We start from the raw sequence: 111,694 nt of genomic DNA, 5'->3' as shown, positions 1-111,694 counted from the left end.
CATGGCTGAACTGCAAGCGCTGCGCGACGCGCCCCGGCGTCACCGCTTCGCCGCCGCCGATTTCGTTGAGCACGAGCAGCTGCGACGGGGTCAACCCCGTCATCGCCGCGAGCTTGCGGCTGCCCGACTCGGTCGCGCGCAGGATGCGGCGCAGCGCGCGCAGGGTGGCATTGGGGATATCGCTCTCCATCGCGCCTGCTTACCCGCGCCGCGCAGCGCCGCCAACGGCAATATCGCGTCGCTCCCGGGCAATTTTTATTTCATGTAGTGAAACAGTTTGTCCCGCCGGGGTTGATCTTGAGGGAAGAATCGCTATGTATCGCGCGCTTTCAAAGGGCCCGGTGAACGGGTATAGCGAAACAGATATTTCAGGAGATGAATAATCTTTGACCGGCAAAAAGACGATGCGTCCTTGCCCGACACGAATGATTCCGATGCCACCGACGGCGCGCTGACGCTGCGCAAGCCGCGGGTGACCGACGGTCCCGCGGTGACCGCCTTGATCGCGGCCTGTCCGCCGCTCGATCGCAACTCGGCCTATTGCAACCTCGTCCAATGCACGCATTTCGCCGACCATTGCGTCGTCGCCGAACGGGACGGGCAGGTGGTCGGCTGGGTCTCGGGCCACCGCCCCCCGTCGAACCCCGACGATTTCTTCGTCTGGCAGGTCGCGGTGTCGTCGGCTGCGCGCGGGCAAAGGCTCGCGAGCCGGATGATCGACCATCTTCTGGGTCGCCCCGAACAGGCCGGCGTCACCCATTTGATCACCACGGTGACCGACGACAATGCCGCATCCTGGGCGCTCTTCAACGGCCTCGCGCGCGATTGGAACGCGCCGCTCGAACGCAGCACCCTGTTCGAACGCGACGCGCATTTCGCGGGCGCGCACGACACCGAATATCAGGCCCGCATCGGGCCGCTCACCCATAACCAGAACAAAAGCCAACCGCAGGAAAAACAGGGACAATAATCATGACCATTACGACCCCCAAACCGTCGGGCCGGATTCCCGACCGCAGCATCTATGAGCGCCGCGAATCGGAAGTGCGCAGCTATGCGCGCGCCATGCCGCGCCAGTTCGACAAGGCGGAAGGCGTGTGGATGCACGACAATCAGGGCGGCCGCTATCTCGACTTCCTGTCGGGCTGCTCGACGCTCAACTATGGACATAATCATCCGATCCTGAAGCAGGCGCTGATCGACTATATCTCGGCCGACGGCATCGCGCACGGGCTCGACCTGCATACCGACGCCAAGGAAAAATTCCTCAACACCTATGAAGAGCTGATCCTGAAGCCGCGCGGGCTCGACTATCGCGCGATGTTCACCGGCCCGACGGGAACCAACGCGGTCGAGGCGGCGATCAAGCTCGCGCGCAAGGTCACCGGGCGCGAAAATGTCATCGCCTTTACCAACGGCTTTCACGGCATGACGCTCGGCGCGCTCGCCTGCACCGGCAATGCCGCGAAGCGCGGCGGCGCGGGCGTTCCTTTGAGCCACGTCAGCCACGAACCCTATGACGGCTATTACGGCCCCGACGTCGACACCGCCGAGCTGCTCGAACAGCGGCTCGCCGACCCGTCGAGCGGCCTCGACGCGCCCGCGGCGATCCTCGTCGAAACCGTTCAGGGCGAAGGCGGGCTCAACGCCGCGTCGCCCGAATGGCTGCGCAAGATCGCCGCGCTCGCCAAGGAACATGGCGCGCTGTTCATCGTCGACGATATTCAGGCGGGCTGCGGCCGCACCGGCAACTTCTTCAGCTTTGAAGACATGGGCTTCACCCCCGACATCGTCACCCAGGCGAAATCGCTCTCGGGCATGGGCCTGCCCTTCGCGCTGACTTTGTTCCGCCCCGAACTCGACCAATGGTCGCCGGGCGAACATAACGGCACCTTCCGCGGCAACAACCATGCGTTCGTCACCGCGACCGCCGCACTCCGCCACTTCTGGAGCGATACGGCGTTCGAGGACGACATCGCGCGCCGCGGCACGCTGCTCGAGCAGCGGCTCGAGACGATGGCCAGGGAACATGGCTTCGAAACCCGCGGCCGCGGCATGATGCGCGGCATCAACGTCGGCTCGGGCGAGCTTGCCGACGCGGTGACCGCGGCGTGCTTCGACGACGGGCTGATTATCGAAACCAGCGGCGCGCACGGCGAGGTCATCAAGGTGCTCGCTCCGCTCGTCATCGACGACGCGCTGCTCGCGCAGGGCCTCGACATCCTCGAGGCGCGGCTGCGCGAGGCCATGGCCGACGACCTCGCCGTCGCCGCCGAATAACCAATTAGAAAATCAGGAGATTATTTCATGTTCATCCGCAATCTCGGCGAGATCCGCAAGAGCGACCGCAACGTCCGTTCGGACGGCTGGGCCAGCGCCCGCCTGCTCCTCAAGGACGATAATATGGGCTTTTCGTTCCACGTCACGACGATGTTCGCGGGCCAGGAACTGAAGATGCACTATCAGAACCATCTCGAGGCGGTTCTCATACTCAAGGGCACCGGCACGATCGAGGATCTCGCCACGGGCGAAATCCACAAGCTTCAGCCCGGCGTGATGTATGCGCTCAACGACCATGACCGCCACATCGTGCGCCCCGAAACCGACATATTGACCGCCTGCGTGTTCAATCCGCCAGTCACGGGCAAGGAAGTGCACGACGAAAACGGCGCCTATCCGGCCGAGGCCGACATGGTCGCCGCCGACTGACCCACAAACACAAGAGCAGGGGGACGTCCCATGACAGACATCTACCCATCCAGGCAGGCGGCAACGCCCCAGTTGCTGCCGCGCCTCGACCCCGTGGTCCATAGCGAATGGACCGCCGACGCGCCGATCACCCGCGAACAGGCGGCCGGCTTCGACCGCGACGGCTATCTCGTCCTCGATGACATCTTCTCGGACGCCGAAGTCGCGCACCTCCAGGCGGCGGCGGGCAAGCTGCTCGCCGATCCGGCGGCGCTTGCGCCCGAAACGATCATCGCCGAACCGCAGAGCAAGGAAGTCCGCTCGATCTTCGAGCTGCATCGCCAGAGCGACGTGATGGCGCGGCTCGCAGCCGACGCGCGGCTGGCCGAGGTCGCGCGCTTCCTGCTCGGCGACGAGGTGTATCTCCACCAGTCGCGCCTGAACTACAAACCCGGCTTCAAGGGCAAGGAATTTTACTGGCACAGCGATTTCGAGACGTGGCACGTCGAGGACGGGATGCCGCGGATGCGCGCGCTGTCGATGTCGATCCTGCTCGCCGAAAATAATGCGAACAACGGGCCGCTGATGGTGATTCCGGGTTCGCACCGCAGCTTCCTCGCCTGCGTCGGCGAAACGCCCGAGAATCATTATCTCAGCTCGCTCAAGAAGCAGGAATATGGCGTCCCCGACGAAGACAGCCTCGCCGAAATGGCGTTCGAAAAGGGCATCGTCGCACCGACCGGCAAGCCCGGCACGGTCATCATCTTCGACTGCAATCTGATGCACGGCTCGAACGGCAATATCACGCCCTTCCCGCGCTCGAACGCCTTCTTCGTCTATAATGCGGTGAGCAACCGGCTTCAGGCGCCCTTCGGCGCCCGCAAGCCGCGTCCCTATTTCCTCGCCTATCGCGGCGAGCCGGAGGCGCTGACCGCCCGGCACGGGCCGCTCACCCAGCAGGAGCTGGCGGCATGACCGGAACGCACAGCGTCGAAAAGATCGGCGGCACCTCGATGGCCGCCACCGCCACCCTGTTCGACAATGTCCTGATCGCGGGACGGTCGGGCAAGCAGCTCTACAACCGCATCTTCGTCGTGTCGGCCTACGCCGGGATGACGAACCTGCTGCTCGAGAACAAGAAGACCGGCGAGCCCGGCGTCTATGGCCATTTCGTCGACCATGACGATGCCGACGCGTGGCGCGACGCGATGGGCACGGTGCGCGACGCGATGCGGTCGCGCAACGCCGAAATGTTCGCGCGCCCCGAAAGCCGTGAAGAGGCCGACCGTTTCGTCGATGCCCGCATCGACGCGGTCGCCGCCTGCCTCGGCGATCTCGCGCGGCTGCGCAGCCACGGCCGCTTCAGCCTGAAGGAACAGCTGGTGACGGTGCGCGAGTTGCTCGCCGGGATCGGCGAGGCGCACAGCGCGCACAGCACCGCGCTGCTGCTCCGCGACCGCGACGTCAACGCACAGTTCGTCGACCTGACTCTCTGGGACGAGGACGATCTCAGGAGCCTCGACGAGCGGATCAGGGAGGCATTCGCGTCGATCGACCTCAAGACGACGCTTCCGATCGTCACCGGCTACGCCGGCTGCGAGGGCGGCATGGTGCGCCGCTATGCGCGCGGCTATACCGAGATGACCTTTTCGCGGCTCGCGGTGCTCACCGGCGCGCGCGAGGCGATCATCCACAAGGAGTTTCACCTGTCGAGCGCCGATCCGAAGCTGGTCGGCGAAGACAAGGCGCGCAAGATCGGCCGCACCAACTACGACGTCGCCGACCAGCTCGCCAATCTCGGCATGGAGGCGATCCATCCCGGCGCCGGGCGCGGGCTGCGCCAGTCGGGCATCCCGCTGCGCGTGCGCAACACCTTCGACCGCGAGGACGAAGGCACGCTCGTCACCGGCGACTATGTCTCCGACGTTCCGAAGGTCGAGATCGTCACCGGCATCCGACAGATGCAGGCGCTGCAATTCTTCGAACAGGATATGGTCGGGGTGAAGGGCTATGACGCCGCGATCCTCGACGCGCTGACGCGCCACAAGCTATGGATCGTCAGTAAATCGTCGAACGCCAACACCATCACCCACTATCTGTCGGCCAGCGCCGCGGCGGTGAACAAGGCGCTCGTCGATCTGCAGGAAAAATATCCCGAGGCCGAGATCACCAAGCGCCCGATCGCGATGGTTTCGGTGATCGGCAGCGACATCTCGCGGTCCGGGCTCGTGCCCGACGCGATGCGCGCGCTCGACGATGCAGGCGTTTCGGTGATCGCGATGCAGCACCAGATCCGCAACGTCGACGTCCAGTTCCTCGTGGAGCCGCGCGATTTCGATCGGGCGGTGCGCGTGCTGCATCAGGTGCTGGTCGAAAAGGACGAAGCCGCGGTGGAGGACCGGCGCGCCGCCTGACGCGGCCGCCGGCGCGACGCCCATGTTCGCTTCGATCCATCCGGTCCGAAGCCTGCTGATCGCGATCTTCGTGATGATGGCGGGCAGCGGCTTCCTGTCGACGCTGATCGGGCTCCGGCTCGAGCGCGCGGGCAGCGGGACGATGGTGATCGGACTCGTCGCCACCGCCTATTTCGGCGGGCTGGTTCTCGGCGCGCTGCGTGCTGGCGGCATCGTGCGCCGCGTCGGACATATCCGCGCCTATGCCGCGTTCGTCGCGCTGCTCTCGGCGAGCACCCTCACCTATGCGCTGTTCCAGCAGCCGCTGCTGTGGGGCGCACTGCGCTTCATCGACGGGCTGTGCGTCGCCGGCGTCTTCATCTGCGTCGAAAGCTGGCTCAATGACCGCGCCGAACCCGAAACGCGCGGGACGATCCTCGCCTTCTACATGGTGGCGCTCTATTCGGGGCAGGCGCTCGGCCAGCTCCTCCTCCGTTCGGGCAACACCGCGCCGCAAATCCCCTTCGAGCTTGCCTCGATCCTGATTTCGCTCGCGATCATCCCTGTCTGCCTGACGCGCAGCCACGCCCCCGCGCTCGAGGAAGCCGCCTCGCTGCCGCTCCGCCGCCTCTTCGAAGCCTCGCCGCTCGGCGTCGTCGGCGCGGGCATCACCGGCCTCTTGCTCGGCGCCTTCTATGGCCTCGCCGCCATCTACGCGCGCCGCCTCGGGCTCAGCCTCGCCGATACAGCGACCTTCATGATGGTCGTCATCCTCGGCGGCGTCGCGCTGCAATGGCCGCTCGGGCGCCTCTCCGACCGCTACGACCGCCGCCGCGTGATCGTCGGCGGCTTCGCGATGACGCTCGCGGTCAGCGCCGGCCTCGCGCTCCAGCCGCTCGGCATTGTCCTGCTCGCGCTCGGTTTCCTCTTCGGCGGCCTCAGCTTCGCCCTCTATCCTTTGAGCGTCGCGCACGCGAACGACCGCCTCCTCCCCTCCGAGCGCGTCACCGCGAGCGGCCAGCTCGTGCTGCTCTATTCGGCGGGCGCCGCGGCCGGCCCCATCGCCGGCGCGGCCGCGATGACGATCGCCGGCGCGGGCGGCCTCTTCCTCTTCATCGCGCTCGCAGCCGCGGCGATGCTCGCGTTCGGCCTCTGGCGCCTCGCCGCGACCGATGCGGTGCCGACCGAAGCGCAGCAGGACTTCCAGATCCTGCCGCGCACGACGCCCACCGCGGCGCTGCTCGATCCCGCTTTTCCCGACGATGACGACGCGGCCGCGGGGGCCGCGCCCCAGCAACAGGTGACGCCATGACCACGCAGACGATGACCCCGGACCTATGCGCTCCGGCGGGTGCCAAGACCGATCCCGCGACGCTGCGCCGCGCGATCACCGCCTCGGCACTGGGCAATGCGACCGAATGGTTCGACTATGGCATCTATGCCTATGGCGTCACCTATATTTCGGCGGCGCTTTTTCCGGGGGATACCGACGAGGCGGTGCTGTTCGCGCTCGCGACCTTCGCCATCTCCTTCCTCGTCCGGCCCCTGGGCGGCCTCTTCTGGGGACCGCTCGGCGACCGCATCGGGCGCAAGTCGGTGCTCGCGCTCACCATCCTGATGATGGCGGGGGCGACCTTCGGCGTCGGGCTGATCCCCGATTATGCGCATATCGGCGTCTGGGCGCCGACCCTGCTCATCGTCCTGCGCATGGTGCAGGGCTTCTCGACCGGCGGCGAATATGGCGGCGCGGCGACCTTCATGGCCGAATATGCCCCCGACGACCGGCGCGGCTTCTTCGGCAGTTTCCTCGAATTCGGCACCCTCGCCGGCTTCTCGCTCGGCGCCTCGCTGATGCTGCTCTTCTCGCTGACGCTCGGTGACGCGGCGATGCACGACTGGGGCTGGCGCATCCCTTTCCTGATCGCGGCGCCGATGGGCCTCATCGGCACCTATCTGCGCTCGAAGATGGAGGATACCCCGATCTTCCTCGAAGAATGTGTGGTCGAGGAAGCCCGCCAGGCCCCCGGCCTCGCCACGCTCGCGCGCGACCATTGGCGCCCGCTGCTCGTCGTCGGCGGTCTGGTCGTCGCGCTCAACGTCGTCAACTACACGCTGCTCAGCTACATGCCGACCTATCTCCAGCGCCGCATCGGCCTCACCACCGACGAGGCGCTGATCGTGCCGATCATCGGCATGTTGTTCATGATGCTCTTCCTGCCCTTCGCCGGCGCGCTTTCGGACCGTATCGGCCGCCGTGCGATGTGGCGCTTCTCGCTGCTCGGGCTGCTCGTCGGCGTCGTGCCGCTCTACCTGTTGATGGGCACCGGCCTCGCCGGCGCGATCGCCGGTTTCATCCTTTTGGGCCTGCTCTATGTGCCGCAGCTTGCGACGATTTCGGCAACATTTCCTGCGCTTTTCCCGACCTCGGTGCGCTTCGCGGGCTTTGCAATCGCCTATAATGTCTCGACCTCGATCTTCGGCGGCACCGCGCCCGCGATCGGCAGCGGCCTCATCAGCTGGACCGGCGACCAGCTGATGCCCGCCTATTACATGATCTTCTCCTGTCTCGTCGGACTCGTCGCGCTGCGCTTCATGCCTGAAACCGCGGGCCAATCGCTGCGTGGCAATCCCTTTGCATCGGCGGGTGACGCAACCGGCTGAGGCGGACCGCCATCCCCCCTACGGCCGCAGCACCACCTTCCCTACCGCCTCGCGCCGTTCGAGCATCGCGAATCCCGCGCGCCAGTCGGCAAGGTCGAGCACGGCGTGGACGTGCGGGCGGATGCGTCCTTCCGCTGCGAGGGCGTCGATCGCCGCCAGATTCTCCGCCCCGCGTTGGGGAAAACGCCGGCCATATTCGCCCGCGCGTACCCCGACGACCGAAAAGCCCTTGATAAGCGGGATGTTCGCCGGCACCTCCGGGATACGGCCCGATGCGAAGCCGACGACGAGCAGCCGCCCGTCGAACGCGATGCAGCGCGTCGATTCGTCGAAGACGTCGCCGCCGACGGGATCGAAAATCACGTCGGCACCCCCGCCGCCCGTCAGCGCCTTCACCGTGTCGCGAAAGCCGGGCTCGGCCGCGATCACCGCGTCGGGCGCATAAAGCTCGGCGATCGCCTCGCGCTTCGCCGCGCTGCTCGCCGCCGCGATCACCCGCGCGCCGAGCGCCTTCGCCAAATCAACGGTCGCGAGCCCCACGCCCCCCGCCGCGCCGTGGACGAGCACCCACTCGCCCGCCGCGACGCGGCCGCATCGCACCAGCGACACATAGGCGGTCAGATAGGCGACGCCATAGGCCGCGGCCTCCTCCCAGCTCAGCCGCTCGGGCTTGCGGCGCAGTGCCCGCGCGGGGACGGTGATCGCCTCGGCCATCGCGCCGAAGCGATTGCCGCCGACCACCGCGTCGCCGACCGCCCAGTCTGCGACGCCCTCGCCTAACGCCTCGACCTCGCCCGCGAATTCGAGCCCGGGCGTGAAGGGCAGTTCGGGTTTCAGCTGATAGCCACCGTTCGTCATCAACAGGTCAGGAAAATTCACCGCGGCGGCGCGCACCCGCACGCGCACCTCGCCCGGCCCCGGTACCGGAACGGGTCGATCGACAAGCGCGCAGCCGCCATGGTGGGGTGCCAATTCGGCCACCTCTAAAGCCCGCATCGAAAAATCCTTTCCTACATTGTTCCTATATGGTTCTTTCAATTGCCTCATATGCACCAAAGGAGCGAATCATGCCGAAACCCGATCCCCTCACCTGCTTCGCCGACGCGCTGATCGAAGCCGTCATCGACCGCGAAGGCCGATATGTAAACCACGGTGCCGACCGTGGCGGCGCGACCTGCTGGGGCATCACCGAAGCCGTGGCGCGCGCCGAGGGCTATGCCGGCGCGATGTCCGCTCTCCCCCGCGAGACCGCGGCGTCGATCTATCGCCGCCTCTATTGGCACCACCCGCTTTTCGACCAGGTCGCCCTGCGCGCGCCGCAGATCGCCGCCGAATTGTTCGACACCGGCGTCAACATGGGCACCGCCGTCGCGACCGGCTTTCTCCAGCGCGCGCTCAACGCGCTCAACCGCGCCGCGCGCGATTATCCCGACATCGCGGTCGATCGCGCCATCGGCCCGCGCACCCTGTCGGCGCTCGACGGCTTCCTCCGCACGCGCGGCGCAGCGGGCGAGACGGTGCTGCTGCGCGCGATGGAAGCGCTGCAGGGCGAACGCTACATCGCGCTCGCCGAACGCCGTCCGAGCCAGGAGGCTTTTCTCTACGGCTGGCTCGCGAACCGCATCGGCGACGGCTGATGCATCCCGCCATTGGGCTGAACTTCTCTGAACTTTGAACATGCAGGAGCACCGGAATGAGCATCATCGAAGGCCTGATCGGCCCCATTGCCAGGCTGATCGACAAGATCATCCCCGACCCCGAAGCGCGCGACCGCGCCAAGCTTGAGCTACTCAAGCTCGAGGGCAGTCAGGAAATGGAGGCGATCCGCACGCGGATGACCGCGATCGTCGCCGAAGCGAACAGCGCCGACCCGTGGACGAGCCGCGCGCGGCCGAGCTTCCTTTATGTCATGTATGTGCTGCTGCTCTGGGCGATCCCGATGGGTCTGATCGCCGCCGCGCGGCCGGAGATGGCCAGGGGCATCGCCGAGGGAATGAACGCCTATCTGTCGGGCATCCCCGAGCCGCTCTACGCACTCTTCGGCACCGGCTATCTCGGCTACACCGCCGCGCGGGCGTGGGGGAAGGCGAAGGGTGTCGAGGGGTGAGTCGCTACCCCAAAATGATGTGTGCTCCCGCGAAGGCGGGAGCCCATCTCCGGTTGTCGCGAGATTGAACCGGCCGGAGATGGGTCCCCGCCTGCGCGGGGACACACCACTCGCTCATAGGGCGCGAGTAAACTCGTTCGCCCGCCCCACCAGCCACCCGGCAAACGCCCGCTCCGCCTCACGCTCGGCCCGCGCCAAGGGCCGCGTCAGCCAATAGGCGCCGACATCGACCTCGGCGCCGAACGGCTGGACCAGCCGCCCGTCGGCAAGCTCCGCTTCGAACATCGCCGGCGGCGCGAGCGCGACCCCCTCGCCGAGCAGCGCCGCCTGCACCATGATGATCGAAGTGTCGAACTGCGCCCCGCGCGCGACGATCGGGGCCGTGCCGGCCGCCGCGAACCACGCCGGCCAGTCCTGCGCGCGATACGACCGCAGCAGCGGCCAGCGCGCCAGGTCGGCGGGGTGGTGCAGCGTGTCGGCGATCGCGGGCGCGCAGAGCGGCGTCATCGGCGCCTCCATCACGCGCACCGCCTCGACGCTGCGCCACGCGCCGTCGCCGAAGCGGATCGACAGGTCCAGGCTGTCGGTCGAGGCGTCGGGTTTGTTGTTGTTGGTGAGCAGGCGCAGCTCGATATGCGGATATCGCCGCCGGAAATCGGGCAGGTGGCGCATCAGGAAGCCGACCGCGAAAGTGCCGACCACGCCGACGGTCAGCACGTCGCGCGCGACGCCGAGCCGCACCCGGTCGATCCCCTCCTCGATCCGCGACAGCGCATCGGCGACGGTCGGCGCGAGCAGCAAGCCCTCGTCGGTGAGCACCAGCCCGCGCGACGTGCGATGGAACAGGCTCTTGCCGAGCCAGGTCTCGAGCGCCTTGATCTGGTGGCTCACCGCGGCTTGCGTCACGAACAACTCCTTCGCCGCCTCGGTAAAGCTCGCCTGCCGCGCCGCCGCGTCGAACGCGCGCAGCAGGTTCAGGGAGATTTCGGTGACCGCCATGCAGACCCCTTAGAAAATCTAATGATAAAGCTGACCTATCATCGCTTGGCCGCGGCGCCAAATGCGGAAACTATTGCGGCCTCTTTCCGGCTATATGAGGATTGTCACCATGCCCCTTCCCGCCCTTTCGCGTCGCCGCATCCTCTCCCTCACCCCGGCTGCCGCCTTCGCGGGCTGGACGCTGCTGGCGGGCTGCACGCGCGAAGCCGACGGCGCACCGGCTCAAAAGCCGGAGGAAAAAGCGGACCCGATCGCCCGGAAACTTGCGGCACTCGAGCGGCAGGCGGGCGGCCGCCTGGGCGTCTGTTTCCGCGACGCGGCCAGCGGGCGTTCCGCCGGCCACCGCGTCGACGAACGCTTTGCGATGTGCTCGACCTTCAAATGGCCGCTGTCGGCGGTGGTGCTGAAAGCGGTGGACGACGGCAAGCTGGCGCTCGACCGCCGCGTGCCTTACGGAAAGGCCGATCTGATCCCCAATTCGCCCGTCACCAGCAAGCGGGTCGGCGAAGGCGCGCTGACCGTCGCCGAACTCATGGAGGCGACGATCACCACCAGCGACAATGCCGCCGCCAACCTGCTGCTTCCCCTCGTCGGCGGCCCCGAAGCCGTGACGCGCCAGTTTCGCGCATGGGGCGATCCGGTGACGCGCCTCGACCGGACCGAGCCGGCGCTGAACAGCGTCGCCCCTGGCGATGTGCGCGACACGACGACCCCCGGCGCCATGGCCGCGCTGCTCGACACCATCCTGCTCGGCGATGTGCTATCGCCCGCATCGCGAACCCGCCTCGTCGACTGGGGCGTCGCGACGACCACCGGCACCCGCCGCCTGCGCGCCGGCATCCCGGCGGACTGGCGTTTCGGTCACAAGACCGGCACTGCGACGCCGACCGGCATGATGAACAAATATAATGACATCGCGATCGCCTTCCCGCCCCAAGGCGCGCCGCTGCTGATCACCGCCTATTATGAAGGCCCCGTCGCGAGCAAGGATATGCGCGCCGAGGACGAAGCCGTCCTCGCGTCGGTCGCGCGCCTCGCCGTCGAATGGGCAGCGATGCGGTGAAAATCGTTCCCATCTTGAACTGGAGCAAATTGCGCGAAATCTGAATCATCCGCATCCCCGAGCGAAGACGAGGGGCTCGTTCGAGCGGAGCGAGAACCGCAGCGTCGCCGCCTCGACTTCGCTCGGCAATGCCCCTCGTCTTCGCTCGGGGAAACGGTGCAGATTTCCGGCACGATGCTCCAGGGAAAAGACATGTGCTCCCGCGAAGGCGGGAGCCCATCTCCGGTCGGTTCCATCTTGAACCGGCGCGAGATCGGTCCCCGCCTACGCGGGGACACACGCTCTTTCAACTATCGGGTCAGGCGGCCAGCGCCGCCTTGACCGCCGCCACCGCCGCGTCGGCGGCCGCACCGTCGGGACCGCCGCCCTGCGCCATGTCGGGACGGCCGCCGCCGCCCTGTCCGCCGAGCGCCGCGACCGCGACCTTGACCAGCTCGACGGCGTTGCGCGAGGCGGTCGCATCGTCGGTCACCCCGACCGCGACCGACGCGCGGCCATCGTTGACCGCGACGAGCATCGCGACGCCGCTGCCGACCTGCTTCTTCATATCGTCGACCGCGCCGCGCAGCCCCTTGGGGTCGAGCCCCTCGACGATTTGCGCGAGCAGCTTCGTGCCGCCGATCTCCTCGACCGCCGGGCCGCCACTCGCCGCGCCGCCGCCCATCGCGAGCGCCTTCTTCGCGTCGGCGAGTTCGCGCTCGGCCTTCCTGAGTGCCTCGGCCATCGCCGCGACGCGCGCCGGAACCTCGTCGGGCGTGGTCTTGAGCGCCGCCGCCGCCGCCTTCAGCGCCTCGTCGCGGCCGAGCAGCCACTGGCGCGCGGCTTCGCCGGTCAACGCCTCGATCCGCCGCACGCCCGACGACACCGCGCTTTCGCCGACGATCTTGAACAGGGCGATGTCGCCGAGCGCGCGGACGTGGGTGCCGCCGCACAGCTCGACCGAATAGCTCGCCTCGTCGGCCTTGCCCATGCTGAGCACGCGCACCTCGTCGCCATATTTCTCGCCGAACAGCGCCATCGCGCCCGCGGCGATCGCGTCGTCGGGGGTCATCAGCCGCGTCGTCACCGGCTCGTTGGCACGGATCTGCGCGTTCACTTGAGATTCGATATCGGCGATCTCTTCGGCAGTGAGCGCCTTCGGGTGCGAAAAGTCGAAACGGAAGCGATCCTCGGCGACAAGGCTGCCCTTCTGCGTCACATGATCGCCGAGCCGGTTGCGCAGCGCCGCGTGCAGCAGGTGCGTCGCGCTGTGGTTCGCCCGAATGCGGTCGCGGCGCGCGGCATCGACGCTCAGATGCACCGTGTCGCCGACCTTCAGGCTGCCGCTCTCGATCACCGCCTGATGCGTGTGCAGCCGCCCGAGCGGCTTGCCGGTGTCGCGCACCGACGCCTTGAACCCGCCCGGCGCGCTGATCGTGCCGCTGTCGCCCATCTGGCCGCCGCTCTCGCCGTAAAAGGGCGTCTGGTTGGTCAGCACGACGACCGCGTCGCCCGCCTGCACGGTGTCGACCGGCACGCCGTCCTTGACGAGCGCGATCACCTCGCCCTCGCCCTCGGTCGCGGTGTAGCCCGTGAATTCGGTGCTGCCATTGGCTTCGGCGAGGTCGAACCAGATTTCGTCCGACGCCTTTTCGCCGCTGCCCTTCCACGCCGCGCGCGCCGCCGCCTTCTGCTGCGCCATCGCCGCGTCGAAGCCTGCGCGATCGACGGCGATGCCCTGCGTGCGCAGCGCATCCTCGGTCAGATCATAGGGGAAGCCATAGGTGTCGTAGAGCTTGAATGCGACGTCGCCGGGCAGCGTCGCGCCCTTGTCCATACCGGTGGTTGCCTCGTCGAGCAGCCGCAGCCCCTTGTCGAGCGTCTGGCGGAACTTCGTCTCCTCGCGTTCGAGCGTCTCGGCGATCAGCGGCTGGGCGCGGATCAGCTCGGGATAGGCGGCGCCCATCTCGGCGGTCAGCGACGGGAGCAGCCGGTACATCAGCGGATCCTTGGCGCCGAGCAGGTGCGCGTGGCGCATCGCACGCCGCATGATCCGCCGCAGCACATAGCCGCGCCCCTCGTTCGACGGCAGCACGCCGTCGGCGATCAGGAAGCTCGACGCGCGCAGATGGTCGGCGATCACGCGGTGGCTCGCCTTGCGCGCCTCGTCGGCGGGAACGCCGGTCAGTTCGACCGAGGCGGCGATCAGCGCCTTGAAGGTGTCGGTGTCGTAATTGTCATGGACGCCCTGCAGCACCGCCGCGACGCGCTCCAGCCCCATGCCGGTGTCGATGCTCGGCCGCGGCAGGTCGACGCGCGCGCCGCCGGGCTGCTGGTCGTACTGCATGAAGACGAGGTTCCAGATTTCGACGAAGCGGTCGCCGTCCTCTTCCGCCGATCCCGGCGGGCCGCCCCAGATATGATCGCCATGATCGTAGAAAATCTCGCTGCACGGTCCGCACGGCCCGGTGTCGCCCATCGACCAGAAATTGTCGCTCGTCGCGATGCGGATGATCCGTTCTTCGGGCAGTCCCGAAATCTTGCGCCACAGGTCATACGCCTCGTCGTCGGTATGATAGACGGTCGCGGTCAGTTTGTCGGCGGGAAGGCCCCACGTCTTGTGGACGAGCGTCCACGCATGATGGATCGCCTGTTCCTTGAAATAGTCGCCGAAGGAGAAATTCCCCAGCATTTCGAAGAAGGTATGATGCCGCGCGGTGAAGCCGACATTGTCGAGATCATTGTGCTTCCCGCCGGCGCGCACGCATTTCTGCGACGAGGCCGCGGTGCTGTAAGGGCGCTTCTCGAGGCCGGTGAAGACATTCTTGAACGGCACCATCCCGGCGTTGACGAACATCAGCGTCGGGTCGTTGTGCGGCACCAGCGGCGCCGACGGCTCGATATGGTGCCCCTCCTTCGCAAAATAATCGAGAAAGGAGCGGCGAATGTCGTTGGTCGATGTCATGCGCGCGAATTAAGGGCTTTGCCCCCTCCCGACAAGCCGGGAAACGCCCCTCAAGCCGATCGGCGCATGCGATCAGAAGGCGGTGGCGATCCCCTTCCCCAGATAGCAGGGCAATTGGCGCAGCACCTCGACCTTTGGCACGCCGTCCTCCATCATGTCGGACGGCACTTCGGACGTGTCGGTGCGCACGACGGTGAAGGGTGCGGCCGGCGCGGCGCGGTGGACGACGACATAGCCGCAATCCATCGTTCCGTCCCTGCGATCACCGCGGAAGTCGAAGGCGGCGTAGAGGCCGGACGGCTGGCCCGCGGGATCGAGATACCAGGTCAGGCGCAGGATACGGATCGTCCCGTCGGCCCACAGGCCGCCGCGCTTGCGCAGATCGGCCTCCCAGTCGAGCCGCGGGCTCGATGCCTGGAGCGACGGGCGCAGCATAGCATAGGCCGCGGCATAATCGCGCCGTGCCAGCGCGAGCGTATAGTCGGCAAAGCGGTCGATCGCCCCTTCCTCGTCGGTCGCGGCCGGTTTGAAATCGACGCCCTCGGGCGCAACCACCTCGCGTTCGACTTCGGGCCCGGCCACCGGCGGCGCGGCAGTGGCCGGCGCGCAGGTCGCCAGCAGGGCGGCGAGCAGCAATATCCGGCCGCGGCCATCAATAGCCATAATAGGCCCCGCCCTTCGCGCGGGCGCGCTGCCACGCGGGGCGCGCGTGGCACATGTTCACGAACTCGGCGAGCTTCGGATAGCGCGGCGCCATGCCCTGCATCACCGCGATTTCGGCAGGGAAGCTCAACATGATGTCGGCGGCGGACAGATCATCGCCGATAAAATGGCCGCTCGGGCCGAGCTTGCTCTCCATGTAGGAGAAATGCGAATCGAGCTGCTGCGCGATGCGCGCTTCGAGCGGCTCCGCCGCGGCGCCGAGACGCGCGGTGTAGAGGCGCAGCAGGATCGGCGTCATCGCCGAACCTTCGGCGAAATGCAGCCATTCGAGATGGCTGACATGATCGTCGGTGCCGCGCGCGGGCACGAGATGACCGCCGCCGTGGCGCTCGCACAGATATTCGACGATCGCGCCCGATTCGATGATCGCGCGGCCATCGTCCTCGAGCACCGGCGACTTGCCGAGCGGATGCACCGCGAGCAGCTCGGGCGGCGCGAGATTGGTTGTCGCGTCGCGCTCGTAATATTTGATCTCGTAGGGCGCGCCGATCTCCTCGAGCAGCCAGAGGATGCGCTGCGAGCGGCTGTTGTTGAGATGGTGGACGATCAGGGTCATGGCGCACTCCTCGATGACGACGACCCCGCGCGGGCCGGCAATCGGCGTATCCGACCCGGCGCCCGCTTGCCAATGAAGTTTGCCGATGAAGTTCGAGCGCCGCTTCAGGACGGAAGGACGTCCGGGAGGGGCAAGCGATCAACGGCGGGCGGGCCGGTCTGCGAGAGGGGTGCAGACCCAAGGAGCGGAACCGGTCCGGCCAAAGCCGGGGCGATTCCATGGCCCGCCGCCGTCGGCCGGCCGGTCGGGAGGGGCATGACCGGCCGGAAGGCGTTCAGTCGCGATCAAAGATCGCCATCGTCGTCCGCATCGGGGCCGGTCATCATCTCTTCGGCCACCGCCTCGGTACGGCCGCGGATCGCCGTCTCGAGTCGCTGCATAAGTTCAGGATTTTCCAACAGGAAATTCTTCGCATTCTCGCGGCCCTGGCCGATGCGCACCGAATCATAGCTGAACCAGGCGCCCGATTTCTCGACGAGCCCGGCCTTGACGCCGAGGTCGAGGATTTCGCCGATCTTCGAAATGCCCTGGCCGTACATGATGTCGAACTCGACCTGCTTGAACGGCGGCGCGACCTTGTTCTTGACGACCTTGACGCGCGTCGTGTTGCCGACGATCTCGTCGCGGTCCTTGATCTGGCCGGTACGGCGGATGTCGAGGCGGACCGAGGCGTAGAATTTGAGCGCGTTGCCGCCGGTCGTCGTCTCGGGATTGCCGTACATCACGCCGATCTTCATGCGCAGCTGGTTGATGAAGATCACCATGCAGCGCGAACGGCTGATCGAGCCGGTGAGCTTGCGCAGCGACTGCGACATCAGCCGCGCCTGCAGGCCGACGTGGCTGTCGCCCATCTCGCCCTCGATTTCGGCGCGCGGGACGAGCGCAGCGACCGAGTCGACGACGAGCACGTCGATCGCGTTCGAACGCACGAGCGTATCGACGATTTCGAGCGCCTGTTCACCCGTGTCGGGCTGCGACACGATCAACTCGTCGATATCGACCCCCAGCTTCTTCGCATAGACGGGATCGAGCGCATGTTCGGCATCGACGAAGGCGGCGGTGCCGCCGGTCTTTTGCGCCTCGGCGATGCAGTGCAGCGCGAGGGTGGTCTTGCCCGAGCTTTCGGGGCCATAGATTTCGATGACGCGGCCGCGCGGCAGTCCGCCGACCCCCAGCGCGATGTCGAGCCCGAGCGAGCCGGTCGAAACCGCCTCGACCTGCATTGCCTCCTTCGAGCCCAATTTCATCACCGAGCCCTTGCCGAAAGCGCGGTCGATCTGCGCCAAGGCGGCGTCGAGCGCCTTCTGCCTGTCCGTTCCGTTCACTGATTTCCCCGATTCGACGAGTGACAATTGTCCGGCCATGACCGTCCCTTTCCTGCTTAGAGCGACAGCAGACGCATCGCAACGCCCGGACCATCGTGTACGGCATTTGTTCTCGTGGAACAAGAGGGGAACGGAATTAATGTTCGGCGGTCATCTCTATCGGGATCGACAAAAGCATCGGAGGGTTTGCGCGGCAGCGAAGATCGTGACCAACGGCGGTCCCGGCGTTCGTCGGGGCTATGAGCAAGATCATCTTTGACTGAATAAGCCGTGCGCTCCCGCGAAGGCGGGAGCCCATCTCCCGACGGCCTAGAGCATCGTGCCGGAAATCTGCACCGTCTCCCCGAGCGAAGTCGAGGCGGCGACGCTGCGGTTCTCGCTCCGCTCGAACGAGCCCCTCGTCTTCGCTCGGGGATGCGGATGATTCAGATTTCGCGCAATTTGCTCTAATCTCGCACCGGTCGGAGATGGGTCCCCGCCTTCGCGGGGACACACGCACTTTCCCATGCGCCTCATTCAAGAGCAACCACGCCCTAGGAGAGAAGGTCCGCGAGCGTCGCTTCGATGTCGCTGATCCGGAAGGGCTTGGTCACCAGCCGGCGATCGGCGTGCGCGGGCGGGATCACGTCGCCGCCGCCCGATGTGAAGGCGAAGGGGATGCCGCGCGCGGCGAGCGCATCGGCGATCGGCCAGCCCTTTTCTTCGCCCAGATTGATGTCGACGAGCGCACCCGCAATCGGTTCGCGGTCGAGGATCGCGAGCGCCTCTTCGTTGGTCGTCGCCTGCGCGGGCTCGGGAAAATCGAGCGCGTCGAGCATGTCGACGAGCATCATGCCGATCAGCACATCGTCCTCGACGAGCAGGAGGCGGCGATCATCCGCCATCGGAGTTCCGATGCGCGGCGTCATCGAGCGCCGCCGACACCGCCTCGGCGAGCTGCGCGACCGAAAAGGGCTTGGGCAGGAAGGCGACATGGTCGATGTCGATCGACTGGCGCAACTGTTCCTCGGCATAGCCCGACATGAACAATATGGGCAGATCGGGCTTTTTTGCACGCATCGCGCGCACCATCGCCGGGCCGTCCATCACCGGCATCACCACGTCGCTGACCACCAGATCAATCTTGTCCATCGCGTCGAACCGTTCGAGTCCTTCTTCGCCCTGCTGCGCCGCCACGACATTATAACCCGCACGGACCAGCGCGCGTTCCGCGACCGCGCGCACCATATCCTCATCTTCGACGAGCAGGATGGTGCCGGTGCCCCACTGGCTCTTCTTCGGCCGCGCCGCGGGCACCGGAAGCGCGGGCGCGTCGCCGGTGGCGCGGTGGACGGGCAGATAGACGGTGAAGCTCGCGCCCTCGCCCGGCTTGCTGTCGGCGAAGATGAATCCCGCCGATTGCTTGACGATGCCGTAAACCGTCGAAAGCCCCAGCCCCGTCCCCTTGCCGACGTCCTTGGTGGTGAAGAAGGGCTCGAAAATCTTGGGCAGCACATCGGCGGGAATGCCGCTGCCGGTGTCGGAGATGCGCAGCGCGCTGTAGTCGGCGGGCGGCATGATCTCGCTGCCCATCACGCGCACCTCGGCGGTCGAGACGGGAAAGGTCTCGATCGTCATCGTGCCGCCGCCGGGCATCGCGTCGCGCGCATTGACGGCAAGGTTGATGATCACCTGTTCGAGCTGCACCGGGTCGGCGCGCACCGCGCCGAGCCCGCGGCCGTGATGCACAACAAGTTCGACCGTGTCGCCCATCAGCCGCTTCAACAGGTGCGAAACCTCTGAAATCACGTCGGGAAGCTGCAAAATCTGCGGCCGCAGCGTCTGCTGGCGCGAAAAGGCGAGCAATTGCCGCGTCAGGCTGGCGGCGCGATTCGCGTTGCTGCGGATCTGCTGGATGTCGTCATAGTCGCTGTCGCCGGGCGTGTGGCGCATCAGCATCAGGTCGCAGCTGCCGAGCACCGCGGTCAGGATGTTGTTGAAGTCGTGCGCGACACCGCCCGCGAGCTGGCCGACCGCCTGCATCTTCGATTGCTGCGCGACCTGCCGCTTGAGCCGCGATTCCTCGCTCGAATCCTTGAGGCTGAGCAGAACCGCGGCTTCGCCAAGCCCGCGCACCCCGACGACGCGCATCGACACCGGATCGTCGCTTTGCCCGGCCAGACGGATCGACAGGTCGCCGCCGACCTGTTGCCCGCTGCTGTGGCGGCGGATCATGTCGGCGAGCGGCCCCTTGTCCTCGCCGACGACAAGATCGCCCGGATAGCGCGGCAGCCGCCCTTCGGCGACCCCGGCGGCGCGCTTGAAGGCGCGGTTCATATAGAGAAAGCGGCCATCGCGATCGACCATCGCGAGGCCGAAGGGCAGCAGCGACAGCAAGGTTTCGACATAGCTTTGCGCGGTGCCGCGGTCGGCGGGGCCGATATCCTCGTCGATCAGCGCGAGCAGCATCGGCCCGACGCTGTCCGCGGGCGCGAGCGGCACCTGGATCAGGCGCACCGGCGTCGCACGGTCGCCCTCGTTGGTGAAATAAAGCGCGCCGGCGTCGTCGAGGCGCAACATCTGCGCGGCGTCGCGCCCGGCATAATGCGCCTGGTCGGCCTCCCCCAGCGCGCGCAGCAAAAAAGCCTGATTGGCGACGCGCAACCGACCCTCGGCGCTGACCAGTGCCGCCATGACCCCCGCCTCGCCGAGCGTGCGGCCCGCCGGCCCTTCGAGGTGGCGGACGATTTCGCCGGCAAGGTCGAGCCGTTCCTGCGCCGCGAAGCGCCAGACGAGATAATCCTCGGCCTGCCCGGTGCGCGTCACCTGCGCGCGCAGCCGCAGCGCGCCGATCGCCAGATCCTCGACGACGCCTTCGCCGTCGCGCCACGCGCCGCGCCCCGCATCCTTGAGCCGCTCCGCGCCCGCGCCGTCGAGCGGCAGCCCCGGCGGGGTGACGAAGCCGCCCATCCACGTCGCGAAAAGATCGTTCGCGCAGACGAGCCGCCCGCCGCGGTCGGTCACCGCGATCGCGACATCGTCGTGCGCGACCGCCTGACGCAGCATCGTCCAGTCGGTCGCCGCCGCCTCGGCCGCCGCGGCGGCAGGAAACAGGCGCCGCACGAAGAGAAGACCGCCGGCCGCGACCGCCAGCCCCGCCAGAAAGCCCCCGGCAAGGACGGCGTCGCGCGTCGCCCAGAAGAGGAGCGCCACCGAGACGAGCGCGAGCCCCGCGACCAGCGCGAGGTCGACTCGCGACAGGCCGCCGGGCATCGCCGGGCGCGCGGGCCCCGCCCCCCTGCTGAAATCGCCGTCAGCGGAAGGCAGGCTTGTCGCGGTCAATGACGCTTTTCCCCTTGTTGGCGCATCACCAGATGCGGACACGATCCTTTGGCGCCAGATAGAGCTTCTGGCCGTCCTTTACCGCGAAGGCCTTATACCAGGGATCGAGGTTGCGCGAGACCCAAGTCCGCTGAATCGAGGGCGAATGCGGGTCGGTCGTGATCCGCTGCGACAAATTCTGCTCGCGGTAGTTGCGCCGCCACACCTGCGCCCAGCCGAGGAAGAAGCGCTGGTCGCCGGTCGTGCCGTCGATGACCGGCGCCTCCTGGCCGTTCAGCGACGCCTTATAGGCGTCATAGGCGATGTTGAGCCCGGCGAGATCGCCGATATTCTCGCCCAGCGTGAAAGTGCCGTCGAGATGTTCGCCGGGGAGCACTTCATAGGCGTCATATTGCGCGGCGAGCGCCTTGCCCGCGGCTTCGAACGCCTTGACGTCGGCGGGGGTCCACCAGTCGGCGAGCTTGCCGGTCTCGTCATATTTCGAGCCCTGGTCGTCGAAATGGTGGCTGATCTCGTGGCCGATCACCGCACCGATGCCGCCATAGTTGATCGCCGGGTCGGCATTGGGGTCGAAAAAGGGCGGCTGAAGGATCGCGGCCGGGAAGACGATCTCGTTCATGCCGAAATTGGCATAGGCGTTGACCGTCATCGGGGTCATCCCCCACTCCCAGCGGCGGATCGGCCCGCCGAGGCGGCTGATATTGTCGTCGTGCGCGAACTGGTTCGAACGCAGCGCATTGCCGAACAGGTCGTCGGCCTTGATGACCAGCGCGCTATAATCCTTCCAGCGGTCGGGATAGCCGATCTTGACGGTGAAATTGGCGAGCTTCTTCTTCGCCTTCACCTTGGTTTCGGGCTGCATCCACGCCAGATTGTCGATACGGTGGCCGAGCGCGACGAGGACATTCTGCACCAGCTTTTCCATCGCCGCCTTGGTTTCGGGCGGGAAATATTTCGCGACATAATCCTTGCCGACCGCTTCGCCCATATTGTTCGTGGTGAAATCGACCGCGCGCTTCCAGCGTTCCTGCATCTCGGGCGTGCCCGACAGCGCGGTGCCATAGAAAGCGAAACTTTCCTTCGCCACCGCATCGGGGAGCACGTCGGAGAAGCCGTCGAGGCTGCGCACGATCAGCGCGTCGCGGATCACCTCGATCGGCGCATCGGCGATGATCTTTGCCTCACCGGTAAAGGCGCTCGGCTGGGCGACGAGCAGCTGATCCTCATGAACCCCGACGCCGTGGATGAAGCCGGCCCAGTCAAAGCCCGGCGCCGTCTTTTGCAGCTCGGCGATGGTCATCTTGTTGTAGACCTTGGTCGCGTCGCTGCTGTCGTTCTTGTCCCAGTGGACGGTCGCGATCGACTTTTCGAGGTCGTAGATCGCCTGCGCGCGCGCTGCTGCGTTGGTTTCGCCCGCGAGGGTGAGCATGTTTTCAAGATGCTGGAGATAGGCCGCCTGCAGCTTTTCGTTGCGCTCGCCGGGCTTCAGATAGAAATCGCGGTCGGGCATGCCGATGCCGCCCTGATAGAGCGAATAGATGTAAACGTCGGGATTCTTGTCGTCCTGCCCGACATAGCCGCCGAAGAAATGCGAGACGCCGCTGCGGTCCGCCTCGGCGAGCAGCTTCGCGAGCCCCGCCTTGTCGACGGCGCGGATCTTGTTCAGCCACGGCTCGATCGGCGCGAGGCCCTTTGCCTCGACCGCCTGCGCGTCGAGGAAGGAGGCGTAGGCGCGGCCGATCATGCTGGCCGGGTCGCCCTTCGCCGCTTCCAATATCTCCTGCGTGCGCTTCTGCGACAGGTCGGCGAGCGCGGTGAACATACCGTAATTCGACTTGTCGGCAGGGATCGCGGTGTCCTTCGCCCAGGTGCCGTTGGCATAGGCATAGAAGTCGTTACCCGGCAGGACCGTCGTGTCCATGCCCTTGGCGTCGAAGCCATAGCTGCCGATCTCGGGCGTATGCGCGGCGGTGGCGGCGGTCGTCGCGGCGTCTTCCTTCGCCGCGAGCGGGCTGGCAGCGCTGCCGAAAAGGATGGCGCCCAGCGCCGCCGTCGCCATCAGGCGCGGAAATCGGATCGAACGAGTCATGAAAAGTCCCCAGTATCAACAGATGGCATCGCCCCGGACGGAGCGATCGCGATGATCCAGCTATAATCGGGCCGCGCGCGGGTTCAACCGGCGCCGTTGTCGCTCGTCGATGGCTCAAGTCGTTGGTCGGCGCGCCCGCGCCGCCGGCGGCGCCACTTGTCGCCGATGAACCAGCGCCAGCCAAAGGCGGTCACGACATAGAGCACCGCCGCCGTCACCACGCCGAGCACGATCAGCCCGAAGGCGGTGATCGTCGCGGCGCCGGTCAGCCACTGCATCATGTCGCCAACATCGGTGGTGCGCACCGCGGTGCCGATCGGGCGGCCATAGGTCATCGCATCGACGCGCAGGATGAAGCTGCCGGTTTCATAGGCCGCGACCCAGACGAGCGGCGTCGTCAGCGGATTGGTGATGAAGGTGGTCAGCGCCGCGACGGGCACATTGGCGCGCACCGGCAGCGCGAGGATCGCGGCGAAGAGAATTTGCGCGAAAGGCACGATGATCCCGACGAGCGCGCCGAGCGCGACCCCGCGCGGCACCGAACGGCGGGTGAAGCGCCACAGTTCGGGGCGCAGGACGCGGTGGGCAAAGGGCCGGATCCAGCGGCTCTTCGCCATATCCTCGCGGCGCGGCAGGTTGCGCGCGACCCATTGCCGGATGCGGCTCATCCGCGTTCTTTCATCAGCCGCTGCTTGTCGCGCTTCCAGTCGCGTTCCTTGATCGTCTCGCGCTTGTCGTGCGCCTTCTTGCCCTTGGCGAGCGCGAGCTCGACCTTGGCGCGGCCGCGGCTGTTGAAATAGACCGACAGCGGCACGAGCGTCATCCCCTGCCGCGCGACGCCGGCATGCAGCTTGTTGATCTCGCGCCCGTTGAGCAGCAGTTTCCGCGGCCGGCGCGGCTCGTGGTTGAAGCGGTTGCCGTGGCTGAATTCGGGGATATTGGCGTTGATCAGCCACACCTCGCCGCCCGCGACCTCGGCATAGCTTTCGGCGATCGTCCCTTCGCCGAAGCGCAGCGACTTCACCTCGGTCCCCTGCAAGGCGATCCCCGCCTCGAACACCTGTTCGATGCTATAGTCGAAGCGCGCGCGCCGGTTTTCGGCGACGACCTTCTTCTTGTCGAATTCGGCGGCGGACTGCGGACGGGCCATTGGAAGAAACCTAGAGAACTCCAGCCGCGGCGAGCGCGGCATCGACGGCGGCGCGCGAAGCGGCGGACGCCGGAATGATAGGTAGGCGCACTTCGGGCGAAAACCAGTCGTGGACGCGCGACAGCGCATATTTTGCGGGGCCGGGCGACGCGTCGGAGAACATCGCCTTGTGCAAGCCGAACAGGCGGTCGTGCAAGCCGAGCGCGCGGCTCCACTCGCCCGCGGCGCAGGCGGCGGCGAAATCGGCGCAGAGGCGCGGCGCGACGTTCGCGGTGACCGAGATGCAGCCGACGCCGCCCATCGCGGCGTGCGGCAGCCACAGATCGTCGTTGCCCGACAGCTGGCAGAAACCCGCCCCCGCGCCGGCGCGATGGATCGTCACGCGGGCGAGGTCGCCGCTCGCGTCCTTGACCGCGACGACGCTGGGGATTTCGGCGAGCTTGCACATCGTCTCGGCACTGATGTCGGTGACGGTACGGCCGGGAACATTATAGACGACGATCGGCAGGTCGCTCGCGTCGGCGAGCGCCTTGAAATGCGCGAGCAGGCCGTCCTGCGTCGGCCGGTTGTAATAGGGCGCGACGATCAGCGCCGCGTCGGCCCCCGCCGCCTGCGCGTGGCGCATATGGCGGATCGCGGTCGCGGTGTCGTTCGACCCGCAGCCGGCGATCACCGGCACCCGCCCCGCCGCCGCCTCGATGCAGCAGTCGATGACCCGATAATGTTCGTCGAAGCCGAGGGTCGGGCTCTCGCCTGTCGTCCCGCACGGCACGAGCGCTTTCGATCCCTCGCCGACCTGCCAGTCGACCAGACGCGCGAAGGCGGGGGCGTCGAACGCCCCGTCGCGAAACGGCGTCACCAAGGCGGGAATCGAACCCGAAAACATGCGAGGCTCCTTTACAAAATTTCGGCGGTAACCGATAGAATTGGCCGGCGCGCCGCCTAATGGACGCCTATTCAGCGCGCTGCAAGGAGTTTGCCGCTATCATGCCGCGCATGATCCGACTGTCCCCCATTTCCCGCCTCGCCCTCGCGGCCGCCCTGTTGATCCCCGGCATGGCCTCGGCCAGCGAGCTTACTCCCGAACAAATGGCCTGGTATCGCGCCCAGATGGGGCTCGCGTCGGTCTCGACCGCCCCGCCGAGCGCGACCAATTCGGTCGGCGACGCGCTGATCGAATGGCGCCGGCTGACGCAGGACCAGAATGCGTCCTTCGACCGGCTGTCACGCTTCCTGATGGCGAACAAGGGCTGGCCCGATGCCGAGAAGATGCGCATTCGCGCCGAAAAGGCGATCGCGGTCGACAGCTATGATCCGGCGCGCACCCTCGCCTATTTCACCGCCTATCCGCCGAAGACGCCGAGCGGACAGCTGCGCCTGGCGCTCGCGCTCAACGCCTCGGGCCGCCGCGACGAGGCGAATGCCGCGGTGCGCCGCGCGTGGGTCGGCGGTTCGCTCAGCGACGACGAGATCAGCCGGGTGCTGTCTTTCTTCCCCGGCGCGCTGACGGCGGCCGACCATGATGCACGCATGGACCGCCTGCTGTGGTCAAACGACACCGCGGCCGCCGCACGTCAGCTCGGCTTCACCTCGCCGCAGAAACGCGCGGTGTTCGCGGCAAGGCTCGCGATGCGCAGCGGCGCGGTCGATGCCGCGATGCAGGCGGCGGCGGTCGAGGCGGCCAATCCGTCGATCCTGCGCACCGATGCGGGCTATATCACCGCCAAGGCGACGTGGCTGCGCCGCTCGGGCCGCGTCGGCGAAGCGCGCGCGCTGCTCGCCGGTCCGCGCCAATTGTCGGCGCCGCCGCTCGACGCCGAGGAATGGCTCGAAACCTTGCTCACCAACGCGCGCCTCGCCGACGCGGGGGGCGACAAGCTGACCGCCTTTAATATCGCGAGCCGGCTCGACGACGCGCTGCCGCCGGGCACGGTGGTGCGCGAAACCCCGCTGGGGGTGCGCGACGATTATACGTCGCTCGCGTGGCTCGCCGGTCAGATCGCGCTCAAGGACATCGGCCGTCCCGCCGATGCCGCGCGGATGTTCAGGGCCTATGGCGACGCCGCGCGCTCGGCGCAGACGCGGACCAAGGGCTATTATTGGGCGGGCCGCGCCGAACTCGCGGCGGGCAAGCGCGACGCCGCCAACGCCGAATTCGCCGACGCCGCGCAGCATTATGACCAATTCTATGGCCAATTGTCGCTCGAGCGGCTGCACCGGCCGCAGCCGAAGCCGCTGCCCGAGCCGAAAGTGCAGGTCTCGCAAGCCGAACGGGCCGCGTTCGAGGACGATCGCCTCGTCCGCGCCGCGCGTGCGCTCGGCGAGATCGGCGCGTGGCGCGAGCAGTCGTTGTTCCTGCGCGCGCTCGCACAGGAGGCGACGACCCCCGCCGACCATGTGCTCGCGGGCCAGCTCGCGAAACAGATCGGCCGCCCCGACCTGGGTGTGATGATCGGGCGCAGCGCGCAGGCGAACAGCCTCGACGCGGTCGAGGTATCGGGCTTTCCGACGGTGCGCGTGCCAGCGGGGCACGAGGGCAACTGGACCTTCATCCACGCGATCAGCCGGCAGGAGAGCCAGTTCGACCGTCAGGCGATCAGCCACGCCGGCGCGCGCGGGATGATGCAGCTGATGCCCGGCACCGCACGCGAAGTCGCGGGCAAGCTGGGGCTCAGCTACGATGCTTCGGCGCTGACCACCGACAGCAGTTATAATATGACGCTTGGGTCCACCTATTTTCAGCAGATGCTGCGTTATTTCGGCGGCAGCTATCCGCTCGCGGTCGCCGCCTATAACGCCGGGCCCGGCAATGTGAACAAATGGCTGCGCGCCAACGGCGATCCGCGCACCGGCGCGATCAGCATGGTCGACTGGATCGAGGCGATTCCGATCTTTGAAACGAAGAATTACGTCCAGCGCGTGCTCGAAAATGCCGTGGTTTACGACACGCTGCGCGACGACGGGCGCAAGCTGCCCGACGCGCCGCTCAGCTTCTATCTCGGCAAACCGACGCCGGGGTGACGATCCGCGTCGGCATCGCTTTCGCCCAAACGAGCCGTGTGCTCCCGCGAAGGCGGGAGCCCATCGTCCGACGGCTCCATCTTGCGCCTGCCGGAGATGGGTCCCCGCCTTCGCGGGGACACACGCCTTTCCCGAGGGATTTATTCACAGGGGGCACGCGCCAGGAGATGAGCGGATGACAGGGGAGCGCAGCAACATCATCAGCCCCGCGGGCTTTGCCGCGCTGCGCGCCGAATATGACGCGCTGCTCGGCGACGAACGGCCGAAGCTCGTCGAGACGATCAGCTGGGCGGCGGGCAATGGCGACCGCAGCGAAAATGGCGATTATATCTATGGCCGCAAGCGGCTGCGCGAGATCGACCGGCGGCTCGCTTTTCTCGCGCGGCGGATGAAGGCCGCGCGCGTCGTCGATCCCGCGCAGCAGCCCGACAGGAGCCGCATCTGGTTCGGCGCGACGGTCGAGCTCGCCGACGAAGAGGATATGCGGCGCACCGTCACCCTGGTCGGCGACGACGAAGCCGATGCCGGCGCGGGACGCATCGGCTGGAACAGCCCGCTCGCGCGCGCCTTGCGCGGCGCAGCGATCGGCGACCTCAGGACGGTCGTGCTGCCCGCCGGTCCCAAGGAATGGGAAGTCGTTGCGGTCGACTATCCCTGACGCAGCAACGCCGGGATGATCCACACCGCCGAGAGGACGATCACCGCGAGAAAAATCGAAATGCCGAGGACATAGCGGACGCCCTGCCCCTTGATCCCGCTCGAGGCTTCTTCGTCGGTGACTTCGATATGGTCTTCGACGACTTTCATGCTCGGTCTCCCGTTCTCTTGCGTCAAAAGCAACGCGCCGCCTGCGCGGCCAGTTCCGCGCCTGCAGGGGAGAGAATGGCCAGAGGGTCTGTAAGCCGGGTTCTGTCCACCCCGTTTCCGGGGATGGGCGATCATTCCTCTAGGCGGCCGGTTGCCCGGACGCTCAAGCAGTCAACCCGGACGGCGGGGCCGGAACCAGCCCTGGGTCACCCCATGCCATCCCTATTCGACCTTGCTCCCGGTGGGGTTTGCCGTGCCGCGTCCGTTACCGTCCGCGCGGTGCGCTCTTACCGCACCCTTTCACCTTTCGCCGGGCCGAAGCCTTTGGCGGTCTTCTCTCTGTGGCACTTTCCCTGACTCCGGTTGCCCGAAGCCGCCGGACGTTATCCGGCACCGTGGTTTCCGTGGAGCCCGGACTTTCCTCCCCCGCGCTGACGCGCGGCGGCGATCGCCCGACCCTCTGGCACGATCCCTTATAGCGCGAAGTGCGCGACATGGCGATAGGGCGGTTGGCGACGGCCGTTGCCGCTTGCATTTCCGTCGCTTCCCCGCTATGCGCCCGCGCTTCCGTCATGGTCATCCCTGGAGGCGTGGCGGGCTTGTTGAACTGTTTCTCGGAGAAATATTATGAGCGATCAGCTGACGCTGACGGCCGAGACGCGCGAACGCGGAGGCAAGGGAGCCTCGCGTGACCTGCGTCGCAACGGCCGCGTCCCCGCCGTCGTCTATGGCGGCAAGGAAGAACCCCTGATGATCCACGTCGAGGAAAAGCTGCTGGTCAAGCAGCTGATGACGGGTCATTTCATGAACTCGGTCGTGATGATCGAAGTCGGCGGCAAGACCATCCGCACGCTGCCCAAGGACGTCGCTTTCCACCCGGTCAAGGATCGCCCGATCCACGCCGACTTCCTGCGCATCGCCAAGGACGCCAAGGTCCATGTGTCGGTGCCGGTCGTGTTCCAGAACGAAGAGCTGGCGCCGGGCCTGAAGCGCGGCGGCGTGCTGAACATCGTTCGCCACGAGCTCGAGCTCGTCTGCGACGCCGCGCACATCCCCGACGAGATCGCGATCGACGTCACCGGCTATGACGTCGGCGATTCGATCCATATCAGCAATGTGACGCTGCCCGCCGGCAGCGAGAGCGCGATCACCGATCGCGACTTCACCATCGCGACGATCGTTGCCCCCTCGGCGATGAAGTCGAGCGAAGGCGATACGACCAAGGACGAGGGCGAAGGCGAAGCCGCTGCCGAAGGCGGCGAAGAAGCCTGATCACCAAGCTCTGGCCCCTCCCCTTCGGGGGAGGGGTTGGGGTGGGGTTTTGGGGGTCGCGCGGAGCCCAGTGCCCACCCCGCTGCGCCCCGGACTGGATCCGGGGCTCGCTGCCCCTCCCCGAACGTGGAGGGGTTTTTGATATGCAGCTATGGGTCGGCCTCGGCAATCCCGGGCCCCAATATGCGATGCACCGCCACAATGTCGGCTTCATGGCGCTCGACGTCATCGCCGACATGCACGGCTTTTCGGCGCCCGCGAAGAAATTCCAGGGCTGGCTGCAGGACGGCCGCATCGGCCGCGAGCGCGTGCTGCTGCTCAAACCCGCGACCTTCATGAACGAAAGCGGCCGCAGCGTGCGCGCCGCGATGGATTTCTACAAGCTGGCGCCGCAGGACGTCACCGCCTTTTACGACGAACTCGACCTCGCGCCGATGAAGGTAAAGGTCAAGCAGGGCGGCGGCGCGGCGGGGCATAATGGCATCCGCAGCATGATCGCGCATATCGGCGACGATTTCCGGCGCGTGCGCATCGGGATCGGCCATCCGGGGCACAAGGACCGGGTGACCGGCCATGTCCTCGGCAATTATGCAAAGAGCGAGATCGAGCCGCTGACCGACCTGCTCGGCGCGATCGCGGCGGAGGCGCCGTGGCTCGCCGACGGCGACGAGGCGCGCTTCCAGAGCGACCTCGCGCTGCGGTTGCAGCCGTGACCGCGATCCGGGCGGCGCGAACGAGCGACGCCGCGGCGGTGATCGCGCTGTGGCGCGCGTGCGACCTCACGCGGCCATGGAACGACCCGCAAGCCGATTTCGACCGCGCGCTCGGCCATGCCGCCGCGACGGTGCTCGTCGCCGAGAAAGGGAGCGCAATCGCCGGGACGGTGATGGCGGGCTTCGACGGGCATCGCGGCTGGATCTATTATCTGGGCGTCGCCCCCGCGAGGCGCGGCGAAGGCCTTGCGCGCCGGCTGCTCGACGCGGCGTGCGACTGGCTGCGCGGGCAAGGCTGCCCGAAGGTCGAGTTGATGGTCCGCGACGGCAACGATGCGGCGACGCTCTATCGCCATCTGGGCTGGGAACCGCAGGGCGTCCAGGTCTTTGGGCGCTGGCTCGCCAGGTGACTCGCAAGCTCTTGTAACAAGAGCGTAACCTGCAAACTTTGTTTTGACGCAATATTGCAACGACGGCGCAACGCCGCTCTGCGACCACCGCCCCGCCAATGCGAGGGCATGCCGCCTTTCGCATCCACAGCCACAGCGAAAAGGGGCACTGCATGTCATATCTGACCGACGAGGCGCGCGCGCCGTACCGCCGCGATACCGACGATTTGAACGGACCCGACAGCCTGGAAGCGATCGTCGCCGGCAACCCGTCGCGCCGCTCGATCCTGCGCAAGGGCCTGCTCGGCCTATCGGTGATCCCCGCCGTGGCGCTCGCCGGCTGCGATGACGACGATTCGAGCCCGACGCCGACCCCCACCCCGACCCCGACGCCAACCCCCACGCCGACGCCGACGCCGGTCAGCTATGAGGTGACGTTCGAGCCGGTCGAGGCGAACGAGGACGATACGGTTACCGTGCCCGCGGGCTATTCGGTCGCGGTGCTGCTGAAAGCCGGCGATTCGATCGAATCGGGCGCACCCTATTCGGGCAGCTACCCCACCCCCGCCGACGCCGAGAAATGGGCCGGCGGCAACCATGACGGCATGGAATATTTCGAGCTGCCCGACGTTGATCCGAACACAGGCGGGCTGCTGGCGATCAACTTCGAATATCCCGATTTCAACATATTGATGGCGGGCGACTATGACCCCGCCACCGCCTCGGCCGACCAAAAGGCGCTCGCGCTGTCGGCGGTCGGGATCGGCGTGGTCGAGGTCGCGAAGGGCAGCGACGGCAGCTGGGCGGTCAAGGACGGATCGACCTATAACAAGCGCTATACCGGCAACGGCAGCTATCGCGCCGGCGGCCCTGCCGCGGGCGTGCTGTCGGGCACGATCAAGGGGATGCTCAACAATTGCTCGAGCGGCCGGACGCCGTGGAACACCTACCTCACCTGCGAAGAGACGACCGACAATTATCTCGACCCGACGCAGCCCGAGCATAATTACGGCTGGGTGGTCGAGATCGACCCGCTGCGCGAACTCGCGACCCCGACGAAGCGCACCGCGATGGGCCGCTTCAGCCACGAGAATGTCGCCTTCATGGCGAACGGCGACAATCGCGTCGCTTTCTATATGGGCGACGATTCGACGCCGGGCTGCATCTATAAATTCGTCCCCGACCGGGCGTTCAATCCCGACAACCGCGCCGCGAACACCGACCTGCTCGATTATGGCACCCTCTATGTCGCACGCTTCAACGCCGACGGTTCGGGCGAGTGGCGCGAGCTGAGCGTGGGCGTCAACGGCCTGACCGCGGGCGCGCAGGACCCCGGCAATGTCAGCCAGAGCACGACGCCGCCGGCGCCCACGACGGTCGATTTCAACAATCAGGCCGACGTGCTGATCAACTGCCCGTCCGCGGCGCGCGTCGCGGGCGGCACGGTGATGGATCGCCCCGAATGGATCACGGTCGCGCCCGACAACAGCGCGGTCTTCGTCACCCTGACCAACAACAGCCGCCGCGCGGTCACCGACGCCGCCAACCCGCGCGTCACCAACCTGCACGGCCATATCATCAGGTTCAGCGAGACGGGCAACGATCCGCTGGCGACGGGCTTCAGCTGGGAAATCTTCCTGCTCGCCGGCGATCCGTCGCTCGCGGCGGGTGGCAGCAACCTCATCGGCGACATCGACGGCGACACTTTTTCGAGCCCCGACGGCATCCGCATCGACCCGCAGGGCCGCCTGTGGGTGCAGACCGACCACAGCGTCCCCGGCAATTCGGGCGTTCCGGGCACGACCATCGACGGCACCTTCGGCCACAATGCGATGTTCTACATCGACCAGACGACGAAGGAATCGAAGCGCTTCCTCGTCGGTCCCAACGGCTGCGAGATCACCGGCCTTGCCTATACGCCCGATCTCAAGACCTTCTTCGTGAACATCCAGCATCCGAACGGCAACTGGCCGGTCGACGGCGAGGAACCGCGCTCGTCGACGGTAGTGATTCAGCGCGAAGACAGCGCGCCGATCGGCAACTGACGCGACCGACGCCCGCCGCGCATCCCGGCGCGGCGGGCGGCTTCGTCTGGAGCCTGATCACTTTTGACTGAACAAGCCCGTGCGCTCCCGCGAAGGCGGGAGCCCATCTCCTGATGGCGCGATACGGAACCGGCCGGAGATGGGTCCCCGCCTTCGCGGGGACACACGAACTTTCCCAAGCCCTTCCTTCAACGATGATCCAGGCCTCTAAGGCGACCGCTTCGGCGGCGGCGGAGGCGATCCGTCGGGGGTTTCGGAAAGGTCGATCACGCACATCGTCCGCCACAGGCGATGCGGACCGCACGCCACGCCCGCATAACGATAGCGCGCTGACAGCAGCTGCCAGCGATGGCCCCGCCCCGGCACGCCGTCGTCGACGATCAGCTGTCGGACGACCGAGGCGGGGTCGCTGTGGCCATAGGTGATCACTTCACCGACATAACGGCCGCCGCCGCGCGCCACGACGCGCGCGCCGGGGTTGCGACCGTTCGAGATATGCCCGACGCCGCCGCTGCGCGATTGCGCCGCGACATGATCGGCGGCGGCGCCCGCCAGCACGGCGCTGAACCGCAGCTCGCCCAGCGGCGCAGTGCGGCCGAGCTGCGCGATCGCTTCGTCCACCGGCCGCACCCCCTCGCGCGTCTGGAAATCCCCCTCGCCGTCCGTGCCATAAGCGATCAGCCCGTCGATGCGGTCGCGGTAATCGTGCAGTTCGCCGGTATAGCCCTCGGGATCGGCGCGCATCGCGTTGAGTTCGTCGAGCACATCGGCTTCGAACCCGCGCGGCGATGCCGCCACGGCGATGGGCAGGAACAGCAGGACGGCCGCAAAGGGCGCGGCGGAGCGGACTATCGGAAAATATCGTGCGACCATATGGCCGGCCCTAATCGGGTCATGCTGAACGCCCGACAACCGGCTGCGTCGCCAGGGCTGGCAAAATCGGCCGGGACCGGCTAGCGCGCGCAGCCAAAGGGGCGCACCACGCCGCGCCTCCCCCAAATTGACGAAAGATACCGGACTCATGGGTTTCAAATGCGGCATCGTCGGGCTGCCCAATGTCGGCAAGTCCACCCTGTTCAACGCGCTGACCGAGACGCAGGCCGCGCAGGCGGCGAATTATCCCTTTTGCACGATCGAGCCGAACATCGGCAATGTCGCGGTGCCCGACGCGCGACTCGACAAGCTGGCCGCGGTCGCCGGCAGCGCGAAGATCATCCCGACCCAGCTCGCCTTCGTCGACATCGCGGGGCTCGTGCGCGGGGCGTCGAAGGGCGAAGGGCTGGGCAACCAGTTCCTCGGCAATATCCGCGAGGTCGATGCGATCGTTCATGTGCTGCGCTGTTTCGAGGACGACGACATCCAGCATGTCGAGAATAAGGTCGACCCCGTCGCCGATGCCGAGACGGTCGAGACCGAATTGCTCTTGGCCGACCTCGAAAGCCTCGAAAAGCGCGTCCCTGCCTTTCAGAAGAAGGCGACGAGCGGCGACAAGGAGGCCAAGGCCGCGGCCTCGGTGCTCGGGCAGGCGCTCGAGCTCTTGCGCGCCGGCAAGCCCGCGCGGCTGACCGAGCCCAAGGACGTCGAGGAAGAACGCATCCTGAAACAGGCGCAGCTGCTGACGCTGAAGCCCGTCCTCTATGTCTGCAATGTCGAGGAAGCCAATGCCGCGAACGGCAACGCCCACAGCGAAGCCGTCTTTGCACGCGCCAAGGCCGAGGGCGCACAGGCGGTGATCGTCTCCGCGGCGATCGAAAGCGAACTCGTCGGGATGGAAGCGGGCGAACGGATGCTGTTCCTCGAGGAAATGGGTCTGCACGAAACCGGGCTCGCGCGCGTCATCCGCGCCGGATACGAACTGCTGCACCTTTTGACCTTCTTCACCGTCGGGCCGAAGGAAGCGCGGGCCTGGACCGTCCACAAGGGCGCGACCGCCCCCGAGGCGGCGGGCGAAATCCACAGCGACTTCCAGAAGGGCTTCATCCGCGCCGAAACGATCGCCTATGACGATTATGTCGCACTCGGCGGCGAGGCCAAGGCGCGCGAGGCGGGCAAGCTGCGCGCCGAAGGCAAGGCCTATGTCGTCAACGACGGCGACGTGATGCATTTTCTGCATAGTTAAGGGGCGTCGCCGGCGCGAGATCGGGTTGGGGGTGAGTGCAGACCCAACCGACATTCGTCATTCCCGCGAAAGCGGGAACCCAGGGGCGAAGTAAGCGCATGCACGCTCTGGATCCCCGCTTTCGCGGGGATGACGAAGTAAGATATGCGACCCTATCTCTCCGGATCACTATCCCTCGAACGACGCCAATATCGGGCACGGCCCCGCCTTGTTCACCGCGCATTCGTCGGCGAGGCGCGCCAGCGCGGCGCGGGTTTGGGTCATTTGCGCGATTTTTTCGTCGAGCACTGCAATCCGCTGGTGCGCGAGCGCGCGGACGCGAGGGCGGTCGTCGCTTGCTTCGAGGTCGAGCAATTCGCCGATCTCGTCCAGCGTGAAGCCCGCTGCCTGCGCCGAGCGGATGAATCTGAGGCGGCGCAGGTCGTTTGCGTCATAGCGCCGCACCCCGCCGCGCCAGCCGTCGCCGCCGCTCCGCGCCGGCGTCGCAATCAGGCCGCGTCGCTGATAATAGCGGATCGTTTCGACCCCGACACCGCCCGCCGCGGCCAATTTTCCGATCGTGAACCGCATCGCTTGACTCCGTACTATGGTACGGACGCTATAGGACGCGAATGACGAAACAGACAAGCACCGCCACCCTCTATCGCATGGTCATGCCGGGCCACATCTGCCCCTATGGGCTGAAGGCCCGGCATCTGCTCGAAAGCCACGGCTTCGACGTCGACGACCATTGGCTCGAAACGCGCGAGGAAACCGACGCATTCAAGGCCGAACATGGCGTCGCGACCACGCCGCAGACCTTCATCGACGGCAGGCGGATCGGCGGATACGACGATCTGCGGCGCCATTTCGGGCTGTCGGTGCGCGATCCCGATGCGACCAGCTACCGCCCGGTGGTCGCGCTCTTCGCGATGACCGCGCTGATGGCGCTCGCCGCCTCCTTCGCCGCTTTCGGATCGCCTTTCACGGTGCGCGCGGCCGAATGGTTCATCTCGTTCAGCATGTGCGCGCTCGCGCTGCTCAAGCTCCAGGACGTCGAGAGTTTCTCGACCATGTTCCTGAACTACGACCTGCTGGCGCGACGCTGGGTGCCCTACAGCTATGTCTATCCCTTCGCCGAGGGGCTCGCGGGCGTGCTGATGACGGCGCAGGCGCTCGACTGGCTGTCGATCCCCGTCGCGCTGTTCATCGGCACGATCGGCGCCGTGTCGGTGTTCAAGGCGGTCTATATCGACAAGCGCGCGATCAAATGCGCCTGCGTCGGCGGCAGCAGCAAGGTGCCGCTCGGCTTCGTTTCGCTCACCGAAAATCTGGCGATGGTCGGCATGGCGATCTGGATGCTCGCGAGGCCGATGTGAGCGCCCGTCTCGACCGCCGTTCGCTGCTCTTTGCCGGCGGCGCCGCCGCGCTCTTCCCCTGGCTTCCGGCATGGGCGCAGCCGGTGTCGGCGGGCCTGCCTGCCGTCGGCGGCGACGACATCCGCCTGACGATCGCGCGCCAGATGCTGCACGTCGATGGCAAGATGCGCCACGCGATCGGGATCAACGGCACCGTGCCGGGCCCGCTCGTCCGGCTGAAGGAAGGCCAGACCGCGCGCATCCACGTCACCAATGAACTCGACGAAGACAGCTCGATCCACTGGCACGGCCTGATCCTGCCCTTTCAGATGGACGGGGTGCCGGGGCTGAGCTTTCCCGGCATAGCGCCCGGCAAGACCTTCACCTATGAATTTCCGGTGCGGCAGGCGGGCACCTATTGGTATCACAGCCATTCGGGCTTGCAGGAGCAGCTTGGCCATTACGGCCCGCTGGTGATCGACCCCGCGGGCGACGATCCGGCGCCCCATGATCGCGAGCATGTGGTCGTGCTGTCCGATTTCAGCGCGCTTCATCCGCATGTGATCTTCAAAAAGCTCAAACAGATGGGCGGCTATTTCAACCGGCAGAAGCAGACGCTGGCGGACCTGCTTTCGGGCGAAGGCCAGCCGCTCGGCGAACGCGCCGCATGGGGGGCGATGCGGATGGACCCGACCGACATCAGCGACGTCACCGGATCGACCTATAGCTATCTCGTCAACGGCCATGGCCCCGCGGACAATTGGACCGCGCTCTTCGCCCCCGGCGAGCGGGTGCGGCTGCGCTTCGTCAACGCCTCGGCCATGACGACCTTCAACGTGCGGATTCCGGGGCTGAAGATGACGGTGGTGCAGGCCGATGGACAGGATGTGCGCCCGGTCCCGGTCGACGAGTTGCAGATCGCGGTCGCGGAAACCTATGACGTGATCGTCTCGCCCGAGGACCGCGCCTATACGCTCGTCGGCGAGAGCGTCGACCGGTCGGGCATGGCGCGCGCGACGCTGGCGCCGCGCGCCGGCATGGCCGCGCCTGTTCCGCCGCTGCGCCCGCGGCCGCTCGCGACGATGAAGGACATGGGCATGGGCGGCATGGACCATGGCGCGATGGGACACGCTCCGTCCGAGGGCGGCGCGAAGATGGACCACAGGATGCGCGACCTGAGCCTGGCGCCCACCGTCGCCGACACGCCGACGGTGCAGAGCATTTCGCCGATGCCGATGGACCGCACCGGCGAGCCCGGCCAGGGGCTGGAGGATGTGCCCGGCGCGCTGACCTATCGCGATCTCGCCGCGCTGCACCGCAACCCCGACACGCGCGCGCCGACGCGGCGGATGCATATCCACCTGACCGGCAATATGGAGCGCTATATGTGGGCGTTCGACGGGGTGAAGCTCAACGAAGTCAAGGAGCCGATTCCCTTCACCCAGGGCGAGCGCGTGCGCGTCACTTTGGTCAACGACACGATGATGGCGCATCCCATCCACCTCCACGGCCATTTCTTTGAACTGGTCACCGGCAAGGGCGATCATGCGCCGCGCAAGCATACGGTGAACGTCCAGCCGGGCGGCACAGTGACCTTTGACCTGACCGCCGACGCCTATGGCGACTGGGCCTTCCATTGCCACCTGCTCTATCACATGCACGCGGGGATGATGCAGGTCGTGACCGTGCGGCCGGAGGAAGCGGCATGAGCCTGCTCGCGATCGCGCTGCTCGCCGCGCAGCCGCAGGAACCAGCCATGCCGGCGCAAAGCTGCTCTCCCGAACATGCCGCCATGGGGCATTGCTCGATGCCCGCCCCGGCCGAACCGGCCCCGCCGCCCTGCCCGCCCGAACATGCGGCGATGGGGCATTGCACCGCAGCGCCGATGCCGCCCGATCCGCCGCCTTCATCCCCCTGCCCGCCGGAACATGCGGCGATGGGACATTGCAAGCCCGCCAGCGAACCGCCTGCACCCGAGACACCCGCCCCGCCCGCGCCGCGCGTCGATGCCGCCGACGCGGTCTTCGGCGCGGAGGCGATGGCGGCATCGCGCAGGCGCCTCTATGCCGAGCATGGCGGCGGCACCTTTTCGCAGATCATGGTCGACCGCGCCGAGTGGCGTGTGCGCGACGGAAGGGACGGCTATGCGTGGGACGCCGAGGGCTGGTTCGGCGGCGACATCGACCGGCTGACGATCAAGAGCGAGGGTGAAGGCGACCGTGACGGGCCGTTCGAAGGCGGCGAGGTGCAGGCGCTGTGGAGCCACGCCATCGGCCCCTATTTCAACGCCCAGACGGGTGTCCGGCAGGATTTCGGCCCCGGCCCGTCACCGACCTATGCGGTGCTCGGTGTCGAGGGCCTCGCGCCCTATTGGTTCGAGGTCGAAGGCGCGCTGTTCCTGTCCGACAAGGGCGACGTCTCGGGCCGCGCCGAGGCGAGCTATGACCAGCGGATCACCCAGCGGCTGATCCTGCAACCGCGTGTCGAGGCGAATTTCGCCTTTCAGGCGGTGCCCGAGCTTGCCACGGGCAGCGGCTTCACCGCGATCGAGGCGGGCCTGCGCCTGCGCTACGAGATTGCGCGCGAGTTCGCGCCCTATGTCGGCGTCGCATGGGAACGAAAGCTCGGCGACACCGCGCGCATCGCCCGTGCTGGCGGCGACGATCCGTCGCGGCCCGCCTTCGTCGCCGGATTGCGCGTCTGGTTCTAGGCCCGCGGAAGCGCCGTCATTGATATGGGCGGCAACTCGGCTATCGCAGGGCCACCGATTCGCCCTGCAGGAGCCCCGCCATGTTCGACCGCCGCCGCTTTATCGCTGGCGCCGCCCTCGCCGGACTCGCGGCGCCGGCGGTGCTGCGCGCCGAGGGCGGGCTGTTCCGCGATTTTCCGTTCAGCCTCGGCGTCGCATCGGGCGATCCGACGAGCGACGGTTTCGTCATCTGGACGCGACTCGCGCCCGAGCCGATGGCACCGCACGGCGGGATGCCGCCCGCCTCGCTGCCGGTCGAGTGGGAGGTGGCGAGCGACGGCGGCTTTCGCGATGTGGTCGCCAGGGGAACGGCGCTCGCGCGGCCCGAACTTGCGCACAGCGTCCATGTCGAGGTCGCAGGATTGCAGCCCGACCGCCCCTATTATTATCGCTTCACCGCCGCCGGCGAGCGCAGTCTGCGCGGCCGCGCGCGCACCTTGCCGCGCGTCGGCGCGCGCGTCGATGCGCTGAAATTCGGGGTCTGCGGCTGCCAGCATTTCGAATCGGGCTTTTTCGGCGCCTATCGCCACCTCGCGCGCGAGGAACTCGCCTTCGTCTATCATTATGGCGACTTCATCTATGAATATAGCCAGGATTATCTATTCGACACCGGCCTGCCGACGCGGCCGGTGCGCACCAACGCGCGGCGGGGTCTGATCGACCTTTCCGATTTCCGCGCCGCCTATGCGCAGCAGCTCGGCGACATCGACCTGCAGGCGGCGCGGTCGGTGCATCTCTTCCTGTCGAGCTTCGACGATCATGAAATCCGCAACGACTGGGTGTCGGACATCGACAATTGGAAGATGGGGCTCGACGGCAACGACCCCGCCGCCCCGCCGCCCGAGGTGTTCATGCTCAGGAAGCAGGCTGCCATGCAGGCGTGGTACGAGCATATGCCGGTACGCCGCTCGATGCTGCCGCTGGGCGGCATGGTCGCGCTCAACCGCGAGCTGCGCTACGGCGATCTCATGTCGATGCAATTGCTCGACACGCGGCAGTATCGCAGCGACCAGCCGTGCGGCGACGGCTTCAAGCCCGCCTGCGCGGGGGTATTCGACAAGCAGGCGCAGGTGCTCGGCAAGGCGCAGGAAGAATGGCTCGCGGAAAATCTGGATGAAGGCGGCGCGACGTGGAACGCGATCGCGCAGCAGGTGACGATGATGTCGCTCGACCGGCGCCGCTACGACGACGAGAAGGAGAAGATCGTCAATCTCGACAGCTGGGCGGGCTATGAAGCGCCGCGCGAGCGGATGCTGGCGCGCCTTGGCGGGGTGAAGAATGCCGTCGTGCTGACCGGCGACGAGCATCAGAATTTCTGCGGCGATTTGGTCCGGCAAGACAAGGTCGTCGGCGCCGAATTCGTCGGCACCTCGATCTCGAGCGGCGGCGACGGCAGCGACCGGCGGCCGGGCACCGACCGCTTCCTGGCCAATAATCCCGAGCTCAAATTCGCGAACGACCAGCGCGGCTATCTGGTGTGTGACGTGACCCGCGACGCGTGGCAGACGCATTTCATGGTCGTCGACAAGGTGACGACGCCCGTGAACACGCTGTCGAAGCGCGCCACGGGCGTGGTCGAGAATGGCACCCCCGGCATCCGGATGGCCTGAGCCATTGTCTTCCGACCGTCACGAAAGCCCCTTAGCGGAAGCGCCCATGACCCGCATCGCCTCATTGCTCCTTGCCTTTTTTCTGCTCGTCACGGCGCCCGCGCTTGCCGAGGAGGCAGGCGACCGCGCGCCGGTCACGATCCTGATCTCGATCGACGGCTTTCGCGCCGACTATCTGGACCGCGGCATCACGCCGACGCTGTCGCGGCTCGCGGCCGAGGGCGCGCATGGGGCGCTGCGCCCGTCCTTTCCGACCAAGACCTTTCCCAATCACTATGCGATCGTCACCGGAAAGCGTCCCGACACCAACGGCATCGTCGGCAACCGGATGATCGACCCGCGCCGCCCCGACCAGATCTTCAGCCTGGGCGACGCCAGGCAATCGCTCGATCCCTTCTGGTGGGACGAAGCCGAGCCCGCATGGGTGACCGCCGACAAGGCGGGGGTGCGCAGCGCGACGATGTTCTGGCCGGGCAGCGAAGTCGCGATCCACGACGCGCGGCCCGACGACTGGCAGCGTTTCGACCAGCATGTTTCGGGCGCGCAGCGCGTCAATGCGGTGCTCGACTGGATGCGCCGGCCCGCGAGCATCCGCCCGGCCTTCGTCACCCTCTATTTCGACATCGTCGACACCGCCGGGCACCGATTCGGCCCCGACAGCGCCGAGGTCAACGAGGCGATCCGCAGCGTCGATGCGCGGATCGGCGATCTCGTCGCCGGGCTTGCCGCGATCGACCAGCCCGCACGCCTGCTGATCGTCGCCGACCACGGGATGCGCGCGGTCGATGCGTCGCGCGTCATCCAGCTTTCCGACCTCATCGACCTGCCGAGCATCATCGCGGTCGAAACCGGCCCCTATGCCGCGATCGAGCCCGCCGCCGCAACCGACGACCGCGTCGCAGGGGCGCTGCTGAAACCGCACGATCATATGCGCTGCTATCGCCGCGAGGACCTGCCCGAGCGGCTCCACTATGGCCATAATCCGCGCGTTGCCGCGATCATCTGCATCGCCGAGGCGGGCTGGACGATCATCGCCGGCGAACCCGAATGGCCGGTCGGCGGCGGTGCGCACGGCTATGACAATCAGGACCCCCAGATGCTGGCGCTGTTCGTCGCCGCGAATACCGGACTGAGGGGCGATATCGGCGTCATCGATAATATCGAAGTCTATCCGCTGCTGATGAAGCTGCTCGGCGTCGCGCCGCTGCCGAGCGACGCGACCGGGGTTCTGGCGAGGCGGCTCGGAAATCAGGCGGCTTGCCTTCGGGACGCGCCTCGCGCCATAGCAGCGCCATGCTCCATTATGAAGATATCGAGGTCGGCGCGGTCCAGCGCTTCGGAAACAAGCTGGTCACGCGCGAGGAAGTGATCGACTTCGCCGGCAAATATGATCCGCAGCCCTTTCATCTCGACGACGAGGCGGCGGCACAGACCTATTTCGGGCGCCTGTCGGCGAGCGGCTGGCACACCGGGTCGATGGCGATGCGGATGATGGTCGACAATATGAAGGAAAGGCAGCAGGCAGGGCTCGGGTCGCCGGGAATCGACGAACTGCGCTGGCTGAAACCCGTCTATCCCGGCGACACGCTACGCTGCGAGACCGAGGTGCTGAGCAAGCGGCGCTCGGCCAGCCGGCGCGAGATGGGATTGTTCGAATCGAAGCTCACCGTCATCAACCAGCATGACGAGCCGGTGATGACGATGCGCTCGACAGGGTTGATCCGCGTCCGGAATCCGGACGCGGATTGAAGGTTCAGGCGCCGCAGCTCCATTCGCCTTCGAAGGCCTGCTGGCCGCCATAGGTGCGGTTGACGTTCAGCTTCGCTTCGTAAATTTTCTGCTCGCCTTCGGTGCGAACCGGCTTGTCCGACGCACGCTCGAGCGTCAGCTTCAGGCCCGGTCCCGACATTTCGAGACCTTTTTCGAGCGCGCCGAAGCCGCCCGAGCCGGCAACGCGCTGAACCGTGCTGCCGACCTTGACCGCGCCCGCGGCGAGCTGGTCGTCGCCGACATTCGCCTTGGCCACAAAAGCCGGGGCCGACTGGCCCTTCACCGTGAAGGCGCAGCCGAGTTCGCCATCGAGGCGCAGCATTTCGCCCTTTTCGATCGCCGCGAGTTCGATCGGGTCGCCGCTGCCGGTGTCGGGCAGCTTGTTCTCGTCATTGGCGGCTTCGGTCTTCGCCGGCTGATCGGTGGTCTGGGACTGGCCCGAGCAGGCCGCGAGCAGGAACAGGGCGCCGAGCGGCGCCGCGAGAGGGGATCGCATCGAATATTCTCCTTTGGTCCGGGAGAAACGCGCATGAAAGCGCGCGCTCCCGATGACGCGGAGACCCGTAACGAGACAGTTTCGCTCGCGCAAGACCGTCATGATACCGTTCCCAGCGAGAGAATCGGCCCGCGGCGGCCAATCATTTCCGGCCAAAGAGTTTTTCGACGTCGTCCATCGCCAGCTTCACCCAGGTCGGCCGCCCGTGGTTGCACTGGCCCGAGTGCGGGGTCACCTCCATCTGGCGGAGCAGCGCGTTCATTTCGGCGACGTTCAGCGTGCGCCCGGCGCGCACCGAGCCGTGGCACGCCATCGTCGCGGCGACGAGTTCGAGCCTTTCCGAAAGGCCGAGCGCGGCGTCGTAGCCCGCGAGATCGTCGGCAATGTCGGTGACGAGCCGGGTGCAGTCGATCGCCCCGAGCATCGCCGGGGTCGATCGCACCATCACCGCGGCCGGGCCGAAGCGTTCGAGTTCCACGCCGAGCGCCGCGAGCTGCGGCGCCGCGGCCTCGAGCCGGTCGCACGCGGGTTCGTCGAGCTCGACGACCTCGGGCATCAGCAGCCCCTGCGACGGCACGGCCTGCCCCGCCATGCCGCGCTTCAGCGTTTCGAGCACGAGCCGTTCGTGCGCGGCATGCTGGTCGACGATGACGAGCCCGTCCTCGGCCTCGGCAACGATATAGGTTTTCGCGATCTGTCCGCGCGCGATGCCGAGCGGATGCTCGGCGGCTTCGGGCGGCGGCGCGGTGGCGACTTCGGCGCGGCCGGCGAGCGGTGCGGGAGCGAAGGCGGTCATCCGGTCATAAACTCGCGCGGTGATCTCACCGGAAGCGGGCGCCTGCTCGGCCCCGAACAGATGGACGGCCGGCGCTTCGCGCGGCGCGTGATGGCCGAAGAGGAGGCCCGTCGCCGGCTGCGCGGGCGCCACCGGTTCCTGCTGCCACGCCGCGAGCGCGGCTTCGGCGGGGCGCTGGACGCTGCGAAAGCCATGCTCGTCGAGCGCGCGGCGCAGCCCCCCGACGATCATCCCGCGCACGAGCTGCGGGTCGCGGAAGCGCACCTCGGTCTTTGCCGGATGGACGTTCACATCGACCTCGTGCGCCGGCAGGTCGAGGAACAGCGCAACCACCGGATGCCGGTCGCGTGCGAGCAGGTCGGCATAGGCGCCGCGCAGCGCGCCGACGAGCAGCCGGTCCTTCACCGGGCGGCCGTTGACGAACAGATATTGATGATCGGCGATACCGCGATTGAAGGTCGGCAGGCTGATGACGCCGCCGAGATGCACCTCGCCGCGATCGAGATCGACGCCGATGCTGTTCGCGGCGAGGTCGCGGCTGGTCAGCGCCGCGACGCGGCTGAGCCGGTCCTGCCCGCCCTGAACGTCGAGCGCGCGCCGCCCATCATGGTCGAATGTGAAACCGATGTCGGGGCGCGCCATCGCGAGCCGCTTCACGACGTCGAGGCAGGCGGCATATTCGCTGCGCGCGCTGCGCAGGAATTTGCGCCGCGCCGGGACGCGCGCGAACAGATCCTCAACCAGAACGCGCGTGCCCTTCGCAAGCGCCGCCGGCCCCTCCCCCGCCAGCGCGCCATTGTCGACGATGCGCCGCCAGCCGTCGCCGCCCGCGACGCGGCTTTCGAGCGTCAGCCGCGCGACGCTGGCGATCGAGGGCAACGCCTCGCCGCGAAAGCCGAGCGTCGTGACGTCCTCGATCGCGTCGTCGGGCAGCTTGGACGTCGCATGGCGTTCGAGCGCGAGCGCCATGTCGGCGGCGGTCATGCCGCAGCCATCGTCCTCGACCTCGAGCCGCGATATGCCGCCCTCGGCGATTCGCACCGAAATGCGAGTCGCGCCGGCATCTATGGCGTTTTCAACCAGTTCCTTGAGCGCCGCGGCCGGTCTTTCGACCACTTCGCCCGCTGCGATCCGATTTACGAGCTTTTCCGGCAGGCGGCGTATTGACATGACGCGTCTCCTAGCGCAGTCGGACGCAAATCGCGACCCATCCGCACAGCCCGATCGCTTTGTCCAGCATGGCCCCCCAGGTCGAGCCGGAATCTCTCCCTTGATTTGGTCCTGTCGCCGGCCCGGGACACGCGGATTCGACGACAATGGGGGCGCGGTCCGTTCGGGGCTGGCGGCTTCGATGACAGGAAGCAGTATCGATGTCCTTCTTTTCTCGCTGGCTCAAGTTCAATTCCCAAGACATGGCTATCGACCTCGGCACCGCAAACACGGTGGTCTATGTGCGCGGCAAGGGCATCGTGCTCAACGAACCGTCGGTCGTCGCGGTCGAGACGCTGAACGGGATCAAGCGGGTCAAGGCGGTCGGCGACGATGCGAAGCTGATGATGGGCAAGACCCCCGACAGCATCGAGGCGATCCACCCGCTGCGTGACGGCGTGATCGCCGACATCGACGCCGCCGAACAGATGATCGCGCACTTCATCAAGAAGGTCCACGGCGGCAAGCCCAACGCCTTTCGCAGCCCCGAGATCGTGATCTGCGTGCCGTCGGGCTCGACGAGCGTCGAACGCCGCGCGATTCGCGACGCCGCGTCGAACGCGGGCGCGAGCCAGGTGTGGCTGATCGAGGAACCGATGGCCGCGGCGATCGGCGCCGACATGCCGGTGACCGAACCGATCGGGTCGATGGTCGTCGATATCGGCGGCGGCACGACCGAGGTTGCCGTGCTCAGCCTGCGCGGCCTCGCCTACACCACCTCGGTGCGCGCGGGCGGCGACAAGATGGATGAAGCGATCGTCTCCTATGTCCGGCGCCACCATAATCTACTGATCGGCGAAGCGACCGCCGAGCGGATCAAGAAGGATTTCGGCGTCGCGCGCATTCCCGCCGACGGCACCGGCCTGACGATCCACATCAAGGGCCGCGACCTCGTCAACGGCGTGCCCAAGGAAATCTCGATCAACCAGGCGCAGATCGCCGAAGCGCTGTCGGAGCCGATCGGCACGATCGTCGAGGGCGTGCGCATCGCGCTCGAAAATACCGCGCCCGAACTCGCCGCCGACATCGTCGATCAGGGCATCGTCCTGACCGGCGGCGGCGCACTGATCCGCGAACTCGACGAGCTGCTGCGCGATGCGACGGGGCTTCCCGTGACGGTCGCCGACGATCCGCTGACCTGCGTCGCGATCGGCACCGGCCGCGCGATGGAGGACCCCGCCTTTCGCGGCGTGCTCCAGCAAGCGTAATTAGAGCCTGATGACATGAGATTGACCCGCCTTGATTGCGCAGCGAAGCCCGCCGGCGAGGAGCGGGGCGCCGCGCGGGCTGGGAGCCCGTGCAAGACCCGCGACGACGTCCGACGGGCTTCACTGCGCAACCCCGAAGGGGCGGGCCGCTTTTGGCCCATTGCTGCGTTGCTCGTCGGGCACGATGGGCCGCATCGCACCTCTCCTCGCGCCTTGCACTGGGCCAAAATCGGCTCCGTCAAGGCGGGTCAATCTCATGTCATCAGGCTCTAGACCGTGGCTCGCCCGGCACATCGGCGTCCGGGGCAATCCCGAAAGGCGCAGTACAGCCTGTTCGCGGCTTACGTCATCGCGGTGACGGGAGCGCTCGCGGGGCTGTTGCTGGCCGTGCTCTCGGTGGCCGACCCCGTCGGTTTCGCGCAGCTGAGGATCGCAAGCCAGGAGCTTGCGGCGCCGGTCGCGCGCGTAACGCGCTCGGTCACCGGGTCGATCTCCGGTATCGACGACAATGTTTCGGCCTATGTGAAGGCGGGGACGCAGAACCGGCGGCTGCGCAAGGAACTGACCGAAGCGCGGCGCAAGCTGGTCGCGACGAGCGCGCTGCAGGAAGAGAACCGCCAGCTGAAAGCGCTGCTGAAGCTCCAGGAAACCGACCGCGCGGCGTTGGCGCACGGCTATCTGCTCACCTCGACCTCGACGAGCAGCCGGCGCATCGCGCTGCTCAGCATCGGGCGCAATCTGGGGGTCGCGCCGAGTCAGCCGGTGCGCGGCGCCGACGGGCTGATCGGCCGGGTGCTCACCGCCGGCCCCTCGGTCTCGCAGGTGCTGCTGCTCACCGACGTCGATAATGTCGTCCCCGTGCGCCGCGCGCGCGACGGCCTGCCGGCGATTTCGTCGGGCCGCGGCAACGGCAATCTCGACGTGCGCACGCTCAACATCGCGAACAATCCATTCAAGCCCGGCGATATCCTCGTCACCTCGGGCACCGGCGGCCTCTATCCGCCGAACATTCCGGTCGCGATCGTCGTCAGCCGGCAGGACGATGGCGCGCTCGCGCGGCCGCTCGCCGATCCGGCAAAGGTCGATGCGGTGGCGGTGCTGCGTCCCTACACGCCCGACAATATCGAGGCGCAAGCGGTGCCCGCGACACCGCCGTCCGAGGCTCCATGAACCGTGCCGGCCCGCGCCTCGGCGAACCGGCGTCGCTCTGGCGGATGCGCGCGGTTCCGGTCGCGACGGTGATCGCCGCATCGGCGCTGCCGCTGATGCTGCCGCTGATCGCCAATTCGCCGGTTCTGCCGCCGCTCGGCCTGCTTTTCTTCCTGTGCTGGCAGCTGCTGCGCACCGAGATGTGGCCGGTGTGGATCGGGCTGCCGCTGGGGCTGGTCGACGATCTGTTCAGCGGCGCGCCGATCGGCACCGCGGTCTGCCTGTGGACCCTCGCGAGCATCGCGATCCACTATTTCGCGCAGCGCATCTATTGGCGCGGCTTCTTCCACGACTGGGGCATCGCCGCACTGCTTCTCGCTGCGGTTCAGGCGGCGGCGGCGCTGATCGCGCATCCGGACGCGCCGACTGGTCGCGTGCTGGGGCTCGTCGCGCCGCAGGTCGTCATCTCGGCGTTGCTCGTTCCCTTCTTCCTCCGCCTTACCGGCCGGTTTGACAATTTCCGCCTGAAACGCCGATAGTTCCTCGATGCCCCGACAAAAGCGCCCGCCGATCACCGAAGCCTGGAGGGGGATCACCTTCACGCGCCGCGCGCTTGTCGTCGGCGGCGCGCAAGCCGCCGTGGGCGTCGCGCTTGCCGCGCGCATGGCCTATATCTCGATTATCGACAATGATCGATATGTGCTTGAATCCGAAAGCAATCGCGTCAATCTGACGCTCGTGCCGCCGCGCCGCGGCTGGATCGTCGACCGGAACGGCAAGGCGATGGCGAACAACCGCGTGTCGCTGCGCATCGACATCATCCCCGACCGCCTCCACGACAAGGACTTCGTCCTCGGCCAGCTCGAGACGCTGCTGAACCTCGATGGCGATACGATGCAGCGGATCCGGCGCGACCTCAAAAGCTCGTCGGGGTTTCAGCCGGTCGCGGTCAAGGAGGACGTCAGCGAAGCCGAATATGCCTCGGTCCTCGTCCGCCTGCCCGACCTGCCCGGCATCGCACCGGCGCGCGGCTTTGCACGCTATTATCCGACGGGCGCCGCGGTCGGCCATCTGATCGGCTATGTCGGCGCCCCCAATGCCGAGGAATATGAAGAGGCGAAGGATCCGCTCTACATCACGCCGGGTTTCAAGATCGGCAAGCAAGCGCTTGAGAAATATTTTGAACCCGTGCTGCGTGGCAAGCCCGGCGCGCGCCGGGTCGAGGTGACCGCGCGCGGCAAGGTCGTGCGCGAACTGTCGACGCAGCCCGACGTGCAGGGCCAGACGGTGCAACTGACGGTCGATGCCGACCTGCAGGAATATGCGGCGCGGCGGCTCGGCCCCGAATCGGGCTCGGTCGTCGTGATCGACTGCCTGACCGGCGATGTGCTCGCGATGGCGTCGATGCCGAGTTTCGACCCGAACAGCTTTTCGAGCGGCATAGGCGTCGCCGAATATAAGTGGCTGAGCCAGAACGACCATGTGCCGCTGCGCAACAAGACGCTGAGCGGCCTCTATCCCGCCGGCTCGACGGTGAAACCGATGGTCGCGATGAGCTTTCTCGAGGCGGGGCTTCCCGCCGAAGCCACGACCTTTTGCGGCGGCGGCCTGCGCGTCGGCAACCGCGTCTTCCACTGCTGGAACCGGCGCGGCCACGGCCAGGTCAACATGGCGAAGGGCATCTATCAGAGCTGCGACGTCTATTTCTATCACTTCGCGCAGCAGATGGGGATGGACGTCATCGCGGCGATGGGCAAGCGGCTGGGACTGGGGCAGAAATTTCCCCTCCCCGTCCCCAGCCAAAGCTATGGCACCATGCCCAGCCCCGACTGGAAGATGGAAAAATACGGCCGCCCCTGGACGATCGCCGACACGGTGAACGCGACGATCGGTCAAGGCTATGTGCTGGTCAACCCGACCCAGCTCGCGGTGATGGCGTCGCGGCTCGCGACGGGCAACGCGCTGATGCCCCACCTGACGCGCGACGCCAATCGCGCACCGATCCAGAGCCTCGGCTTCGCGCCCGACCATATCGGCCTCGTGCGCGAAGCGATGAATCAGGTCGTCAACGGCGCGGGCACCGCGGGACGCGCGCGCCTGCCGATCGAGGACGTCAAGATGGCGGGCAAGACCGGCACCGCGCAGGTCGTTAGCCTGAGCAAGGGGCGCGGCGGCATGGGCGTGCCGTGGAAATATCGCGACCATGGCCTGTTCATCGCCTTTGCCCCCTTCGACGCGCCGCGCTATGCCGCAGCGGTGGTGATCGAGCATGGCGCCGGCTCGAGTTCGGCCTATCCGGTCGCGCGCGACGTGATGACCTTTCTGTTCGACCGCGACAAGGCGATGGCGGCGCTCACCGAATATGAAGCCGGCTGGGGGGGCACGATCGAGGAACGGATGGCGCGCAATTTCGCCGCGTGGAAGGCCGGCGCGGCGCAGCCCGATCCGGAGCCCGGCGCATGATCCCCGTCCCGCCCGCGATCCAGCGCATTCCGTGGAAACTCATTGCGCTGCTTTCGGCGATCACCGGTTTCGGCCTGCTCGTCCTCTATTCGGCGGCGGGGGGCAGCATGACCCCCTGGGCGCTCAACCAGGGCGTGCGCTTCCTCGTCTTCCTGATCGGCATGCTGATCCTCGGACGGATAAAGCTCAAGTTTTTCGAGGATTTCGCCTATCTCGCCTATCTGGCGGTGGTCGCGCTGCTGTTCGCGGTCGAGCTGCTCGGCTTCGTCGGCGGCGGCAGCCAGCGCTGGATCAACCTCGGCTTCATCAATCTTCAGCCGTCCGAACTGATGAAGGTCACGATCGTGCTCGCGCTCGCGCGCTTCTATGCCCAGCTGCCGCCCGGAAGCACGCGCACGATCACCGCACTGTGGCCCGCGCTGGTGATGATCGGGCTTCCCGCGGGGCTCGTGATGCTTCAGCCCGACCTCGGCACCGCGCTCGCCATCTGCGCGAGCGGCGCGATCGTCATGTTCGTTTCGGGCCTGCCGCTGTGGTGGTTCGGCAGCGCGGCGATCGCCGGCGCGGCGGCGCTTCCGGTGCTCTTCTCGATGCTCCACGACTATCAGCAAAAGCGCGTGCTGATCTTCCTCGACCCCGAGAGCGACCCGCTCGGCGCCGGCTATCATATCAGCCAGTCGAAGATCGCGATCGGGTCGGGCGGGATCGGCGGCAAGGGCTTTCTCAACGGGTCGCAGAGCCACCTCGACTATCTGCCCGAAGGCCACACCGATTTCATCTTCGCGACGATGGCCGAGGAATGGGGTCTGATCGGCGGGGTCGCGCTGCTGATCGCCTTTTTCCTGCTGCTTCGCTGGTCGACGCGCATCGCGCTGGGCGCGCGCACGCGCTTCGGCCAGCTCGCCGCGACCGGGCTGACGATGACGATCTTCTTCTACATCGCGATCAACCTGATGATGGTGATGGGCCTAGCGCCCGTCGTCGGCATCCCGCTGCCGCTCTTTTCCTATGGCGGATCGTCGATGCTGACGATCATGACCTGCGTCGGCATCATCCTGGCGATCGACAACGACAGCAAAACCGGCACGCGCCGCTTTCACTGAGGTGCAAAAAAATATCGACGAAAGCCATTGCCATGCGGGCAAGGCCATGATAGCGGGCCGCTCGCTTCGCAGCAAAGAGGGGTAAAACCCGCTGCCGGCACCGCCGCAATCCGGCAAGTGGACGCATAGCTCAGTTGGTAGAGCAGCTGACTCTTAATCAGCGGGTCCTAGGTTCGAGCCCTAGTGCGTCCACCATTTTTCAATGACTTAGATGTGAGAGCGCTACGGTGATCCGTCGCGGGGTCCCGCTGGGGTATCAGACTAGCATCACCAGTGATCTTCAGCCCAACCGTCTTCAAGCTTCAAGCCCCACCGGAGAGGAAGTTTCGCAACCGCTCCTCAAGTGCCAGCACGTCTTTCGTTTCGCATTCCCAAATCGTGAGCACCCGCCACCCTCCTGCCTCTAATGCCTGGTGAGAATGGATGTCACGATCCACATTTCTGCTGAGCTTAATCTCCCAATAGTCTGTGTTGGACTTCGGCATACAAGCGAAGCGGCAACCGTCATGCTGGTGCCAGAAGCAACCGTGCACGAAGATGGCTTTACGCTTGCGTATAAAGACGAGGTCGGGCCTTCCAGGCAGATCCTTCCGGTGAAGCCGGTAGCGGTAGCCGAGCCGATGTGTCAGTCGCCTAACGATCAGCTCGGGAGAAGTGTTCGCGCTCCGAATCCGACGCATGTTCTCGCTTCGTTGCGCTGGGGAGATTCGATCCGTCATTATCCATAGCCAAATCACGTTGTACGCGTATATCAACAAAATATACGCGTACACTTGACAAAGGAGCTGATCCCTTCTAGTCACCGGCTGACAATAGGCGGGATTTGCTGAATGGCCAGAGCTAGAGAAAATTTCGTGCGGCTCGCGGAAGCCAGAACGAAGAGGCTTCTCAAAGATCTTGATCTGCTCGGGAATCTCTCAAACAAGTCGAACTATTCGTACTCTGAAGAGGACGTGAAAGCAATCTTTCGGGCGGTAAGTAAAAAGGTACAGGAGACGGAACTGCGCTTTAAGATGAATATCCAGTCAGATCACGAGAGTGATTTTAGGCTTCCTCAATGAAGGCTGCTGCTCTTTTCTCGGGTATTGGAGGATTCTGCCTTGGCTTCGAACGAACCGGCATTTCTACCTCGTGGGCAATTGAGGTCGACCATCATGCGGCTGAGACTTACGCCCACAACCTTCCACAGGTGAAGCTGCTAAGAAAGGACATTAGAGAGATTTCCGTTGCTGGAGATGGCCTTGAAGAGGTCGACGTGCTACACGCAGGCTTCCCATGTCAAAGCTTCTCCCAGGCTGGGACCCGTAGCGGCTTCGAGGACGAACGTGGCCAACTGTTCTTCGACGTTATCCGACTGCTCAAGGAATTTGGCGAACGTCGGCCACGCATCCTGGTCTTAGAGAATGCCCCGTTTCTTCGGTATGGCGAAGGCGGAGCTTGGTTCTTGAGGCTGCAAAACGAAATCCGAAAAGCGGGATATTGGTTCCGCGAAGAGAATGCAGCGGAACTCAACGCCTACAAGCTTACCCACCTGCCGCAGCAAAGGGTGCGGCTATTCATGGTCGCCCTTTCTACTGCTCATTTCAGTAGCGGCCGCTTTTCATTTCCTGTGCACGACGCCTCTGAGCACAAAATTTTGTCAGACTTTATAAATTTTGAGACAGATGTTGAAGAAGAATACTATCTTCCCAAGGATAACAGATACTATCACATGATTAATGGCGCGGCTGAGAGTGATCGGCAAATCTACCAGCTACGCAAGTATCTTGTACGAACCAAAGAGCCAGGGGTTTGTCCGACACTCACGGCCAACATGGGCTTGGGCGGGCACAATGTTCCTTTCATTTTTGGGCCTTCGGGATTGCGAAAGCTTACCGAGTATGAATGCTTAGCGCTCCAGGGCTTCCCTGAAGACTTCAAGTTCCCGGACCAGGTCCCACGTGCGAAGCGGTACACCCAAGTGGGCAATGCGGTCGCAGTGCCGGTTGCCGAGAGGTTGGGCCGGTCCGTTGCAGAAAAACTTAATGGCGAGACAGTGCATGACAAAAGTCGGCTTCGAATTCCCGCGTGATGAGTCCCAGCAGTGGGACGGGTTCAATGAGCCGGGAATAGAACACTTCTCCGGCTCGCCGTTCCGGTCATTGGGGCGTGAAGGAACTCAGAACACGGTTGATGCAGCCAAGGGTTTGCCGGCACGGATCGATATCCGGCGCATCGACGTGCCAACAGACAGCATTCCGGGTGCGGATGGCCTTCGGAAAGCACTGGAGCTGTGTGCTCAGGAGGCTCCGAACGAAGGCGAGAAGGCCGAAAAGTTCTTCGGTGAAGCTCTGTCGATACTCGGCAAGACAAAGGTCTCAGTGCTGCAATTTGCCGACTCAAACACGCATGGTGTCCGAGGACCATGTGATAACGGCAATCCTTACTTCGCTCTGATGAAGGCTACGGGACAATCTAAGAAGCCGTCTGAAACGTCGATCGGCTCTTTTGGTATTGGTAAATTCGCGCCGTACACCGTCTCCGGGTTGCGGACGATCTTTCTATCGACTGTCTTTCAGGACGAAGAAAATAACCTGCAACACTAAGCCCAGGGCAAATCGATCCTAATGTCCCACCGCAACGGCAACACTACCCATCGGGGCACTGGTTTCTGGGGCGTGCGCAAAAACTGCCAGCCTCTGATAAATCAAACGGAGCAGCTTCCTGACTGGTTGCAGCGGCCGTCCGATAATCCGGATGAAACCGGCACGACACTAAGCATCCTGGGCTTCGTTCCGACAAAAGGGTGGGAGAAAATCCTGGCGGCCAGCATCGCTGAGAGCTTTTTTGGCGCGATTTGCCGAGGCGCGCTAGAGGTGACCATCGAGGATGGCCCCAGCCTCTCAGTGACCACACTTGCTGACGTGTTTGCTGACGCCTCAATCGCCGACGCGATCAAGGATCAGAAGGAAGAGCCCGAGACCTTCGTCAATAGCGGGCATTTCCTCCGCGCACTTTCGAGTACCGAGAGCGTAACGGAAGATACCCAGAACGGCGGCTTGGGGCACTGTCGCTTACACATCCTCGTCGGCGAGGGACTGCCAAAGCGAGTTGCGGTTCTCCGGGACGGCATGCTCATCACCTCCCAGCTGACGGGCTTGAGGCGCTTCGGCGAGTTCAAGGAATTTGCGGCAGTACTCGAGTGCATGAGCGAAAAGGGCAACTCTCTGCTGAGGGCCATGGAGCCTCCAGCTCACGACGACTTCGAGGCAGCCCGCCTTTCGACCATGCAACAGCAACGCACGGCTCGCGTCGCGCTCCGTGAGCTCGCAGAATGGGTGCGAGAGATGTTGAAGCGGCACGCTCAGGACCCGGTTGCTGAAGTCACCGAGATCGATGAACTGGCGGAGTTTTTCGGCGACGAGGACCAAGGCGCCGGAGGCGCTCGCGACGGTGATGAAAACCCACGCGGAGACATCAAGATCAGGGCGCGACCCCTGCCGAAGAGAAAGTCGACCACTTCCGACCCCAACCCAGGCACAGCTTCGGACGGCGACCTGGGCGAAGGATCGGATGGCAGCGACGGTGACGGGGGAGGCGAAGGAGACGGAACGGGCGGCGGTGGCGGCGGTGGTAACAACGACGGCGATGATGGCGACCAGAGCCCCGGCGGAGGGTCCGGAGGCAAGTCGTCGGTAGCAACGACCATTTCGCTCCGCAATGTACGCGCGATCGTCCTCACACCTGATCGCCGGCGGATCGCCTTTACCCCCGAAATAACCGGGGATGTGCGCGTCGAATTGGAAGACTCGGGCGCTGATACCAACCGTCTCTTGAAGGTCACCGGGGCGACGCTGGGCTCTGTCGCCGATGGGCGCCTCACCGTGGCCTGCAACGCTCAAAAGCGGGTGATGCTGGATGTGGACCTTGAGCGCCCCTTTGAAGGAACAGTGAGGGTCAAAGCCAATGCAGTTTGATACGCTTCGAGCGTTTCCCTATCCGGTCCTTAGGCCAGACGTTGACGACTACATCGATGGCGACATTCAAGTGACTGTCGAGTTCTCGCCATCCAACGACGGCCAAGAGGTGACCGCGCACGTCAGCTTCCATGTCAGCGTGCCGGAGCTGGTGGCAGAGGTCGCATCCAAACGCGCCAAATATGTCGTCGTATTTGCTTGCCGTGACACCTACTTTCGGTTTGTGCACACCACCGATCAAGAAGAGTCGGAAGTTCACTTCCCAGCCGGCAGGCTTCGAGGCGAGGTTCAGGTCTATCCCTATATCTCTGCCATCCAGCCGATCTCGAACTATAGCAGTGGCTGGATCAATCCAGAGTTCGGAGACGGGCCATTTAGCTACGAGGTGGGATCGGTACTGGCGATTGACCGGCCACAGCTGGTCTACATCGACCGAGACGTGTTCAAGCCTCTCTCGTCTGTTTTCGTGCTGGTCAAGGACGAATCCATTGTGGGGCACGAATGGCAGGTCCGCCCTACGGAAGACAAGGTACAGATCGTCTTGAGTCCTGAAGCGAAAGAGCGTGTGGACTCAGCTAGAAATAATAAGGGACACCGGGCTGTCCTGATGAACTCAATCTATTTCGCAGCAGTCATGCAATGCATCTCCATGCTGAAAAACGGCAAAGATGATGCGGAAAGCACGAGGTGGGGAAGCGTGATCCTCCAGAAATGCCATAACGAGGGCATAAATCTCGAAGAACACGACGAGTATCTCATCGCAGAGAGACTTATGAAAAGCCCATTCCAGCTCATCGAAGCTTATGTCTTCAAGGGGACTGAGCAATGAAAATCCGTTATCTGAGGGACGGAGCTGTCGCTCAGCTTCGCAAGTCGATTGCTGATAATCTTGACAGCTATCGGACAGGCGATTTTGGCTTCATCGATCTTGATAGCAGCCAGTTTCACGAGTTACCGGTGGACGTAAAGGCGTCCGGCTTGGGCAACATGAAAATGCCGTCCGGCGCTGATGACTTCGAGGTTGAAAACTGCCTCGCCGTTCACGAGTACCTCGAAGCCCTTTCGCCCTATGAGGCCCGAGACGAGCGGCTATGGTCGTATCTCACTCACACCAGCATGCTGCAATATACCCGCGCAAGATGGCCCATTCCGTCAGATGACGATAAGGCTGTGCCGCATATCGAGACGCACTTCTTTGCCCGCACAAATCGCCAGATCGAGAGGGACAATGCCGTGTCCCGTCTGTGGTGGATGGCTCATCTCTGCACGAGGGTTCAAGGGGTTGCTCAAAAGGACGCACTAGAGGCGTTTCTATATCGGTCAGATGTGAGAGCTAACATCATCGAACGACCGACGGTCGCCCAAGCCACCAACGTGTTCGGTGTGATACTCAAGAGCCTCATAAAGTCGGCTGCCGGCAAGAAGGTTTTGTTTGAGCGCGCAACCTTTCGCAAGGTGATGATGGAGCTTAACTCGATCGGAGGGTTCAAGTTACTCGACGCATTGCCGGAGCCTGAGCTAAATCAAATTTTCGACGACGTTATTTATCAACGCCTAGGGCTGTCTGCGATCTAAAAATTTCTAGTTGTATAATCCGTTTGGCATTTCAGTAGGATAAGAACCTATGGAGGAACCCTACGTTCTGGTTCAAGATGCAATGTCGAAACTGCGGTCGGCAATTTTTCTGCTTTTGAGGAACGCTCCTGAAGAGGGCTTGAAAAACGCAGAAGTGGGACGTGCTCTTGGAATATATTCTGGTCATGAAGGGCACGAGGGTCATATTCCGCGCACGCTTCTTGCTCTGATGGAAGCGGAGGGCGTAGTTTCGCAAAACGTCGAGACGAAGGGCTGGTGCCTGCGAAATAGGAGTTGTTGATCTTTCCCTAGACCTGCATCGCGGAGTTCGCTGCTGTAGGGTTAAACGATGTGATGTTATTACAGACAGCCTCAAGGTTGATGCCGCTTCCGCCAGCGATTAAACTATCGGGTCCAGCTCTGGCTTGGTGGCCAATCTTCGCCATCTTGTTTGATTCTGACGACCTCCAGCCGGTTGAAGCCGGTCCGGACACCCTCGACCGTCACGGAGCAATCGAGATATCGCGTCAGGCGGCGACTCGGCTCAAGCTCCCATTCCCCGCCTTCGTGGACCGCGATAAAGAACCGATAGCCCGGTCTCCGTTCGATAATACCCCGCACCGTGTGAAGCGTGCCTAGCGACATAGGAAAGTCCGTCGATGCATTGCCAACTCCTTTTGTAGTCGATCGGTGACATCGATAAGAAAGTGGAGGCGGTCTGGCAAAGCGAATTGTCACCGATTGTCTGTAGACTGATTGACTACATAGCGATCCAAGTCTCGGCGATGGATATTCGGGAACGCCTTGCGAAGAATCTGCGCCTGTTGCGGCAGGAAAAGGGTTGGTCGCAGGAAGCCTTTGCGGATGAGGCGGACTTGCACCGCACCTACATTAGCGACCTTGAGCGGGGCGCACGCAACCCAACAATTACCGTCGTGGACAAGCTCGCTAACGCCTTGGGCGTGACGCCGGGGCGGCTACTCGACTGAGGGCCGGACCTACCCCAAGCCACAGTATTTCGGAGAACGGCCAGCTTTAGAGGCAAAGAGCCGCCGTCCGAAGACCCGGAGGCTGGGCCTGAGATGTGGCGTCTCCGGATGTATGAGGCTGTCCGAGATGATGGAGGCTTTCATGGGCGGCATTGGATCAGGCGCGCGACGATCAACGCATATCGGCAATGTCGAGCAAATGCTGGCGCTCGACATTCGCGCATTGCGGCGGCTGGGCGTCGTTCGCCCCGGTGAATGCACATGCGACACGGTGCAATGGTCAATCGGCGGCCTCAGCGTATCCAGCGCGCGCCTTCGCGTCGATCTCAGCGACATTGAGCGTGACGGCGTCATGGCGATCACCGGCGATATGCCCGGCGGTGCCATCAATCAGCGTGTCGCTGTCGAAATGGTGCCATCACCGTTCGGAGGCCATCGTTGCTATTTCATATGCCCGATGTCCGGCCACCGCTGCGAAGTAATCTACTATGCCGGAGGCCGGTTCGGCTCACGCGACGCACAGCGGCTTAGCTATGCCGTGCAAGGCATGGACGAGGTTTCACGCGCCCGCCGCAAGGTCACCAAGCTACGTGGACGCCTGTGCGGGTCGGGTGGTCAACCTCGTCCGCGCGGACGCAATCGCATCGATACCGTTAGACGGCTACGCGAAGCAGAGCGCGAAGCGAAGACGTTATACCTTGATCGGCTCCGCCCCCTTGCGGATTAGCGCAGTTCCAAGCAAAACATCGTCAAATTTGGCCAATGGGGCTCACCGGCTCAACAAGATGCAGCGTTTCGAGGGGCGGACGTATGGAAAGCAGTTCAAGATTCAAGAGCTGGCGAGCATTCGCCGAATTCGAACGAGAAGTGTGTCGTAACCGAAGATATGTTCGAACATCTATAGCCGATGAATTTTTGAATGCTGTGAGGGCGACAGTAGCACTGCGAAAAGCAAAGATTTCGAAAGGTAGGGGGTTTTGGCGCGCCCAAGTGGGCCATGATTGGCGTTACTTAGAGGAAATTGGGGAAGAAATCCCTGCGGCGTTTCCACCAGAACGAATGAGACCATTAGCTGATCGAGCGACAGAAGGTCGGGCAAACCCCAAGGGAATTCCGATGCTATATCTCTGCTCCAGCAAAGATGCAGCGATGAGCGAAGTTCGCCCTTGGCTCGGTTCAATGGTTTCACTCGGACATTTCGAGATACAAAAGGATCTGGTGATCGCCGATTGTAGCAGAAACACAGAACCGAATTTTGCTATGATTTTCGAAAAGCCCAGTCCTGATGAGTGGGGTCCGATATCGACAGAGCGTTTACCAAGCCTGTGACTAGAGGTGACGATTCCGGCGAATATGTCGCAACTCAAATCTTGGTTGAACTTTTCCGCGACGAGGGGTTCGACGGAATCGCTTATCGAAGTGCCTTTGGAGAACGTTCTACGAACTTGGCTCTTTTTGATCTCAATAGTGCTGAATTGACGGGTTGCCAGTTGCAAGAGGTTTCAAGTGTGAAAATGAACTTTAGGGAACGAGATAACCCGTACTGGATCAATCAAAGCCGCAAGAGTGCCAAAAAGCGCAGATCCTAAACCATTCGGCCTGGTTCCCATCGGATGCCCGTCGAAAGGCATTAGCGCGACCGAGAGTCCGATTTCCAAGGATTTGGGCGCATCGACCATCTGATTGTATATCAGCGGGTCCTAACGGAAATCCGCCATTTCTGTCTCTTGCACATTCGTCCAACAACAGGCGCGCCCCTCTAAAATGCCCTGAAATCTGCCGATTTCATGCAACTGTGGTTCTGAGACCCCAGTGGGACCCCGCTCGTAGTTTTCAGACACGGAAGCTGGGAGTTTTCCTGACACGGCTCAGCCTATGTTCTTATTGGGGAGATGGTCAACGAAAGGAGGCCATCATGTCCGACCACGAACCGCTCGACTGGTTGCACCTATTATCCCATGCGCAGGCGCTATTTCCCGGTGCGGTGATTGAAGTGATCCTTACGCCCGACGAGATTATTCACATTGACGTAGACGGGCATCGCTTCACATTCGAAATCGGCAGCGACGACGACGAATATTTCTTCACCGACGGAAAAGCGTCATTCTCCATCCCGCTTATGGAAATCGACTGGGATTTCTAGGATTTCTCCTGACACGCCTTGTCCTGTTCGGACTTGCCGAAATGGCGGACGCAGATGATCGCGCAAAGATACTTAGCGGCGATCTCGGCCAGCGGGGACATGAACTCACGGACGTCGATGTTGCTGTTGCCGTCGACCCCGGACATGAAGGCTTGAATGGGATCGAGGATCACGACGGCGGGACGTTTATCGGCGATCTCGCCGTCCAGCCACGCGACCATCTCCTCCGTGAGCTGGAATTGCCGTGACTGGATGAACACGCGGTCTAAATCGGCCCCATTGGCTATCAACCGGGGCTTTATAACAGCCCCTTTCAGGTCCTCGAAATTGAACAGGATTACGTTAGCCGGCTTCGATCGGTCACCACCGGGCAAAGCATCGCCACGGGTAATGCGAGCGCACAGCCACGCGCATAATTGGCTCTTGCCATCGCCCGGATCGCCGTCGAGCAGGCCAAGTGTGCCCCGACAGACATAAGGATACCACAACCATTCCAAGTTCTCGTCAGGGATTTCCGAGAAAGGCACCAGCGTCGGCCACACCTTGCCAGGCTTTTTCGATATGCTCCGGGCGATTTGCCTGACCTCGCGATCCGGCAGCGGGTCGTCAGTCATGGAGCGATTGAGGGCCTTTAATGTCTCCAACATAGCCCTTTGGTTCGCCCCGGCCGCGCGCAGGTATCCCGCGAACTTGGTCAGCGTCGTATTGCGCATCCCGACCGGGATCGGGCCATTGCTGGCTAGCGGAGCCTCATCTTTCGGCTGCGCCGTAATCTCCCGGATCGCCTCGGAAAGCTGTGCAATCGGTTCGTCTTCCCAAGGGGAATAGACCGCACCCGACAGATGGATTGATCCGGGACCGACCACATAGCAGCCCGGACCGCTCTTCACGTCCAGATTGGGCCGAGCACCATTACGCGCGGGCATTTCGCCCAGAAAGTAGAAGTGGAATCCACGGGCAGTTTTCACCGTAAACGTGGGTGCCGGCTTATAGGTGCGGCGAAAGTCATCGAGCGCCTCACGGCTATCGCAATCGATCACCGCCAGCCCCTTTGTCGCCACTCCATAATTCATGTCCGGAAAGGCGCGATGCCATTTACGGATGACTTTCAGGTCTGTGGTGGCGCTGTGGCACCCCTTCGGAGCCAACTGCCCTATCGGATGCTTGCCCTGATCATCGCAGTCCCGGTCGCCGCATGAACATATCCCATCCGCAACGCTATGGATCGGGAATACGGGGACGCCCTGCTTGGCGAACCATTTCATCATGCTCAGCATGCTTGCCGGACGATCGATCGTCAGACGGATTCGGTTGCTTAATGCCACGACCGTTCCTCCCGCCAACGAATGTGGTTTTCCAGCACCGCCCCTTCGGGAATCTCTTCAGCAGGCGGAACCGGCATGGTGATGATGAAACGGATGCAGATGTCCGGATTTTCCGGGTGCGACGTTTCGAAGGTGAACTCGTAGGTCATAGGCCTGCCTCCCGCTCGGCAGCGAGCTTTGCGATATGCTCGTGGATTTCAGTCGCCAGCCACGCGACTGAGTGGGCGCCGATACGGACACGTTTGGGGAATTGCCCGGCGGCTTCGAGCCGAAGCAACGTCGATGGAGAGAGGTTGAGGCCAAGGCGCGGCAAGTCCTGCCGCGTCAGCAATATCTTGTTTGATGGTGGTGCCGTCATGTTGAATTTCCTTTCGTTGTCGTGATTGACGGCAACGAAATATTCCCAGACGGCGAAGAGATTCTACAGTGGGAAATGAACTCGTTATCGGAAAATCCGATGGCATGTTCATTTACCGGCGGCGCTGGTCGACCTGTTCCTTGATTAGGCGATCCAACTGCTCGTTCAGACCAGTGATCTCGAGGAATATGCGGCGAACCAAGGCAGGGTAGACACCATAAAACTGCTTCGTCGTGGCATCATAGGTGCCTCGGCTGGGGCGAAGGTCGGGCAGCGCCTCGTCGAGCACCTCCGCGATGGCGGCGACTATGTGGTATCGGATCAAGGGGCCGTGCGGCAGGTCATGGTGGCGGTATTTGGCGATCATGATAGCCACATTCCATCCAAGCACCTGCAAACCCTTCAACTGCTCGGCGATCGCATCGCAGTCCGGGACAAGCTCCGGGCTGACCTCTTCGGGCCACAATGAGAGCATGTGGCGGTTTTCGGGATCAAGCGCCTCCAACAATTTTCCGATCGGATTGAGTAGTTGGGCATCCACCCATGCGAGCCGCTGCGATAACGTTTCATCAGAGGGCGCGCCGGGCATGTCGCATGGGGTCACAGAAATGACGCGGCGATACTCAGTCGCAACCGCTCGTAGGCGCTCCTGAAGGACATCCAATGCCGCCCCACCGGTGACACCCACGATGTCCGCAATCTCGGCCATTGCGGCGTCACCGAACAGGTCAGTCGGGTGGCGGGTGAAATCCTGCAAACCCGTGGCATTAAATGACGAACGGATTGCGGATTGTGAGGCGCCCCTCCACCTTCAGACCAGCGTGCATATCTTCCGACCACAATGTATCGCATCCGGCAGAGAGCGCGGCCGCTACGATCATGCCATCATAGACCGAAAAGCCATTCCGCTCGCACAGCCGTAATCCGTGTGCGTGCATGTCGGCATCCAGCGGCACCACATTGAGCAACGCGCGCAGTGTCTCGGTAAGGGCCTGCACCTCGGTCCACGCCAAGCCGATTTTCCGACGTGCCACATTGGCAAGTTCGTTCAAGACCTGAACGCTGATCGTCCCGCCTTCGCGCACCAATGCTTCCGCCCTCTCGGCTTTGCCGAGGTCGTTCGACAACTGATAGAGAAGAACATTGGTGTCGAGGAAGCTACCGGGCATTCGCCTCGTCCCGATCGAATTTGAAATCGTCGGGCAGGCGTCCGCGAAAAGCGCGCAGGCGCTCGATCAGACATTCCGGATCGGGTTTGCGCGCGACCGTCATGCTTCGTTCCCCCTCGACATGGATCTCGATATCGTCCCCCTCATGTAAGTTGAGGGCTTTGACAACGGCAGCAGGCAATCGCACCGCCAAGCTGTTACCCCACTTTGCCACCTGCATCGGCCTACTCCTGATATACAATGTGAAGAATGTATATCATCATCGCAGCCGGTTATCAATGCCGTCATCGGCCGCGAGCCTGGACAACACTTCGCCCCACCTCTCCAATGCCTCCCGCTTCTCGCGGTCATATCCATAGCGATTGTAGACGGCGGCCACACCGGAAATCGTGCCGGAAATGTGGTTCAAAACCTTTTCGACGACATGCGGGGCGATGCCCGCCCTCGCCATACCCGAAGCCGCGGTTCGCCTCAAATCGTGCAATCGCCAGTCGGATGTCTGCGAGCCTTCGGACAGGCGGCGTAGCATCTTCGAAAAGCCGCTTACCGGCGAATTGCGGGTGGTCGTGAACACATAATCGCAGTCGAGGAAGCGCGGCACCTCGTTCAATATTTTGATTGCATAGGAGCTGAGCGGCACGACATGCGGCTTTCCGTTCTTCGATCGCCCGGCGGGGATGACCCATTGCTTGACGTCAAGATCGACCTCGCTCCAGCGCATTTCGGCCAGCTCGCCGGCGCTGCGCCGTCGCAAGCAGGATCGGCACGAACTGGCGGAAGGGATAGACATCATTGCGGCATGCGCGCAGCAGCCGGACGATTTCGTCATCCTCCAACACTCGGTCGCGGGATTCCTCCTTGGTCGGTGCCTTCAATCCGGTAATTGGGCTGGTCTCGACAATCCCGCGCTCCACACACCAATTGAACAGCTTGCGGATGTTCGAAAGGATGCGGTTGGCCTGATAGGTCGATCCGCGCGCGACGGCGGCGTCCATGATTTCTAGCACGTCGAACCGCTTGATCTCGCGGATATCACGCTGCCCGAAGGTGCCGACAAATTCGCGTTCCAAGATGCGCTCTGCCTCACGCCAGCTCTTGTTGCGCGCCTGCGCGTGAAGGCGGATGAATTCTCCGCAGACGGCTTCGACCTTCATATTGGGAGTACGGCGGCGCTTGGTCGGATCGATGCCTTCATCGACCTGCCGCAAGATATCCATCGCCTTCTCGCGAGCGGTGGCCAACGTAATGCGGGGATAGACGCCGAGCTTCATGCGCTTCTGGTTAAAGCCATATCGGAACTTCACGGAGAAGACCTTTTGTCCCTGAGCCGAAACCCGAACGCTCATGCCGGGACACAAGAGGTCATGGACCTCATAGCGCTTCGCCTTCGGTTTCAGTGCTTCGAGCGTCTTGTTGGTTAGGGCCTTTACCGGCATGTGCCATCCTTTCGATGACACTTCAATAATCACAGAAATCGGCCAATCTCAAAGAAATTCCTAGGTTCCGAAGGACTTGCATCGAGAAGTGCAGCGCGGTGCGATTTGACCATGCTGCCTGTGACCGGGGGTGTTTTGGACCGAGGTTCCGCATCGATATTCGGACCAGATGGCGCGACACTGATTCCCGATTTTTCAGTCTAACGTGATTACGTGTCGAGGCTGGTTTCCTGATCGCGACTCGGTTCGCGTTGCATTGCACGGCAAAATGCCGTATATGAGCGCATGAAAGGAATTTGTGATGGTGTCCGCTTCATCCCGTCAGACCCAGCACCGCGAAACCAAGCGCGAGCGCATGGAATTACGCGTGGCCACATCTGCCAAGACGCTGATCAAGCGTGCAATGGCTGTGAGCGGCATGACGGCTGGCGACCTTGCTTATGAGGGTGCGCGCCGCGTGCTCGATGAACATGAGCGCATGAGGCTTTCGCAAGCCGATGCCGACGCTTTCCTGAAAGCAGTTGCCAACCCGCCTGCGCCTGCCGATCGACTGATCAAGGCATTTGAACGCCATAAATCTGTCGTCGGCTGATCCTGCTTGCCTATCACATTCGAACCGCTCGCCAAGCGCCATGACCGTTCGCACTTTCGCTGTGGCGAGGCGCAGCTTGACGAGTGGTTCCAGAAACGCGCGGGGCAGGATGAGCGCCGAAACGTCGCGCGTGTCTTTGTCGCACTGGACGATACTTCCCAGATTGTCGGCTTCTACAGCCTAAGCGCGTTCACCCTATCGTTGGACGAAGTGCCGGACAACATAGCGGCCAAGCTTCCTCGCTACGACCACATCCCCGCCGCTTTGATCGGTCGGCTTGCCCGGCACGAACAATCGCGGGGCAAAGGTGTCGGTGAGATTTTGATAGCCGATGCCTTGCATCGGATTGTAAACGTTGCTCAAGATCTGGCCGTCTTTGCTATCGTGGTTGAAGCGAAGAACGACAGCGCGTTTGACTTCTATCAATCGTTCGGTTTCATCCCCTTCCCGATGCACCCTGGTCGGCTGTTCATGCTCACATCGACGGCAGCGGCGGCACTCAAAAAGGCAAATCCATCTGCCAGTTCGCCATAGGGCCATCCATCCAGCGAAGTAACGATCTCGTGACTTTCATCACCCGAAAATAACGATGCCGTTACCAACGCGCACAGCGAAGCGGCGTTAGGATTTTCCCTGACGCAGACACCTTCGATCGATATGATGTTGCTGCAAGGCTGGTGACTAAGTCTCCGCCTCTTCCCTCCATCGCTCTGATACCCAGAAATTCGACGATCTTCCGTGTGGGTATCAAGGGGGTCCCGGACGCCCGAACTTGCATGAATGGACGTGAAGCAATACGCCTCGGAATCAGCGGGTCGAAGATACGTTTTCGTGTTCCCCAAGACACGAAATGACGCAGAATAAAAAGCAATAACAAGAGCTTATGGCCATATCTTAATCAGCGGGTCCTAGGTTCGAGCCCTAGTGCGTCCACCATTTTCTCCGCTTTCGAACCGAGCTTTCGCGGGCCCGCAATGGCGTCGCCACCCGTAGTGCCGAATTCCGCGTCGCCAGCTTAGCCGAGCCTTGTCATTGCCCCGGCGGCCCATTATTCCCGCGCAAATGGCGGCGCCGGACATCTCGACCAGCGGTCGCCGCTACCGGAAATTGCTCTCCATCCTTCCTGCCCGGGCCGCGCCTTCCGCCGACATGGCGGGGATCGGCGCGGGACGACGGGCGCTGTCCATCGGGCTGGCGTTGCTCATCACGGGCGTCCTGCTGATCATGCTTCTTGCCTTCGGCGTGGGGAAGCCGGTCGACGTCCGTGACGAACAGGTTACGCTCGTCACGCTCGAAGCCGCGGGGAATGCGGAACAATCGCCCGAGACGGACAATCCGAAACGCGAGCAGGCCAAGGAGAGCCCGCCGTCCCCACCACCCGAAACGCCGCCGCAAGCGCCCCAGCCGCTGCCTCCGCCGCCGGTCGTCGAACCCATGCCCGCGCCGGCCTTGCCCGCGCCAAGCACGCAGCCGCCCGCGCCGCGGACGCCTCGCGCCGTAATTCGCCCATCCGACGGACAGGTTTACGGTCCGGCCAACCGCGGCGGGGCAGCCTCGCAGGACACGCCGCAAGTGGGGACGGCACCGAATGGCGAGCCGCTCTATGCGGCCGCCTGGTACCGCGAGCCGAGCGATGACGAGTTGCGCGGCTATCTGTCGACCGCCAGCGGTCCCGGCTGGGGCTTGATCGCCTGCCGCACGGCGTCCGAGTATCGCGTCGAGGGCTGCGTCGCGCTCGACGAATATCCGCAAGGTTCGCAGATCAATCGCGCGATCCTCGCCGCCGCCTGGCAATTCCGGGTGCGTCCGCCAAGGCGCGGAGGACGCCTGATGGTCGGCAGCTGGGTGCGGATCCGGATCGACTACGCGATCGGACGCCGATAGATCCCGCGCCCTTCGCCGCCCGGGTCAGGATGGCGGAGTCGCCGCGGCGCCCCCCCCGTCGCCCTGTTTGCGACCCACCATCCGCAAATAGGGGAAGCTGAGGACGATCGAGACGATCAGCGACAGCACGACGGCAGCCGGCATCAGCGGAACGTTCGGCATCGTATGGACGGCGATCGCGAGCGCCACGCCCGGGTGCCGGGCCGATGCCGCGAGCGCCAGCGCCGACCGGTCGCCCGGATTGGGGCCGCCGAGGAGCGTTCCCGCGACGAGCCCTACGATCGCGACCGCGGCGAAGACGAGCAGCGTGCCGTCGCCGACCAGCTTCCACATCGGCGGCCCGAGGAGCACGAGAAAGGCGAGCACGACGAGGAGGAGAAGGATCGTCCCCGCCCTGGTGCAGATCTCGCTGACCCGCGGCACCGACTTGCCGAGCAACGGCGCCGCGAGCAACCCGAGCGCGATCGGCGCGAACACCGAGATGAGCAGCGGCTTGACGAGCGCCGATGGCGCGACCGAAACATCGACATCGAACAGATGCGCCGCGACCCACACGCCGAGCGGCGCCACCACCAGCGACAGCAGCGACGCGCCGACCATCAGCCCGGTGACATAGCCTGCCTCACCGCCCGCCTTCAGCTGCTTGCCCGGCAGGATCGGCGGCAGCGGCGACAGCGCCATCGCGATCAGCGCGATCGCCACCGGTTGCTGGAGATCGAGGAAGCGCGCGAGCAGAAAGGCCGCCACGGGCACGCACACGAACATCGCGACGAAGGCGCCCAGCCCGAGCCGCCACTCGCGGACGAGATAGCCGAGATCGGCGATCTTCGCTCGCAGCGCGAGCCCGAAGAGCAGCAGCACGATGCTGAGCACCGTGGCCAGTTTGACGATCATGAGAGGCGTCATGGACGGGACTTTCTGGCCAGGGGGACGGAGTCAGCGCGGCGGATTGACCACCACATATTGGACCGACGAGCCCACATATTGGGGCTGGTACCAGGTGTTGCCGCATTGCGAGTAGCTGATGCCGTTGACGACGACAGTGCTGCAGCTCGGCGGCACGCTGTTCACGATGCTGCCGACGACGGCCGCGGTCACCGCCGCGGTGGCGATCGTCGCGACCGGGTGCCAGTCATCGTCCCAATCGTCCCAATCGTCGTGATAATAGCCGCCGTGATAGTCGTTGTGGACGTTGACATCGACGTTGCGGTTCACGTTGACGTTGGCGTTCCGGTTGACGTTCCGATTGACGTTGGCGTTGTTGACGCTGCGGTTGCGGCTCACATTCGAATGATTGACGTTCGCGCTCGCGCCGCTGCGCGCGGGCGGACGCGAACCCTTTGCCCGCGATGCCGTGCCCGACCGGCTGGATGTCGTTCGCGTTCGTTGCAGATAGTCCGCTTCGAGCGCCAGGACCGACGTAGCCGGATCGCCCGCGACGCGGGGCAGATCGGTCGGCACTGCCGGAGCGGCGAGCGCCAGCGATGCGGCCAAAAGGCCGCCGTTCACGATGAGGATCATTGCCCTTCTCCGTCAGAGGTTATTTCGGAAATATCGGCGATCGCAATCCGGTGCGCGTCGGCCGGCGGCGAAAAGGCGAGATTTTCGCTCGCCGGAACCGCGGTCGAGGCCCAGTCGATCACCGCCGAATATTGCGGCATCGCGGGGTCGGTCTTGTTGGTGATCACGATCTTGCACGGCAGCGCCTTGCCGCCCTGGTCGATCCAGACCTGCCAGTCGGCGTGTTCCTGCCGGAAGGCATAATGCATGCAGGTGCGATCGCCGATGGTTTCGGGCCGGATCACCATCGCTTCCTGCACGCGCGCGCGGATCGCGGGATCGCTGCCCCAGGTGAACAGGTCGGCGAGCGGCACTTCGATGCCGAATTCGTCGCTCGCCTTGTCGATCGTCGCCGCGATCGTGCCGGGTGCCGGGAAGTCGGCATAATAGCCGAGGGTGGGCGCAAAGATCGTAAAGGTCTTGCCGTCATAATAGAGCTCGCGCGACTTGCCATCGAGCCTGGTGACGATCTTGAAGGCATTGGGACGCCTGGCATAGGTGTCCATCGTCCCGCCGAACTGAATCTTCTGCCCGGTCGCGAGCACCACCTCGGTCGTGATGTCCGATTTGGTGTGGAAGGACGAAAGCGCCTGCAGCGCCGCGCTCATCTTGTCGACCGCGGCCATGGCCTCCGGGTCGATCGGATTGCTGCCGTCGTCGTCGGCTGCCGCGCTCGCCGCGGGCTTCGCCGCATCGTCCTGTGCCAGCGCGGCGCCGCCGACGAGCGGCGCAGCACCGAGCAGCAACGCTAGCCGCAATATTCCTGGACTGACCATGAGTTCATCCTTTCCTTTGCCGGACGAGTTGCGGAATCGCGCAGGATTCTCACGCCTCTTCTTCGTCAGTCTGCCCGTCCGGCCCTTCGAGCCCCATCGGGGATTGTGCTGAAGCCGCGGGATTTCGACCCTGCATCGCAGAGCCTATTCGCCAGAGGCACGCTCCGGCCGCGGTTCGAATTCATAGATGTCGCGCTCGATGAAGAAGTTCAGCCCGGTGCGAATCGCGGCGATCGCGGCGAGTTTCCCGACATCGTCCCATGTCGGCGCTACCGCGGTGCGGATGATGTCGGCGCCGAGCGCGAATTCGAGCGCGAGCACGATCCACTGCGCGAACTGCAGCCATATTTGCCGCCGGCTCCATCGCCCTTCGCGGCGCAACCCGCGCTCCACCATCCGCGCCAGCGCCTCGAACGCGCCATACATCACGATCAGCGCGACGATCGCTTCGAGCGCGAGCGCCGAATAGCTGGCGATCAGGCGCAGAGCTTCTTCCACCAGAGCCGCCCCGGCCGGCTTATTGCCCGGGGATGTTCATCGTCAGCGGGATCGAGAAATCGAGCCAGAAGGACGTGCCCTTGGGACGATTCGTCGCGTCGAGTTCCTGCATGACGCGCCCGCGGAAGGTCGCCGGCGTTCCCGCCATCACGACATTATAGGCCGCGGTGGCACCGACCGCGACCGCTTCGCCCTTGAACGGGCCGAGCGCTCCGCCACGGTCGTCGGTGACCTGCTTCAGATAATAGGCCTGGGCGCCGAGCGAGAATTTGGGCGAAAGCGCCTTTTCGACCGCGGCCTCGACATGCACCTCGTCGCCGCTGTCATAGCCGGTATAGTCGTTGTCGCCGTTCAGCGTATAGCCGCCCTTTGCGGATATGTCCCACCCCGATGCGGGATCGTGCCAGCTGACCGCGACCGAGCCGTCGACCGCAAAGCGGTGCAGCGACAGATTCGCGAGCTGGTCCTCGCGATAATGGCCGAGCGGGATATTGATCATGCTCGACAGCTGAACATGCCATTTCTCCCCGTGCCAGCCCATCATTACGACGCCGACCGGGTCACCGACGGTGAGCGCGCTGTCGTGCCGGTCCGTCCCCAGGCTGCCTCCGCCGGGACCGGTCAGCACGGCATCGACGTCGACGATCGGCGCGCCGAGCGGCAGCGTCATGCCGACGGCGAGCGTTCCGCCGAGAAAGTCCGTCGAAGGAACGGCGAGGATCGTGTCGAAGCTCGCGATGATGGTCGCGTCGAGACCCGCGACGATATTGCCGTTCAGGGGGAATTGCCGGCGCGCGCTGGCGTCGCCGTCATAGACATAGATGGTCTTGTCGAAGAAGACGCCCTCGACCGGCGGCATGACGGCCGCGCCGGGACCGCCCGAACCGAGCAGATAGAGCGAAGCGCCCGATTCGGTGGCGTTCGCCATGGCTGGCACGAAGCCGAGCGCCAGCACGCCGCCGGTCAGGATCATCGTTTTGAACAGTCGCATGCGTCAATCTCCGTCGATTTGTCTCGCCGCGATTGTGGCATTCTCTGCCGCGTCCGCTTATCGGGATTAACCCTTGGCGGGCCGCAGACGCGCCCCAAGGGCCGCCTCGGGTCGGGACCCGCAACCGGCGCAAGCCGCGGAAGACATCGTCTCGGGCATTTCCCCAAGCGTTCGGGATTCCTGCCCTGCTTTCTCGGGAAACACCCTGATACCCGACACTCTGGATCGCCCCTATTCTGACGGTCATCCGTGGAGTTCCACGCCTTTGAAGACGGCGGGCGATGTCACGGGTCGACAGGGGGCGGCGATTTCTTCCTCCGCGCGACCGACTCTGCCCCTCCGCCGCCTGGGCGCGATGGCTCTCGCTGAACGCCCGGTGGGACAGGTCACAAGCCATTGTCAGGAGCGAAGCATGGACAAGGTGATTTCCGCAGCAGACGGCGGCCCGCGCGGGTCCGGCCGCCCCCGCCCCTTTCGCGCCGGCCGGACGCTGCTCACCCTCGCCTGCGCCCTGGCATGGCAGGCACCCGTCCGGGCACAGACGCTCGACAATGATTATTGGATCAGCGCGATGGCCTTTTTCCCGAAGGTCGACACCGATGTGCGCGTCGCGGCGGAGAACCAGCAGATTCCGAGCACCGACATCGACTTCGAAAACGATCTGAAGCTCGACAATGACGAGATTCTGCCCTCGATCACGGCCGGCGCACGCTTCGGCAAGGTGATCGTCGGTGCGGACTTCTACAAGCTCAAACGCACCGGCGCGACAGCGCTCGAGCGCGACATCGTGTTCGACAATGTGACCTATCCGGTGAACGCCGAGGTCGAAAGCGGCTTCGACAGCGACATCTATCGGCTGACGGTCGGCTATGCCTTTGTTCAGAACGACAATCTGGAGCTGGGGGCCGCGCTCGGCGCGCACGTAACCCGCTTCGACCTTTCGATCATGGGCGAAGGCAGCGTCGGCGGCGAAAGCGCGTCGAGCGAATTGCGTCGCCGCAAAGTACTCGCGCCGCTGCCGACGCTCGGTGTCTTCGCGACCTGGAAGATCGCGCCCAAGGTCGAGTTCAACGGCCGCGTCGATTATCTGTCGCTCAACATCGACGATTATGACGGGCGCCTCGTCAATGTTCAGGCGGGCCTCAACTATCTGGCGACGAAGAATATAGCGGTGGGAGTCGTCTATCGCTACGTCGACTATCGCCTGGGCGTCGACAAGGATCGCTGGAACGGCCGGGTCCGGTACAAGCTCTATGGCCCCGCGCTCGTCCTGCAAGCCTCGTTCTGACGCCCGCGGGCGGGGTCCTCCAGCTAGAGTGCGTTCGGTTTTGATGGAATCAAAACCGGCACTCCAGAGTCTTGTTTTGCCGTGATTTCCGAGCCGTGAAATGTTCCATTTCACTCGAAATCACTCTATTTCGGGAAGAGCAGCGTGAGCACGAAGCGCGTGCCCCATTCGGCGCCGCCGTCGGGCCGTTCGGCATAGTAGCGCGCGCCGACGGTCAGATTGATCGGTTGATCGCCGACCCTGACCACATGGCCGACCGAAAAGTTGATCGGCACCACCCAATTCTTCGACTTCCAGTCATAGCTCGTCTCGGTGTTGAGCGTGAAGCTGGTCGAATCGGGCAAGGTGCGGGTAAAGAAAGGCTGGAGGAAGGTCTGGCTGACGTCGGGATAGGCCGATTTCCCCGCCACCGACCAGACATGGTTCGCGAGCAGGCCGAGCGTGGTGCCCTTGCCCTGCTTCAGCACCACCGCGGTCGGACCGGCGCCGAACTTCTGCGCGCTGAATGCATCGGCCCCCGTCGGCCACAGGAAGACCGGCCCGACGCCCCAGACCAGGCCGTTTTTCGCTTGTTTGGGCGAAAGGAAGAAGCTCTGCAGCACGTCGCCGAAGCCGGTCGCGCCCTCGCCGCCGACGACGGTGGGCTCCTGGCTGATGATCGGCACGATGGTTCGCGTAATGAGGTTCCAGTCGTCCCCGACGCTGACGGGAATCACCGGCTGGATGTTGAGCGTGAAGCGGTCGCCGTCGCGTTCGCCGTAGCAGCAATCGTAATTCGCCTGAAAGGGCACCGATATCAGGTTCGCGACCGGATTGGCGAGTTGCTGCGCCAACGAGCCTTCGCCAGCCGCCGCGGGCGGCGGCGCGGCGTCGGGCGGCCGGTCGGCGGGAGCGCTGTCCGCCGAAGCGGCATCGGCGGCATCCGGATCGGCCGGAGCCGCGCTGTCCTGTGCGCGCAGCGATGTGGGAACGCCTGCGCATAGCGCGAGCGCGATCGCGACGCGCGGGAGCGCCCGAGGACGGAAACGCATAAAGCCGGTCTCCCTTGCACGATTGTCAAATCATCGGGCCAGCCTTGCCCTGCTGCGCCTTCCTGGCCATCGGGACTATCCCGCGAGCGGAAAGTTTCGGGCCCTGAGCGTGCCTCCCGCAACTCCCGCCGACGGGGCGGTCTGCGAAGCGCTCAGGCCCAGTTTGCACGAGGGTGCGGGGTAACCCCGATTGTCGAGGCAGGGCCGGCGGGAGAGTTTCGGCGGGCCTTCAGTCCTCTTTTGCAGGGAAGCCCCAGCATGGCCGAACAAACGCCCGCCAAATCCCCCGTTCGCCCGGAGCGCCTCGCCCCGACGCCGGTGCCGCCGATCCCGGACACCAGTTCGGCGAAGGGAGAGGAGATTCCCACCATCTATTCGCACTTCCGCACCGGCCTCTCGCGCCATCGCACGGGCCTTTCGGAGCACCGGACCGATCTGTCCGAATATCGCACCGACCTGTCGATGCACCGCACGGACCTGTCGGAAAACCGCACTGAAATGTCGATGCGGCGTACGGGCATGTCGATCCAGCGCACGCGCATGTCGGCCGACCGGACGCTGATGTCGGAAATCCGGACCTCGCTGTCGATGATCAGTTTCGGCTTTACCATCTATCAAGTGTTCAGAAAGCTGGCCGATTCGGGCGCGATTACCAGCGGGCGGGCGCCGGGGAATTTCGGCGGAATATTGATCGTGCTCGGCATGATCATTTTGATCGGCGGAATTTGGCGTCATGTGCAGTTCGCGCTGCAATTGCGCCACCTGCGCAAGGAGATGATCGACAGCCAGCTGATCCATGGCCAGAGCGCCTATCCGGTCTCGGTCGCGCTCGTCGTGGCGATCCTGTTGCTGATCGTCGGCCTGCTCGCCCTGCTCAGCATCATCTTCAATATTTCGCTGTTCGGCTAGAATGATTTCGAGTGAAATGGAACATTTCACGGCTCGAAAATCACGGTAAAACAAGAGTCCGGGCGCGGGATCGCAGCCGCCCCGCCCGCGGCAAACGCTATTTTCGCCGCCCGGCACGGCCGGATTCAAATCGGCCGCCGCCGGGGTTTTTACCGATGGTAGAACCCCCTAGAATTCTCTATCACCCCTAAGGAAAAGGAGGGCTTCTGTGGAGAAGCGTCCCAATATCGACGACCTCGGCCACGCCGCGCCATCGACGCAGGGCATGATCTATATCGAGGGCGGCACCTATTGGATGGGGTCCGACAAGCATTATCCCGAGGAAGCACCCGCGCATCCCGTCGCCGTCGATGGTTTCTGGATCGACGTGACCCCGGTGACGAACCGCGATTTTGCCGCATTCGTAGAGGCGACCGGTCATGTGACGACCGCCGAGATTGCGCCCGATCCGGCCGATTATCCAGGCGCGCTTCCCGAACTTCTGCGGCCCGCTTCGCTCGTCTTTTCTCCGCCGGGCCATCCCGTTCCGCTGAACAGCATGGCCTGGTGGGACTATCGCTTCGACGCCGACTGGCGGCATCCGCTCGGCCCCGATTCGTCGCTCGACGGCCTTGAGGACCATCCGGTGATCCACGTCTCCTATGACGATGCGCAGGCCTATGCCGAGTGGGCCGGAAAGTCGCTGCCGACCGAGGCCGAGTGGGAATATGCCGCACGCGGCGGTCTCGACCGCGCCGACTATGGCTGGGGCGACGATTATATGCCGGACGGCAAGCCGATGGCGAACACCTGGCAAGGCGCGTTTCCGAACGAAAATCTGCTGACCGACGGTTATGCCCGCACCTCGCCGGTTCGGGAGTTTCCCGCAAATGGATACGGGTTGTTCGACATGATCGGCAATGTCTGGGAATGGACGAGCGATTATTTCGCCGATGGCCACGAAGCGGCGACGAACCGCCCCTGCTGCGCCCCCCGCAATCCCCGCGGGGCGGCGCGCGAACGGAGCTATGACCCGGCGCAGCCCGAGATTCGCATTCCGCGCAAGGTGCTCAAGGGCGGCTCGCACCTGTGCGCCCCGAATTACTGTCAGCGCTATCGTCCGGCGGCGCGTCATGCACAGCCGATCGACACCTCCACGAGCCATGTCGGCTTTCGATGTGTAAGGCGCAACTTTACCAATTGATGACAATCGAAGCGGATACAGAAAAACGACAGGAGTTATTTATAGTTACGCGTATTCCCTGTTGATTATTCAGGGATTTTATGTAGCATGTTGCTTGGGGGGAACGTCGCTCCTTTGCGGTTAGGATAACCGCGTCGGAGGGTCGGGATCGTGCAATCATTCATTCAGGTGAATTGAGGGGCGCTCGACATGGTTTCCTTTGAATATTCTGCTTTGATCGAACGGCTGGCCGACGAAATGTCGGCGGCAGGCAGCGCGATGATCTGCACGCCGGAAGATCTTCACATCAAGATGCTCGAGGCGCGCGACGACGAGCGGCGGCGGATCGCACGCGACCTGCACGATGTCCTGGCGCAACAATTGCTCGCGCTCGAATTCGAAATCCAGTCGCTCCGCGGCGGCAGGGACGAATCGCGTATCCGGGCGCATAATGCGGCGCAGAACAGGATCGGCGAACTGCAGCGACAGATCCGTTCGTTCAGCTATCTGCTCAACCCGCCCGAACTCGACCGTTTCGGACTCGGCGAATCGCTGAGTTCGCTTGTGGCGGGGCTCGCGGCGCGTACCGGCATCGACATAGTGTTCGACGGAAGCGGCTATCGCCCGGCGGCGAGCCGCGAGGCGGAACTGGCGATGTTCCGCGTCGCGCAGGCCGCGCTGATGAACGTTTACAAGCATAGCGGCGCGCGTCATGCGCGCGTTCGCTTGACCTCGCGACAGGACTGGCAGGTGCTTCGTATCCGCGACAATGGCCGCTGGCAGAAGAGCAGCGGCGGCACCGAAAGAAGCGGGCGCGGGGTGGGCCTCAGCGGCATGCAGGCCCGGATGGCGGGCCTGTGCGGCCGCTTTTCTGTTCGCGCGGGCGACCATGGCACCGTGGTTACAGCGATCGCGCCGCGGCTGTTGAACAACCGATGCCCGCTGAACGTGGCGCAGTTCGGCGCCAATGGGGGGTTCAGGGCTCTATGATATTGTTGCGCACGGCGTAGCGCACCAGCCCCGCCGCGGTCTTGATATCGAGCTTGTGCATCGCGGCGGCGCGATGCGTCTCGATCGTCTTGATGCTGAGCCCCAGGATCGCCGCGATCTCCTTGTTGAGCAGCCCTTCGGCGATCAGCTGCACGATCTCCCGCTCGCGCGAGGTCAGCGGCGAATTGGTGGTCGTGCGCGTCGTCGATTCGACGAAGCGGTCGAGCAAGGTCTGCGACACCTGCCCCGAGAAATAGGGTCGCCGGATCGCCAGCGCCTCGACCGCCGAGATCAGATGCTTGGTCGCATCGGATTTGACGAGATAGCCGCGCACCCCCGCCGCCAGCAATTCGGCGAGGACATCCTCGCGATCGTGCATGGTGAAGATCAGTATCTCGACCCGTGGCAGCTCGCGCTTGATCGCGCGGGTCAACTCGAGACCGTTCATCATCGGCAACGAATAGTCGAGAATGGCGATGTCGGGTTGAGTCGAGCGGATCAATTCCAGCGCGTCGCGCCCGTTGTCTGCCTCACCGACGATCCGCCAGTCGGGGTTGGCCGACAGGGTGGTTCGAACTCCGACGCGGATCGCTTCATGATCGTCCGCGATGACGATTCGCCTGACCGGGCTACTCATGGCCTCCCTCTCGTCGTCGGGCGCGATGCGCCGCAGCCTCAAGAACGAGCGATGATTGCCCATTCCGGCGAAGGCGTCCATCAGGAATAACTATGGATATGGGGCGACCCGACCCTCTATTCACCCGCGAGGGAATCGAAAGCCGCCCGGCGCCGGCAAGCGCAGCGGAGTTTTCGGCCCGCCAAACGCAGCCCGCCGACAGGAACTCCCGATCGGCGAAATCCGTTTTGGGGATTTCTACCGATATTTTCCGCACCGCGGCGCTGCCAGATTGCGGCCTTCAGGAAGGAGCGCGGCATGTCGGCATTTGGGCTTTGGCTTCTCACCACCCCGATCTGGCTGATCGGGATCACGCTTTATGGCGGGATGCTGGTCGCCGCGCTCGCGGGCTGGCTGCTGCGCGGCGGCAGAAAGCGGAAAGCCCCGCCTAAGCCCGACGACAAGGACGCCAAGGAAGAAGGCTCGGAGATCGGCTATATCGTCTCGGCGGTCATGGGCCTTCTCGCGCTGCTCGTCGGCTTCACCTTTTCGATGGCGGTCGATCGCTTCGACAACCGGCGCTCGATGGTTCTGGCCGAATCCAACGCGATCGGCACCGCCTATCTGCGCACGCAGCTGATCGAGGAACCGCACCGCAGCGCGATCGGCAATCTTCTCAGGGATTATACCGAGAACCGGATTGCGCTGGCGCGCGAGCCGCGCGGGCCGAAGCAGCAGGAACTGCTGGCGCGGAGCAATGCGATGATTACGCAGCTATGGTCCCGCCTCGTCGATGCCTATCCGGCGATCCCCGACCATGAATTTGCGAGCATTTATATCGAATCGATCAACGAGATGATCGACGACGATGCCGCGCGGCAGCAGTCGCGACGATCGCATGTGCCGCTGGAGGTTTTCGTCGTGCTGCTGGTCTATCAATTCGTCGCCGCGGGCGTGTTCGGCTATGTCCTGTCGGGCGAGCGCGGCCGGCTGACCGCCGCGCTGCTGCTCGTGCTGTTCGGCAGCGCGCTGCTCCTCATCATCGACCTCGATCGCGCGACGGGGGGCGGCGTCGTCGAGGACAACCGGCCGATGCTCGAGCTGCTCGAGACGATGAAGGCGCAGCCGCCTGGCAGCTTCGGCAGCGCCGACGCGGCGCCCTCTGCCGGCCCATGAGCCCTGCAAACGCCCAGGCCAGAGGCTTCAATCCATTCCGAAGCCCCAGGCGTGGCCGAACTGGAGATAGAAGATCGCGCCGCCGGGACCGACCGCGACATCGACCCCGGCGTCGAGGCCCAGCTTGCGCGCGATGCGATAGCGAAATCCGGCGCCGCCCGCGACGATCGTTCCCGAATCCGCGTAGATGCGCTTGCCGCCCGCGTCGGTGTAGCCCATGCCGGCAAAGCCGACGATCGACCAGCGATCGTCGAGCCGCCGCGTCGCCTCCAGCTCGGTGCTTACCGCCGTGCCGCCCTGATAGCGCCGCGCCTCGACCCCGCGCAGGTTGATCGAGCTTGCGAAATAGGCGGGATAGCTGCCGCGCACCGCGTCGACCTCTACCTTCGCGCCGACCCGCCAGTCGGACGAGAGCGGCTGAAACCCGTAACCGTGCAGGGCATAGCTCTGAAACTCCCGGTCGCTGCCGAGCGCGTCGAGGTTGAACTTGCCTTCGGCATAGAGGTTCGATCCCTTGGTCGGGCTCAACGCATTGTCGCGGTCGTCGAAATGCATACCAAGGCCGACGGCGCCGGTGTTCAGCTTGCGGTCGAAAACATCGTCGAGCTGCTCCGGCAGGCCGGCGATGTCGATCTTCGAATGGATTTGCCGGAAATCGAGCAGCGGACCGATCGAAAAGCGGCGATCGGCGAGGTGGAACTGCACCGATCCGAGGACGCCATAATCATATTTGTTCGTATATTCGAGGCCGGCCGGCAGCAGCCGCGGATAGGCAGTCAGCGTCACCTTTCCCCGCCCCGCCCCGAATTTATAGCTGATCCGCCCGTCGGCGATCGAACCCGACTGATAATAGCCATAGCCATAGGAACCATTGCCGGTCTTGACCGCGCCGGCCATGCGCCGGGTCATGCTGCCGCCCTTTTCCTTTGGCAGCGTGATGAACTGCGCGACGATTCCGAAGCCGCCGTCGACCGCGGGTTCGGTGATGATGACCGGCATCGGGAAAAAGCCGCCCTTTTCCAGCAGGCGCGAAAAGTCGAGCTTGCCGTCGGTCTCGTCGAAGAACATCCGGTGGAACTTCGATTCGGGCTTGGCCGTCTCCGTGCTGTCTTCCGTCGGCGGGCCCTCCGGCGCCTGATAGGAATCCGGGGCAGAGGCAGCCGGCGGATTTTCCTGTCCCGACGCGGGCAGCGCGCCGGCGAGCGCGGCTAAGCAGGGGGCCGCAACCGCGATCATCGTGCGGACTGGAGGCTTCATCGGACATCCGTTCGGTTGCCGGCCGGGAACGGCCGGTTCGCCAAGCATCCGGAAAGCGCGGCGCTCCCCCAATCGGTGAATTCCCCGACATGGAAGGATTATCGCCGCAAGCGACGCTGCGAGCCGTCCCCCGCGACCTCGGGGTTAGTGGGGATTTATCGCCGCCCGAACGGCGATAAGCCTTATGCATGATGAGCCCGCCCTTCCCCTTTAAAGCGGCACGGCGACCCCGATGCCTTGCGCGGCTGTTGCTGCCGCTGCTGCTCGGCGCCAGCGCGCCGGCGCTCGCGGCCGAGCAGGCCGAGCAGATGGAAGAGATCGACGAACAGGTGCAGGCAGCGGCGCAGGTGGCGGACAAGAAGGACCTGCTCGCGGTGCCGCTGCCGATCACGAGTCCTTCGCTCGGCACGGGCCTGGTCGTTGCCGGGGTCATTTTCTACAACCCCAACCAGGCCCCCTCGCCGTGGATCAGCGGCGCCGCCGCGATGAAGACGAGCAATGGCAACTGGCTCATCGGCGGCCTGCATAGCATGTCGCTCGACAGCGACCGGTTCAGGGTCACGGGCGTTGCGGGCACAGGAAAGCTCGTTGCCGATTATTATGGCATCGGCCCGGCCGCGGGCGACCGCAATGTATCGGTCGATCTCGACGAAAAATTCACCGCGCTGCGGGTGCAGGGCCAGATGCGCGTTGCGCCCGGCTTCTATGCCGGCGTGCGGATGCTCTATCTTTCGAGCGAGACGCACGAACAGGATTTGCCGCCCGATTATCCCGATCTTGCAATTCCACCCGACGAAGCCGACGGCCAGCTGATGCAGGTCGGGCCGGCGCTATCCTATGACACGCGCGACGACACGCTCAATCCCCGGCGCGGACTCTATGCCCATGCCGAATGGATGTGGGGGGCGAAGCTGCTTGGCGGCGACTTCGGGTCGCACAGGCTGACCGCGGGTGTCAGCGCCTATCTTCCGCAGGATGCGAAAACCGTGCTGGCGCTCCACGCGGGGCTCTGCGCCGCGTCGGACGGGACACCCTTCTATAATCTGTGCCTCTTCGGACAGAAGAACGACCTCAGGGGCTACAAGACCGGACGCTATCGCGACCGCGCGAGCTGGGCGGTGCAGGCCGAGCTGCGCCGCCAGCTGTTCGGCCGTTTTGGAATGGTCGCCTTTGCCGGGCTGGGCGGAATAGCACCGGCGCTCGGCGATCTCGACCAAAGCAACCTCCTGCCCGCCGGAGGTATCGGCCTGCGCTACCGCCCCTCGCGCCAGACCAACATCAACCTGCGCCTCGACTTCGCGGTGGGGAAGGATTCGAAGGGAATCTACCTCGGGATCGCCGAAGCCTTTTGAGCCTATTTCTTCGGGGGCGGCGGAAATTTCGCGAGCACCGCGTTCACCGCGCTGTCGATATTCTCCTGCGAACCCGAATTCTTCGTGACTTCCTGCGTCGCCGTGCCGTGCCAGACGGGCGACTTGGTGCCGGTGTCATAGACGTCGATGACCAGCGTCCCGTCGGTGACGTTGCGGACGTCGACCTGCGGCCCCGCCCAGCCGCCCCAGCCGCCCCAGGGGCGATAGAATGGCCCATAGACGCCCATGTCGTTGACCTCGACGCGATCGCGCGAGCCGATGGTGAAGCCGACCGCGAAATCGCCCGGGTCGGCCTTGGTATAGCCGCGCGCGGCGAGGCTGTTGTCGATCGACGTGCGGACGCGGTCGGCAATCAGCGGGTTCACGCCGTCGGGGACCTTCTGATAGGCCCAGCTATAGGTTTTATAGGCCGCGAAATTGGCGCTGGGATCTGCATCATAGTTCACCGTCGGCGTATTCGCGCAAGCGGCGAGAGCCAGCATCACGGGAAGGATAGCCAAATGTCTGCTCTTCATCTCGGGTCTCCCTGACAGCACCGTGCCAAATTCCCCTTTCCGGCCGCGCGAAGCTATCGGGATTAACCCCATCGCGCGCCCGTCTCGGCCCGGAGGACGGACGGCGCAAAGCCGGTGCGGACGCGGCGGACCGGCCCGGACGCGCTCGATCCGGGCACCCGGTCCGTGGTCATGGAAAACCCCGATAGGCGCGCGCGCGAAAAAATGGTCTGCTGGTGTCGCCAGTGGAAAGGGACGTCAGACATGGTGAAGCAAAAGGCGAGCGTTGCGCTGGCGGGAGTCCTGCTGCTGCTGCTGCTGCAAGGCTCTGCGTTCGCCCAGCCCGATATGTCGGCGCTGCCGCCCGGCTATCTGGCGCGCGACCAGTTGCCCGACAGCTTGGCGCTGTTGCCGCCGCCGCCCGAGCCCGGTTCGGCGGCGTTCGCGCGCGACGAGGAGGCGAGCCGCGAAACCACCGTGCCGCCCGAGAGCGAGCGCTGGAAGCAAGCGGCGTCGGACGCCGACCTGCACCCGCCGCATATCTTCCAGGCCTTTTCCTGTGCGCTGGGCTTCACGCCCGATGCCAAGGCCACGCCTGCGCTGTACCGGCTGCTCGGCAGGATGGCGATCGACGTCGGCCTGTCGACCTACAAAGCCAAGAATCATTATCAGCGGACCCGGCCCTTCGTCGCGCATGAGGGCCGCACCTGCTTCCCGCCCGATGAGGCGATGCTGCGCAAGGACGGGTCCTATCCGTCGGGGCACAGCGCACTCGGATGGGGATGGGCGCTGGTCCTGACCGAGATCGATCCGCAGCGCGACGACGCGATCCTGCAACGCGGGCGCGATTTCGGGGTCAGCCGCATGGTGTGCAACGCGCACTGGGCGAGCGATGTCGACGCGGGACGGCAGATCGCCGCGGCGACGGTGGCGCGGCTTCACGCCGACCCGGCTTTCACCGCCGACCTGGCCGCGGCGCGCACCGAAATCGCCGCGATCGCGAACCGGCACGACGCATCCTGCCCGGTATCCGCCCCGGTTCCGGCGGACTGACGCGAAACGGCGGCAGCGGCTTGCCGCCGTTTCTCCGCGAGGCGCCGACGGCGCCTCGTCCCAAGGCCGGCAGGTCGATGCTCCCTGGCCCCCCGCGGCCGACCTGCCGGCCAATTTGAAAGCAAGCGGCCACCGCGCCCTCAAGGACGATAGGTCGCGGTCAGCACGAGCCGGTCCGACCCCTCGCCCCAGTCATATTCGGCCTGCAGCGACAGGCGGCGACCGAGCGCCAGATTGAAGCCGTTGATGACACTCCACGGCCGGCTGCTCGACAGGTCGATCCGGTAACGCAGGTTCACCGTGTCGTCGCCCGGCAGCACCGGTCCGCTGCGCACGACGCCCGACACCGTGGCGTCGAGATCGAAATAGTTCACCCCGGCATAGGGAAACAGGATCACGTCGGGGCTGAAACGAAGCCTCGGGCCGGCGCGCAGGCCGATGTTCGTGGTTTCGATGTTCGACCGGTCCTTTTCCGAAACGCTGAGCGTCTTGGCAACGGCAAGCGCGGCGAACCAGTCGCGCCCGCCATAGGCGGCGATCGCGCCGACGGTGACCGTGGTGTTGTCGACCGTGCCGCGGAAGGGCAGGTCGACGTGGCCGCACGGCTTGGCGGGGCGGCAGATCGGCGGCGGCGCGAAGGCGTCGAGGTCGATGTCGACGTCGATGTCGATATGTCCGCGCACCTTGCCGACGCCCGCAAAGACGTTGAGGAAGGGCAGAACCCACAGGTCGGCCTTGAATTCGGAGTTCGAGGTGTGGCTTTCGAGCTTCCGCGTCGTAACGAAGGGGACGTCGATCAGATCGGCGTCCTCCGGCGGATCGACGCCGCGGGCGACCGTCACCGCGAGGTTGCGGCTGTCCATATTCTGCACATTGTGGATGTACATGCCGCTGGCACCGAGCGGCGGCGGAAGATCATAGCCGCGCTCGATCGCCTGCCGTGCGCCGATCGGGAACAGGCCGAAGGCGCGCTCGCTTTCGACCTGATCCGCAGGGGTGACGATGGGCCCTTCCTCATCTTCGGGAGGCACCGTGTCCGACTGGAGCGATGGCTCGGCTTCGGCGGCCGGTTGCCGGGCCGGTGCAGGGCTCGTCCAACCCGCCGCCGCCATCATCAACAGGGGGACAAGCGCCGGTCGTCGCATCCTCACTCCATCCCAATCGCCACAGGGGGTGCGTGCCCTGCATAGCGCATCGCCCGCGGCCTGGACCCGGGGAGTTTTCCCGAAACGCCCGGCGGACGAATACCGAGGCGCAAGATCCGCGCCCATGGTCTCGCGCGGCCTCTGGAATGGCCCGCGCGTCATCCTTGCCGTGCAGGAACGAGTCTCGGCGCTTGGCGCCTCCATCGCCGCGACCGGGCCGGTCAGGGTTTGCCTCTGCGAACGACCAGAGTTCCCCCTATCGCCTTCGGCGCGGCCAGCCGGAACAATCACCCCCGTTCATCCAGTCCGACGAGCGGAGGTCGAACCCTTGTGTCCCGAGCCGTGAACGCGAGCCATGTCTTGCTGATCCTTGCAGGACTCCTGTTGGGCGCCGCCCCCGCCGACGCGCAGAATCTGCCCGTCAAGGAAATGACCGATCAGGCGCAGACGCTCGCCTCCGACGATCTGGGCGTCGAGGTTCCGCTTCCTCCGGCGCAAGCGGCCGAACCGGCGCCCGACGCCAAGGCCGACCTGGTCGTTGCGCCGATCCCCATCTCCAACCCGGCGTTCGGAACCGGCATCGCTGGCGCCGCAGTGCTCTATTACAACCCCAACAAGGCCGACCAGCCGTGGGTCACGGGCCTCGGCGGCGGCTATACGAGCACCGACAGCTGGGGCGCCGGCGTCTTTCACCGCATGTCCGACACGCACGACAGGGTCCGCTTCGTCGGCTTTGCCGGCTATGGGCAGGCCAATCTCAACTTTTACGGTATCGGCCCCAACGCCGGGTCGGCCGGCGTCTCGATCAAGCTGCACGACGAAGCCTTCGCAGGCCTGGCCGACGCGCAGGTCCGGATTTTCGACAAGGGTTTCCTCAGCCATCTCTATGTCGGCGCGCGGCTGCTCTATATGGACCTCGATTCGACGATCAAGGTCCCGCTTCCCGGACGGCCCGATCTGGAACCGCCGGCATTGGAACGCAACAGCGCGATCGGGATGATCGGCCCCTCTTTCACCTTCGACAAGCGCGACAATGCAACCAATCCGCGCAAGGGCGTCTATGTCACCGGGAGCCTGCTCTACGGCGCATCATGGCTCGGCAGCGATTTCGGGCATCACAAGTTCGAACTCGGCGCCAACGCCTATTTCCCGCTCGGCAGGACCACGGTGCTGGGCATCCGCAAGCAGGCGTGCAGCGTGTCGGACGATGCTCCCTATTACGACCTCTGCCTGTTCGGCCAGCATGGCGACCTTCGCGGCTATGAAACCGGACGCTATCGCGACGGCGCGAGCTGGGCGATCCAGGCCGAGCTGCGCCAGCATCTGTTCGGCAAGCTCGGCGGCGTCGCCTTTTTCGGGGTCGGCGGGATCGCCGAGGATGCGGGCGCGATCTGGAAACACAGCACCGTGCTCACATCGGGCGGCGTCGGCATCCGCTACCTCGCCTCGAAAGACGCCAATGTGAACCTGCGCGCCGACATCGCGTGGGGAAAGGACGGCGCGGCCTTCTATTTCGGGATCGGCGAAGCCTTCTGAGGAGCCCTATGCGGGCAACAGCGCCTTGAGCGGCGTTTCGATGTCGGCGAGCTGGTCGGGGGTCGCGGTCACCCCCGCGGTGACGATCATGCGGCCCTGCACATAATCCCTGGTGGCATTGACGCAGTCGAGCGCGATCACCTTGCCCTTCTTCAGATAGACGACCGAGAAGCTGCGCGTCGCGGGGTCGCCGCGCAGCACCGCCTGATCGTGCCCGGTCGACAGGCCCGCGGTCTGGAGTTTCAGGTCGTACTGGTTCGACCAGAACCACGGGATCGCATGATAGGGCGCCTCGGCGCCGCAGATGCCCTTTGCCACCACATTGGCCTGGTCATTGGCGTTCTGGACCGACTCGAGGCGGATGCACGCGCCTTCGGCAAAGGTGTTCGCATGCGCGGCGCAGTCGCCGATCGCATAGATGTCGGGCAGGCTCGTCTTGCAATAGGCATCGACGAGCACGCCGTTGCCGCCCTCGGCCCCCGCCGCGATCAGCGGCCCGACCGCGGGGACGATGCCGATACCGACGATCACCAGGTCGGCGGGGATGACCTCGCCGTCCGCGAGCCGGACGCCGGTGACATGATCGCTGCCCTCGATCGCCTCGACCGACACGCCGAGACGGACGTCGACGCCATGTTCGCGATGTTCCTTCTCATAGAAGCGCGACAGATCCTCGCCCGCGACGCGCGCGAGGACGCGGTCGAGCGCTTCCAAAAGCACGACCTTCTTTCCCGCCTTGCTGAGCACCGCCGCTGCCTCGAGCCCGATATAGCCGCCGCCGATCACCACGATCTGCTTTGCGGCTTCGGCGGCCGCCTTCATCGCATCGGCATCGGCGCGGGTACGCACGCCTTGCACGCCGGGAAGGTCGCCCCCCGGGATCGGCAGCATCCGCGGCCGGCCGCCAGTCGCCCAGACGAGCTTGCCATAGGAGATCGTTTCGCCGTCCTCGGTCGTGACCCTATGCGCCGCCGGATCGACGCTGACGACGCGCTTGCCCAGCAGCATCGTCACCGCGCGCTCATCCCAATATTTGGCAGGGCGCAGCTGGATGCGCTCGAATTCCTTCTCGCCCGCGAAATATTCCTTCGACAAGGGCGGGCGTTCGTAAGGCAGCTCCGTCTCCTCGCCGACGATGGCGATACTGCCCTCGAACTTCTGCGTCCGCAGCATCACCGCGACCTGCGCGCCGCCATGTCCCCCGCCCACAATCACCACGTCGAAATGCATCTGCCGCTCCGCCTCGCTATCTGTTTGGCGGCGGCGGTAGCATTGTTCGCGCGGCGCTTTAATCCTCGCGTTGAAAAAAGACTGCCTGCCGCATCCTCCTCTTCGCGACCGATGCTGCTTTACTCCGCCTTCGCCGGGCAGGGCAGATCCTCACCGACCGCCTCGACCTTCGCTAAAAGCAGCGTCGCGGCAAATCCCTTGTCAGCGCTCACTGACACCGGATAGTCGACGCGCTGCACATTGGCGCCGGCGTCGGCGAAGCAGCGCAGCGGGACTTTCAGCGTCGAAATCTCGCCTTCCGCGGCCGCCGCGACCATCGTGCCGATCGCCAGCGGGACGCCGCCGAACGCCAGCGTCACCGGGCCGCTGCCCTTGGCGTCGATCCGCCAGTCGAGCCGCAGCGCGAAGCTGTTGTTGAGCTGGCGCGTCAGGTCGGAGACCGGCCCCGACAGGTTGAAGGTCGCCGGCCCGGTCCAGACGAAGGATTTGCCGTCCTCCTGCGCCTGCACATCGATCGAGCGCGTCGCGAGCAGGCCATAGCTGCTCTCCAGCGGTCCCGATTCGACCTGGCGCGAGCCGCCGGCATCGGCGATCGACAGACTCCACGGTGCGCGCGCGCGGCCGCCCGCGAAATAGGTCTCGACATTCATCATCGCCGCGACATCGACGCCCGGATCTTCGGGAAGCGCCGGAACGCGGCGCGCCGAGCCATAGGTGAGGCCGTAGCCGACCTCGAACAACGGCTTTTCGACCGGCGAGCGCGCGTCGGCCGGCCAGGCGAAGGGCAGCGTGCCGGTGAAGTCCCGGCGCGCCTTTCCATCCGCCCCCGCGACGAGCACGTCGGCGACCCCGGCCCCCTGCGATCCGGGCAGCCAGGCGGCGACGAAGGCGTCGGCGGCGTTGATTTCGGGATTCACGAACATCGGCCGGCCCGACAGGAAGACCGCGACGACGGGAATGCCCGCGGCCTTCAGTTTCTTGAGCGTCGCAAGGTCCTTCGCGTCCGCAGGCTGGTAATCGAGCGTCGGGACGTCGCCCTGAAATTCGGCATAGGGTTCTTCGCCGAATATGACGATCGCGACGTCGGGCCTGGCGGTGAAGCTGCCGTCGGCCGACAGCGTCGCGCTGCCGCCCGCTTCGTCGACCGCCGCCTTCAGCCCTTCCCAGATCGTCTGGCCGTTGGGGAAATCGGCGTGGGTCACGTCGGTGCCCTGCCAGCTAATCGTCCAGCCGCCCGACTGCATCGCCATATTGTCGGCGCCCGGTCCCGCGACGAGGACGTTTGCGCCGGCTTTGATCGGCAGCACGCCGCCATTATTCTTGAGCAGCACGAGCGACTTTGCGACCGCTTCGCGCGCGACCGCGAGATGATCCGGCGCCCCGACGGCGGTGGGGTTGCCGCGGTCGACATGGTCGACATCGAACAGCCCGAGCTTATATTTGACACGCAGGATGCGCCGCACCGCGTCGTCGAGCCGGTCGGCCGGGATCGTGCCGTCCTTGGCCTGCCGCACCGTCGTTTCGTAGAGCCCCTTCCAGCTGTCGGGCGCCATATACATGTCGAGCCCCGCATTGACCGCCTGCGGACAGTCGGTGACGCTGCACCCCGCGACCTGCCCGTGACCGTTCCAGTCGCCGACCACGAAGCCTTCGAAGCCCATCCTGCCTTTCAGCGCGTCGGTGAGCAGCCCCTTGTTGCCGTGGTTCTTGACCCCGTTCCAGCTCGAGAAACTCGCCATCACGGTGAGCGCGCCGGCGTCGATCGCCGCGGGATAGCCCTGCGCATGTTTGGCGATCAGCTCTTCCTCGCCGATCTTCGCGTCGCCCTGATCCTTGCCCTCGAAGGTGCCGCCGTCGGCAAGATAATGCTTGGCGGTCGCCGCGACATGGTGCGCGCCGACCGGACGCCCGGTCGCGAGCGTCCCTTGCAGGCCGAGAACCATCGCGCGCGCATAGGCGGCGACGAGCTTCGGATCGGACGAATAGCCTTCGTAGCTGCGCCCCCAACGCAGGTCCTGCGGCACCGCGAGCGTCGGTGCGAAGGTCCATTCGATGCCGCTGCCCGCGATCTCGGCCGCAGTCACGGCGCCGATACGCTGGAGCAGTTCGGGATCGTGCATCGCGCCGAGGCCGATATTGTGCGGAAACAACGTCGCGCCGGGGATATTATTGTGACCATGTACCGCATCGACGCCAAAGATGATCGGGATCGCGACGCCGTTCGCCTGCGGTTGCAGCGACGCGGCGCGAAATTCGCCGACGAGCGCCGCCCAGTCGGCCGCGCTCGCGCGTTCATTGCCATTGGGGCCGCTGTTGCCGCCGGCGAGGATCGAGCCGAGCGGATAGGTTTCGAGGTCCCCCGGCGTAATCGTGCTGATGTCTGCCTGGATCAGCTGCCCGACCTTCTGCTCGACGGTCATACGCGCGAGCAGATCGTCGATGCGCTTTTCGGTCGCCGCGTCGGTGATCGCCGCGGGGCTCTTCGCCGCCGGCCAGAGTTCGGGATGGACCGTTGCCGATCCGGCGTCGCCGCCCTCGGGCGCCGCGGCAAAGGCGGCGCCTGCGAGCAAAAGGGTCGTCGCCATCGCAAATGCCGATCGCTTCATGTCTCTCCCATTCTATATTGTGAACGTTATCAATCTTTGATCTCGCATAGCGGCGATGCGAAATCAAGCGCCTAGGTCGTAAACTCATAAATGGCGCCATCGAGGCGCCCAAATGGCGAACAGGTCGGGGGGAAAGACGCGCCGGGAAGGCTGGTTGCCTTTCCAAGCGGCTTTCGCCCCGAGATGGAAGCCATTTGGGCGTCCCGAAGGGATTTGACCAAAATGGCCCATTGCTTCGTCGAGAAGTCTTGAAATATCGACATATTCCTGTGCCTTCTCTTCTCGCACCGGGCCATTTTGCCTCAAACCTCGATGGCGCCATTTATGAGTTTACGACCTAGTTCCGGAATGCGCGGGGCATGGTGGCGAGCAGCAGGACCGCCGCGACCGCGAGCGCCGCGAGCAGCAGGAACAGCATCTCGAACCCGAAGCCGGGCACAAGCGAGATCGTCAGCCACGGCATGATGAGCGATGGCATAGTGTTGGTGAGGTTGAAGATTCCGAGGTCGCGCCCGCGGCGATCCGGTCGTGGCAGGATGCGCAGCGTCTGGCCCGAATGGAGCGAGAGGAAGACCGTCGTCGCGATCCCGAACAACAGATAGGCGAGCTTCGCGCCATCGGCGTCGGCCGCGAGCGCCATGCCGACCAGCCCCAGCGCCGAAACGCTGGCTCCCACGATCAGCGGCAGGAACGGCCGGTCGTTGCGGTCGGCCCAGCGCCCCGCGACGAGCGCGATCGGCACCGCGAGCGTCAGCGCGATGCTGAAAAGCCGCGCTTTCTCATTATCCTCCATCGTCGGGTCGATCGAGCGGAACCAGAAATAGAGATAAGCGAACAGCGCCGCCTCGGCGATCTGGACGAGCAGGCGCGCAAGCCACATGCGGATCGCCGGCCCCTTGGGCGCCGCACGCACCTCCCCCGCAAGGACCACGGGTTTCGCGGTCAGTTCGGGAAAGGGGCGCGGCCGGCCGAACAGCAGCACCGGCAGCACGGCGCCTGCGACCATCAGCGCGACGACCCCCAGCCGCCCGTCGACCGACACCAGCCCAGGGTGCGTCGCGACCGCGCCCGACCAGGCACCGAGCGTTGGCGAAAAGGCAAGAAGGCCGCCGAGCAATCCCTTTTGCGCATCGGGCACGCAGTCGCCCGCCCACGCCGAAAGCGGCCCGAGCATCATGTTGAGCGCGAACTGCCAAGCGATGATGATGCCGATCAGCGTCCCGACATCCTCGGCAAGCGGGACCGCGAGCAGAAGCGCGATCGTCAGCGTCAGCCCGACGGCGATCCAGGTGCGGCGGTTCTGCGTGATATCGCTGAGCCAGCCGAAGAGGATGCCCGCCGCGCTTGCGGCGACAGCGCCGCAAAAGGTGACATAGCCGAGATATTGAACATCGGCCTCGCCCGCGAGCGCGGTCATCCGCGCGGGGAGCAAGATGGTGAGGAAGGGCACATAGGCCATCGCGCCGCCCGCGGCCGCGAGCGCATAGAGCAGCAGGAAGCCGAGCGACTGGCGCCGCGGCGTTTCCTGATCGGTCATCGGCGCGCCTTGGGCGGCGGCGCGGTCGAGCCGCGCTCGACGAGACTGCCGCGCACGACGGTGGGCGTTTTGCTCGGTGCCTCGCCACGCTGCGCCGCAATGATCAGTTCGACCGCGCGCGACACCGTCTCGGCGATCGGCTGATCGACCGCAGTCAGCGGGGGCTGGGTGAAACGCACGATCGGGGTATTGTCGAAGCTGATGATCGAAAGGTCGCGGGGAATTTCGAGGTCGCGCGCGCGCGCGACCTCGAGCGTCGCGAGCGTCATCTGGTCGTTGCTGACGATGATCGCGGTCGGCGGGTCGGCGCTGTCGAGCAAGGTCCGCGCCGCCGCCTCGCCCGAGGCATAGCTGAAATCGCCCCACGCGAGCAGCGCTTCGTCGGCGAGGCCCGCGGCCTCCATCTCCTCGCGCCAGCCATCGACGCGCCAGCCGCTCAGATTATATTCGGGCGAGCCCGCGATGAAGCCGATGCGGCGGTGGCCGAGGTCGATCAGGTGCCGGGTCGCGAGCTGCGCCGAGCCTTCGTCGTCCATCGTCAGCGGAATGCCCGCGCCGTTGCCGAGCGAGCCGATGCGCGCGAACGGGATCTTCGCCTTGTCGAGCAGCCCGACGATCAGCGGATTGTCCGAGTGCGGCGGGGTCAGCACGACGCCGTCGGGCTGAAGCGCGGCGATCGTCGCGCGCAATTCGCGCTCGACATGGTCGTTATGCGTGTCGACGAGTTCGAAGATCATGCGATAGCCGAGTTCGGCGCATTTGAGCATCCCGCCGAGCAGCATCTGGTCGACCCAGTCGATCCCCTGCCGCCCGCGCCAGTCGGCAATCGTGCGCTCGCGGTCGTTGATCGCCAGGATCAGATAGGATCGCGACCCGCTCATCCGCTGCGCGGCGATCGACGGCACATAGCCGAGCTTGTCGATCGACGCCTGCACCCGCTTCTGCATTTCGGGCCGGACATTGGGTTCGTTGTTGATGACGCGGCTCACCGTCTGCAGTGAAACCCCTGCATCCGCCGCCACATGCTTGATCGTTACCGACTGCCGTCGACGCCCCATCAGTCTTTTTCGCCCCCCGCTTCGCGCTCGCTGCTAGCGTCCTTCGCATCGCTTTGCCAGACGCGAACCCAATCGATTTCCATCCGCTTCGGATAGCCGCTTTCGTCGACCCCGCCCGCCGTCCGGCTCTCGGGCAGGCCGCCGCCGATCGCGAGGTTGAGGATCAGGTGGAACGGACGGTCGAACGGCGCCGCCGGATCGTCGGTTGCCGCCGTGTTCCAGTCGCCCGCGACCTGGGTCGCATAGACACGGCCGTCGATGGTCCAGTCGAACCGACCCTTGCGCCAGACGATGCCGAAGACGTGCCAGCCGTCGAGCGGCGCGGGCAATACGGTTTCGGCGCCCTTATGCACATTGTCCGGCGCCGTCCCGCCGAAATGCAGCGTGCCGAGTATGCGGTTCTCGATCCCGCCGGTGCAGTCGTTGCACGCGACGCCCAGATTCACCGCTTCCAATATGTCGATCTCGCCCGACGCGGCCCAGGCGCCATAACGCGCGTCATCGGGCAGCATCCAGATCGCGGGCCATGTCCCCTGCCCCTGCGGCAGCTTTGCCCGCACCTCGACCTTGCCATAGGTCCACGCCGCCTTCCCGCGCGTGACGAGCCGCGCCGAGGTAAAGTCTTTCGTCGCGGTCGCTTTCGCCTTTTCGGGGTCGCTGCGCTGCGCGACCGGCCAGGCGGGACCGGTCGCGCGCTCCTTGCGCGCGGTGATGACCAGCCGGCCGTCCTCGACCGCTGCGTTGCGCGGGTCGTCGGTATAGCATTGGCGTTCGTTATTGCCGCCGCCCCAGCAATCGACATCGAAGTCCCATTTCGCGCGGTCGATCGCCGGGCCGTCGAACTCGTCCGACCAGACGAGCCGCCAATCGCCCGCAGGCGCCGGGGTGGCCGCCGTCGCGGCGAGCATCAGGCCAAGCGCCGCGATCATGCCGCTTCGGCCGCCTCCGCGCCGCAATAACGCGCGACATAGGCATGGTGCTCGGGCAGTTTTGCGACCGTGTCGGAAACCTGCCCGCGGATCGTCGCGAGCAGCTTTTCAAGCTCGTCGTCGCGCAGCTTGGTCGCGATCGGATGATAGCTTTGCGGCTCGATCCCCTGCCCCATCATCACCTGCACCCAGCTGTTTTCGGCGAACAATTCCTCGTTGCGGCGGAAAACGCGGCCGGTTTCGCGGAACAGCTCGATCTTCTGCGTCAGGCTGTCGGGGATCGGCATGTCCGCGCATTGGCGCCAGAAGGCGCTGTCGCGGCGGTTCGTGACCTTATAGTGCAGGACCAGGAAGTCGCGGATCTGCTCCATGTCCTGTCCCTGCTGATCGTTGAACTCGGCGACGTCGCGCGCGCTGACGCGGCCGGCGGGCAGCATCCGCACGAAACGCAGCACGGCGCGCTGGATCAGGTGGATGCTCGTCGATTCGAGCGGCTCCATGAAGCCGCCCGACAGGCCGATCGCGACGCAGTTGCGATACCATTGGCGACGCCGCACGCCGCTGGTGAAGCGCAGAAAATTGGGCTCGGTAAGTGGCTCGCCCTCGATATTGCCGAGCAGGCGTTCGAGCGCGGCATCGCGGTCGAGGTAGCGACTGCAATAGACGAGGCCGTTGCCGCTGCGATGCTGGAGCGGGATGCGCCACTGCCAGCCGGCGTCGTGCGCCATCGCGCGCGTATAGGGCACCGGCGGGCGCACATTCGGCGTCTGAAGCGCGATCGCGCTGTCGCACGGCAGCCAGTGGGTCCAGTCGTCGAAGCCCGCGTGCAGCGCGCCTTCGATCAGCAGCGCGCGAAAGCCGGTGCAGTCGAGGAAGATGTCGCCCTCGATCCGGCGGTCGCCATCGAGGACCAGCGCAGCGATGTCGCCGCTTTCGGCGTCGAGTTCGACGCGCCCGATCCTGCCCTCGATCCGCTTCGTGCCGTCCTTTTCCGCCATCCGGCGCAAGAAACGGGCATAGAGCCCCGAATCGAGCTGATAGGCGTAGTTCATCCGGTCGTCGGGGAGATGCGCGAACTTGCCGTCGAGCGCCGCGACCAGCTCGAGGCAATAATCGTCATAGGGCTGTTCGTGCCCCTTGGCGCGCCCGTGCATCCAGAAATGCTGGAAGCCGGCCGACCAGTGATCCTTGCCGGTCAGCCCGAAGCTGTGGAAATAGCGGGTGCCGACATCCTTCCAGTCGTCGAACAATATGCCGAGCTTGAAGGTCGCCTGTGTCGCGCGCATGAAATCGGCCTCGTTGATCCCGAGCAGCCGGTTGTAGTTGACCAGCGGCGGGATCGTGCTCTCGCCGACCCCGATCGTCCCGATCGCTTCGGATTCGACGAGCGTGAGGTCGACCGCCGGCCCCAGCGTCCGCGCGATCGCCGCCGCCGCCATCCAGCCCGCGGTGCCGCCGCCCGCGATCACGATGCGCCGGACATGCTTCTCTTCGTTCATTTGCTCAACATCCTCAGCAGGAAGGCGCGCAGGCGCCCCGCGGTCTCGGCCGTCAGCGGCGCGAGGATACCGCGTGCCTTTTCGGGAATATGCGCGGTGACATCCTTACCGGCATCGAAAACATAATGGTCGAACAGGTCGCGCCAGATCGCCTTGTCGGCCGCCGGCAGGTCGCGGATCGCGAGGATCGCGTGATTGAGCGCGGCCTGCGGCTGGCCGAGCCAGGCGGGCGTGTCGCGCCACCAATAGTTGACGAGGATATTGAACGGCTCGAGCCCCTCGACATGGTGCCACCACATCGACGGGATGAAGATCGCGTCGCCGGGTTCGAGTTCGGCGACCTGCCCATGCGCCATCGCTTCGACGAAGCGCGGATGGGCGGCGAGGTCGGGCGCGTCGAAATCGACCATGCTCACCGTGCGCCCTGCCGGAGTGTTGTCGATCGGCCCCAGATAGAGATTGCGATACTGATCGGGCGGAAAAAGCGTGAAGCGGCGGCGGCCGACCGCACAGCAGGCAAGATTGTCCGGAAAGTCGTTGTGCGCAGCAATTCGCGTGCGCGTGCCGATCCAGATGCTCCTGAATGGTTCGCGCGCGCCGAGATCGACGCTGTTGGCTTCGTCGAGTCCGTCGAAATGCGACGGGATGTCGATCGAACCGAGATAGACGGTTCGTTGTTCGCCCTGCTCCTCGGCCGCTTCGATGCCGGCGAAAATATCGGCGAGCTTGCCGGTGCCGCTGCGAAAATTCATCGCCATGTCGGCGTCATAGAACAGCCGGCCGTCGTGACCGGGCGGACCGATCGAGACCGAAAAGGGCCGGTCGCGGGCACGGTCCACCAGATAGCGCCGCGCCGCCCGTGCGGACTCCTTGCCGGCGGCGACCAGCGGCCAGTCGGCGACCAGGCCGCGCAGGACAAAGGGCTCGCGCGCGCCTTTCAGGAGCGCGTCGAGCCCTGCCCCCTTTTCGCATGCGACCTCCGGCACGCGCGCGAGCCCATCATAGATGGCGGCGTCGCGCTCAGCCATCGCGCATCCGGCGGTTCTTGCGCGCCGCCAGCTCCGAAATCTGCGACAGCGACGCGAGTGCCATGAAGATCGGCATCAAATGCCCCTCGCCATGCAGGCGGCCGAGCGCCGCCGCGTCGAGCGCGCGCAGCTTCGCCTCGTCGATGATATGAAAACCGACGAGCGAATTCTTCGATCCGTCGTCGAGCTCGATGTCGAGCGTGAAGGGTTCGAGCAGGTCGTAGTCGCGCAAGGCCGCGAAAAAGGCGGCGCTCGCGCGATAGCCTTCGTCGAGCGCGCCGAGCCTTTCGGCCGCGGCCTCGAGATAGGGGGTCGCCATCCCGTTTTCGTCGAACAGCCGCACGCCCTCGCCATCGCCGCCGATCCGCGCATGGCCAAGGTCGATATGGACCTGCCCCGGACCGTCGCCGCTCGCGGGGCGGCCGACGAGGAAGGGCTGAATCGCGAGCGACAGCGGGCGATAGCGCGCGTCCCAGCGATCGCCCTCGAGAAACAGATTCTCTCCATTCTCGAAACCGAACAGCGCAACGGCAATGAAATCGGACTGTCCGGCCTCGCGGCGGAACAGGATCGGGAAATGCCCCTGAATGTTGCGAAATTCGTTCGGCACGGTCAGCGTCGCCATCACCGCATCGCCGAGGTCGGCACCGACATCGGTGCGCACGCGCAGGTCGCGGTGACTATTCTTGTCGAGGGGCGCGTGCCGGGTCATCAAAATCCTTCCATTTGCACATTTGCCGCGCCCCGATCGGCAAGCAGCGCATCGAGATAATCGCGATTGGCGGGGAGTGCCGCAGCCAGCGCGCGGGCGCGGCGCATATTTTCGGCGATCGCCGCGCGGGCCCGATCGCTGGCCACCAACCGACCAGGGACCGGATAACCCATGCCATAGAGAATATATTGGTGGCTCTCGGCCGAGAAAATCTCGTCGATCTGCGGGAAGTCCCAGCGCGACGGCGCCTGATCGCGCCACAGCGCCAACAGGCCCGCCAGCCGCTCGGGCACATGCGCGGGGTCGCGCTGTGTGCGCCAATAGGGTTCGTCGCGGCGGCTGAGCAGATAATGGAGCTTCAGAAATTCGACGATGCGGTCCCAGCGATAGCGGAACAGCGCATCGAAGCGCTCGGCGAGCACCGGCAGCACCGCGCGCCGCGCGGGGAAATTGTCGATCAGGGCGTCGAGCGAGAGTTCGATCATCACGATCGCCGAGGCTTCGAGCGGTTCGATGAAACCCGCCGACAGGCCGATCGCGACGCAATTGCCCCGCCAGAAACGCGCGCGGTGGCCGGTCGGAAAGGCCAGGCGCCGCACCGGCACCTCGGGCGCACCGGGCACATTGCGGGCGATATAGGCGCGCAGTTCGGCTTCGGCGGCATCGTCGCCCATGAAGCGGCTGGCATAGACGCAGCCGATACCGCGGCGGCTCGGCAGGGCGATGTCCCAGACCCAGCCCGCGCGGTGCGCGGTCGCAACCGTCTGCGACGCGATCGGCGCGACGGGCGCGGTCGGCACCTGTGCCGCAAGGGCGCGATCGTTGATCAGCACGTCGCTGCGGTCGATCCATCCGACGCCGCAATGCCCGCCGATCAGCATCGCGGCATGACCGCTGCAGTCGATGAAGAAATCGCCTGCGACAGCGCCCAGATCGCGCGTCACCAGCGCCGCAACGTCGCCCGCTTCGCCCGCGCAAACCTCGATCACCTGATCGGCGATATGCCGCACGCCGAGGCGCTGCACCGCGTGACGCCGCAGGAGCGCCGCGAATTTCCCCGCGTCGAGATGATAGGCATAGTTGAGCGCGCCCTGATAGGCCGGCATCGTCCGCTGCCGCGGTGCGAGGTTGCGCGCGCACACCGCTGCCTGCGGGGTCATCGCATGCGCGAAATCCGCGCCGTCGCCCGCGTCGCGCCATGCGGCGATCAGATCGCCGGCGGGCATCGCGGGGGGCGGCGTGAAGGGGTGCAGATAGCTGTCGTCCGCGCCGCCATCGACCCAGCCGTCAAAGCGCGATCCCTGCTTGAAAGACCCGTCGCACGCGGTCAGGAATTCGGCCTCGTCGATGCCGATCGCCGCGAGCGTCGCGCGCATCGTCGGCCAGGTCCCCTCGCCGACGCCAATGGTCGGAATATCGGGCGCCTCGATCAGTGTCACGTCGAGGTCGGGCCGCGCGGCGGCAACCCGGCACGCGGACAGCCAGCCGGCGGTGCCGCCGCCGAGGATCACCACGCTCCCGATCATCTGGTCCATACCAATATCCTAGGCGAGCCGCCGCACGCCGTCACGCAAAAGAGCCGCACCGGGCAAGCGGTGCGGCTCTCGCGCCAGGGAGGCGGCGGAGGATGCCGCCGGCCCGTCAGAAGTTGAACCGCACCCCGGCCGAATAGCGAGCAAAGCCCGGCGATGCGAAGGTGACGTTATTCTTGTGCCGCAGGTGCCCGCGCCGGCCTTCGCCGGTCAGGTTGATGACCTCGACGAAGCCTGTCAGCCCCGGAATGAACTCATAGCTCGCATTGGCGTCGATCTGCCAATATTCCTCGACATAGAAGGGGTTGGGGCCCGTCCCCGCCAGGAATTTGTCGCGCCAGTTCCACGCGACGCGCGCCTGGATCGGCCCCTTGTCGTAAAAGGCGACCGCATTGGCGCTGTCGCTGAGCCCGGTGAGCGCGAACTGCGCCACCGTCGACGGCTGCGTATTGTCGTAGGTCGCGTCGCCGTTGACGATCGTATAGTTCAGGATCACGCCGAAACCGGTGTCCCAGAAACTGTGCTGGAGCGCGAACTCCCATCCGTCGATCGCCGCGGTCTGATCGCTGTTGATCGGCTGCGTGATCTCGAAATTGAGCAGCGGATCGCCCGGCGCGGCATTGATCGTGGTGCCAGTGACGGTATCGGGGAAGTTGGTGATGATATATTGCCGGATTTCCCCGACGGTCGCATCCTGACCGAGTGCCGCCTGCGCCGCCTGCCAGCGCGGACCATTGACCGGCGTGGTGAGACCGAACGCATAGCTGTCGACACGAGTCGAGGATATGAAGTTGCTCACATCCTTGTGGAAGAAACCGGCCGAAATATAGCTGTCGCGCCCGTAATACCATTCGGCCGAAAGGTCGATATTCTTCGACTTGTACGGAACGAGCCCCGGATTGCCCTGCGCGCCCGTGCCACCGCCGACGCGGAACAGCGTGTCGATCGTGCGGCCACCCTGCATGCTGGCATAGTCGGGTCGCGTAATCGTGTGGCTGTATGACGCCCGCAACTTGACATTTTCCATCGGCGAGATGTCGAAGTCGATTGCCGGCAACCAATTGTCATAGGTTCCCTTGAACCGCGTAAAGTCGCTGTCGCCCGAGAAGACGACGTTGAACTCATTGTCGCCGACCCAGGTCGTGGTGGTCGGAACCGGCACCAGCGCTGACGAGGCGATGTCGGTTCGTTCGTAGCGGACGCCCGCCACAAGATGCGCGGGATTGTCGAACGCGTCGAATTCGGTTGCGACCTGAAGATAGGGCGCGATCGTCTTTTCGCGAATGCGCCGATCGGTGTTGAAGACCGCGAGGCAGGTTCCCGGCTCGGCCATGCCGGTCGCGGGATCGCTGCACGCCTGGTAATTTTCCTCAACCAGATCGGCGAGCCGTTCGAAGTCGAAGGTATAAAAGCTGTCGATCATTCCCGGCTGGGCAAGACCCGGGAATTTGTCAGGGAGCGTCACGAGCGAGAAGATGTCGTCGGGGATGTCCGAGGCCGGACCGGCACCGCCCCAGGTATCGTCGTTCTGGATCGTGCCGAATGCCGAGCGCACCTTGCTGTCGACGAAGGATACGCCGAAATCAATGCTATCGAGGAAACCGTCGTCGTGGTCGTAATGGCCACGCAGTTGCACCTGATTGATCTCGTTGCGGAAATAGGCGTTGCGGAAGGCGTTGCCGGTCGGCGTGATGAACGACGGATCGAGCGCGTCGATCCCCGGATACATCTCGTAAGAGAGGATCGGCAGGTCGTTCTCGAAATTGATCGCCTGGCTTTCGACGCCGAAGACCGCGTTGCCGAGCGACATGCTCGACCCGAAACGGTTGACCGGATTGACCTGCGCCGTCGAATGATGGGCGTCGAGTTCGATGGTGACGCCGCCCGGTGCCTGCCATTCGAGATTGAAGCCGAGCGAATTATTCTCCGCGCGATTCTTGGTCAGTGCGCCGCTGTAGGACAGATCCTTGCCGCCGTAGAGCACGTCGGGGCTCGGCGTGCCGGCGGGCGCCCCGAAATGTTCGGAATAGAATATCGGTCCGGCAATCGGGCCGTCGGTCCAGGCGCTCGACGTATCTTCATGGTTGAACCAGATGCCGACATTGCTGTTGCGCGTTTCGACCGTGTTGCGCGAATAGGTATAGTCGATCGTCGCGGTCAGCGCGTCGGTCGGGCGGAATTGCAATACCGCCTGCCCGTTGATCCGCTCGCGGTCGATGTCGTTGAGGTCATAGGATGCGTTCTGCGGCACCTGATAGACGTCGTCGGGACCGGGGCGGTTGGTGATGTTGTCGGCGCGCGGGTCACCCGGCTGCGCCAGCGACCCCCAGTTGTTTTCGCTGCCCAGATAGCCGTCGCGCCAGCCGACATTCGCCTGATTCACGCTCGCCTTGCGCCGCTGATAGGAGGCGGTGACGAGGATGCCGATCGTGTCGTTGGCAAAGGTATCGCTGATGATCCCCGACACTTCGGGAGTGATCGGATCGCTGTAGTTACGCGACGAATCGAGCACGCCCTTCACCGAAAGGCTGCCGCGCAGGCCCGGCTCGTCGAGCGGCCGCGGGGTGCGGATGTTGATGATCGAGCCGATGCCGCCCGATTCCATCGTCGCCCGGCCGGTCTTGTACACCTCGACCGCCGAAATGCCTTCGGCCGCAAGATTGGCGAAATCGAACGAACGCGACGAGGGCGCGCTGCCGCCGTCGCCGATCAGCGCGGTCGGCATCTGGCGGCCGTTCAAGGTCACGAGATTGAACTCCGGACCGAAGCCGCGAACGGTCACGACCGACCCTTCGCCGTTCGACCGGTCGATCGACACGCCGGTGATGCGCTGCAACGACTCGGCCAGGTTGGTGTCGGGGAATTTGCCGATGTCCTCGGCCGAGATCGCGTCGACGACGCCCTGCGCGTTGCGCTTGATGTCGGCGGAGGCCGCGAGGCTCGCGCGGATGCCGGTGACGACGATCGCGTCTCCGGCGGCCGGATCGTCGACGACGTCCTGCGCGATGGCGGTCTGCGCCACGCCCATCATCGCGAACGCCGACGTGCCGACCAGCAGCCTGCCGAGCCAAAGCTTATGAGATGCCTGCACCCCTTGGTCCTCCCCTGTCACAGCCGCTCATTATGTCAGGCGGCATTTGTTGAATGTGAACGTTCACCTAAATGGGAACGTTCTCTTTGTCAATCTGGCTCGCATACGATTGCGGGCGATGTGATGCAAAAATGCTGCACCTATTTGCGCAGCAAAATCGCCGTTGGCTGCACTCAGGAGGGAAAAGCAGGAGCCCGGCTGACGAGTGCCGGGAGCGGCCGGTCCATGACGCCGGCGAACCAGCCCGCCGCCTCGACGAGGCCGGGCAAGGACAAGCCCGTCGCGATACCGCTGCGCTCCAGCATATAGGCGACGTCCTCGGTCGCGACATTGCCCGCGGCGCCCGGCGCGAAGGGACAGCCGCCGATACCGCCGAGCGAGGCGTCGACCACCGCGGCGCCCTCGCCCACTGCCGCCCAGACATTGACGAGGCCGGTGCCGCGCGTGTTGTGGAAATGCACCCGCACCGGCAGCGGCGCGATCGCTTCGGCGACGCGGCCGACCAGTTCGGCGACCTGTGCGGGAACGCCGACGCCGATCGTATCGGCGAGCGCGACCTCGCGCGGATTCGCATCGGCGGCGCGCTTCGCCATTTCGACGACATGGTCGATCGCCACCTCGCCCTCGAACGGACAGCCGAAAGCGGTCGCGATGGTGATCTGCGCGCTTCGCCCCGCCGCTTTCGCCAGCGCGACGATCTCCCGCGCCGCATCGAGCGATTCGGCCGCAGTCTGTCCCTGATTGCGAATCCCGAACGTGTCGCTGGTTACGCACACCGCGCCGAGTTCGTCGATCCGCCCGGTGGCGAGCGCGCGCTCCGCGCCACGGCGGTTGAGGACGAGGCCGATGTAGGTGACGTCGCTCCGTTCGGGCAGCAGCGCGACCAGTTCCTCGGCGTCGGCGAGCTGCGGCACGCGCCTGGGGTTGACGAAGCTCGTCACCTCGATCCGCCGCGCGCCCCAGGCGATCGCGCGCTCGATCAGGCCGAGCTTGTCGGCGGTCGCGACGATGTCCTTTTCGTTCTGGAGCCCGTCGCGGGGGCCGACTTCGACCATTTCCACTCGCTTTTCCATCGTCGTTCAACTTCTCGATCGTCGCGCACATTTGGCAGGTTGCCAATTGCATAGCATTCTAAGTATATCATGGCCATGGCTTGCGGCGCGTTTCGCCGCATAAGGGTCATGATAGGCGAGATGGACGCCCGAAGGGAGCGATATGACGAACGGGGACGGCAAGGCGGGGGCGCTGAACGGCATCAGGGTCGTCGAGATGGGGCAGCTGATCGCCGGGCCCTTCTGCGGCCAGCTGCTCGGCGACATGGGCGCCGAGATCGTCAAGCTGGAGCCGCCCGAAACCGGCGACCAGATGCGCCACTGGGGCCAGGGCGACAGGCCGAGCTGGTGGCGGGTGATCGCGCGCAACAAATATTCGGTCGCCGCCGACCTGCGCAGCGAGGCGGGACAGGCGCTCGCACGCGAGCTGATCGCGAAGGCCGACATATTGATCGAGAATTTCCGTCCCGGCACGCTCGAGAAATGGAATCTCGACCCCGCCGAACTGCGCAAGGCCAATCCGGGGCTGATCGTCGTGCGCGTGTCGGGTTACGGCCAGACCGGTCCCTATTCGCAGCGCGCGGGCTTCGGCGGCATCGGCGAAGCGATGGGCGGCTGGCGCGGCATCGTCGGCTATCCCGACCGGCCGCCGGCGCGCATGGGCGTGTCGATCGGCGACACGCTCGCCGCGACCTATGGCTGCATGGGCGCGCTCGCCGCGCTGCATCACCGCAGCCGCACCGGCGAAGGCCAGATCGTCGATTCGGCGCTCTATGAAGCGGTGCTGCAGGTGATGGAATCGACCGTCGCCGACTATTCGGCGAGCGGGACCAAGCGCCGGCGCACCGGATCGACGCTGCCGGGCATCGCACCCTCGAACGTCTATCCGTGCCGCGACGGCGAATATCTGATCGGCGCCAATCAGGACGGGGTGTTCGCACGGCTCGCCGCCGCGATGGGTCGCCCCGAACTCGCGAGCGACGAGCGCTATGCGACGCACCGCGCGCGCGGCGCGCGGCAGGAAGAACTCGACGCGCTGATCGGCGACTGGACGCGGACGATGACGATCGCCGAACTCGAGGCGAAGATGATCGAGGCGGGGGTGCCCGCCGGGCGCGTCTATGACGCCGAGGACATGTTCGCCGACCCGCATTTCGCGGCGCGCGAGGCGCTCGTCACCCTGCCCGACGCCGAATTCGGCGAAGTGACGATGCAGGGAGTCTTCCCCAAGCTGTCGGCGACCCCCGGCTCGGTCCGTCGCCCGGCCCCGCTCGAAGTCGGGCAGGATAGCGAAGAGGTGCTGAAACGCTGGCTCGGGCGATAGGCTTGCCGCCTGGCTGAATCGCCCGTGATAGTTCGTGTGTCCCCGCGCAGGCGGGGACCCATCTCCGGTCGGAGCAAGATAGTGCCGTCGGGAGATGGGCTCCCGCCTGCGCGGGAGCACACGAGCTTTGCAAGCGATTCACCCAGACGACAAACCCCTTGCCTACCCCACCCGCGCCGCCGCCTCGACGATCGGCAGGAATTTCGCGGCGGTCAGGCTGGCGCCGCCGACCAGCGCGCCGTCGACGTCGCGCGCACCGAGCAGATCGGCCGCATTGTCGCCATTGACCGATCCGCCATAGAGCAGGCGCACCGCCGCCGCACCCTCGCCGATCCGGTCGGACAGAGCGGCGCGGATCGCGCCGTGCATCGCGGCGACATCCTCGATCGTCGGCACGCGGCCGGTGCCGATCGCCCAGATCGGTTCATAGGCGACGGCGAGCCGCGCGGGGTCGAAGTCGCCGGGCAGCGAACCCTGCACCTGCGCCAGCACATAGTCGATCGCGCCGCCCGATTCGCGCACGCCGAGCGGTTCGCCGACGCAGAGGATCACCGACAGCCCGGCGGTCAGCGCCGCCCCCGCCTTCGCCTTGACGTCGGCGTCGCGCTCGGCGAACCCCTCGCGGCGTTCGCTGTGGCCGACGATGACGAGCGCCGCGCCGGCATCGGCGAGCATCGGAGCCGATACCGAGCCGGTGAAGGCGCCCGACGGCTGCGGGTGGCAATCCTGCCCGCCGGTCGCGCCGCCAAGCGCCGCCATCGGGCCGATCAGCGTGAAGGGCGGGCACAGCGCGACATCGACGGCTTCGTGCGCGCGGGCGCCGGCGAAAATCGCCTCGGCCTCGGCCAGCGCGCCGCTGAGCCCGTTCATCTTCCAGTTGCCGACCACATATTTGCGCCGTACCATTCATCCCTCCTCGTCGCGGGTCTCGTCGCCCGCGAGCTGGCCCTAGAACATGATCGTCCTTGAATGAAGCGCCTGTGAAAGATCATGTGTCCCCGCGGAGCCGAAGGCGGCGCGTAGCGCCAACGCGGGGACCCAGCTCGTGCCCGTGCAAGATAGAGCCGTCGGGAGATGGGCTCCCGCCTCCGCGGGAGCACACGGGCTTACTCACTCAAAGATGATCACGCATCGGGGCGGCGCGCAAGCGGGCCGAATCCGTTTCCCGCCTTGATGCAGCCCGGCCTCCCGCCTAAAGCAGCGCCCGACCGCGCCTTCGTGCGCCCAGCCGCGAAAGATTGCCCCTTCGATGATTACCGCCCTTCGCCGCCTTTTCGGATCTGCCATCGGCAAGTTCCTCGCGCTTGCCTTTGTCGTGATCGTCGGCCTCGCCTTCGCGCTGGGCGATGTGACCGGCAACTCGAGCTTCGGCGGCATCGGCGGCGCGAATGTCGCGCGCGTCGGCAACACCGACATCGGCCTTGGCGAACTGCGCGACCGGGTGCGGATGGCGTATAACCAGACGCGCGAACAGCAGCCCGGATTGACGATGGCGGCCTTTGTCGAATCGGGCGGGCTCGATCAGGTGCTCGACCAGCTCGTCGAGGGCGCGGCCTTCGAGCAACTGGCCGAAGATATGGGCTTTGGCGTGAGCAAGCGGCTCGTCGACGGCCGCATCGCCGACCTTCCGGTCTTTGCCGGCGTGTCGGGCAGTTTCGATCAGGCGCGTTTCGAGGCCTTTCTGACGCAGAACGGCATGACCGAGACGCAGCTTCGCCGCGACATCGCGCAGCAGCTGCTCGCCGAACAGGTCGCCGCGCCGATCGGCCGCGTGCCCGCGGTGCCGCCCGCGATGGCCGAGCCCTATGCGGCGCTGCTCCTCGAAAAGCGGCAGGGTCTGGCGACCTTCGTGCCCGCGAGCCCCTTTGCGCCCAAGAGCGATCCGGGCGACGATGTGCTGCGCAAATATCTGACGCAGAATGTCGCGCGCTATTCGATCCCCGAGCGCCGCGTGATCCAATATGCGCTGTTCGATCGTGGCTCGGTCAAGGCGCCACCGGTGACCGACGCCGAAATCGCCGAATTCTACAAGCGCAACGCCGCGCAATATGCCGCCAAGGAAACGCGCCGGCTGGCGCAGGTGATCGCCCCCGACAAGAAGACGGCCGACGGCATCGCGGCCAAGGTTCGCGGCGGCGCGTCGCTGTCCGATGCCGCCAGGGCCGCGGGGCTTTCGAGCTCGAACACCGGCGACCTCACCCAATCGGCCTATGCCGCGACGACGAGCGCCGACGCCGCAAAGACTGCGTTCGCCGCCAGGCAAGGCGACCTGCTCGGCCCGACGCAGACCGAACTCGGCTGGTCGATCGCGCGCGTCGAGAATGTCACTACGACGCCGGCGCGCAGCCTGGCCGACGCGACGCCGGAGATTCGCGCCCAGCTCGAAAAGAACAAGGCCGAAGAGGCGGTCGTCGATTATTATAACGCGGTGCAGGATGCGGTGAACGGCGGCGCCTCGATCGAGGAGGTCGCGTCCGACCGCAAGCTGGAACTGCACGAGACCCCCGCGATCCTGCCGAGCGGCCGCGCGCCCGCGAAGCCCGACTTCGCCCTGTCGCCCGACCTCGCGCCGATGGTCGCGCAGGCGTTCCAGGGCGCATCGGAAGGCGAAGGCCAGCTCGCGACGCTCAAGCAGAATGAGCAATTTGCGGTCTTTGCCGTCAAGTCGGTCGTGGCCGCCGCACCGCCGCCGCTCGCCGAAATCCGCAGCGAGCTGCTCGCCGACTGGCGTCTGGCGCAGGGCCAGAAGGTCGCCCGCGACAAGGCGCGCGCGATCGTCAAGGCGGTCGAGGGCGGTCAGGATCTGCCCGCTGCGGTCCGCGCCGCCGGGCCCAATATCGGCAATGTCCAGGCGATCGGCGGCAGCCGCGCCGAAATCGCCCGCGACGGCGCGCAGGTGCCGCCCGAGCTCGCGCTGCTCTTTTCGATGGCCGAGGGCAGCGTCAAAACGCTCGAAATCCCCGGCAATCGCGGCTGGATGGTGATTTCGCTGGGCAAGGTCGACCGCCCCGACGCCAAGGACATCGACCCCGAACAGGTCAAGGGCCTCGCACGGCCGCTCGGCCCGGCGTTCGGCAACGAACTGGTCGCGCAGCTCGCGACCGAGGCGAAGCGCCGCGCCGAGGTGCAGATCAACAAGGACCTGCTCGAGCAGCTTCGCAAGGAGCTGACCGGAGCGGCCGCGGTTCAGTAGAAGTGGCGCTCGAGGGCAGAGCAGCAGCGCTCGAGGCGCTGGCGCAGGGGCGCGGCGCGGTCGTCTGGCAGCGGCTGATCGCCGACGTCGAAACGCCGGTTTCGGCCGCGCTCAAGCTGATCGAGCCGGGACGCGGCGACTGGGTGCTCGAATCGGTCGAAAGCGGCGAGACGCGCGGGCGCTACAGCCTGATCGGGCTCGATCCCGATTTGATGTTCGAAGCGACCGGCGATGCGGCGCGGATCAACCGCGACTGGCGCCACGACAAGGGCGCCTTCGTGCCGCTGGCGGGCGGCGCGCTGCAGGCGCTGCGCGACCTGGTTGCCGAATGCCGCTTCGACGTGCCCGAAGGCCTGCCCAAGGCGCTGGCAACGCTCGTCGGCTTTTTCGCCTATGAAACGATCGGCCTCGTCGAGCGCATCCCGCGTGCGCCGGGCGCGGGGCTCGGCCTGCCCGACATGATCTTCGTGCGCCCGACGACGATCCTCGTCTTCGACCGGCTCGCCGACGAGCTGTTCCTGATCGCGCCGATCTGGCCCGACGCCGACGGCGCGATCGACCGGATGATCGAGGCGGCGAACGACCGGCTCGAAGGCATCGCCGCGCGGCTGTCGAGCGCGAACGCGCACGCCGCGCGCGCAGCCACCGGCGCGCAGCCGGGCGACATCGTCCGCCACGCCGCAACGAGCCCCGAACGCTATGCCGAAATGGTGCGCGCGGCGAAGGATTATATCGCGGCGGGCGACATTTTTCAGGTCGTGCTGTCGCAGCGCTTTTCGACCCCCTTCGACCTGCCGCCCTTCGACCTTTATCGCGCGCTGCGGCGGATCAACCCCTCGCCCTTCCTCTATTTCCTCGACCTGCCGGGCTTCGCGCTGATCGGATCGTCGCCCGAGATATTGGTGCGCGTGCGCGACGGCGAGATCACGATCCGCCCGATCGCCGGCACCCGGCCGCGCGGCCGCACGAGCGCCGAGGATGCCGAGAATCGCGAGAGCCTGCTCGCCGACCCCAAGGAGCGCGCCGAGCATCTGATGCTGCTCGACCTCGGCCGCAACGACGTCGGCCGCGCGGCGACGGGCGGCAGCGTCACCGTGACCGACAGCTATACCGTCGAATATTACAGCCACGTCATGCACATCGTATCGAACGTCATCGGCCGCCTGTCGCCGGGCAAGGATGCGATCGACGCGCTGTTCGCGGGCTTTCCCGCCGGCACCGTCAGCGGCGCGCCCAAGGTGCGCGCGTGCCAGATCATCGCCGAGCTCGAAGCCGACGTCCGCGGGCCTTATGCCGGCGGCGTCGGCTATTTCGCGCCCGACGGCAATATGGACAGCTGCATCGTGCTGCGCACCGCGATCGTCAAGGACGGCACCATGTATGCGCAGGCGGGCGCGGGGATCGTCGCCGACAGCGATCCGGCCTATGAACAGCGCGAATGCGAAGCCAAGGCGGGCGCCCTCTTCGCCGCGGCGCGCGAAGCGGTGCGGCTTGCGGGGACGCCGGGATACGGGCAGTGACTACGTCGCTGCCTGTTTCCGCCGATCTCATCAGGCGAGTCACGTTTTTCAAGCGTGATGAGGTGACTTCGGATCTCATTTGTTGCGAAATAGCGTCTGATGACGACCACTGGATTTTCCACGAAGAGTTGGAGAGCTGGGAGTTACTCCTAGCCGAGATCGCTCTCCTTCCGAATTTCAAGACTGATTGGTATGAACGGGTCAGCCAACCGGCCTTCGCACCATCGCCATTCATCGCTTATGACAAGCAGGGCTCATGATCCTCGTCATCGACAATTACGACAGCTTCACTTTCAACCTCGTTCATTATCTGATCGAGCTGGGGGCCGAGGTGCGCGTCGAGCGGAACGATGCACTGACAGCGGCCGAGGCGCTCGCGACCGGGGCCGATGCGCTGCTGATTTCGCCGGGGCCCTGCACGCCGAACGAGGCGGGGATCAGCCTCGATCTCGTCGCCGCCTGCGCCGATGCAGCGCGGCCGCTGCTCGGCGTGTGCCTGGGACATCAGGCGATCGGGCAGCATTTCGGCGGGACGGTGCAGCGCGGGCACCTGATGCACGGCAAGACCTCGCCGGTGTGTCACGACGGCAGCGGACTGTTCGCAGGCCTGCCCTCCCCCCTCACCGCGACGCGCTATCACAGCCTCGAGGTCGTCGATATTCCGGACTGCCTGCCGATCAACGCGACGAGCGACGATGGCGCGGTGATGGGCTTTCGCCACGCCGAACTCCCCATCCATGGCGTGCAATTCCACCCCGAAAGCATCGCGACCGAACATGGTCATGCGATGCTCGCCAATTTCATGGCGCTGGCGGGGCTGCCGGTCGCCAAGCGGCAGGCGGCATGAGTCGCTTCGGCCCCTTTCCCGACCCGGCCGCGCTTCTGGATCGGGACGAAGCCGAAGCGGCGTTCGCGACGATGCTCGACGGCGGCGGCAGCGACGAGGAGGTCGCCGCCTTCCTGTCGGCGCTGTCCGACCGCGGCGAGACCGCGACCGAGATCGCCGCGGCGGCGCAGGCGATGCGCGACCGGCTGATCCCGATCGAGGCCCCCGAAGGCGCGATCGACGTCTGCGGCACCGGGGGCGACGGGCATCATACGTTGAACGTCTCGACCGCTGTGTCGATCGTCGTCGCGGCGTGCGAGGTTCCGGTCGCAAAGCATGGTAATCGCGCCGCTTCCTCCAAGTCGGGGGCCGCTGATACCTTGGAAGCGCTCGGCCTCGACATGGCGCGCGCGAGCGAAATGGCCGAAGCGCAGCTCGCCGATCTCGGCATCTGCTTCCTCTTCGCCGCGCACCACCATCCGGCGATGGCGCGCATCATGCCGATCCGCAAGGCGCTCGGCCGCCGCACCATCTTCAACCTGATGGGGCCGCTCGCCAATCCGGCGCGCGTGCGGCGCCAGCTGATCGGCATCGCGCGCCCCGCCTATGTCCCCGTCTATGCCGAGGCGCTCCACCGGCTCGGCACCGACCATTCGCGCGTGATCTCGGGCGACGAGGGGATCGACGAACTGTCGCTCGCGGGCGGCAACGAGGTCGCGGTCGTCACCCCCGAGGGCGTTCGGATGCAGCGCAGCCACGCCGCCGACGCGGGCCTGCCGACGCGGCCGATTTCGGATATCCGCGGCGGCGATGCGGCCTATAATGCCAGGGCGTTGCGCGGCCTGCTGATGGGCGAGCCCGGCGCCTATCGCGACGCGGTGCTCTACAACGCCGCCGAGGCGCTCGTCGTCGCGGGCGCCGCGGATACGCTCGTCGAGGGCGTCGAGGAAGCCGCCGAGGCGATCGACAAGGGCCTCGCCAACGCGCTGCTCAACTGCTGGATCGCGTATAAATGAGCACTTTTTTCCTCGTCATTGCGAGCGAAGCGAAGCAATCCAGAGCGGTCTTGCGCAGCTCTGGATTGCCGCGGGCCTGCGGCCCTCGCAATGACGGACAAGCGGGACGCACCCAGTGAACAAGCTCACCGAAATATTGGCGACCAAGGCGGAGGAAGTCGCCGAGCGCCGCAAATCGCGCTCGGTCGCCGCGCTCGACGCGGTCGATGCCGGCCCGGTGCGCGGCTTCGCCGCCGCGCTGGAGGCGAAGATCGCCGCGGGCGGTTTCGGCCTGATCGCCGAAATCAAGAAAGCCTCGCCGTCCAAGGGGTTGATCCGGGCGGATTTCAATCCTGCCGATCATGCGCGCGCCTATGCCGCGGGGGGCGCGGCCTGCCTGTCGGTGCTCACCGACGCGCCTTATTTTCAGGGGCATGAGGAATATCTGATCGCCGCGCGCACGGCGTGCCCCTTGCCGGTGCTGCGCAAGGATTTCATGATCGACCCGTGGCAGGTCGCCGAAGCGCGCTCGATCGGCGCCGACGCGATTTTGATCATCGTCGCGGCGCTGGGCGACGACGCGATGCGCGAGATCGAGGCCGCGGCGATCGAACGCGGCATGGACGTGCTGGTCGAGGTGCATGACGAAGCCGAGCTGGAGCGCGCGCTGAGAGAGCTCAAATCGCGCCTGATCGGCGTCAACAACCGCGACCTCAGGACTTTTCAGACCGACCTCGCGGTCACCGAACGCCTCGCGAAGCTGGTGCCGCCGGGAAGCTTGCTCGTCGGCGAAAGCGGCATTGCGACCCACGCCGATTGCCGGCGGCTCGCGGCGAGCGGCGTGCGCGCTTTCCTCGTCGGCGAAAGCCTGATGCGTCAGGCCGACGTCACGGCGGCAACGAAAGCCTTGCTCGAGGGCTGAAGCGCGCGCTTGGAGCCTTTCCGGGCTAGCCGGGATCGCGCGCGGGGAGGGTCAGGGTGAAGCGCGCGCCCTGCCCCGGCGCGCTTTCGACCGTCAGGTCGCCCTCCATCGCGCGCGCGAGGCGCCGCGCGATATAGAGGCCGAGCCCCGAGCCGCCGCTGTCGGTGCGGCCGAGGCGTTCGAATTTCTCGAACACCACGTCCTGCTGGTCGGCCGACAGCCCCTGCCCCTGATCGGCGATCGTCACCGAGGCGCGGTCGCCCTCGCGATCGACGCGGATCCAGATCTGCGAATCGAGCGGCGAATAGCGGATCGCATTGCCGAGCAGGTTCAACAGCACCTGCAAGACGCGGCGGAATTCGCCCCACGCGGGCATCGGATCGTCGGGGCGCGGGGTGTCGATGCGAATCCCCTTTTCCTCGGCCTTCATGCCGAGCAGCCCGACCGCGCGCCGGGCGAGGTCGCCAAGGTCGATCTCGTCGCGCGCCGCCTTGAAGCCGGGGCGTTCGATATTCTGCAAATCGGCGAGATCGTCGACGAGCCCGAGCAAATGCCGTCCCGCATGGGCGATGTCGCCGGCGTAGCGCGCATAATCGGCGCGGATCGGTCCGTCGAACTGGCCCGAGATCGTTTCGGCGGTGGCGATGATCCGGCTGAGCGGGCCGCGCAGCGCACCGTCGATCCGGCGCCCGAACTGCGGATCGGACAGCGGCAGCGAGCCGAAGGCGGGATCGGTGCGCGGTTCGGGTGCGCCCGCCGCCGAACCCGGCCCGTCGACCGGGACCGCGATGCCGCGAAAGCCGGTAAAACGCCCGGTTGCATCGAACTGGGGGTCGCCCGAGAGCATCCAGGCCGCATGGGCATTGGCGCCGGCAACGCGCACGCGCTGCCCCTCGAAGCGTGATTGCTGCGCGAGCGCGCGCAGGACGGCGAACCGCCCCGCCTCATTGGGCTGCAGCTCGAACTGTTCGGACAGCGACAAGCCTTCCCAGCCGGCCGGCACCGGCGGCGCATCGACGCCGGCGCGCAGCACGACCAGGCGCAATTGGCCGTCGCATTCCCACGCCCAGGCGTGCGGCGCCGCGGCCATGTCGGGAATCGAGGGCACCTGCGGCTGGCCGACCGGCCCGGTGCGCCAGTCGCTGATCTCCAGATTGGCGCCGTCGGCATCGGGCATGACCCGCACCAGAGCGTGGATATCGCTGTGATCGTCGGCGGCATAGAGCGGCCGGCTGATGTCGCGCTGGAGCCGCTGGGCGAGCGCGACGAGCCGCGCGAGTTGCGGCAGCGCCAGCGGCCGGTCGAGCCCCGCCCCGGCGCGCCGTTGCAGCTTCAACAGCGGGGCATCGGCGCTGACCAATATGCCGGCACGGTCGATCCGGCCCCGGACGATGCGCTCGCTCATCCCCGCACCTCTGCCCGCGGCGCCGAATGGTCGGCCAGAACGCCGGGAACGGCTCGATCGGTGAGCTGGGCGAACGAGGCTTCGAGCGGCGCGAGCGCGGCGCGGTCCAGGCGCAGCGGTGCGAGCAGCAACGGCAATGCCGCCGGTTCGGCACTGAGGAGCGCCACTGCCATCGCTTCGAAACGCGCGCCATGCGCCGAAGCCGCAAGCGCGATCAGCGCCGGCCAGTCGTGCCGCGCAATCGCTGTTTCGGCCGCTTCGGCGAGCGCCTGTTCGGCCGCCAGCGCCGCATGATAGTCGCGTGCAGCGGCGTCGATTCCGGGGGCGCTCGCCTGCTTCGCCATCAGGCCGTTGACGGCGTTGCCGAGCCTTGCCCCCTCCCCCTGATCGCCCTCGATCCGGCCGAGCTGCCAGGCGGCGATGTCGAGCAGCAGCGTACGGAACAGCGCCGGGTCGAGGTCGGCCGGCGCAATGCAGGGGCTGCCGAGCGCATCGCGGCGGCGCCCGTCGGCGATCTGCAGTTGCAGATAGGCGCGATCGACCGCCGATAGCGTCTCCTGCTCGCTCTCCGGCCGCGCATCGCCCGCCGCGCCGGCGAACGGCATCGCCGCCTGCTGCATCGACTGTTCGCGCCAGCGATGTTCCTCGGCGCGCGCAAAACAGGGCGCGGCGAGCCGCGCCGCCGCCGGCACGCCGTCGGCAAGCCAGCTCTGCCACAATATGTCCGCGTCGATCCCCCGGTCGAGCTCGCGCGCGATCTCGCACACCAGGCGCCGCGCGATGCCGAGCGCCAGCGCGCGCTGCTCCTCCGTCAGCCGCCCGGCCGCAGGCGCCGCCAGATAGGCCGCCAGCTCGGCGAGGCGCGCCGGCAGCGTCGACGGCGGCAAATCAATGCCGGGGGGGACGAAAGAGTCACTCATGCGTGTCGGGCCATATCAGAATGGCGTTAATGCGCTCTAAACCTTGAAGCGCACCGTCTTACCGCGCCTCCGGGCGCCGCGCGAGACGCAACCACAGCAGGATCTGGAACAGCGCGAGGAGCGGCAGGATCGCGAACATCGGCGCCGCGAAGCCGAACAACAGCGCCGGCGCGAGCATGATCCACGCCTGATCGGCGTCGGGCAGCAGCCAGTGGAAGCGCCGTTTTTCGCCCGAATCGACATAGAGCCAGCGCGCGAGCAGGATCGTTGCGGCGAGGCAGGGCGCCAGCGCGGCCTGTGAAAAGGGCGGCATGACATGGCCCGGCGCGGCGAGCGAAAGCAGCCAGGGAAAGACCGCGAGCAGCACCCAGGCGAAGGTACGGATGACCTCGCGCCAACGGTCCTGCGCCGCGCTTTCGGCGCGGAAGGCGGACAGGAAGCGCATCGCCGCGAGGCCGAGCCCGCCGAACACCGCCACCAGCGCCCCCGCCGCCGCGAGCCCGCTCGCCGCGAGCAGCGCGACGATCACCCACGACAGGCCGGTCAGAAAGGGCAGATAGCGCGCGGTCGCGGGCGAGCGGACGAGCAGCGGCCCCGCGAGCCGGACGAGCGGCATCATGATCGCCGAGCGGCCGAGCCCCATGCCGCCATATTCGACGCGTTGCAGGCTCGATTGCTCGATCAGCGCCGCGGTCGGGCGATCGGCGACGATCGCGATCTCGCCCTGCTCGAACAGCGCGGGTTCGCAATAGAGCCGC

At 65.4% G+C, this 111,694-nt stretch carries 109 protein-coding genes, 1 tRNA gene and 1 other RNA gene (2 of these 111 running past the window's edge); 57 read left to right on the top strand and 54 right to left on the bottom strand.

The window, feature by feature from the left end; translation table 11 throughout:
- Window positions 1-190 carry the start of a MarR family winged helix-turn-helix transcriptional regulator gene (locus tag CHB69_RS01485; RefSeq protein WP_089214204.1) on the bottom strand. 302 nt of this gene lie to the left of the window's left edge, so the window shows 190 of its 492 coding nt (coding positions 1-190); it begins with the start codon at window positions 188-190; its stop codon lies off the left edge, out of view.
- 267 nt (window positions 191-457) lie between these two features.
- Here CHB69_RS01485 and ectA point away from each other — a divergent pair, with 267 nt between their 5' ends.
- The 7 genes from ectA to CHB69_RS01450 are packed head-to-tail and all read left to right on the top strand — an operon-like array spanning window position 458 to window position 7,742.
- A complete protein-coding gene (gene ectA / locus CHB69_RS01480) occupies window positions 458-970 on the top strand; it encodes a diaminobutyrate acetyltransferase (RefSeq protein WP_212541886.1) in 513 nt (170 codons plus the stop codon).
- A gap of 2 nt (window positions 971-972) precedes the next feature.
- Window positions 973-2,280 (top strand): diaminobutyrate--2-oxoglutarate transaminase, encoded by a 1,308-nt coding sequence (ectB, locus tag CHB69_RS01475; protein WP_089214203.1) that lies wholly within the window; start codon window positions 973-975, stop codon window positions 2,278-2,280.
- Between the two features lie 27 nt (window positions 2,281-2,307).
- On the top strand, window positions 2,308-2,709 hold the full coding sequence (locus tag CHB69_RS01470; RefSeq protein ID WP_089214202.1) for an ectoine synthase: 402 nt from the start codon (window positions 2,308-2,310) through the stop codon (window positions 2,707-2,709).
- 30 nt (window positions 2,710-2,739) lie between these two features.
- Window positions 2,740-3,663: an ectoine hydroxylase gene (thpD, locus tag CHB69_RS01465; protein ID WP_089214201.1), complete on the top strand. Its 924-nt coding sequence runs from the start codon at window positions 2,740-2,742 to the stop codon at window positions 3,661-3,663.
- A complete protein-coding gene (locus CHB69_RS01460) occupies window positions 3,660-5,102 on the top strand; it encodes an aspartate kinase (RefSeq protein ID WP_089214200.1) in 1,443 nt (480 codons plus the stop codon). Before thpD ends, CHB69_RS01460 begins: the two co-directional genes overlap by 4 nt.
- Before the next feature lie 22 nt (window positions 5,103-5,124).
- On the top strand, window positions 5,125-6,393 hold the full coding sequence (locus CHB69_RS01455; protein WP_089214199.1) for an MFS transporter: 1,269 nt from the start codon (window positions 5,125-5,127) through the stop codon (window positions 6,391-6,393).
- Window positions 6,390-7,742, top strand: coding sequence for an MFS transporter (locus CHB69_RS01450; protein WP_170935395.1), 1,353 nt, complete (start codon window positions 6,390-6,392; stop codon window positions 7,740-7,742). The genes CHB69_RS01455 and CHB69_RS01450 overlap by 4 nt, the downstream gene beginning before the upstream one ends.
- An 18-nt stretch (window positions 7,743-7,760) precedes the next feature.
- Here the strand turns inward: CHB69_RS01450 and CHB69_RS01445 are convergent, their stop codons facing one another.
- Window positions 7,761-8,738, bottom strand: coding sequence for an NADPH:quinone oxidoreductase family protein (locus CHB69_RS01445; protein WP_089214198.1), 978 nt, complete (start codon window positions 8,736-8,738; stop codon window positions 7,761-7,763).
- 71 nt (window positions 8,739-8,809) lie between these two features.
- Here CHB69_RS01445 and CHB69_RS01440 point away from each other — a divergent pair, with 71 nt between their 5' ends.
- Both CHB69_RS01440 and CHB69_RS01435 read left to right on the top strand, forming a co-directional pair.
- Window positions 8,810-9,379: a glycoside hydrolase family 108 protein gene (locus CHB69_RS01440; RefSeq protein WP_089214197.1), complete on the top strand. Its 570-nt coding sequence runs from the start codon at window positions 8,810-8,812 to the stop codon at window positions 9,377-9,379.
- A gap of 56 nt (window positions 9,380-9,435) precedes the next feature.
- Window positions 9,436-9,849: a holin family protein gene (locus tag CHB69_RS01435; protein WP_089214196.1), complete on the top strand. Its 414-nt coding sequence runs from the start codon at window positions 9,436-9,438 to the stop codon at window positions 9,847-9,849.
- Window positions 9,850-9,963: 114 nt separating this feature from the next.
- On the opposite strand, the gene CHB69_RS01430 is transcribed toward CHB69_RS01435, so the two are convergent.
- A complete protein-coding gene (locus CHB69_RS01430) occupies window positions 9,964-10,848 on the bottom strand; it encodes a LysR substrate-binding domain-containing protein (protein ID WP_089214195.1) in 885 nt (294 codons plus the stop codon).
- A 109-nt stretch (window positions 10,849-10,957) separates the two neighbouring features.
- Here CHB69_RS01430 and bla point away from each other — a divergent pair, with 109 nt between their 5' ends.
- Entirely contained in the window at window positions 10,958-11,911 is a 954-nt protein-coding gene (gene bla, locus CHB69_RS01425; protein ID WP_089214194.1) for a class A beta-lactamase, read from the top strand.
- Between the two features lie 298 nt (window positions 11,912-12,209).
- Here the strand turns inward: bla and alaS are convergent, their stop codons facing one another.
- The 10 genes from alaS to dapA all read right to left on the bottom strand — a co-directional run bounded on the left by alaS (window position 12,210) and on the right by dapA (window position 24,905).
- Complete coding sequence (alaS, locus tag CHB69_RS01420) at window positions 12,210-14,855, bottom strand: alanine--tRNA ligase (RefSeq protein ID WP_089214193.1); 2,646 nt, start codon at window positions 14,853-14,855, stop codon at window positions 12,210-12,212.
- A 72-nt stretch (window positions 14,856-14,927) separates the two neighbouring features.
- On the bottom strand, window positions 14,928-15,518 hold the full coding sequence (locus CHB69_RS01415; protein WP_089214192.1) for a hypothetical protein: 591 nt from the start codon (window positions 15,516-15,518) through the stop codon (window positions 14,928-14,930).
- Complete coding sequence (locus CHB69_RS01410; protein WP_089214191.1) at window positions 15,508-16,134, bottom strand: glutathione S-transferase family protein; 627 nt, start codon at window positions 16,132-16,134, stop codon at window positions 15,508-15,510. The genes CHB69_RS01415 and CHB69_RS01410 overlap by 11 nt, the downstream gene beginning before the upstream one ends.
- Before the next feature lie 284 nt (window positions 16,135-16,418).
- The gene (gene recA, locus CHB69_RS01405; RefSeq protein ID WP_089214190.1) at window positions 16,419-17,498 is read right to left on the bottom strand and encodes a recombinase RecA; all 1,080 of its coding nucleotides are present in this window, start codon (window positions 17,496-17,498) and stop codon (window positions 16,419-16,421) included.
- Between the two features lie 494 nt (window positions 17,499-17,992).
- Window positions 17,993-18,343: a response regulator gene (locus CHB69_RS01400; RefSeq protein WP_089214189.1), complete on the bottom strand. Its 351-nt coding sequence runs from the start codon at window positions 18,341-18,343 to the stop codon at window positions 17,993-17,995.
- Complete coding sequence (locus CHB69_RS01395) at window positions 18,333-20,711, bottom strand: hybrid sensor histidine kinase/response regulator (RefSeq protein ID WP_089214188.1); 2,379 nt, start codon at window positions 20,709-20,711, stop codon at window positions 18,333-18,335. The genes CHB69_RS01400 and CHB69_RS01395 overlap by 11 nt, the downstream gene beginning before the upstream one ends.
- A gap of 94 nt (window positions 20,712-20,805) precedes the next feature.
- Entirely contained in the window at window positions 20,806-22,869 is a 2,064-nt protein-coding gene (locus CHB69_RS01390) for a M13 family metallopeptidase (protein ID WP_089214187.1), read from the bottom strand.
- 83 nt (window positions 22,870-22,952) lie between these two features.
- The gene (locus CHB69_RS01385) at window positions 22,953-23,537 is read right to left on the bottom strand and encodes a DUF2062 domain-containing protein (protein WP_089214186.1); all 585 of its coding nucleotides are present in this window, start codon (window positions 23,535-23,537) and stop codon (window positions 22,953-22,955) included.
- Window positions 23,534-24,019: an SsrA-binding protein SmpB gene (gene smpB, locus CHB69_RS01380; RefSeq protein ID WP_089214185.1), complete on the bottom strand. Its 486-nt coding sequence runs from the start codon at window positions 24,017-24,019 to the stop codon at window positions 23,534-23,536. The genes CHB69_RS01385 and smpB overlap by 4 nt, the downstream gene beginning before the upstream one ends.
- A 10-nt stretch (window positions 24,020-24,029) precedes the next feature.
- Window positions 24,030-24,905, bottom strand: a complete 876-nt coding sequence (gene dapA / locus CHB69_RS01375) for a 4-hydroxy-tetrahydrodipicolinate synthase (RefSeq protein WP_089214184.1) — start codon at window positions 24,903-24,905, stop codon at window positions 24,030-24,032.
- 110 nt (window positions 24,906-25,015) lie between these two features.
- On the opposite strand from dapA, the gene CHB69_RS01370 reads away from it, so the two are divergent.
- Complete coding sequence (locus tag CHB69_RS01370; RefSeq protein ID WP_245836432.1) at window positions 25,016-27,040, top strand: lytic transglycosylase domain-containing protein; 2,025 nt, start codon at window positions 25,016-25,018, stop codon at window positions 27,038-27,040.
- Between the two features lie 175 nt (window positions 27,041-27,215).
- Window positions 27,216-27,698 carry a transcription elongation factor GreB gene (gene greB / locus CHB69_RS01365; protein ID WP_089214183.1) on the top strand — a complete coding sequence of 161 codons (483 nt, stop codon included), beginning with the start codon at window positions 27,216-27,218 and terminating at the stop codon, window positions 27,696-27,698.
- On the opposite strand, the gene CHB69_RS19975 is transcribed toward greB, so the two are convergent.
- Together CHB69_RS19975 and rnpB are read right to left on the bottom strand one after the other, a co-directional pair.
- On the bottom strand, window positions 27,689-27,847 hold the full coding sequence (locus tag CHB69_RS19975) for a hypothetical protein (protein WP_170935394.1): 159 nt from the start codon (window positions 27,845-27,847) through the stop codon (window positions 27,689-27,691). The genes greB and CHB69_RS19975 overlap by 10 nt on opposite strands.
- A gap of 75 nt (window positions 27,848-27,922) precedes the next feature.
- Window positions 27,923-28,311, bottom strand: an RNA gene (gene rnpB, locus CHB69_RS01360) — RNase P RNA component class A.
- A 163-nt stretch (window positions 28,312-28,474) separates the two neighbouring features.
- Between rnpB and CHB69_RS01355 the strand changes: the two genes are divergently transcribed.
- The 4 genes from CHB69_RS01355 (at window position 28,475) to CHB69_RS01340 (ending at window position 32,266) form a co-directional block, all read left to right on the top strand.
- Window positions 28,475-29,119, top strand: coding sequence for a 50S ribosomal protein L25/general stress protein Ctc (locus CHB69_RS01355; RefSeq protein ID WP_089214182.1), 645 nt, complete (start codon window positions 28,475-28,477; stop codon window positions 29,117-29,119).
- A gap of 143 nt (window positions 29,120-29,262) precedes the next feature.
- Window positions 29,263-29,832 (top strand): aminoacyl-tRNA hydrolase, encoded by a 570-nt coding sequence (gene pth, locus CHB69_RS01350; RefSeq protein ID WP_089214181.1) that lies wholly within the window; start codon window positions 29,263-29,265, stop codon window positions 29,830-29,832.
- Entirely contained in the window at window positions 29,829-30,242 is a 414-nt protein-coding gene (locus CHB69_RS01345) for a GNAT family acetyltransferase (RefSeq protein ID WP_089214180.1), read from the top strand. Before pth ends, CHB69_RS01345 begins: the two co-directional genes overlap by 4 nt.
- A gap of 152 nt (window positions 30,243-30,394) precedes the next feature.
- Window positions 30,395-32,266 (top strand): PhoX family protein, encoded by a 1,872-nt coding sequence (locus CHB69_RS01340; RefSeq protein ID WP_089214179.1) that lies wholly within the window; start codon window positions 30,395-30,397, stop codon window positions 32,264-32,266.
- Window positions 32,267-32,473: 207 nt separating this feature from the next.
- Here CHB69_RS01340 and CHB69_RS01335 read toward each other — a convergent pair whose 3' ends face one another.
- On the bottom strand, window positions 32,474-33,139 hold the full coding sequence (locus tag CHB69_RS01335) for a CAP domain-containing protein (RefSeq protein ID WP_089214178.1): 666 nt from the start codon (window positions 33,137-33,139) through the stop codon (window positions 32,474-32,476).
- Between the two features lie 148 nt (window positions 33,140-33,287).
- Between CHB69_RS01335 and ychF the strand changes: the two genes are divergently transcribed.
- The gene (gene ychF / locus CHB69_RS01330) at window positions 33,288-34,385 is read left to right on the top strand and encodes a redox-regulated ATPase YchF (protein WP_089214177.1); all 1,098 of its coding nucleotides are present in this window, start codon (window positions 33,288-33,290) and stop codon (window positions 34,383-34,385) included.
- Between the two features lie 168 nt (window positions 34,386-34,553).
- Here ychF and CHB69_RS01325 read toward each other — a convergent pair whose 3' ends face one another.
- Complete coding sequence (locus CHB69_RS01325) at window positions 34,554-34,955, bottom strand: MerR family transcriptional regulator (RefSeq protein ID WP_089214176.1); 402 nt, start codon at window positions 34,953-34,955, stop codon at window positions 34,554-34,556.
- Between the two features lie 41 nt (window positions 34,956-34,996).
- Between CHB69_RS01325 and CHB69_RS01320 the strand changes: the two genes are divergently transcribed.
- From CHB69_RS01320 to CHB69_RS01295, 6 genes are all read left to right on the top strand, one after another.
- Window positions 34,997-35,743: a glutaredoxin family protein gene (locus tag CHB69_RS01320; RefSeq protein WP_089214175.1), complete on the top strand. Its 747-nt coding sequence runs from the start codon at window positions 34,997-34,999 to the stop codon at window positions 35,741-35,743.
- A complete protein-coding gene (locus tag CHB69_RS01315) occupies window positions 35,740-37,431 on the top strand; it encodes a copper resistance system multicopper oxidase (RefSeq protein WP_245836431.1) in 1,692 nt (563 codons plus the stop codon). Before CHB69_RS01320 ends, CHB69_RS01315 begins: the two co-directional genes overlap by 4 nt.
- On the top strand, window positions 37,428-38,432 hold the full coding sequence (locus CHB69_RS01310; protein ID WP_089214173.1) for a copper resistance protein B: 1,005 nt from the start codon (window positions 37,428-37,430) through the stop codon (window positions 38,430-38,432). The genes CHB69_RS01315 and CHB69_RS01310 overlap by 4 nt, the downstream gene beginning before the upstream one ends.
- A gap of 80 nt (window positions 38,433-38,512) precedes the next feature.
- Entirely contained in the window at window positions 38,513-40,081 is a 1,569-nt protein-coding gene (locus CHB69_RS01305) for an alkaline phosphatase D family protein (protein ID WP_089214172.1), read from the top strand.
- Window positions 40,082-40,127: 46 nt separating this feature from the next.
- Window positions 40,128-41,450, top strand: coding sequence for an alkaline phosphatase family protein (locus CHB69_RS01300; RefSeq protein WP_170935393.1), 1,323 nt, complete (start codon window positions 40,128-40,130; stop codon window positions 41,448-41,450).
- Window positions 41,375-41,830, top strand: a complete 456-nt coding sequence (locus CHB69_RS01295) for a MaoC family dehydratase (protein ID WP_089214170.1) — start codon at window positions 41,375-41,377, stop codon at window positions 41,828-41,830. The genes CHB69_RS01300 and CHB69_RS01295 overlap by 76 nt, the downstream gene beginning before the upstream one ends.
- A 4-nt stretch (window positions 41,831-41,834) precedes the next feature.
- Here CHB69_RS01295 and CHB69_RS01290 read toward each other — a convergent pair whose 3' ends face one another.
- Both CHB69_RS01290 and mutL read right to left on the bottom strand, forming a co-directional pair.
- Window positions 41,835-42,347 carry a hypothetical protein gene (locus CHB69_RS01290; protein WP_141133894.1) on the bottom strand — a complete coding sequence of 171 codons (513 nt, stop codon included), beginning with the start codon at window positions 42,345-42,347 and terminating at the stop codon, window positions 41,835-41,837.
- 142 nt (window positions 42,348-42,489) lie between these two features.
- On the bottom strand, window positions 42,490-44,313 hold the full coding sequence (gene mutL, locus CHB69_RS01285; RefSeq protein WP_089214168.1) for a DNA mismatch repair endonuclease MutL: 1,824 nt from the start codon (window positions 44,311-44,313) through the stop codon (window positions 42,490-42,492).
- Window positions 44,314-44,513: 200 nt separating this feature from the next.
- Here mutL and CHB69_RS01280 point away from each other — a divergent pair, with 200 nt between their 5' ends.
- From CHB69_RS01280 to CHB69_RS01250, 6 genes are all read left to right on the top strand, one after another.
- A complete protein-coding gene (locus tag CHB69_RS01280; RefSeq protein ID WP_089214167.1) occupies window positions 44,514-45,560 on the top strand; it encodes a rod shape-determining protein in 1,047 nt (348 codons plus the stop codon).
- A 276-nt stretch (window positions 45,561-45,836) separates the two neighbouring features.
- Entirely contained in the window at window positions 45,837-46,730 is an 894-nt protein-coding gene (gene mreC, locus CHB69_RS01270; protein WP_089214165.1) for a rod shape-determining protein MreC, read from the top strand.
- The gene (locus CHB69_RS01265) at window positions 46,727-47,248 is read left to right on the top strand and encodes a rod shape-determining protein MreD (RefSeq protein ID WP_089214164.1); all 522 of its coding nucleotides are present in this window, start codon (window positions 46,727-46,729) and stop codon (window positions 47,246-47,248) included. Before mreC ends, CHB69_RS01265 begins: the two co-directional genes overlap by 4 nt.
- A 7-nt stretch (window positions 47,249-47,255) precedes the next feature.
- Window positions 47,256-49,172: a penicillin-binding protein 2 gene (mrdA, locus tag CHB69_RS01260; RefSeq protein WP_089214163.1), complete on the top strand. Its 1,917-nt coding sequence runs from the start codon at window positions 47,256-47,258 to the stop codon at window positions 49,170-49,172.
- A complete protein-coding gene (gene rodA, locus CHB69_RS01255) occupies window positions 49,169-50,275 on the top strand; it encodes a rod shape-determining protein RodA (protein WP_089214729.1) in 1,107 nt (368 codons plus the stop codon). Before mrdA ends, rodA begins: the two co-directional genes overlap by 4 nt.
- A 119-nt stretch (window positions 50,276-50,394) precedes the next feature.
- Window positions 50,395-50,470 (top strand) — tRNA-Lys (locus CHB69_RS01250).
- Window positions 50,471-50,577: 107 nt separating this feature from the next.
- Here the strand turns inward: CHB69_RS01250 and CHB69_RS01245 are convergent.
- On the bottom strand, window positions 50,578-50,994 hold the full coding sequence (locus tag CHB69_RS01245; protein ID WP_089214728.1) for a very short patch repair endonuclease: 417 nt from the start codon (window positions 50,992-50,994) through the stop codon (window positions 50,578-50,580).
- 338 nt (window positions 50,995-51,332) lie between these two features.
- Between CHB69_RS01245 and CHB69_RS01235 the strand changes: the two genes are divergently transcribed.
- From CHB69_RS01235 to CHB69_RS01215, 5 genes are read left to right on the top strand one after another with little or no spacing between them, the layout of a single operon-like run.
- Complete coding sequence (locus tag CHB69_RS01235; protein WP_089214161.1) at window positions 51,333-52,346, top strand: DNA cytosine methyltransferase; 1,014 nt, start codon at window positions 51,333-51,335, stop codon at window positions 52,344-52,346.
- Window positions 52,315-52,860, top strand: a complete 546-nt coding sequence (locus CHB69_RS19575; RefSeq protein ID WP_141133893.1) for a hypothetical protein — start codon at window positions 52,315-52,317, stop codon at window positions 52,858-52,860. Before CHB69_RS01235 ends, CHB69_RS19575 begins: the two co-directional genes overlap by 32 nt.
- Before the next feature lie 21 nt (window positions 52,861-52,881).
- The gene (locus CHB69_RS19970) at window positions 52,882-54,231 is read left to right on the top strand and encodes a hypothetical protein (RefSeq protein ID WP_170935392.1); all 1,350 of its coding nucleotides are present in this window, start codon (window positions 52,882-52,884) and stop codon (window positions 54,229-54,231) included.
- Window positions 54,221-55,060 (top strand): hypothetical protein, encoded by an 840-nt coding sequence (locus CHB69_RS01220; protein ID WP_089214158.1) that lies wholly within the window; start codon window positions 54,221-54,223, stop codon window positions 55,058-55,060. Before CHB69_RS19970 ends, CHB69_RS01220 begins: the two co-directional genes overlap by 11 nt.
- On the top strand, window positions 55,057-55,806 hold the full coding sequence (locus tag CHB69_RS01215) for a DUF6339 family protein (protein ID WP_089214157.1): 750 nt from the start codon (window positions 55,057-55,059) through the stop codon (window positions 55,804-55,806). The genes CHB69_RS01220 and CHB69_RS01215 overlap by 4 nt, the downstream gene beginning before the upstream one ends.
- 405 nt (window positions 55,807-56,211) lie before the next feature.
- Here CHB69_RS01215 and CHB69_RS20735 read toward each other — a convergent pair whose 3' ends face one another.
- Window positions 56,212-56,451, bottom strand: a complete 240-nt coding sequence (locus CHB69_RS20735) for a DUF5818 domain-containing protein (RefSeq protein WP_425442387.1) — start codon at window positions 56,449-56,451, stop codon at window positions 56,212-56,214.
- Between the two features lie 62 nt (window positions 56,452-56,513).
- Between CHB69_RS20735 and CHB69_RS01210 the strand changes: the two genes are divergently transcribed.
- From CHB69_RS01210 to CHB69_RS01195, 5 genes are all read left to right on the top strand, one after another.
- On the top strand, window positions 56,514-56,795 hold the full coding sequence (locus tag CHB69_RS01210) for a helix-turn-helix domain-containing protein (protein WP_089214156.1): 282 nt from the start codon (window positions 56,514-56,516) through the stop codon (window positions 56,793-56,795).
- Window positions 56,796-56,922: 127 nt separating this feature from the next.
- Entirely contained in the window at window positions 56,923-57,522 is a 600-nt protein-coding gene (locus CHB69_RS19565) for a hypothetical protein (protein ID WP_141133890.1), read from the top strand.
- Window positions 57,523-57,605: 83 nt separating this feature from the next.
- On the top strand, window positions 57,606-58,124 hold the full coding sequence (locus CHB69_RS01205; protein WP_170935390.1) for an RES domain-containing protein: 519 nt from the start codon (window positions 57,606-57,608) through the stop codon (window positions 58,122-58,124).
- Complete coding sequence (locus CHB69_RS20730; RefSeq protein WP_089214154.1) at window positions 58,085-58,384, top strand: RES family NAD+ phosphorylase; 300 nt, start codon at window positions 58,085-58,087, stop codon at window positions 58,382-58,384. The genes CHB69_RS01205 and CHB69_RS20730 overlap by 40 nt, the downstream gene beginning before the upstream one ends.
- A 326-nt stretch (window positions 58,385-58,710) precedes the next feature.
- Entirely contained in the window at window positions 58,711-58,938 is a 228-nt protein-coding gene (locus CHB69_RS01195) for a hypothetical protein (RefSeq protein WP_089214153.1), read from the top strand.
- Here the strand turns inward: CHB69_RS01195 and CHB69_RS01190 are convergent.
- The 8 genes from CHB69_RS01190 to CHB69_RS01160 all read right to left on the bottom strand — a co-directional run bounded on the left by CHB69_RS01190 (window position 58,935) and on the right by CHB69_RS01160 (window position 63,226).
- The gene (locus tag CHB69_RS01190; RefSeq protein WP_141133889.1) at window positions 58,935-60,263 is read right to left on the bottom strand and encodes an AAA family ATPase; all 1,329 of its coding nucleotides are present in this window, start codon (window positions 60,261-60,263) and stop codon (window positions 58,935-58,937) included. The two genes, CHB69_RS01195 and CHB69_RS01190, sit on opposite strands and share 4 nt — an antisense overlap.
- Window positions 60,254-60,412 carry a hypothetical protein gene (locus tag CHB69_RS19965; RefSeq protein ID WP_170935389.1) on the bottom strand — a complete coding sequence of 53 codons (159 nt, stop codon included), beginning with the start codon at window positions 60,410-60,412 and terminating at the stop codon, window positions 60,254-60,256. The genes CHB69_RS01190 and CHB69_RS19965 overlap by 10 nt, the downstream gene beginning before the upstream one ends.
- The gene (locus CHB69_RS01185; RefSeq protein ID WP_089214151.1) at window positions 60,409-60,621 is read right to left on the bottom strand and encodes a helix-turn-helix transcriptional regulator; all 213 of its coding nucleotides are present in this window, start codon (window positions 60,619-60,621) and stop codon (window positions 60,409-60,411) included. Before CHB69_RS01185 ends, CHB69_RS19965 begins: the two co-directional genes overlap by 4 nt.
- A gap of 112 nt (window positions 60,622-60,733) precedes the next feature.
- Entirely contained in the window at window positions 60,734-61,378 is a 645-nt protein-coding gene (locus CHB69_RS01180) for a hypothetical protein (protein ID WP_089214150.1), read from the bottom strand.
- Between the two features lie 10 nt (window positions 61,379-61,388).
- Complete coding sequence (locus CHB69_RS01175; RefSeq protein WP_089214149.1) at window positions 61,389-61,790, bottom strand: PIN domain-containing protein; 402 nt, start codon at window positions 61,788-61,790, stop codon at window positions 61,389-61,391.
- Window positions 61,780-62,010 carry an AbrB/MazE/SpoVT family DNA-binding domain-containing protein gene (locus CHB69_RS01170; protein ID WP_089214148.1) on the bottom strand — a complete coding sequence of 77 codons (231 nt, stop codon included), beginning with the start codon at window positions 62,008-62,010 and terminating at the stop codon, window positions 61,780-61,782. The genes CHB69_RS01175 and CHB69_RS01170 overlap by 11 nt, the downstream gene beginning before the upstream one ends.
- 39 nt (window positions 62,011-62,049) lie before the next feature.
- On the bottom strand, window positions 62,050-62,511 hold the full coding sequence (locus CHB69_RS01165; protein WP_170935388.1) for a site-specific integrase: 462 nt from the start codon (window positions 62,509-62,511) through the stop codon (window positions 62,050-62,052).
- The gene (locus tag CHB69_RS01160) at window positions 62,486-63,226 is read right to left on the bottom strand and encodes a tyrosine-type recombinase/integrase (protein ID WP_089214146.1); all 741 of its coding nucleotides are present in this window, start codon (window positions 63,224-63,226) and stop codon (window positions 62,486-62,488) included. The genes CHB69_RS01165 and CHB69_RS01160 overlap by 26 nt, the downstream gene beginning before the upstream one ends.
- A 301-nt stretch (window positions 63,227-63,527) precedes the next feature.
- Between CHB69_RS01160 and CHB69_RS01155 the strand changes: the two genes are divergently transcribed.
- The 3 genes from CHB69_RS01155 (at window position 63,528) to CHB69_RS01145 (ending at window position 65,702) form a co-directional block, all read left to right on the top strand.
- Window positions 63,528-63,818 carry a type II toxin-antitoxin system TacA family antitoxin gene (locus CHB69_RS01155; protein ID WP_089214145.1) on the top strand — a complete coding sequence of 97 codons (291 nt, stop codon included), beginning with the start codon at window positions 63,528-63,530 and terminating at the stop codon, window positions 63,816-63,818.
- Window positions 63,819-63,824: 6 nt separating this feature from the next.
- The gene (locus CHB69_RS01150; protein ID WP_089214144.1) at window positions 63,825-64,352 is read left to right on the top strand and encodes a GNAT family N-acetyltransferase; all 528 of its coding nucleotides are present in this window, start codon (window positions 63,825-63,827) and stop codon (window positions 64,350-64,352) included.
- Window positions 64,353-64,880: 528 nt separating this feature from the next.
- The gene (locus tag CHB69_RS01145; RefSeq protein WP_141133888.1) at window positions 64,881-65,702 is read left to right on the top strand and encodes a hypothetical protein; all 822 of its coding nucleotides are present in this window, start codon (window positions 64,881-64,883) and stop codon (window positions 65,700-65,702) included.
- A gap of 24 nt (window positions 65,703-65,726) precedes the next feature.
- Here CHB69_RS01145 and CHB69_RS01140 read toward each other — a convergent pair whose 3' ends face one another.
- The 5 genes from CHB69_RS01140 to CHB69_RS01120 form a co-directional block, all read right to left on the bottom strand.
- On the bottom strand, window positions 65,727-66,608 hold the full coding sequence (locus CHB69_RS01140; protein ID WP_089214143.1) for a bile acid:sodium symporter family protein: 882 nt from the start codon (window positions 66,606-66,608) through the stop codon (window positions 65,727-65,729).
- Window positions 66,609-66,638: 30 nt separating this feature from the next.
- The gene (locus tag CHB69_RS01135; protein ID WP_245836430.1) at window positions 66,639-67,223 is read right to left on the bottom strand and encodes a DUF6515 family protein; all 585 of its coding nucleotides are present in this window, start codon (window positions 67,221-67,223) and stop codon (window positions 66,639-66,641) included.
- Window positions 67,220-68,038 carry a DUF2092 domain-containing protein gene (locus CHB69_RS01130; RefSeq protein WP_089214142.1) on the bottom strand — a complete coding sequence of 273 codons (819 nt, stop codon included), beginning with the start codon at window positions 68,036-68,038 and terminating at the stop codon, window positions 67,220-67,222. Before CHB69_RS01130 ends, CHB69_RS01135 begins: the two co-directional genes overlap by 4 nt.
- Before the next feature lie 144 nt (window positions 68,039-68,182).
- Window positions 68,183-68,536, bottom strand: coding sequence for a DUF1622 domain-containing protein (locus tag CHB69_RS01125; protein ID WP_170935387.1), 354 nt, complete (start codon window positions 68,534-68,536; stop codon window positions 68,183-68,185).
- A gap of 19 nt (window positions 68,537-68,555) precedes the next feature.
- A complete protein-coding gene (locus CHB69_RS01120; RefSeq protein WP_089214141.1) occupies window positions 68,556-69,527 on the bottom strand; it encodes a SphA family protein in 972 nt (323 codons plus the stop codon).
- A 412-nt stretch (window positions 69,528-69,939) separates the two neighbouring features.
- Here CHB69_RS01120 and CHB69_RS01115 point away from each other — a divergent pair, with 412 nt between their 5' ends.
- Entirely contained in the window at window positions 69,940-70,815 is an 876-nt protein-coding gene (locus tag CHB69_RS01115) for an outer membrane beta-barrel protein (protein WP_212541875.1), read from the top strand.
- A 125-nt stretch (window positions 70,816-70,940) separates the two neighbouring features.
- Here the strand turns inward: CHB69_RS01115 and CHB69_RS01110 are convergent, their stop codons facing one another.
- The gene (locus CHB69_RS01110; protein WP_212541874.1) at window positions 70,941-71,846 is read right to left on the bottom strand and encodes a hypothetical protein; all 906 of its coding nucleotides are present in this window, start codon (window positions 71,844-71,846) and stop codon (window positions 70,941-70,943) included.
- Window positions 71,847-72,104: 258 nt separating this feature from the next.
- Between CHB69_RS01110 and CHB69_RS01105 the strand changes: the two genes are divergently transcribed.
- From CHB69_RS01105 to CHB69_RS01095, 3 genes are all read left to right on the top strand, one after another.
- A complete protein-coding gene (locus tag CHB69_RS01105; protein ID WP_089214140.1) occupies window positions 72,105-72,755 on the top strand; it encodes a YidH family protein in 651 nt (216 codons plus the stop codon).
- Window positions 72,756-73,020: 265 nt separating this feature from the next.
- A complete protein-coding gene (locus tag CHB69_RS01100) occupies window positions 73,021-73,938 on the top strand; it encodes a formylglycine-generating enzyme family protein (RefSeq protein ID WP_089214724.1) in 918 nt (305 codons plus the stop codon).
- Between the two features lie 189 nt (window positions 73,939-74,127).
- Window positions 74,128-74,907, top strand: coding sequence for a sensor histidine kinase (locus CHB69_RS01095; protein ID WP_089214139.1), 780 nt, complete (start codon window positions 74,128-74,130; stop codon window positions 74,905-74,907).
- Here the strand turns inward: CHB69_RS01095 and CHB69_RS01090 are convergent.
- A complete protein-coding gene (locus CHB69_RS01090; RefSeq protein WP_089214723.1) occupies window positions 74,894-75,544 on the bottom strand; it encodes a response regulator in 651 nt (216 codons plus the stop codon). The two genes, CHB69_RS01095 and CHB69_RS01090, sit on opposite strands and share 14 nt — an antisense overlap.
- 297 nt (window positions 75,545-75,841) lie before the next feature.
- Between CHB69_RS01090 and CHB69_RS01085 the strand changes: the two genes are divergently transcribed.
- On the top strand, window positions 75,842-76,699 hold the full coding sequence (locus tag CHB69_RS01085) for a bestrophin-like domain (protein ID WP_089214138.1): 858 nt from the start codon (window positions 75,842-75,844) through the stop codon (window positions 76,697-76,699).
- A 27-nt stretch (window positions 76,700-76,726) separates the two neighbouring features.
- Here CHB69_RS01085 and CHB69_RS01080 read toward each other — a convergent pair whose 3' ends face one another.
- Window positions 76,727-77,956, bottom strand: coding sequence for a BamA/TamA family outer membrane protein (locus CHB69_RS01080; protein WP_089214722.1), 1,230 nt, complete (start codon window positions 77,954-77,956; stop codon window positions 76,727-76,729).
- A gap of 248 nt (window positions 77,957-78,204) precedes the next feature.
- Here CHB69_RS01080 and CHB69_RS01075 point away from each other — a divergent pair, with 248 nt between their 5' ends.
- The gene (locus tag CHB69_RS01075; RefSeq protein WP_141133887.1) at window positions 78,205-79,308 is read left to right on the top strand and encodes a BamA/TamA family outer membrane protein; all 1,104 of its coding nucleotides are present in this window, start codon (window positions 78,205-78,207) and stop codon (window positions 79,306-79,308) included.
- Window positions 79,309-79,310: 2 nt separating this feature from the next.
- Here the strand turns inward: CHB69_RS01075 and CHB69_RS01070 are convergent, their stop codons facing one another.
- Window positions 79,311-79,844 carry a DUF4136 domain-containing protein gene (locus CHB69_RS01070; protein ID WP_089214136.1) on the bottom strand — a complete coding sequence of 178 codons (534 nt, stop codon included), beginning with the start codon at window positions 79,842-79,844 and terminating at the stop codon, window positions 79,311-79,313.
- Between the two features lie 243 nt (window positions 79,845-80,087).
- Between CHB69_RS01070 and CHB69_RS01065 the strand changes: the two genes are divergently transcribed.
- Window positions 80,088-80,876, top strand: a complete 789-nt coding sequence (locus CHB69_RS01065; RefSeq protein ID WP_170935386.1) for an acid phosphatase — start codon at window positions 80,088-80,090, stop codon at window positions 80,874-80,876.
- Between the two features lie 140 nt (window positions 80,877-81,016).
- Here CHB69_RS01065 and CHB69_RS01060 read toward each other — a convergent pair whose 3' ends face one another.
- Window positions 81,017-82,021 carry an autotransporter outer membrane beta-barrel domain-containing protein gene (locus tag CHB69_RS01060; RefSeq protein ID WP_089214135.1) on the bottom strand — a complete coding sequence of 335 codons (1,005 nt, stop codon included), beginning with the start codon at window positions 82,019-82,021 and terminating at the stop codon, window positions 81,017-81,019.
- 384 nt (window positions 82,022-82,405) lie between these two features.
- On the opposite strand from CHB69_RS01060, the gene CHB69_RS01055 reads away from it, so the two are divergent.
- Window positions 82,406-83,557, top strand: a complete 1,152-nt coding sequence (locus CHB69_RS01055) for a BamA/TamA family outer membrane protein (RefSeq protein ID WP_245836429.1) — start codon at window positions 82,406-82,408, stop codon at window positions 83,555-83,557.
- Between the two features lie 6 nt (window positions 83,558-83,563).
- On the opposite strand, the gene CHB69_RS01050 is transcribed toward CHB69_RS01055, so the two are convergent.
- The 11 genes from CHB69_RS01050 to CHB69_RS01000 all read right to left on the bottom strand — a co-directional run bounded on the left by CHB69_RS01050 (window position 83,564) and on the right by CHB69_RS01000 (window position 99,852).
- Window positions 83,564-84,787 carry an NAD(P)/FAD-dependent oxidoreductase gene (locus CHB69_RS01050; protein ID WP_089214134.1) on the bottom strand — a complete coding sequence of 408 codons (1,224 nt, stop codon included), beginning with the start codon at window positions 84,785-84,787 and terminating at the stop codon, window positions 83,564-83,566.
- A 119-nt stretch (window positions 84,788-84,906) separates the two neighbouring features.
- Window positions 84,907-87,393 carry a glycoside hydrolase family 3 protein gene (locus tag CHB69_RS01045; RefSeq protein ID WP_089214133.1) on the bottom strand — a complete coding sequence of 829 codons (2,487 nt, stop codon included), beginning with the start codon at window positions 87,391-87,393 and terminating at the stop codon, window positions 84,907-84,909.
- A gap of 337 nt (window positions 87,394-87,730) precedes the next feature.
- The gene (locus CHB69_RS01040; protein WP_089214132.1) at window positions 87,731-88,930 is read right to left on the bottom strand and encodes an MFS transporter; all 1,200 of its coding nucleotides are present in this window, start codon (window positions 88,928-88,930) and stop codon (window positions 87,731-87,733) included.
- Entirely contained in the window at window positions 88,927-89,988 is a 1,062-nt protein-coding gene (locus CHB69_RS01035; protein ID WP_089214131.1) for a LacI family DNA-binding transcriptional regulator, read from the bottom strand. Before CHB69_RS01035 ends, CHB69_RS01040 begins: the two co-directional genes overlap by 4 nt.
- A complete protein-coding gene (locus CHB69_RS01030) occupies window positions 89,988-90,917 on the bottom strand; it encodes a glycoside hydrolase family 16 protein (RefSeq protein WP_089214130.1) in 930 nt (309 codons plus the stop codon). The genes CHB69_RS01035 and CHB69_RS01030 overlap by 1 nt, the downstream gene beginning before the upstream one ends.
- Window positions 90,914-92,416, bottom strand: coding sequence for a tryptophan halogenase family protein (locus CHB69_RS01025; protein WP_089214129.1), 1,503 nt, complete (start codon window positions 92,414-92,416; stop codon window positions 90,914-90,916). The genes CHB69_RS01030 and CHB69_RS01025 overlap by 4 nt, the downstream gene beginning before the upstream one ends.
- Window positions 92,413-93,444 (bottom strand): cupin-like domain-containing protein, encoded by a 1,032-nt coding sequence (locus tag CHB69_RS01020; RefSeq protein ID WP_089214128.1) that lies wholly within the window; start codon window positions 93,442-93,444, stop codon window positions 92,413-92,415. The genes CHB69_RS01025 and CHB69_RS01020 overlap by 4 nt, the downstream gene beginning before the upstream one ends.
- Window positions 93,437-94,156 carry a SapC family protein gene (locus CHB69_RS01015; RefSeq protein ID WP_089214127.1) on the bottom strand — a complete coding sequence of 240 codons (720 nt, stop codon included), beginning with the start codon at window positions 94,154-94,156 and terminating at the stop codon, window positions 93,437-93,439. Before CHB69_RS01015 ends, CHB69_RS01020 begins: the two co-directional genes overlap by 8 nt.
- Window positions 94,156-95,691 (bottom strand): tryptophan halogenase family protein, encoded by a 1,536-nt coding sequence (locus tag CHB69_RS01010; protein WP_089214126.1) that lies wholly within the window; start codon window positions 95,689-95,691, stop codon window positions 94,156-94,158. The genes CHB69_RS01015 and CHB69_RS01010 overlap by 1 nt, the downstream gene beginning before the upstream one ends.
- Window positions 95,692-95,797: 106 nt before the next feature.
- On the bottom strand, window positions 95,798-98,719 hold the full coding sequence (locus CHB69_RS01005; RefSeq protein WP_089214719.1) for a TonB-dependent receptor: 2,922 nt from the start codon (window positions 98,717-98,719) through the stop codon (window positions 95,798-95,800).
- Between the two features lie 233 nt (window positions 98,720-98,952).
- The gene (locus CHB69_RS01000) at window positions 98,953-99,852 is read right to left on the bottom strand and encodes a hydroxymethylglutaryl-CoA lyase (protein WP_089214125.1); all 900 of its coding nucleotides are present in this window, start codon (window positions 99,850-99,852) and stop codon (window positions 98,953-98,955) included.
- A 142-nt stretch (window positions 99,853-99,994) separates the two neighbouring features.
- On the opposite strand from CHB69_RS01000, the gene CHB69_RS00995 reads away from it, so the two are divergent.
- The gene (locus CHB69_RS00995) at window positions 99,995-101,155 is read left to right on the top strand and encodes a CaiB/BaiF CoA transferase family protein (protein ID WP_089214124.1); all 1,161 of its coding nucleotides are present in this window, start codon (window positions 99,995-99,997) and stop codon (window positions 101,153-101,155) included.
- Window positions 101,156-101,317: 162 nt separating this feature from the next.
- On the opposite strand, the gene tpiA is transcribed toward CHB69_RS00995, so the two are convergent.
- Window positions 101,318-102,061, bottom strand: a complete 744-nt coding sequence (gene tpiA / locus CHB69_RS00990; protein ID WP_089214123.1) for a triose-phosphate isomerase — start codon at window positions 102,059-102,061, stop codon at window positions 101,318-101,320.
- Window positions 102,062-102,404: 343 nt separating this feature from the next.
- Between tpiA and CHB69_RS00985 the strand changes: the two genes are divergently transcribed.
- From CHB69_RS00985 to trpC, 6 genes are all read left to right on the top strand, one after another.
- Window positions 102,405-104,348 (top strand): peptidylprolyl isomerase, encoded by a 1,944-nt coding sequence (locus CHB69_RS00985; RefSeq protein ID WP_089214122.1) that lies wholly within the window; start codon window positions 102,405-102,407, stop codon window positions 104,346-104,348.
- A 2-nt stretch (window positions 104,349-104,350) separates the two neighbouring features.
- Window positions 104,351-105,868, top strand: coding sequence for an anthranilate synthase component I (gene trpE / locus CHB69_RS00980; protein WP_089214121.1), 1,518 nt, complete (start codon window positions 104,351-104,353; stop codon window positions 105,866-105,868).
- Entirely contained in the window at window positions 105,865-106,128 is a 264-nt protein-coding gene (locus CHB69_RS00975) for a hypothetical protein (protein WP_089214120.1), read from the top strand. Before trpE ends, CHB69_RS00975 begins: the two co-directional genes overlap by 4 nt.
- Window positions 106,125-106,715, top strand: coding sequence for an anthranilate synthase component II (locus CHB69_RS00970; RefSeq protein WP_089214119.1), 591 nt, complete (start codon window positions 106,125-106,127; stop codon window positions 106,713-106,715). The genes CHB69_RS00975 and CHB69_RS00970 overlap by 4 nt, the downstream gene beginning before the upstream one ends.
- Entirely contained in the window at window positions 106,712-107,710 is a 999-nt protein-coding gene (gene trpD / locus CHB69_RS00965; RefSeq protein ID WP_089214118.1) for an anthranilate phosphoribosyltransferase, read from the top strand. The genes CHB69_RS00970 and trpD overlap by 4 nt, the downstream gene beginning before the upstream one ends.
- A gap of 115 nt (window positions 107,711-107,825) precedes the next feature.
- The gene (trpC, locus tag CHB69_RS00960; protein ID WP_089214117.1) at window positions 107,826-108,611 is read left to right on the top strand and encodes an indole-3-glycerol phosphate synthase TrpC; all 786 of its coding nucleotides are present in this window, start codon (window positions 107,826-107,828) and stop codon (window positions 108,609-108,611) included.
- Window positions 108,612-108,636: 25 nt separating this feature from the next.
- Here trpC and CHB69_RS00955 read toward each other — a convergent pair whose 3' ends face one another.
- The 3 genes in view from CHB69_RS00955 to CHB69_RS00945 are tightly spaced (at most 58 nt apart) and all read right to left on the bottom strand, a layout consistent with a single transcriptional unit that may run on beyond the window.
- On the bottom strand, window positions 108,637-110,016 hold the full coding sequence (locus CHB69_RS00955) for a sensor histidine kinase (protein WP_089214116.1): 1,380 nt from the start codon (window positions 110,014-110,016) through the stop codon (window positions 108,637-108,639).
- The gene (locus CHB69_RS00950; RefSeq protein ID WP_089214115.1) at window positions 110,013-110,936 is read right to left on the bottom strand and encodes a hypothetical protein; all 924 of its coding nucleotides are present in this window, start codon (window positions 110,934-110,936) and stop codon (window positions 110,013-110,015) included. Before CHB69_RS00950 ends, CHB69_RS00955 begins: the two co-directional genes overlap by 4 nt.
- Window positions 110,937-110,994: 58 nt before the next feature.
- Window positions 110,995-111,694 carry the 3' portion of a hypothetical protein gene (locus CHB69_RS00945; protein WP_089214114.1) on the bottom strand. The gene runs 515 nt beyond the window's last position, so the window shows 700 of its 1,215 coding nt (coding positions 516-1,215); its start codon lies off the right edge, out of view; its stop codon occupies window positions 110,995-110,997.

Origin of the sequence: Sphingopyxis indica (genome assembly GCF_900188185.1) — a bacterium.
In the GTDB taxonomy this organism is placed as follows: Bacteria; Pseudomonadota; Alphaproteobacteria; order Sphingomonadales; family Sphingomonadaceae; genus Sphingopyxis; species Sphingopyxis indica.
The sequence above is the reverse complement of the archived record's forward strand: the minus strand, read 5'-3'. Positions and strand labels throughout refer to the sequence as shown.

What these genes read in the sequence shown, in the direction of transcription:
- rodA (WP_089214729.1), top strand. Translation starts at nt 49,169, where the DNA reads ATGATCCCCGTCCCGCCCGCGATCCAGCGCATTCCGTGGAAACTCATT.
- CHB69_RS01265 (WP_089214164.1), top strand. Translation starts at nt 46,727, where the DNA reads ATGAACCGTGCCGGCCCGCGCCTCGGCGAACCGGCGTCGCTCTGGCGG.
- CHB69_RS01080 (WP_089214722.1), bottom strand. Translation starts at nt 77,956, where the DNA reads ATGAAGCCTCCAGTCCGCACGATGATCGCGGTTGCGGCCCCCTGCTTA.
- CHB69_RS00970 (WP_089214119.1), top strand. Translation starts at nt 106,125, where the DNA reads ATGATCCTCGTCATCGACAATTACGACAGCTTCACTTTCAACCTCGTT.
- CHB69_RS01090 (WP_089214723.1), bottom strand. Translation starts at nt 75,544, where the DNA reads ATGAGTAGCCCGGTCAGGCGAATCGTCATCGCGGACGATCATGAAGCG.
- CHB69_RS01060 (WP_089214135.1), bottom strand. Translation starts at nt 82,021, where the DNA reads ATGCGACGACCGGCGCTTGTCCCCCTGTTGATGATGGCGGCGGCGGGT.
- CHB69_RS01070 (WP_089214136.1), bottom strand. Translation starts at nt 79,844, where the DNA reads ATGAAGAGCAGACATTTGGCTATCCTTCCCGTGATGCTGGCTCTCGCC.
- CHB69_RS01205 (WP_170935390.1), top strand. Translation starts at nt 57,606, where the DNA reads ATGGAAAGCAGTTCAAGATTCAAGAGCTGGCGAGCATTCGCCGAATTC.
- CHB69_RS19965 (WP_170935389.1), bottom strand. Translation starts at nt 60,412, where the DNA reads ATGACCTACGAGTTCACCTTCGAAACGTCGCACCCGGAAAATCCGGAC.
- CHB69_RS01445 (WP_089214198.1), bottom strand. Translation starts at nt 8,738, where the DNA reads ATGCGGGCTTTAGAGGTGGCCGAATTGGCACCCCACCATGGCGGCTGC.
- CHB69_RS01155 (WP_089214145.1), top strand. Translation starts at nt 63,528, where the DNA reads ATGGTGTCCGCTTCATCCCGTCAGACCCAGCACCGCGAAACCAAGCGC.
- CHB69_RS01185 (WP_089214151.1), bottom strand. Translation starts at nt 60,621, where the DNA reads ATGACGGCACCACCATCAAACAAGATATTGCTGACGCGGCAGGACTTG.
- CHB69_RS01305 (WP_089214172.1), top strand. Translation starts at nt 38,513, where the DNA reads ATGTTCGACCGCCGCCGCTTTATCGCTGGCGCCGCCCTCGCCGGACTC.
- mutL (WP_089214168.1), bottom strand. Translation starts at nt 44,313, where the DNA reads ATGTCAATACGCCGCCTGCCGGAAAAGCTCGTAAATCGGATCGCAGCG.
- CHB69_RS01310 (WP_089214173.1), top strand. Translation starts at nt 37,428, where the DNA reads ATGAGCCTGCTCGCGATCGCGCTGCTCGCCGCGCAGCCGCAGGAACCA.
- CHB69_RS01340 (WP_089214179.1), top strand. Translation starts at nt 30,395, where the DNA reads ATGTCATATCTGACCGACGAGGCGCGCGCGCCGTACCGCCGCGATACC.
- trpD (WP_089214118.1), top strand. Translation starts at nt 106,712, where the DNA reads ATGAGTCGCTTCGGCCCCTTTCCCGACCCGGCCGCGCTTCTGGATCGG.
- greB (WP_089214183.1), top strand. Translation starts at nt 27,216, where the DNA reads ATGACAGGGGAGCGCAGCAACATCATCAGCCCCGCGGGCTTTGCCGCG.
- alaS (WP_089214193.1), bottom strand. Translation starts at nt 14,855, where the DNA reads ATGACATCGACCAACGACATTCGCCGCTCCTTTCTCGATTATTTTGCG.
- CHB69_RS00985 (WP_089214122.1), top strand. Translation starts at nt 102,405, where the DNA reads ATGATTACCGCCCTTCGCCGCCTTTTCGGATCTGCCATCGGCAAGTTC.
- CHB69_RS01015 (WP_089214127.1), bottom strand. Translation starts at nt 94,156, where the DNA reads ATGACCCGGCACGCGCCCCTCGACAAGAATAGTCACCGCGACCTGCGC.
- CHB69_RS01160 (WP_089214146.1), bottom strand. Translation starts at nt 63,226, where the DNA reads ATGCCGGTAAAGGCCCTAACCAACAAGACGCTCGAAGCACTGAAACCG.
- CHB69_RS01460 (WP_089214200.1), top strand. Translation starts at nt 3,660, where the DNA reads ATGACCGGAACGCACAGCGTCGAAAAGATCGGCGGCACCTCGATGGCC.
- CHB69_RS01000 (WP_089214125.1), bottom strand. Translation starts at nt 99,852, where the DNA reads ATGGAAAAGCGAGTGGAAATGGTCGAAGTCGGCCCCCGCGACGGGCTC.
- CHB69_RS01415 (WP_089214192.1), bottom strand. Translation starts at nt 15,518, where the DNA reads ATGGCTATTGATGGCCGCGGCCGGATATTGCTGCTCGCCGCCCTGCTG.
- CHB69_RS01050 (WP_089214134.1), bottom strand. Translation starts at nt 84,787, where the DNA reads ATGCATTTCGACGTGGTGATTGTGGGCGGGGGACATGGCGGCGCGCAG.
- CHB69_RS01435 (WP_089214196.1), top strand. Translation starts at nt 9,436, where the DNA reads ATGAGCATCATCGAAGGCCTGATCGGCCCCATTGCCAGGCTGATCGAC.
- CHB69_RS01370 (WP_245836432.1), top strand. Translation starts at nt 25,016, where the DNA reads ATGATCCGACTGTCCCCCATTTCCCGCCTCGCCCTCGCGGCCGCCCTG.
- CHB69_RS01020 (WP_089214128.1), bottom strand. Translation starts at nt 93,444, where the DNA reads ATGGCTGAGCGCGACGCCGCCATCTATGATGGGCTCGCGCGCGTGCCG.
- CHB69_RS01390 (WP_089214187.1), bottom strand. Translation starts at nt 22,869, where the DNA reads ATGACTCGTTCGATCCGATTTCCGCGCCTGATGGCGACGGCGGCGCTG.
- CHB69_RS01410 (WP_089214191.1), bottom strand. Translation starts at nt 16,134, where the DNA reads ATGACCCTGATCGTCCACCATCTCAACAACAGCCGCTCGCAGCGCATC.
- mrdA (WP_089214163.1), top strand. Translation starts at nt 47,256, where the DNA reads ATGCCCCGACAAAAGCGCCCGCCGATCACCGAAGCCTGGAGGGGGATC.
- CHB69_RS01085 (WP_089214138.1), top strand. Translation starts at nt 75,842, where the DNA reads ATGTCGGCATTTGGGCTTTGGCTTCTCACCACCCCGATCTGGCTGATC.
- CHB69_RS01245 (WP_089214728.1), bottom strand. Translation starts at nt 50,994, where the DNA reads ATGACGGATCGAATCTCCCCAGCGCAACGAAGCGAGAACATGCGTCGG.
- CHB69_RS01135 (WP_245836430.1), bottom strand. Translation starts at nt 67,223, where the DNA reads ATGATCCTCATCGTGAACGGCGGCCTTTTGGCCGCATCGCTGGCGCTC.
- CHB69_RS01220 (WP_089214158.1), top strand. Translation starts at nt 54,221, where the DNA reads ATGCAGTTTGATACGCTTCGAGCGTTTCCCTATCCGGTCCTTAGGCCA.
- CHB69_RS01215 (WP_089214157.1), top strand. Translation starts at nt 55,057, where the DNA reads ATGAAAATCCGTTATCTGAGGGACGGAGCTGTCGCTCAGCTTCGCAAG.
- CHB69_RS01195 (WP_089214153.1), top strand. Translation starts at nt 58,711, where the DNA reads ATGTCCGACCACGAACCGCTCGACTGGTTGCACCTATTATCCCATGCG.
- CHB69_RS01430 (WP_089214195.1), bottom strand. Translation starts at nt 10,848, where the DNA reads ATGGCGGTCACCGAAATCTCCCTGAACCTGCTGCGCGCGTTCGACGCG.
- CHB69_RS01095 (WP_089214139.1), top strand. Translation starts at nt 74,128, where the DNA reads ATGGTTTCCTTTGAATATTCTGCTTTGATCGAACGGCTGGCCGACGAA.
- CHB69_RS01010 (WP_089214126.1), bottom strand. Translation starts at nt 95,691, where the DNA reads ATGGACCAGATGATCGGGAGCGTGGTGATCCTCGGCGGCGGCACCGCC.
- ychF (WP_089214177.1), top strand. Translation starts at nt 33,288, where the DNA reads ATGGGTTTCAAATGCGGCATCGTCGGGCTGCCCAATGTCGGCAAGTCC.
- CHB69_RS01140 (WP_089214143.1), bottom strand. Translation starts at nt 66,608, where the DNA reads ATGACGCCTCTCATGATCGTCAAACTGGCCACGGTGCTCAGCATCGTG.
- smpB (WP_089214185.1), bottom strand. Translation starts at nt 24,019, where the DNA reads ATGGCCCGTCCGCAGTCCGCCGCCGAATTCGACAAGAAGAAGGTCGTC.
- CHB69_RS01025 (WP_089214129.1), bottom strand. Translation starts at nt 92,416, where the DNA reads ATGAACGAAGAGAAGCATGTCCGGCGCATCGTGATCGCGGGCGGCGGC.
- CHB69_RS01130 (WP_089214142.1), bottom strand. Translation starts at nt 68,038, where the DNA reads ATGGTCAGTCCAGGAATATTGCGGCTAGCGTTGCTGCTCGGTGCTGCG.
- CHB69_RS01100 (WP_089214724.1), top strand. Translation starts at nt 73,021, where the DNA reads ATGATCTATATCGAGGGCGGCACCTATTGGATGGGGTCCGACAAGCAT.
- CHB69_RS01355 (WP_089214182.1), top strand. Translation starts at nt 28,475, where the DNA reads ATGAGCGATCAGCTGACGCTGACGGCCGAGACGCGCGAACGCGGAGGC.
- CHB69_RS00955 (WP_089214116.1), bottom strand. Translation starts at nt 110,016, where the DNA reads ATGAGCGAGCGCATCGTCCGGGGCCGGATCGACCGTGCCGGCATATTG.
- CHB69_RS01120 (WP_089214141.1), bottom strand. Translation starts at nt 69,527, where the DNA reads ATGCGACTGTTCAAAACGATGATCCTGACCGGCGGCGTGCTGGCGCTC.
- CHB69_RS01295 (WP_089214170.1), top strand. Translation starts at nt 41,375, where the DNA reads ATGCTCCATTATGAAGATATCGAGGTCGGCGCGGTCCAGCGCTTCGGA.
- CHB69_RS01175 (WP_089214149.1), bottom strand. Translation starts at nt 61,790, where the DNA reads ATGCCCGGTAGCTTCCTCGACACCAATGTTCTTCTCTATCAGTTGTCG.
- CHB69_RS01280 (WP_089214167.1), top strand. Translation starts at nt 44,514, where the DNA reads ATGTCCTTCTTTTCTCGCTGGCTCAAGTTCAATTCCCAAGACATGGCT.
- CHB69_RS01165 (WP_170935388.1), bottom strand. Translation starts at nt 62,511, where the DNA reads ATGCGCTGGAGCGAGGTCGATCTTGACGTCAAGCAATGGGTCATCCCC.
- CHB69_RS01400 (WP_089214189.1), bottom strand. Translation starts at nt 18,343, where the DNA reads ATGGCGGATGATCGCCGCCTCCTGCTCGTCGAGGACGATGTGCTGATC.
- CHB69_RS01440 (WP_089214197.1), top strand. Translation starts at nt 8,810, where the DNA reads ATGCCGAAACCCGATCCCCTCACCTGCTTCGCCGACGCGCTGATCGAA.
- ectB (WP_089214203.1), top strand. Translation starts at nt 973, where the DNA reads ATGACCATTACGACCCCCAAACCGTCGGGCCGGATTCCCGACCGCAGC.
- CHB69_RS01455 (WP_089214199.1), top strand. Translation starts at nt 5,125, where the DNA reads ATGTTCGCTTCGATCCATCCGGTCCGAAGCCTGCTGATCGCGATCTTC.
- bla (WP_089214194.1), top strand. Translation starts at nt 10,958, where the DNA reads ATGCCCCTTCCCGCCCTTTCGCGTCGCCGCATCCTCTCCCTCACCCCG.
- CHB69_RS01005 (WP_089214719.1), bottom strand. Translation starts at nt 98,719, where the DNA reads ATGATGGGCGTGGCGCAGACCGCCATCGCGCAGGACGTCGTCGACGAT.
- CHB69_RS01335 (WP_089214178.1), bottom strand. Translation starts at nt 33,139, where the DNA reads ATGGTCGCACGATATTTTCCGATAGTCCGCTCCGCCGCGCCCTTTGCG.
- CHB69_RS01290 (WP_141133894.1), bottom strand. Translation starts at nt 42,347, where the DNA reads ATGCGATCCCCTCTCGCGGCGCCGCTCGGCGCCCTGTTCCTGCTCGCG.
- dapA (WP_089214184.1), bottom strand. Translation starts at nt 24,905, where the DNA reads ATGTTTTCGGGTTCGATTCCCGCCTTGGTGACGCCGTTTCGCGACGGG.
- CHB69_RS01170 (WP_089214148.1), bottom strand. Translation starts at nt 62,010, where the DNA reads ATGCAGGTGGCAAAGTGGGGTAACAGCTTGGCGGTGCGATTGCCTGCT.
- CHB69_RS00995 (WP_089214124.1), top strand. Translation starts at nt 99,995, where the DNA reads ATGACGAACGGGGACGGCAAGGCGGGGGCGCTGAACGGCATCAGGGTC.
- CHB69_RS19565 (WP_141133890.1), top strand. Translation starts at nt 56,923, where the DNA reads ATGATGGAGGCTTTCATGGGCGGCATTGGATCAGGCGCGCGACGATCA.
- CHB69_RS01235 (WP_089214161.1), top strand. Translation starts at nt 51,333, where the DNA reads ATGAAGGCTGCTGCTCTTTTCTCGGGTATTGGAGGATTCTGCCTTGGC.
- CHB69_RS01320 (WP_089214175.1), top strand. Translation starts at nt 34,997, where the DNA reads ATGACGAAACAGACAAGCACCGCCACCCTCTATCGCATGGTCATGCCG.
- CHB69_RS01115 (WP_212541875.1), top strand. Translation starts at nt 69,940, where the DNA reads ATGGACAAGGTGATTTCCGCAGCAGACGGCGGCCCGCGCGGGTCCGGC.
- CHB69_RS20735 (WP_425442387.1), bottom strand. Translation starts at nt 56,451, where the DNA reads ATGTCGCTAGGCACGCTTCACACGGTGCGGGGTATTATCGAACGGAGA.
- CHB69_RS19970 (WP_170935392.1), top strand. Translation starts at nt 52,882, where the DNA reads ATGTCCCACCGCAACGGCAACACTACCCATCGGGGCACTGGTTTCTGG.
- CHB69_RS01110 (WP_212541874.1), bottom strand. Translation starts at nt 71,846, where the DNA reads ATGCGTTTCCGTCCTCGGGCGCTCCCGCGCGTCGCGATCGCGCTCGCG.
- thpD (WP_089214201.1), top strand. Translation starts at nt 2,740, where the DNA reads ATGACAGACATCTACCCATCCAGGCAGGCGGCAACGCCCCAGTTGCTG.
- CHB69_RS01325 (WP_089214176.1), bottom strand. Translation starts at nt 34,955, where the DNA reads ATGCGGTTCACGATCGGAAAATTGGCCGCGGCGGGCGGTGTCGGGGTC.
- CHB69_RS01030 (WP_089214130.1), bottom strand. Translation starts at nt 90,917, where the DNA reads ATGATCGCGGCGCTTGGCCTGATGCTCGCCGCGACGGCGGCCACCCCG.
- CHB69_RS19575 (WP_141133893.1), top strand. Translation starts at nt 52,315, where the DNA reads ATGACAAAAGTCGGCTTCGAATTCCCGCGTGATGAGTCCCAGCAGTGG.
- CHB69_RS01045 (WP_089214133.1), bottom strand. Translation starts at nt 87,393, where the DNA reads ATGAAGCGATCGGCATTTGCGATGGCGACGACCCTTTTGCTCGCAGGC.
- CHB69_RS00950 (WP_089214115.1), bottom strand. Translation starts at nt 110,936, where the DNA reads ATGAGTGACTCTTTCGTCCCCCCCGGCATTGATTTGCCGCCGTCGACG.
- CHB69_RS01470 (WP_089214202.1), top strand. Translation starts at nt 2,308, where the DNA reads ATGTTCATCCGCAATCTCGGCGAGATCCGCAAGAGCGACCGCAACGTC.
- tpiA (WP_089214123.1), bottom strand. Translation starts at nt 102,061, where the DNA reads ATGGTACGGCGCAAATATGTGGTCGGCAACTGGAAGATGAACGGGCTC.
- CHB69_RS01395 (WP_089214188.1), bottom strand. Translation starts at nt 20,711, where the DNA reads ATGCCCGGCGGCCTGTCGCGAGTCGACCTCGCGCTGGTCGCGGGGCTC.
- recA (WP_089214190.1), bottom strand. Translation starts at nt 17,498, where the DNA reads ATGGCCGGACAATTGTCACTCGTCGAATCGGGGAAATCAGTGAACGGA.
- CHB69_RS01035 (WP_089214131.1), bottom strand. Translation starts at nt 89,988, where the DNA reads ATGGGGCGTCGACGGCAGTCGGTAACGATCAAGCATGTGGCGGCGGAT.
- CHB69_RS01040 (WP_089214132.1), bottom strand. Translation starts at nt 88,930, where the DNA reads ATGACCGATCAGGAAACGCCGCGGCGCCAGTCGCTCGGCTTCCTGCTG.
- CHB69_RS01385 (WP_089214186.1), bottom strand. Translation starts at nt 23,537, where the DNA reads ATGAGCCGCATCCGGCAATGGGTCGCGCGCAACCTGCCGCGCCGCGAG.
- CHB69_RS01450 (WP_170935395.1), top strand. Translation starts at nt 6,390, where the DNA reads ATGACCACGCAGACGATGACCCCGGACCTATGCGCTCCGGCGGGTGCC.
- CHB69_RS19975 (WP_170935394.1), bottom strand. Translation starts at nt 27,847, where the DNA reads ATGAAAGTCGTCGAAGACCATATCGAAGTCACCGACGAAGAAGCCTCG.
- CHB69_RS01105 (WP_089214140.1), top strand. Translation starts at nt 72,105, where the DNA reads ATGGCCGAACAAACGCCCGCCAAATCCCCCGTTCGCCCGGAGCGCCTC.
- CHB69_RS01145 (WP_141133888.1), top strand. Translation starts at nt 64,881, where the DNA reads ATGGCGGCGCCGGACATCTCGACCAGCGGTCGCCGCTACCGGAAATTG.
- CHB69_RS01065 (WP_170935386.1), top strand. Translation starts at nt 80,088, where the DNA reads ATGGTGAAGCAAAAGGCGAGCGTTGCGCTGGCGGGAGTCCTGCTGCTG.
- pth (WP_089214181.1), top strand. Translation starts at nt 29,263, where the DNA reads ATGCAGCTATGGGTCGGCCTCGGCAATCCCGGGCCCCAATATGCGATG.
- CHB69_RS01300 (WP_170935393.1), top strand. Translation starts at nt 40,128, where the DNA reads ATGACCCGCATCGCCTCATTGCTCCTTGCCTTTTTTCTGCTCGTCACG.